At 58.5% G+C, this 110729-nt stretch carries 123 protein-coding genes and 4 pseudogenes (2 of these 127 running past the window's edge); 60 read left to right on the top strand and 67 right to left on the bottom strand.

Going from position 1 to position 110729, the window contains the following annotated elements; all coding sequences use genetic code 11:
* A protein-coding gene (locus HDC32_RS00880) for a TonB-dependent receptor (RefSeq protein ID WP_260403565.1) crosses the window boundary here: on the top strand, positions 1-755 show its final stretch. It extends 1333 nt beyond the left edge of the window; only the last 755 of its 2088 coding nucleotides appear in the window; its start codon lies off the left edge, out of view; its stop codon occupies positions 753-755.
* 248 nt (positions 756-1003) lie between these two features.
* Here the strand turns inward: HDC32_RS00880 and HDC32_RS00875 are convergent, their stop codons facing one another.
* The gene (locus HDC32_RS00875) at positions 1004-1522 is read right to left on the bottom strand and encodes an SgcJ/EcaC family oxidoreductase (protein WP_145338655.1); all 519 of its coding nucleotides are present in this window, start codon (positions 1520-1522) and stop codon (positions 1004-1006) included.
* Positions 1523-1686: 164 nt separating this feature from the next.
* Between HDC32_RS00875 and HDC32_RS00870 the strand changes: the two genes are divergently transcribed.
* Genes HDC32_RS00870 through HDC32_RS00855 form a run of 4 tightly spaced genes read left to right on the top strand, consistent with a single transcriptional unit; the run spans position 1687 to position 6333 of the window.
* Positions 1687-2865, top strand: coding sequence for a sensor histidine kinase (locus HDC32_RS00870; protein ID WP_184742115.1), 1179 nt, complete (start codon positions 1687-1689; stop codon positions 2863-2865).
* Entirely contained in the window at positions 2862-3515 is a 654-nt protein-coding gene (locus tag HDC32_RS00865) for a response regulator transcription factor (RefSeq protein WP_131696451.1), read from the top strand. The genes HDC32_RS00870 and HDC32_RS00865 overlap by 4 nt, the downstream gene beginning before the upstream one ends.
* Positions 3512-5827: an ATP-binding protein gene (locus HDC32_RS00860; RefSeq protein ID WP_184742114.1), complete on the top strand. Its 2316-nt coding sequence runs from the start codon at positions 3512-3514 to the stop codon at positions 5825-5827. Before HDC32_RS00865 ends, HDC32_RS00860 begins: the two co-directional genes overlap by 4 nt.
* Positions 5824-6333, top strand: coding sequence for a response regulator (locus HDC32_RS00855; protein ID WP_184742113.1), 510 nt, complete (start codon positions 5824-5826; stop codon positions 6331-6333). Before HDC32_RS00860 ends, HDC32_RS00855 begins: the two co-directional genes overlap by 4 nt.
* Positions 6334-6351: 18 nt before the next feature.
* Here the strand turns inward: HDC32_RS00855 and HDC32_RS00850 are convergent.
* Positions 6352-6462 (bottom strand): annotated as a pseudogene (locus HDC32_RS00850) (carboxymuconolactone decarboxylase family protein); the annotation flags it as partial.
* Positions 6463-6679: 217 nt separating this feature from the next.
* Here HDC32_RS00850 and HDC32_RS00845 point away from each other — a divergent pair.
* From HDC32_RS00845 to HDC32_RS00800, 10 genes are all read left to right on the top strand, one after another.
* Entirely contained in the window at positions 6680-6937 is a 258-nt protein-coding gene (locus tag HDC32_RS00845; protein WP_260403564.1) for a sterol desaturase family protein, read from the top strand.
* 156 nt (positions 6938-7093) lie between these two features.
* A complete protein-coding gene (locus HDC32_RS00840) occupies positions 7094-8461 on the top strand; it encodes a cytochrome C (protein WP_184742112.1) in 1368 nt (455 codons plus the stop codon).
* Positions 8458-8970 carry a sorbitol dehydrogenase gene (locus HDC32_RS00835; RefSeq protein WP_184742111.1) on the top strand — a complete coding sequence of 171 codons (513 nt, stop codon included), beginning with the start codon at positions 8458-8460 and terminating at the stop codon, positions 8968-8970. Before HDC32_RS00840 ends, HDC32_RS00835 begins: the two co-directional genes overlap by 4 nt.
* Positions 8967-11177, top strand: a complete 2211-nt coding sequence (locus HDC32_RS00830; protein WP_184742110.1) for a GMC family oxidoreductase — start codon at positions 8967-8969, stop codon at positions 11175-11177. Before HDC32_RS00835 ends, HDC32_RS00830 begins: the two co-directional genes overlap by 4 nt.
* Before the next feature lie 165 nt (positions 11178-11342).
* A complete protein-coding gene (locus HDC32_RS00825) occupies positions 11343-12002 on the top strand; it encodes a hypothetical protein (RefSeq protein WP_184742109.1) in 660 nt (219 codons plus the stop codon).
* Positions 12003-12059: 57 nt separating this feature from the next.
* The gene (locus HDC32_RS00820) at positions 12060-13640 is read left to right on the top strand and encodes an AAA family ATPase (protein ID WP_184742108.1); all 1581 of its coding nucleotides are present in this window, start codon (positions 12060-12062) and stop codon (positions 13638-13640) included.
* Positions 13637-14485 (top strand): HNH endonuclease, encoded by an 849-nt coding sequence (locus tag HDC32_RS00815; protein WP_131696458.1) that lies wholly within the window; start codon positions 13637-13639, stop codon positions 14483-14485. The genes HDC32_RS00820 and HDC32_RS00815 overlap by 4 nt, the downstream gene beginning before the upstream one ends.
* 257 nt (positions 14486-14742) lie before the next feature.
* Entirely contained in the window at positions 14743-15984 is a 1242-nt protein-coding gene (gene mexE, locus HDC32_RS00810) for a multidrug efflux RND transporter periplasmic adaptor subunit MexE (protein ID WP_131696459.1), read from the top strand.
* 15 nt (positions 15985-15999) lie between these two features.
* The gene (locus HDC32_RS00805) at positions 16000-19179 is read left to right on the top strand and encodes an efflux RND transporter permease subunit (protein ID WP_184742107.1); all 3180 of its coding nucleotides are present in this window, start codon (positions 16000-16002) and stop codon (positions 19177-19179) included.
* Positions 19176-20591, top strand: coding sequence for an efflux transporter outer membrane subunit (locus tag HDC32_RS00800; RefSeq protein ID WP_184742106.1), 1416 nt, complete (start codon positions 19176-19178; stop codon positions 20589-20591). Before HDC32_RS00805 ends, HDC32_RS00800 begins: the two co-directional genes overlap by 4 nt.
* 127 nt (positions 20592-20718) lie before the next feature.
* On the opposite strand, the gene HDC32_RS00795 is transcribed toward HDC32_RS00800, so the two are convergent.
* Complete coding sequence (locus HDC32_RS00795; protein WP_184742105.1) at positions 20719-21243, bottom strand: hypothetical protein; 525 nt, start codon at positions 21241-21243, stop codon at positions 20719-20721.
* 19 nt (positions 21244-21262) lie between these two features.
* Positions 21263-22279 carry an AraC family transcriptional regulator gene (locus HDC32_RS00790; RefSeq protein WP_131696463.1) on the bottom strand — a complete coding sequence of 339 codons (1017 nt, stop codon included), beginning with the start codon at positions 22277-22279 and terminating at the stop codon, positions 21263-21265.
* A 168-nt stretch (positions 22280-22447) separates the two neighbouring features.
* Here HDC32_RS00790 and efeU point away from each other — a divergent pair, with 168 nt between their 5' ends.
* From efeU to efeO (HDC32_RS00770), 4 genes are read left to right on the top strand one after another with little or no spacing between them, the layout of a single operon-like run.
* Positions 22448-23293 (top strand): iron uptake transporter permease EfeU, encoded by an 846-nt coding sequence (gene efeU / locus HDC32_RS00785; protein ID WP_145338643.1) that lies wholly within the window; start codon positions 22448-22450, stop codon positions 23291-23293.
* 10 nt (positions 23294-23303) lie between these two features.
* Entirely contained in the window at positions 23304-24506 is a 1203-nt protein-coding gene (efeO, locus tag HDC32_RS00780) for an iron uptake system protein EfeO (protein WP_167655284.1), read from the top strand.
* 14 nt (positions 24507-24520) lie between these two features.
* Positions 24521-25825 (top strand): iron uptake transporter deferrochelatase/peroxidase subunit, encoded by a 1305-nt coding sequence (gene efeB / locus HDC32_RS00775; protein ID WP_131696466.1) that lies wholly within the window; start codon positions 24521-24523, stop codon positions 25823-25825.
* Between the two features lie 25 nt (positions 25826-25850).
* Positions 25851-26669, top strand: coding sequence for an iron uptake system protein EfeO (gene efeO / locus HDC32_RS00770; RefSeq protein ID WP_131696467.1), 819 nt, complete (start codon positions 25851-25853; stop codon positions 26667-26669).
* A 42-nt stretch (positions 26670-26711) separates the two neighbouring features.
* On the opposite strand, the gene HDC32_RS00765 is transcribed toward efeO (HDC32_RS00770), so the two are convergent.
* Together HDC32_RS00765 and pssA are read right to left on the bottom strand one after the other, a co-directional pair.
* The gene (locus HDC32_RS00765) at positions 26712-30149 is read right to left on the bottom strand and encodes a hypothetical protein (RefSeq protein WP_311771948.1); all 3438 of its coding nucleotides are present in this window, start codon (positions 30147-30149) and stop codon (positions 26712-26714) included.
* Positions 30150-30588: 439 nt separating this feature from the next.
* Complete coding sequence (gene pssA, locus HDC32_RS00760; RefSeq protein WP_131696468.1) at positions 30589-31932, bottom strand: CDP-diacylglycerol--serine O-phosphatidyltransferase; 1344 nt, start codon at positions 31930-31932, stop codon at positions 30589-30591.
* Positions 31933-32057: 125 nt separating this feature from the next.
* On the opposite strand from pssA, the gene HDC32_RS00755 reads away from it, so the two are divergent.
* Positions 32058-32621: a TetR/AcrR family transcriptional regulator gene (locus tag HDC32_RS00755; protein WP_184742104.1), complete on the top strand. Its 564-nt coding sequence runs from the start codon at positions 32058-32060 to the stop codon at positions 32619-32621.
* 54 nt (positions 32622-32675) lie between these two features.
* Positions 32676-33155 (top strand): DUF1348 family protein, encoded by a 480-nt coding sequence (locus HDC32_RS00750; RefSeq protein ID WP_131696470.1) that lies wholly within the window; start codon positions 32676-32678, stop codon positions 33153-33155.
* 42 nt (positions 33156-33197) lie between these two features.
* Here HDC32_RS00750 and HDC32_RS00745 read toward each other — a convergent pair whose 3' ends face one another.
* Positions 33198-34355 (bottom strand): PQQ-dependent sugar dehydrogenase, encoded by a 1158-nt coding sequence (locus HDC32_RS00745; protein ID WP_167655281.1) that lies wholly within the window; start codon positions 34353-34355, stop codon positions 33198-33200.
* Positions 34356-34367: 12 nt separating this feature from the next.
* Complete coding sequence (locus tag HDC32_RS00740; protein ID WP_184742103.1) at positions 34368-34682, bottom strand: hypothetical protein; 315 nt, start codon at positions 34680-34682, stop codon at positions 34368-34370.
* Between the two features lie 184 nt (positions 34683-34866).
* Here HDC32_RS00740 and HDC32_RS00735 point away from each other — a divergent pair, with 184 nt between their 5' ends.
* Positions 34867-35706 (top strand): Ku protein, encoded by an 840-nt coding sequence (locus tag HDC32_RS00735; RefSeq protein WP_184742102.1) that lies wholly within the window; start codon positions 34867-34869, stop codon positions 35704-35706.
* Between the two features lie 24 nt (positions 35707-35730).
* Positions 35731-38208, top strand: coding sequence for a DNA ligase D (ligD, locus tag HDC32_RS00730; RefSeq protein WP_184742101.1), 2478 nt, complete (start codon positions 35731-35733; stop codon positions 38206-38208).
* Positions 38209-38226: 18 nt separating this feature from the next.
* On the opposite strand, the gene lpxO is transcribed toward ligD, so the two are convergent.
* Together lpxO and HDC32_RS00720 are read right to left on the bottom strand one after the other, a co-directional pair.
* A complete protein-coding gene (lpxO, locus tag HDC32_RS00725; protein WP_184742100.1) occupies positions 38227-39126 on the bottom strand; it encodes a lipid A hydroxylase LpxO in 900 nt (299 codons plus the stop codon).
* A 264-nt stretch (positions 39127-39390) separates the two neighbouring features.
* Positions 39391-40698: a Wzz/FepE/Etk N-terminal domain-containing protein gene (locus HDC32_RS00720; RefSeq protein WP_145338635.1), complete on the bottom strand. Its 1308-nt coding sequence runs from the start codon at positions 40696-40698 to the stop codon at positions 39391-39393.
* A 393-nt stretch (positions 40699-41091) separates the two neighbouring features.
* Between HDC32_RS00720 and HDC32_RS00715 the strand changes: the two genes are divergently transcribed.
* Positions 41092-41478 carry a TIGR03067 domain-containing protein gene (locus tag HDC32_RS00715; RefSeq protein WP_184742099.1) on the top strand — a complete coding sequence of 129 codons (387 nt, stop codon included), beginning with the start codon at positions 41092-41094 and terminating at the stop codon, positions 41476-41478.
* Between the two features lie 137 nt (positions 41479-41615).
* Here HDC32_RS00715 and HDC32_RS00710 read toward each other — a convergent pair whose 3' ends face one another.
* Positions 41616-42428, bottom strand: a complete 813-nt coding sequence (locus HDC32_RS00710) for a bifunctional 2-polyprenyl-6-hydroxyphenol methylase/3-demethylubiquinol 3-O-methyltransferase UbiG (RefSeq protein ID WP_145338633.1) — start codon at positions 42426-42428, stop codon at positions 41616-41618.
* A gap of 155 nt (positions 42429-42583) precedes the next feature.
* Here HDC32_RS00710 and HDC32_RS00705 point away from each other — a divergent pair, with 155 nt between their 5' ends.
* From HDC32_RS00705 to HDC32_RS00680, 6 genes are all read left to right on the top strand, one after another.
* The gene (locus HDC32_RS00705) at positions 42584-43822 is read left to right on the top strand and encodes an MFS transporter (RefSeq protein WP_145338632.1); all 1239 of its coding nucleotides are present in this window, start codon (positions 42584-42586) and stop codon (positions 43820-43822) included.
* 49 nt (positions 43823-43871) lie between these two features.
* Positions 43872-44459, top strand: coding sequence for a hypothetical protein (locus HDC32_RS00700; RefSeq protein ID WP_131696480.1), 588 nt, complete (start codon positions 43872-43874; stop codon positions 44457-44459).
* 71 nt (positions 44460-44530) lie between these two features.
* Positions 44531-44857, top strand: a complete 327-nt coding sequence (locus HDC32_RS00695; protein WP_184742098.1) for a DUF2388 domain-containing protein — start codon at positions 44531-44533, stop codon at positions 44855-44857.
* A 99-nt stretch (positions 44858-44956) separates the two neighbouring features.
* Positions 44957-45463, top strand: a complete 507-nt coding sequence (locus HDC32_RS00690; RefSeq protein ID WP_184742097.1) for a ClbS/DfsB family four-helix bundle protein — start codon at positions 44957-44959, stop codon at positions 45461-45463.
* Between the two features lie 463 nt (positions 45464-45926).
* Positions 45927-46889 carry a bifunctional GNAT family N-acetyltransferase/nucleoside diphosphate kinase regulator gene (locus tag HDC32_RS00685; RefSeq protein WP_178116812.1) on the top strand — a complete coding sequence of 321 codons (963 nt, stop codon included), beginning with the start codon at positions 45927-45929 and terminating at the stop codon, positions 46887-46889.
* A gap of 264 nt (positions 46890-47153) precedes the next feature.
* Entirely contained in the window at positions 47154-48065 is a 912-nt protein-coding gene (locus HDC32_RS00680) for a DMT family transporter (RefSeq protein ID WP_184742096.1), read from the top strand.
* Here HDC32_RS00680 and HDC32_RS00675 read toward each other — a convergent pair.
* Positions 47978-48340: pseudogene (locus HDC32_RS00675) on the bottom strand (hypothetical protein); the annotation flags it as partial. The gene HDC32_RS00680 and the pseudogene HDC32_RS00675 overlap by 88 nt on opposite strands.
* A gap of 133 nt (positions 48341-48473) precedes the next feature.
* Between HDC32_RS00675 and HDC32_RS32315 the strand changes: the two are divergent.
* The 5 genes and pseudogenes from HDC32_RS32315 to HDC32_RS00655 all read left to right on the top strand — a co-directional run.
* Positions 48474-49247 (top strand): annotated as a pseudogene (locus tag HDC32_RS32315) (MCP four helix bundle domain-containing protein); the annotation flags it as partial.
* Positions 49221-50102 (top strand): methyl-accepting chemotaxis protein, encoded by an 882-nt coding sequence (locus HDC32_RS32310; RefSeq protein WP_409438553.1) that lies wholly within the window; start codon positions 49221-49223, stop codon positions 50100-50102. The pseudogene HDC32_RS32315 and the gene HDC32_RS32310, both read left to right, overlap by 27 nt.
* A 976-nt stretch (positions 50103-51078) precedes the next feature.
* Positions 51079-51462: a hypothetical protein gene (locus HDC32_RS00665; RefSeq protein ID WP_184744168.1), complete on the top strand. Its 384-nt coding sequence runs from the start codon at positions 51079-51081 to the stop codon at positions 51460-51462.
* 674 nt (positions 51463-52136) lie between these two features.
* Positions 52137-52346 carry a hypothetical protein gene (locus tag HDC32_RS00660; protein WP_017528106.1) on the top strand — a complete coding sequence of 70 codons (210 nt, stop codon included), beginning with the start codon at positions 52137-52139 and terminating at the stop codon, positions 52344-52346.
* A gap of 81 nt (positions 52347-52427) precedes the next feature.
* Positions 52428-52781, top strand: coding sequence for a hypothetical protein (locus HDC32_RS00655; RefSeq protein WP_184742094.1), 354 nt, complete (start codon positions 52428-52430; stop codon positions 52779-52781).
* Here the strand turns inward: HDC32_RS00655 and HDC32_RS00650 are convergent.
* From HDC32_RS00650 to HDC32_RS00600, 11 genes and pseudogenes are all read right to left on the bottom strand, one after another.
* Positions 52762-53052, bottom strand: a pseudogene (locus HDC32_RS00650) (lysis protein); the annotation flags it as partial. The gene HDC32_RS00655 and the pseudogene HDC32_RS00650 overlap by 20 nt on opposite strands.
* Before the next feature lie 446 nt (positions 53053-53498).
* Positions 53499-54026, bottom strand: coding sequence for a lysis system i-spanin subunit Rz (locus HDC32_RS00645; protein WP_184742093.1), 528 nt, complete (start codon positions 54024-54026; stop codon positions 53499-53501).
* Entirely contained in the window at positions 54011-54331 is a 321-nt protein-coding gene (locus tag HDC32_RS00640) for a DUF6527 family protein (RefSeq protein ID WP_184742092.1), read from the bottom strand. The genes HDC32_RS00645 and HDC32_RS00640 overlap by 16 nt, the downstream gene beginning before the upstream one ends.
* Positions 54328-54861 carry a glycoside hydrolase family 19 protein gene (locus HDC32_RS00635; protein WP_184742091.1) on the bottom strand — a complete coding sequence of 178 codons (534 nt, stop codon included), beginning with the start codon at positions 54859-54861 and terminating at the stop codon, positions 54328-54330. Before HDC32_RS00635 ends, HDC32_RS00640 begins: the two co-directional genes overlap by 4 nt.
* 59 nt (positions 54862-54920) lie before the next feature.
* Positions 54921-55130, bottom strand: coding sequence for a hypothetical protein (locus HDC32_RS00630; protein ID WP_184742090.1), 210 nt, complete (start codon positions 55128-55130; stop codon positions 54921-54923).
* The gene (locus HDC32_RS00625) at positions 55123-55485 is read right to left on the bottom strand and encodes a hypothetical protein (protein WP_184742089.1); all 363 of its coding nucleotides are present in this window, start codon (positions 55483-55485) and stop codon (positions 55123-55125) included. Before HDC32_RS00625 ends, HDC32_RS00630 begins: the two co-directional genes overlap by 8 nt.
* Positions 55482-56213: a phage tail protein gene (locus HDC32_RS31915; protein ID WP_260403563.1), complete on the bottom strand. Its 732-nt coding sequence runs from the start codon at positions 56211-56213 to the stop codon at positions 55482-55484. Before HDC32_RS31915 ends, HDC32_RS00625 begins: the two co-directional genes overlap by 4 nt.
* 1077 nt (positions 56214-57290) lie before the next feature.
* On the bottom strand, positions 57291-60749 hold the full coding sequence (locus HDC32_RS00615) for a host specificity protein J (RefSeq protein ID WP_184742088.1): 3459 nt from the start codon (positions 60747-60749) through the stop codon (positions 57291-57293).
* A 59-nt stretch (positions 60750-60808) separates the two neighbouring features.
* A complete protein-coding gene (locus tag HDC32_RS00610) occupies positions 60809-61396 on the bottom strand; it encodes a tail assembly protein (protein ID WP_032891229.1) in 588 nt (195 codons plus the stop codon).
* Positions 61397-61450: 54 nt separating this feature from the next.
* Positions 61451-61795: a hypothetical protein gene (locus HDC32_RS00605; protein ID WP_184742087.1), complete on the bottom strand. Its 345-nt coding sequence runs from the start codon at positions 61793-61795 to the stop codon at positions 61451-61453.
* 104 nt (positions 61796-61899) lie between these two features.
* Complete coding sequence (locus HDC32_RS00600; RefSeq protein ID WP_184742086.1) at positions 61900-62811, bottom strand: trypsin-like peptidase domain-containing protein; 912 nt, start codon at positions 62809-62811, stop codon at positions 61900-61902.
* A gap of 152 nt (positions 62812-62963) precedes the next feature.
* Here HDC32_RS00600 and HDC32_RS00595 point away from each other — a divergent pair, with 152 nt between their 5' ends.
* Positions 62964-63209: a hypothetical protein gene (locus HDC32_RS00595; RefSeq protein ID WP_184742085.1), complete on the top strand. Its 246-nt coding sequence runs from the start codon at positions 62964-62966 to the stop codon at positions 63207-63209.
* Between the two features lie 83 nt (positions 63210-63292).
* The gene (locus tag HDC32_RS00590) at positions 63293-63505 is read left to right on the top strand and encodes a hypothetical protein (protein WP_184742084.1); all 213 of its coding nucleotides are present in this window, start codon (positions 63293-63295) and stop codon (positions 63503-63505) included.
* Positions 63506-63515: 10 nt separating this feature from the next.
* Here the strand turns inward: HDC32_RS00590 and HDC32_RS00585 are convergent, their stop codons facing one another.
* From HDC32_RS00585 to HDC32_RS00550, 8 genes are read right to left on the bottom strand one after another with little or no spacing between them, the layout of a single operon-like run.
* Positions 63516-63758, bottom strand: a complete 243-nt coding sequence (locus HDC32_RS00585; RefSeq protein WP_184742083.1) for a hypothetical protein — start codon at positions 63756-63758, stop codon at positions 63516-63518.
* Positions 63759-63783: 25 nt separating this feature from the next.
* Positions 63784-64548 (bottom strand): C40 family peptidase, encoded by a 765-nt coding sequence (locus tag HDC32_RS00580; protein ID WP_184742082.1) that lies wholly within the window; start codon positions 64546-64548, stop codon positions 63784-63786.
* A gap of 2 nt (positions 64549-64550) precedes the next feature.
* The gene (locus tag HDC32_RS00575; RefSeq protein ID WP_184742081.1) at positions 64551-65303 is read right to left on the bottom strand and encodes a phage minor tail protein L; all 753 of its coding nucleotides are present in this window, start codon (positions 65301-65303) and stop codon (positions 64551-64553) included.
* 11 nt (positions 65304-65314) lie between these two features.
* Positions 65315-65653 carry a phage tail protein gene (locus tag HDC32_RS00570; protein WP_184742080.1) on the bottom strand — a complete coding sequence of 113 codons (339 nt, stop codon included), beginning with the start codon at positions 65651-65653 and terminating at the stop codon, positions 65315-65317.
* On the bottom strand, positions 65653-68709 hold the full coding sequence (locus tag HDC32_RS00565) for a phage tail tape measure protein (protein ID WP_184742079.1): 3057 nt from the start codon (positions 68707-68709) through the stop codon (positions 65653-65655). Before HDC32_RS00565 ends, HDC32_RS00570 begins: the two co-directional genes overlap by 1 nt.
* A 27-nt stretch (positions 68710-68736) precedes the next feature.
* Positions 68737-69039 carry a DUF1799 domain-containing protein gene (locus HDC32_RS00560; protein ID WP_184742078.1) on the bottom strand — a complete coding sequence of 101 codons (303 nt, stop codon included), beginning with the start codon at positions 69037-69039 and terminating at the stop codon, positions 68737-68739.
* A 17-nt stretch (positions 69040-69056) separates the two neighbouring features.
* Positions 69057-69437 (bottom strand): phage tail assembly chaperone, encoded by a 381-nt coding sequence (locus HDC32_RS00555; RefSeq protein WP_019816779.1) that lies wholly within the window; start codon positions 69435-69437, stop codon positions 69057-69059.
* Between the two features lie 3 nt (positions 69438-69440).
* Positions 69441-70097: a phage tail protein gene (locus tag HDC32_RS00550; RefSeq protein WP_184742077.1), complete on the bottom strand. Its 657-nt coding sequence runs from the start codon at positions 70095-70097 to the stop codon at positions 69441-69443.
* 168 nt (positions 70098-70265) lie between these two features.
* Here HDC32_RS00550 and HDC32_RS00545 point away from each other — a divergent pair, with 168 nt between their 5' ends.
* On the top strand, positions 70266-70772 hold the full coding sequence (locus HDC32_RS00545; RefSeq protein WP_184742076.1) for a hypothetical protein: 507 nt from the start codon (positions 70266-70268) through the stop codon (positions 70770-70772).
* Between the two features lie 8 nt (positions 70773-70780).
* Here HDC32_RS00545 and HDC32_RS00540 read toward each other — a convergent pair whose 3' ends face one another.
* From HDC32_RS00540 to HDC32_RS00475, 14 genes are all read right to left on the bottom strand, one after another.
* Entirely contained in the window at positions 70781-71200 is a 420-nt protein-coding gene (locus tag HDC32_RS00540; protein WP_184742075.1) for a phage tail terminator-like protein, read from the bottom strand.
* Positions 71197-71853: a hypothetical protein gene (locus HDC32_RS00535; protein ID WP_184742074.1), complete on the bottom strand. Its 657-nt coding sequence runs from the start codon at positions 71851-71853 to the stop codon at positions 71197-71199. Before HDC32_RS00535 ends, HDC32_RS00540 begins: the two co-directional genes overlap by 4 nt.
* Positions 71850-72218: a hypothetical protein gene (locus tag HDC32_RS00530; RefSeq protein ID WP_184742073.1), complete on the bottom strand. Its 369-nt coding sequence runs from the start codon at positions 72216-72218 to the stop codon at positions 71850-71852. Before HDC32_RS00530 ends, HDC32_RS00535 begins: the two co-directional genes overlap by 4 nt.
* A 17-nt stretch (positions 72219-72235) precedes the next feature.
* A complete protein-coding gene (locus HDC32_RS00525; protein WP_184742072.1) occupies positions 72236-72739 on the bottom strand; it encodes a DnaT-like ssDNA-binding protein in 504 nt (167 codons plus the stop codon).
* Between the two features lie 59 nt (positions 72740-72798).
* Positions 72799-73383 (bottom strand): hypothetical protein, encoded by a 585-nt coding sequence (locus HDC32_RS00520; RefSeq protein ID WP_184742071.1) that lies wholly within the window; start codon positions 73381-73383, stop codon positions 72799-72801.
* A gap of 47 nt (positions 73384-73430) precedes the next feature.
* Positions 73431-74396 (bottom strand): major capsid protein, encoded by a 966-nt coding sequence (locus HDC32_RS00515; protein ID WP_184742070.1) that lies wholly within the window; start codon positions 74394-74396, stop codon positions 73431-73433.
* Between the two features lie 12 nt (positions 74397-74408).
* Positions 74409-75137, bottom strand: a complete 729-nt coding sequence (locus tag HDC32_RS00510) for a hypothetical protein (protein ID WP_029295015.1) — start codon at positions 75135-75137, stop codon at positions 74409-74411.
* Positions 75138-75214: 77 nt separating this feature from the next.
* Positions 75215-75826 (bottom strand): hypothetical protein, encoded by a 612-nt coding sequence (locus tag HDC32_RS00505; RefSeq protein WP_184742069.1) that lies wholly within the window; start codon positions 75824-75826, stop codon positions 75215-75217.
* A gap of 28 nt (positions 75827-75854) precedes the next feature.
* The gene (locus HDC32_RS00500) at positions 75855-76943 is read right to left on the bottom strand and encodes a minor capsid protein (protein WP_184742068.1); all 1089 of its coding nucleotides are present in this window, start codon (positions 76941-76943) and stop codon (positions 75855-75857) included.
* On the bottom strand, positions 76918-78336 hold the full coding sequence (locus HDC32_RS00495; protein WP_184742067.1) for a DUF4055 domain-containing protein: 1419 nt from the start codon (positions 78334-78336) through the stop codon (positions 76918-76920). Before HDC32_RS00495 ends, HDC32_RS00500 begins: the two co-directional genes overlap by 26 nt.
* Complete coding sequence (locus tag HDC32_RS00490) at positions 78333-79634, bottom strand: terminase large subunit domain-containing protein (RefSeq protein ID WP_184742066.1); 1302 nt, start codon at positions 79632-79634, stop codon at positions 78333-78335. The genes HDC32_RS00495 and HDC32_RS00490 overlap by 4 nt, the downstream gene beginning before the upstream one ends.
* Complete coding sequence (locus HDC32_RS00485) at positions 79621-80082, bottom strand: DUF2280 domain-containing protein (RefSeq protein WP_063030582.1); 462 nt, start codon at positions 80080-80082, stop codon at positions 79621-79623. The genes HDC32_RS00490 and HDC32_RS00485 overlap by 14 nt, the downstream gene beginning before the upstream one ends.
* 110 nt (positions 80083-80192) lie before the next feature.
* Positions 80193-80714, bottom strand: a complete 522-nt coding sequence (locus HDC32_RS00480) for an HNH endonuclease (RefSeq protein ID WP_184742065.1) — start codon at positions 80712-80714, stop codon at positions 80193-80195.
* Positions 80714-81346 (bottom strand): putative metallopeptidase, encoded by a 633-nt coding sequence (locus tag HDC32_RS00475; protein ID WP_184742064.1) that lies wholly within the window; start codon positions 81344-81346, stop codon positions 80714-80716. The genes HDC32_RS00480 and HDC32_RS00475 overlap by 1 nt, the downstream gene beginning before the upstream one ends.
* A 118-nt stretch (positions 81347-81464) precedes the next feature.
* On the opposite strand from HDC32_RS00475, the gene HDC32_RS31910 reads away from it, so the two are divergent.
* The gene (locus tag HDC32_RS31910; RefSeq protein WP_260403561.1) at positions 81465-81719 is read left to right on the top strand and encodes a helix-hairpin-helix domain-containing protein; all 255 of its coding nucleotides are present in this window, start codon (positions 81465-81467) and stop codon (positions 81717-81719) included.
* Positions 81720-81756: 37 nt separating this feature from the next.
* Here the strand turns inward: HDC32_RS31910 and HDC32_RS00470 are convergent, their stop codons facing one another.
* Positions 81757-81954, bottom strand: coding sequence for a hypothetical protein (locus HDC32_RS00470; protein ID WP_184742063.1), 198 nt, complete (start codon positions 81952-81954; stop codon positions 81757-81759).
* A gap of 97 nt (positions 81955-82051) precedes the next feature.
* On the opposite strand from HDC32_RS00470, the gene HDC32_RS00465 reads away from it, so the two are divergent.
* Entirely contained in the window at positions 82052-82417 is a 366-nt protein-coding gene (locus HDC32_RS00465) for a hypothetical protein (protein WP_184742062.1), read from the top strand.
* A 9-nt stretch (positions 82418-82426) separates the two neighbouring features.
* On the opposite strand, the gene HDC32_RS00460 is transcribed toward HDC32_RS00465, so the two are convergent.
* The 13 genes from HDC32_RS00460 to HDC32_RS00400 all read right to left on the bottom strand — a co-directional run bounded on the left by HDC32_RS00460 (position 82427) and on the right by HDC32_RS00400 (position 90547).
* Complete coding sequence (locus HDC32_RS00460; RefSeq protein WP_184742061.1) at positions 82427-82771, bottom strand: hypothetical protein; 345 nt, start codon at positions 82769-82771, stop codon at positions 82427-82429.
* Positions 82768-83106, bottom strand: a complete 339-nt coding sequence (locus HDC32_RS00455; RefSeq protein ID WP_010211438.1) for a hypothetical protein — start codon at positions 83104-83106, stop codon at positions 82768-82770. The genes HDC32_RS00460 and HDC32_RS00455 overlap by 4 nt, the downstream gene beginning before the upstream one ends.
* Positions 83107-83473: 367 nt before the next feature.
* Positions 83474-84328 carry a putidacin L1 family lectin-like bacteriocin gene (locus tag HDC32_RS00450; RefSeq protein WP_184742060.1) on the bottom strand — a complete coding sequence of 285 codons (855 nt, stop codon included), beginning with the start codon at positions 84326-84328 and terminating at the stop codon, positions 83474-83476.
* Between the two features lie 8 nt (positions 84329-84336).
* On the bottom strand, positions 84337-84522 hold the full coding sequence (locus HDC32_RS00445; protein WP_184742059.1) for a zinc finger domain-containing protein: 186 nt from the start codon (positions 84520-84522) through the stop codon (positions 84337-84339).
* 472 nt (positions 84523-84994) lie between these two features.
* Positions 84995-85540 (bottom strand): hypothetical protein, encoded by a 546-nt coding sequence (locus HDC32_RS00440; RefSeq protein ID WP_184742058.1) that lies wholly within the window; start codon positions 85538-85540, stop codon positions 84995-84997.
* The gene (locus HDC32_RS00435) at positions 85537-86136 is read right to left on the bottom strand and encodes a recombination protein NinG (RefSeq protein ID WP_184742057.1); all 600 of its coding nucleotides are present in this window, start codon (positions 86134-86136) and stop codon (positions 85537-85539) included. Before HDC32_RS00435 ends, HDC32_RS00440 begins: the two co-directional genes overlap by 4 nt.
* A complete protein-coding gene (locus tag HDC32_RS00430) occupies positions 86133-86603 on the bottom strand; it encodes a hypothetical protein (protein ID WP_184742056.1) in 471 nt (156 codons plus the stop codon). Before HDC32_RS00430 ends, HDC32_RS00435 begins: the two co-directional genes overlap by 4 nt.
* Positions 86600-87397 (bottom strand): hypothetical protein, encoded by a 798-nt coding sequence (locus HDC32_RS00425; protein ID WP_184742055.1) that lies wholly within the window; start codon positions 87395-87397, stop codon positions 86600-86602. Before HDC32_RS00425 ends, HDC32_RS00430 begins: the two co-directional genes overlap by 4 nt.
* A complete protein-coding gene (locus HDC32_RS00420) occupies positions 87384-88361 on the bottom strand; it encodes a phage replication protein (RefSeq protein ID WP_184742054.1) in 978 nt (325 codons plus the stop codon). The genes HDC32_RS00425 and HDC32_RS00420 overlap by 14 nt, the downstream gene beginning before the upstream one ends.
* Position 88362: 1 nt before the next feature.
* Entirely contained in the window at positions 88363-88716 is a 354-nt protein-coding gene (locus HDC32_RS32305) for an HNH endonuclease (RefSeq protein ID WP_409438552.1), read from the bottom strand.
* A gap of 62 nt (positions 88717-88778) precedes the next feature.
* Entirely contained in the window at positions 88779-89600 is an 822-nt protein-coding gene (locus HDC32_RS00410) for a phage antirepressor protein (protein ID WP_184742052.1), read from the bottom strand.
* Positions 89601-89669: 69 nt separating this feature from the next.
* Positions 89670-90284, bottom strand: coding sequence for a hypothetical protein (locus HDC32_RS00405; protein ID WP_184742051.1), 615 nt, complete (start codon positions 90282-90284; stop codon positions 89670-89672).
* 50 nt (positions 90285-90334) lie between these two features.
* A complete protein-coding gene (locus HDC32_RS00400) occupies positions 90335-90547 on the bottom strand; it encodes a Cro/CI family transcriptional regulator (protein WP_042570967.1) in 213 nt (70 codons plus the stop codon).
* 88 nt (positions 90548-90635) lie between these two features.
* Between HDC32_RS00400 and HDC32_RS00395 the strand changes: the two genes are divergently transcribed.
* Complete coding sequence (locus HDC32_RS00395; RefSeq protein WP_184744050.1) at positions 90636-91295, top strand: LexA family transcriptional regulator; 660 nt, start codon at positions 90636-90638, stop codon at positions 91293-91295.
* Entirely contained in the window at positions 91295-91543 is a 249-nt protein-coding gene (locus HDC32_RS31905) for a hypothetical protein (RefSeq protein WP_260403560.1), read from the top strand. Before HDC32_RS00395 ends, HDC32_RS31905 begins: the two co-directional genes overlap by 1 nt.
* Positions 91544-91615: 72 nt before the next feature.
* Here the strand turns inward: HDC32_RS31905 and HDC32_RS00390 are convergent, their stop codons facing one another.
* Together HDC32_RS00390 and rhuM are read right to left on the bottom strand one after the other, a co-directional pair.
* The gene (locus HDC32_RS00390) at positions 91616-92542 is read right to left on the bottom strand and encodes a hypothetical protein (protein ID WP_184742050.1); all 927 of its coding nucleotides are present in this window, start codon (positions 92540-92542) and stop codon (positions 91616-91618) included.
* Positions 92535-93560 carry a RhuM family protein gene (gene rhuM / locus HDC32_RS00385; RefSeq protein WP_184742049.1) on the bottom strand — a complete coding sequence of 342 codons (1026 nt, stop codon included), beginning with the start codon at positions 93558-93560 and terminating at the stop codon, positions 92535-92537. Before rhuM ends, HDC32_RS00390 begins: the two co-directional genes overlap by 8 nt.
* Before the next feature lie 170 nt (positions 93561-93730).
* Between rhuM and HDC32_RS00380 the strand changes: the two genes are divergently transcribed.
* Both HDC32_RS00380 and HDC32_RS00375 read left to right on the top strand, forming a co-directional pair.
* Positions 93731-94057: a DUF2388 domain-containing protein gene (locus tag HDC32_RS00380; protein WP_184742048.1), complete on the top strand. Its 327-nt coding sequence runs from the start codon at positions 93731-93733 to the stop codon at positions 94055-94057.
* A 746-nt stretch (positions 94058-94803) separates the two neighbouring features.
* Positions 94804-95022, top strand: coding sequence for a hypothetical protein (locus HDC32_RS00375; RefSeq protein WP_184742047.1), 219 nt, complete (start codon positions 94804-94806; stop codon positions 95020-95022).
* A gap of 42 nt (positions 95023-95064) precedes the next feature.
* On the opposite strand, the gene HDC32_RS00370 is transcribed toward HDC32_RS00375, so the two are convergent.
* Positions 95065-95322 carry a hypothetical protein gene (locus tag HDC32_RS00370; protein WP_184742046.1) on the bottom strand — a complete coding sequence of 86 codons (258 nt, stop codon included), beginning with the start codon at positions 95320-95322 and terminating at the stop codon, positions 95065-95067.
* Positions 95323-95543: 221 nt separating this feature from the next.
* On the opposite strand from HDC32_RS00370, the gene HDC32_RS31900 reads away from it, so the two are divergent.
* The 3 genes from HDC32_RS31900 to HDC32_RS00355 all read left to right on the top strand — a co-directional run bounded on the left by HDC32_RS31900 (position 95544) and on the right by HDC32_RS00355 (position 97770).
* A complete protein-coding gene (locus tag HDC32_RS31900; RefSeq protein ID WP_260403559.1) occupies positions 95544-96119 on the top strand; it encodes a hypothetical protein in 576 nt (191 codons plus the stop codon).
* Positions 96120-96284: 165 nt separating this feature from the next.
* The gene (locus HDC32_RS00360) at positions 96285-96536 is read left to right on the top strand and encodes a DUF1654 domain-containing protein (RefSeq protein WP_017528173.1); all 252 of its coding nucleotides are present in this window, start codon (positions 96285-96287) and stop codon (positions 96534-96536) included.
* A 931-nt stretch (positions 96537-97467) separates the two neighbouring features.
* Positions 97468-97770, top strand: a complete 303-nt coding sequence (locus tag HDC32_RS00355; RefSeq protein ID WP_184742045.1) for a hypothetical protein — start codon at positions 97468-97470, stop codon at positions 97768-97770.
* A gap of 79 nt (positions 97771-97849) precedes the next feature.
* Here the strand turns inward: HDC32_RS00355 and HDC32_RS00350 are convergent, their stop codons facing one another.
* Complete coding sequence (locus HDC32_RS00350; RefSeq protein ID WP_184742044.1) at positions 97850-98365, bottom strand: hypothetical protein; 516 nt, start codon at positions 98363-98365, stop codon at positions 97850-97852.
* A 578-nt stretch (positions 98366-98943) separates the two neighbouring features.
* Between HDC32_RS00350 and HDC32_RS00345 the strand changes: the two genes are divergently transcribed.
* Genes HDC32_RS00345 through HDC32_RS00335 form a run of 3 tightly spaced genes read left to right on the top strand, consistent with a single transcriptional unit; the run spans position 98944 to position 99760 of the window.
* Positions 98944-99381, top strand: a complete 438-nt coding sequence (locus HDC32_RS00345) for a hypothetical protein (protein ID WP_167655225.1) — start codon at positions 98944-98946, stop codon at positions 99379-99381.
* Positions 99378-99569, top strand: a complete 192-nt coding sequence (locus HDC32_RS00340) for a hypothetical protein (protein ID WP_184742043.1) — start codon at positions 99378-99380, stop codon at positions 99567-99569. Before HDC32_RS00345 ends, HDC32_RS00340 begins: the two co-directional genes overlap by 4 nt.
* Positions 99566-99760 (top strand): hypothetical protein, encoded by a 195-nt coding sequence (locus HDC32_RS00335; RefSeq protein ID WP_012724020.1) that lies wholly within the window; start codon positions 99566-99568, stop codon positions 99758-99760. Before HDC32_RS00340 ends, HDC32_RS00335 begins: the two co-directional genes overlap by 4 nt.
* A gap of 109 nt (positions 99761-99869) precedes the next feature.
* Here the strand turns inward: HDC32_RS00335 and HDC32_RS00330 are convergent, their stop codons facing one another.
* Positions 99870-100142 carry a hypothetical protein gene (locus HDC32_RS00330; RefSeq protein ID WP_184742042.1) on the bottom strand — a complete coding sequence of 91 codons (273 nt, stop codon included), beginning with the start codon at positions 100140-100142 and terminating at the stop codon, positions 99870-99872.
* Positions 100143-100232: 90 nt separating this feature from the next.
* Between HDC32_RS00330 and HDC32_RS00325 the strand changes: the two genes are divergently transcribed.
* The 6 genes from HDC32_RS00325 to HDC32_RS00300 all read left to right on the top strand — a co-directional run bounded on the left by HDC32_RS00325 (position 100233) and on the right by HDC32_RS00300 (position 103803).
* Positions 100233-101327 carry a hypothetical protein gene (locus tag HDC32_RS00325; protein ID WP_184742041.1) on the top strand — a complete coding sequence of 365 codons (1095 nt, stop codon included), beginning with the start codon at positions 100233-100235 and terminating at the stop codon, positions 101325-101327.
* Entirely contained in the window at positions 101327-102070 is a 744-nt protein-coding gene (locus HDC32_RS00320; protein WP_184742040.1) for a hypothetical protein, read from the top strand. The genes HDC32_RS00325 and HDC32_RS00320 overlap by 1 nt, the downstream gene beginning before the upstream one ends.
* Positions 102067-102630, top strand: a complete 564-nt coding sequence (locus HDC32_RS00315) for a siphovirus Gp157 family protein (RefSeq protein WP_184742039.1) — start codon at positions 102067-102069, stop codon at positions 102628-102630. Before HDC32_RS00320 ends, HDC32_RS00315 begins: the two co-directional genes overlap by 4 nt.
* Before the next feature lie 7 nt (positions 102631-102637).
* Entirely contained in the window at positions 102638-102883 is a 246-nt protein-coding gene (locus tag HDC32_RS00310) for a hypothetical protein (RefSeq protein ID WP_184742038.1), read from the top strand.
* On the top strand, positions 102880-103350 hold the full coding sequence (locus HDC32_RS00305; RefSeq protein ID WP_184742037.1) for a hypothetical protein: 471 nt from the start codon (positions 102880-102882) through the stop codon (positions 103348-103350). The genes HDC32_RS00310 and HDC32_RS00305 overlap by 4 nt, the downstream gene beginning before the upstream one ends.
* Before the next feature lie 69 nt (positions 103351-103419).
* On the top strand, positions 103420-103803 hold the full coding sequence (locus tag HDC32_RS00300) for a hypothetical protein (RefSeq protein ID WP_260403558.1): 384 nt from the start codon (positions 103420-103422) through the stop codon (positions 103801-103803).
* Positions 103804-104018: 215 nt separating this feature from the next.
* Here the strand turns inward: HDC32_RS00300 and HDC32_RS00295 are convergent, their stop codons facing one another.
* On the bottom strand, positions 104019-104723 hold the full coding sequence (locus tag HDC32_RS00295) for a hypothetical protein (RefSeq protein WP_184742036.1): 705 nt from the start codon (positions 104721-104723) through the stop codon (positions 104019-104021).
* A gap of 106 nt (positions 104724-104829) precedes the next feature.
* Between HDC32_RS00295 and yejK the strand changes: the two genes are divergently transcribed.
* Positions 104830-105837, top strand: coding sequence for a nucleoid-associated protein YejK (gene yejK, locus HDC32_RS00290; protein WP_184742035.1), 1008 nt, complete (start codon positions 104830-104832; stop codon positions 105835-105837).
* A gap of 325 nt (positions 105838-106162) precedes the next feature.
* On the opposite strand, the gene HDC32_RS00285 is transcribed toward yejK, so the two are convergent.
* Positions 106163-106348 (bottom strand): hypothetical protein, encoded by a 186-nt coding sequence (locus tag HDC32_RS00285; RefSeq protein ID WP_184742034.1) that lies wholly within the window; start codon positions 106346-106348, stop codon positions 106163-106165.
* 79 nt (positions 106349-106427) lie between these two features.
* Here HDC32_RS00285 and HDC32_RS00280 point away from each other — a divergent pair, with 79 nt between their 5' ends.
* The 3 genes from HDC32_RS00280 to HDC32_RS00270 all read left to right on the top strand — a co-directional run bounded on the left by HDC32_RS00280 (position 106428) and on the right by HDC32_RS00270 (position 109968).
* Positions 106428-107297: a phosphoadenosine phosphosulfate reductase family protein gene (locus HDC32_RS00280; protein ID WP_184742033.1), complete on the top strand. Its 870-nt coding sequence runs from the start codon at positions 106428-106430 to the stop codon at positions 107295-107297.
* Between the two features lie 293 nt (positions 107298-107590).
* Entirely contained in the window at positions 107591-109648 is a 2058-nt protein-coding gene (locus HDC32_RS00275; protein ID WP_184742032.1) for a DNA cytosine methyltransferase, read from the top strand.
* Between the two features lie 44 nt (positions 109649-109692).
* Entirely contained in the window at positions 109693-109968 is a 276-nt protein-coding gene (locus HDC32_RS00270) for a hypothetical protein (RefSeq protein ID WP_184742031.1), read from the top strand.
* Positions 109969-110407: 439 nt separating this feature from the next.
* On the opposite strand, the gene HDC32_RS00265 is transcribed toward HDC32_RS00270, so the two are convergent.
* Positions 110408-110729 carry the 3' portion of a hypothetical protein gene (locus HDC32_RS00265; protein ID WP_184742030.1) on the bottom strand. Its footprint extends 311 nt past the window's final position, so the window shows 322 of its 633 coding nt (coding positions 312-633); its start codon lies beyond the right edge, outside the window — the gene reads right to left on this strand; it ends in the stop codon at positions 110408-110410.

The following is a 110729-nucleotide window of genomic DNA, read 5'->3' as shown; positions in this document are numbered from 1 at the left end:
ACTACGGGCTGATCAGGCAACCCAAGCTCAGCGTGGTGTACTCACCTTGGGACGTGGCCAGCGTGTACGCCAACTGGGGGCGCACGTTCCAGGTCGGCAGCGGCGCGGCGGCCTACAAGATTCCGCCCAGGGACACCGACCTGGCGCCGTCCATCAATGAAGGCTGGGAAACCGGGATAAAATTCACCCCTGCCGACTGGGTCGACGGCCGCGTGGCGTATTGGCAACAGGAAGCCAGTGGCGAAGTCAGCCGCAGGCTCAATGACCCCAGCGGCGAGTCGGACAACGTCGGCGAAACCCGCCGCTGGGGTTACGACGCGCAGTTGAACCTGCGCCCGAATGAACGCACCGAGATCTGGCTGGCCTATGCCTGGCAGTACTCGAAAATCCTCCAGCCCAGCGCGACGCTGCCCAACAGCAAGGGCCAGGAAATCGACCACATCCCCCATCACCTGTACAACGCCGGCGTCAGCTTCAAGGCCACGCCGGCCCTGCAACTGACCGCGTGGATGAACGGCCAGACCCACTACTACCTGGAACGCGAGAACACCCAGGGCACTTACGGCGGCTATGTCCTGATGAACCTGGGGGCGACGTACCGGGTAACCGAGTCGCTCAGCGTCGACCTGCAACTGAAAAACCTCACCAACCGCTACTACGAGTACGCCTGGTATGACCCGGACGGTGCCAAAGCCTCGCTGCACTCACCGGGTGACGGGCGTGCGTTGTATAGCGGGGTGACGCTGGACTTCTGAATGGGCTCAACGCTGAACGTCCGGCAGACAGCGCTGTTGTGGCGAGCGGGCTTGTACCGCTCGCCACAGAGGTTCCAGTTTACTGGGCGACAGCGCTGCATCGAAGAGGTAGTGCCTCCCTCCCACATTTGGATAGGAGAGAATCAGTCAAATGTCGCCAGGCTATGGATCCGTCACAGGAACAATCTCCCAGCCACAACGAAAAAATGCCCACCCCCGCCAAGGGATGGGCATTTTTCTTCCAGTCATTACTGCTTGGCGTGCTTGGCCTGCACTTCAGGCATCGCCGAAGAGTGATGATTCAGAATTTTCCACTGGCCACCCACCTGCTCATAGACGAAGGTGTAGCGTGCCTGCACATGGCGCACCTTGCCGTCCGACTCGGTCAGGGTGAAGGTGTAGACGCCACTGTCCATGGCCACGTTGCTGCCCAGCTGGCGAATCTCGCGGTAGTTGATCTGGCCCACCGGCTTGAGCGCCACGAAGTGGTCAAAGTAGTCCTTGATCTGATCCGGCGTCGTGCGCACCTGGTTGGACACGGTCGGCTGCAACACAGCGCCCGGCGCATAGAGGTCGACCACCGATTTCACGTTGCCGGTCTGCAAGGCGCTGTTCCAGCGGTCGAATAAACTGGCAATCTCGCGGTCTTTCACATTGGCTGGCGCCTGGGCCACCTCACGGTAGACATACGGGGCCGTCTCGGCGGCGTGAACAAACGGTACGCTCAGGGCAAACATCAGGGCGATTGGGGCGATCTTGAATTTCATGGCGTTACTCCAGTGGTCGTCGTTGAGGCCACTTTGCCAACCTGCCCGCTGCCCGCCATCGGCCAACCGGAGGTATTTACCTATGCCATTTGGCAGATAGCGCCCAAGGTGCCCGACCCTGTTTAATAGCTAACCCTCGCGCCCGCAGCAATGGAGCATCACCCATGCATGACACGCCCCATGATCCCGGCAGCGCCTTGGCCATGCGCGCGCATTTTCGCCAATCGCAAAGCCGTACGGCGCGCCTGCGCCTGCTGGTGGATACCGGCCAGCAACTGCGCCAGCTGGCCCCCGACGCCATGCGCGAACACGTGCTCGCGCGGGCCTGCGCGTTTCTGGCAATGGACCACGGGCTGCTGCAGGAGTGGGACGCCGAGGGCGTCGCCTACACCAGCGCCCGCCATGGCAACCCGGCGCGATTGGGCAGCCTGGCCGCCCTCGCCGACCGCAGCCTGCGCACGCCGTGCTGGCAGGAACGACCAGCAGAGGACTTGCCCAGCGTCTTGCAAGTGCCGTTGCGCGCCGGTGATGGCCATGCCTTTGGCGTACTGGTGCTGGGCAATAGCGTCAGCCTGCGGGCGCCGGAGCACGAAGACAGCGAATCCCTGCAGCTGCTCGCCACCCTGCTGGCGGCCCACCTGGAAAACGATCGGCTGCTGACCACCCTCAAGCTCCGTGACAAAACCCTGTCCGACCTGGTCAACCGCTTGCTTCGCGCCCAGGAGGACGAACGCAAGCGTGTGGCCTACGACCTGCACGATGGCCTGGCGCAAACCCTGGCGGGTCTGCACCAACGGCTGCAGGGCTTTGCCGGGCGCTGCCCGCCGCTGCCAGACGCGTTGGCCGCCGACCTGCAGGCGATTCTTACCCTGGCCCAACACTCTGTCGGCGAGGGCCGGCAACTGATCGCGGGCCTGCGTCCCACGGTGCTGGATGATTTCGGTTTGTTCAAAGCCCTCGATAAAGAAGCCGACCGCCTGCGTGACGCCGGAATCAGCGTGGTGTGGCAGGCGCACTGTGAGACGCGCTTGCCCAGCCAGGTGGAAATCGCCTTGTTCCGGATCGGCCAGGAAGCCATCAACAATGTGCTCAAGCATGCGCGCGCCAGTCGGGTGCAACTGACCCTGGCGCTGCACGACGGCCAGGCGTCCCTGCGGCTGGACGACAACGGCAAAGGCTTCACGTCAGCGCCATCCCTCGATGACGCCCAGCATCTGGGCCTCGCCACCATGCAGGAGCGCGCCAGCCTGCTGGGCGGCAGCTTCACCTGCGTCAGCGCGGTCGACGGCGGTACCCAACTGCACGCCCGCGTGCCAGCCCCCTTGATTGGAGTACCTCAATGACCCACGTCTTGCGCCTGGTGCTGGCGGACGATCATGAAGTCACGCGCACCGGTTTCGTGTCCCTGCTGGCCGGCCATCCGCAGTTCGAGGTGGTCGGTCAAGCCAGCGATGGCCTGCAAGCGGTGGAGCTGTGCGAGCAACTGCTGCCGGATATTGTCATCCTCGACATCCGCATGCCCGGGCTTAACGGCTTGGGCGCTGCACGCTTGCTGCAACAACGCCTGCCGGCGGTGAAGGTGGTGATGTTCACCATGGACGACAGCCCCGAGTACCTGGAGGCGGCCATGAATGCCGGTGCGGTGGGCTACTTGCTCAAAGACGCCAACCGTGCCGAGGTGATCCAGGCGCTGCAACACGTGGCCGCTGGCGGCGAAGCGCTCAACACGGCGGTCAGCGCCCGGCTGTTGCGGCGCATGACCGAACGCCAGGCCAGCGGTGCCGCCCCCAGCGAACCGCTCACCCCACGGGAACGCCAGGTCCTCGGTTTGGTCGCCAACGGCATGAGCAACCGGGCCATCGGCGAACACCTGGGCATTACCACCGGCACGGCCAAGGCCCATGTCGAGCGGGTGATCGGCAAGCTCGGTGCGGCCGACCGCACCCAGGCCGCCGTGCGGGGCATCGCCTTGGGCCTGGTGACACCAACATGAAGCGGCGCTGGGCCGACCTGCCGCTGCGCGGCAAGGCGCTGGTCGTGATTTCACTGCCACTGGTGGTGCTGTTGCTGTCCCTGGTGCTGATCTACACCACGGAACGCCAGACCGCCCGCGCTGAAGAGGATGTGCGCCGTGTTTTACGCGTGCAAAGCGATATTCAGGCCGTGCATACCCTGCTCGCGGAAGCCGCAGCCAGTGTGCGCGGTTACCTGCTCACCCGCCGCGAAGACTTCCTGCCCAGCTACCTGAACGCCAAGCCCCAGATCGAGTCAGCCCTGCGCCGACTGGACCGCAACGTACGCGATCAACGGGTGCGCGAGCAGCTCAGCGCGATCAAGCCGCTGATCGACGGCAAGGTCGACGGGCTGGAGGAAATGCTCAAGGACAGCGACGCCACACCGGAGTCCATCAGTGCCATCCTGATCAGTAACAAGCACATCCTCGATGCCCTGCGCCAACACATCAGCAGCATGCTCACCCTCGAGGAGTCGTTGCTGGCCGAGCGCAGCGCCGCCGCGTCCGAGACCCGCCAACGCTTGTTGCTCTCCACCTGGCTGGCGGCGATCTGCGGACTGTTCGGGGCGATTGTCGCGGTGCTGTTTCTGTCCAAGGGCATTGTCGCCCGGGTCCAGAATGTGCAGCGCAATGCCCAGCGCCTGGCCCTGGGCTCGCCGCTGCTGCCACAGCCGCCGGAACAAGACGAAATCGGCCAGTTGGGCACCAGCCTGGTGGAAGCCGGACTGTTACTGGCCGAACGCGAACGCGCGTTGCGCGACAACGAAGAACGCTTGCGGCTGATCATCGATGGGGTCAAGGACTACGGGATCTTCGCCCTCGACACGGCGGGCCATGTCACCAGTTGGAACAACGGCGCCGAGCGGATCAAGGGCTATACCGAACAGGAGATCATCGGCCAGCATTTCTCGGTGTTCTACCTGCCCCAGGAATGCCCGCAGCACCCGGACATGGCCTTACGCGAGGCCACCCGCAACGGCGATTACACCGAAGAAGGCTGGCGCTGCCGCAAGGACGGCACGCGGTTCTGGGCCAGCGTGGTCATCACCGCGCAGTACGACGGCACCGGCGCCCTGCGCGGATTTTCGAAGATCACCCGCGACATCACCGACCGCCGTGCGGCGGAGTTCGCCCTGCGCACCGCCCGCGAGGAGGCCGAACGCGCCAGCCGCGCCAAAAGCGAGTTCCTGTCACGCATGAGCCATGAACTGCGCACCCCGCTCAACTCGATCCTGGGCTTTGCGCAGTTGTTGGACATGGACGCGCCCAAGGCGCAAAAGGCCGATGTCGGTCACATTCTGCGCGCCGGCCAGCACCTGCTCACGCTGATCAACGAAGTGTTGGACATCGCCAAGATCGAGGCCGGAAGCCTGGCGTTGAATATCGTGCCGATCCCGCTGGCGGGCACCTTGCAAGAAGCGCTGACGCTGGTGTCGCCCATGGCCGCCGACGCGGGCGTGCAGTTGCAGCCGCTGCCGGCGCTGGCGGCGGATACGGGCATCGTTGCCGACCGCCAGCGCCTGACCCAGGTGCTGCTGAACCTGCTGTCCAATGCGATCAAATATAACCGGCGCGATGGTCAGGTGAGCATTGAGGTCGGCATCCATGGGCAGCGTATCCGCGTGTCGGTATGCGATACCGGCAACGGCATCGCAGCCGATCATATCGGCCAACTGTTCAAGCCTTTCGAGCGCCTGGGGGCCGACCCGAATGTGGAAGGCAGCGGCCTGGGCCTGGCCCTGAGTAAAAGCCTGCTGGAAAACATGGACGGCCAACTCACGGTGCGGAGCCAACCCGGCATCGGCTCGCGCTTCACTCTGGAACTGCCCTCCGTGCGCGTGGCGCACGCCCCGAGCATCGCCACGCCCGGCATCGACATCGAATTGAAGCGCCCTGCCCCCGTCGTCAGCACCTTCGAGGGCAAGGTGTTGTGCATCGAGGACAACCTCTCCAGCCTGGCGCTGATCGAAACCCTGCTGCAGCGCCGGCCCGGCATACGACTGCTGTCGAGCATGCAAGGCCAACTGGGCCTGGACCTCGCCGCGCAGCATGCGCCACAGTTGATTCTGCTGGATGTGTCCCTGCCGGACATCAATGGCTTGAAGGTGCTGCAACGCTTGCGTCAGTCACCGATCACCCGCGACACACCGGTGCTGATGATCACCGCCGACGCCAGCGACCTTACCCGCCAGGCCTTGCAGGAGGCCGGCGCCACCGCGGTATTGAACAAACCGATCAACGTGCCGGCATTTCTCGCCCACCTCGACCAAGCTTTTCCGGAGCCCGCGTGAACCTCGACCTGCGTATCCTGATCATCGACGACCAACGCCCGAACCTCGACCTGGTGGAGCAACTGCTGGCGCGCGAAGGGCTGACCAACGTGCTGAGCAGCACCCAGCCGCTGCGCACCCTGGAGTTGTTCAACAGCTTCGAACCGGACCTGGTGATCCTCGACCTGCACATGCCGGAGTTCGACGGCTTTGCGGTGCTGGAACAACTCAACCGGCGCATCCCCCAGGGTGAATACCTGCCGATCCTGGTGCTCACTGCCGACGCGACCCGTGACACGCGCCTGCGCGCCCTGGCCCTGGGCGCCCGGGACTTCATCAGCAAACCCCTGGACGCGCTGGAAACCATGCTGCGGGTGTGGAACCTGCTGGAAACCCGAGTGCTGTACAAGACGCTGCGTACGCTGGTGCCGGCGGACCAGATTGAGTTGTTGCAGCGGCGCGGTGCTACCGCCACGCCCGGCAACGTCGAGGCCCAGCCGGGGTCGGCGGCGACACGACGCTGCTAGTGCCCGCGGGCTCGGTTTTCAAGGTTCGGCAAATGGAAGCGGTGTGTCGGTATCACGGCGAACGGCAAACACATTCAGGGTCATCGCCACCAGGGCGTAATAGCCGAAAACCCCGACCAGCTCGACCACGGTACTGTTCACCGCACTCAGGAGTTGGTCGGTTATCTCATCCAAGTGACAGTCCTCAAGAATGAACGGCGGCGCAAGCAAGCGCGGTGCGCTGGCGATATCGGCGTTGAAGTAACGAGAAACAATGGTCGACGACTGCCGGCCCAACGCATTGGGTCTGGCCCACAACACACGCCCGCCGTTCGCAGTATTACGACGATGTGATACACCCCTCATTTTGCTGCCAGTGCTGTTGCTGCTCGCCTGGTTCACCGGCCTCACCTCGGCCTTTATCGGTGCCGTAGCCGTCTATTTCGTCTACATCTCGCTGCACTACGCGATGCACCGCCCGCAGCATTGGGCCTACGCCTTTATTCCGGGATTGGTAGCCAATCACGACCTGCATCACCGCAAAGGCATCGAGAAGAACTTCGGGGTTTCTTCACCGCTGTGGGACCATGTGTTTCGCACTTATATTCGAACAGAGCACGCCTGAACCTCTGCTTGGCGATTGTTTTTATTACGAACAAATCTAGCCGCCCACACTCCTGCGCCGCCAACCTTATCTACGCTCTAGCCCGTGCCAGGAGGCGCATTGAAGAGTCCATGACGGACCCACTGTCTCCCGGCACCTGATGCCTAGGAGATACCGATGAGAATGGAAACCCATCGCCCCCGGCCCGGGTTCGGCTGTGCGCTGTTTGGCGCGTTGCTGAGCCCCCTGGTCGTCGCGGCCCCCACGTTGTCTACGCAAATACCCTTCGATGTCACGGCGACCCCGCCCTTCTCTCTCGACAGCCTGCAAGCCAACTTCGATGAAATGTCGTGGCAGACGTTCATTGCGCTGAACTGGCCGGCCCTGGACACGGGTCAACCCAATAGCGGTGTGCAGATCGGCCAGCAGGACGCGGCCACCGTGTGGGAAAGCTATAAGGAGAGCTATCAGATATTCCTGGCCCAAGGGCAGAAGCCGCTGCCTTTTCACGCGCCCGCCAGCGTACCGAAAGCCTGTGAAGGCAAGGGTTCCGGGCGCTTGCTGCAACAGATGGGCAAGGTCCCGGATGTGCTCGACGAGTTTATCCAGCCGTTTGAGAGCGGCCCTCTGGTGGACCAGAGCGGCGTGTACACGCGCAATGAAATCGTGGTCAACCAACCGATGTTCGACGGTATCGTCAACAACGGCCTCTACAGCATTCAAGGCCAACAGGCGTTTTTTGCCGCCAGCCCGACCAATGCCGTGGCGTTCAGTTGCGGTAACCCGCACACCAGTGAGGTGGGTTCGCTGATGGTCAAGGCCTCGTGGAAGGTGCTGGACGGCAACGACAATCCCGCCAGCTTCCATAGCGTCGACGCCCTGGTATATACGCCGGGCAACAGCGACCCGAGCAAAGGGCCGGTGGTGGCCGAGTCCTGCGTGGCCGAGCCGGTCGGGCTGGTGGGCTTGCATATCGTGCACAAGACCACCAGCGCGCCGCAGTGGGTATGGTCGACCTTTGAGCACGTCGACAATGTGCCGGAAAAAACCACGCCGCCCGCCGAGCGCAAAGGCCCGTACCTGTTCTACAACGCCAGCAGCCAGGCCCAGGTCAACCAGCCGCCGCCCCGGCCGTGGAACCCCGCGGTGAAGGCCGCGCCCTCGCAGATCGTGCGCGAGATACCGCTGACCAATGAAACCAAGGCCCTCAACACCACCTACCAGACCCTGCTGCGAACGGTTAACCCCAACAGCGTATGGGCCAACTACCAGTTGATCAGCACCCAGTGGCCGACGCTCAGCGGCCAACCGCCGTGCCAGATCTCCGCCACCAAGCCGCTGGGTAACCCGGCACCGTCGTTCCTCGCCAATGCCACGTTGGAGACCTATATCCAGGGCACCGTGCCCCAAGCGTCATCGAGCTGCATCGCCTGCCACGGCAATGCCGCCACCCACGTGACCCAGTCGCCGCGCACCAGCTTCGCGGACTTCACCTACCTGCTCGAACGCGCCCAATCCACCGGTGTGACAAGGAGTCAGCCATGAGTACCGACCTGGACAATTTCACCGGCCTGAGCGTGGTGCTCACCGGCATCAATCAGGAACTGCTGGCGCCGTCGGTAGACCCCATCGGCCTGCCCACGACCTTTCTCGATTTCATCGGTCCGCGTGTCGGCCAAAGCGTGCTCAGCGCCCTGCTCGCGCAATACGCCACGCTGGCGGCCGAGCAGGCGACTCCGCAGCAAATCGGCACAGCGATCCTGATGCAGAACGGCCAACCGGCACCGACGCAAACCGCCCAGGTGGCACGCGCGATCATGAAGCTCTGGCTGCTGGGCGTGTGGTACCAGCCGTATACCCAGGGTGCGTTCCCGCTCGGCGAGCAAACCGTGGTGAGTGACGAGGCCTACACCCAGAGCTGGGCGTGGAGTATTGCCCAGACCCACCCCATGGGCTACAGCGAGTTCTTCTTCGGCTACTGGAACAGTCCGCCGCCCAACCTGGAAGACTTCACCGGGGTCACCGCCAGCACGCAGCCAGGAGCATCGTCATGAGTAGCGAACAAGCAGATGTGGTGATTGTCGGTGCGGGCCTTGCAGGCAGCCTCATTGCCTATCAATTGGGGCTGGCCGGAGTGCAAGTGCTGGTGTTGGAATCGGGGCCGGAGATCCCGCCCAATCGCAACCAGTACCTGGAGCGTTTCTACACCGCCACACTGAAGACGCCCGAATCACCCTACCCACCGGTGAGCACCCTGAGCCCGGCGCGCAACCCGGCTGAACAGAACGCACCGCGCGCGACCATCGCCGACCTCATCAATGGCTGGAACAACCCCGCCATCAGCTACCTGGTGCAAAAAGGCCCGTTGCCGTTCACCAGTACTTATGAGCGCGTGGGCGGCGGCACCACTTGGCATTGGGTCGCCACTTGCCTGCGCATGCTGCCGAATGATTTTCGAATGAAATCGCTGTACGGCGTGGGGGTGGACTGGCCGATCAGCTACAACGACCTGCAAAGCGCGTATTGCCGTGCCGAGGCGGAAATCGGTGTGGCGGCGAATGTGGCCGACCAGGCGTACCTGGGCATTACCTTCCCGGCCAACTATGAATACCCGATGACCAGCATCCCGCTGTCGCTGGTCGATGGCAGCTTCGTCAACGCGGTGCAGGGCCAGGCGTTTCAGGGCCTGCCCCTGGTGGTCAGCCCGACGCCGGCCGGACGCAACTCGCAGCCGTATGCCGGGCGACGGGTATGCGCAGGCAACACCAACTGCACGCCGATCTGCCCGATCCAGGCCAAGTACGATGCCACGGTGACCATGAACAACGCGCTCAACACCGGCAATGTGCGGGTGCTGTACAAGACCGTGGCGAGCAAGGTCACCGTCGCGGCCGACAACAGCATCAGCGGTATCGAGTTCATCCAGTACCAGCTCGGTGATGGACCACCGACCGGCACGGGCGTTGCCGTCGGGCAACGTTATGTGATCGCCGCCCATGCCATCGAGACGCCCAAGTTGCTGCTCAACTCCACCAGCAGCGCCTGGCCCAAGGGCGTGGCCAACAGCAGCGGCCAGGTCGGGCGCAGCCTGGCAGACCACCCGATCTACCTGGCCTGGGGCCTGATGCCCGAGGGCAAGACGGTGTTCCCGTATCGCGGCCCGGTGTCCACCTCCGGCATCGAAAGCCTGCGCGACGGCGCGTTCCGCAGCCAGCGCGCGGCCTGGCGGATCGAGATCGGCAACGAGGGCTTCAACTGGCCGATCGGCGACCCGTACACCACCGTCGCCGACCTGATTGATGGCACCAACGTCAGCCACACCAACCCGCTGCCAAACAACCCGGGCGCGCCCCAGGTGCTGTTCGGCACGGCGCTGGTGCAACAGTTGAACAACCTGCTTACGCGGCAATTTCGGGTGGGTTTCCTGGTGGAGCAAGTGGAGGAGGATCCCAATAACGCCAACTGCTACATCGTGCCTTCCGGCCAATACAAGGACCGCCTGGGTATCCCGCGCCCGGAAATCCACTACGACCTGTCCGACTACACCAAGGAGGGCTTCAAACAGGCGCGTATTCTGGCCAGTCATGTCATCACCGAACTGCTCGGGGCTACCGAACTGACTGCCGACATCCCGCCTGGGGTGTTCACCTACCAAGGGCAATCCTATTCGTTCCAGGGTGCAGGGCACTTGATGGGCACCTACCGCATGGGTGATGACCCCAAGACCTCGGTGGTGGACAAGACCCAACGCAGTTGGGACCACAACAACCTGTTCCTGGTGGGCGATGGCGTGTTCCCCACCACCGGCACCTCCAACCCAAGCCTGACCATCGCCGCGCTGTCGATCCAGGCCGGCGACACCCTGTGCAACGAGCTTAAAGCCGCGACGGTACAGGTGCAGGCCAACCAGCCGTGGCAAGGTACCGGCGTGCAAATCAGCGGCCCGAGCCCGCGCCTGGTGCGTTATGTCAGCGGCAAGTGGCTGGCCAGCCCGGTGGGCGGCATGGTCGATGGCAACGGCAGCCCGGGGTTGATCGCCAAGGCGTGCTACACCTTGGCGGGGGCTAATGAGGGGGCGCTGATTGGCCGTGTGAGCAGCAGCGGGACACCGTTTCTGGTGGGTGACCTGGGGGAAATTCCAACGGGGCAGACCGGGGAATTGCAGCTGTGTATCAACGATGATCTGGAGGGGCGTTATGGCGTTGGGTTGGGGGATAACCAGGGGGCGCTGACAGTGTTGGTGGGGTTCGGTACCACGTAGGGTCCTTGGCTGCGGGGAAAACCCGCAGCCCATTTTTTGAATGGTGGCTGGCAGACAGTCGAAAATGGCTACTCGCCACTACTCGAATCGATAGGTAAACTTCAAACCCATGCACCTCGGGGGCGGCCCCCGGTCTTTAAAGTCATAGGAAACAGGTGGACATTCATGGAAGAAAGTCATATCTGGCTCGGCGAGCTATTAGCACGCGCACAGGCCAGTCAGCTTCAGGGCGAGATGACAGACGCTCAATTCCAGCAGGTTTTGCTCTATGTCCTCGCCGTGCAAATCGTGGACTGGGACAGCCCTAAATGGGTCAAGGAGCGGGAGACTAAGTACTGGGTCTACCACGACACCATTCAGGCCAGCGTGCACATGCTGATGGAGCACTGTGGCCTCGCCGAAAAAATCACTGCATGCGACGAACAGACCTACGAACAGCTTTCAGTGCTGTTGGATGAGCTCACGGAGCAACTGGACGGAGAAGAGTGCCTCAACCTGTTCGACGCACTTTTTTATTTTCTTGCCACCCAAGCCCGTTTCGACCGCCGCCATGCCCAGATCAGCGGAGCACTCGCCACCGGCTTGGCGCGCGATGAAGGGCTGATCGACCTGGAGCCCTACAGTGGCGAAGCCTTCGTCAAGCATTTCGACCTCCATCAGGGCCGGTTTGCATACGTGCTTGTTGAAGGTAGCGCGGCCCTGCACCACTTGACCCGACTCAGACTGATCGTGCAAGGCGTCAATGCCGAACTGATCCAAGGTCTGCCGAATGACTTCAAATGTGAGAGCCTCTCACTGCTGGATAATCCGGTCTATTTGAAATAGCCCTTCGTCTCACTGTTACAACGGACCGAAGAAGGCACGTTAACGGGGCGAACACTGATGGTGTTCACGCCTGGCCGGACCCCACCCCCCGCCGCCCTGGATAAACTCAAGCAACACCTGTCCAGCAATGACCTGCTTGAAGCCGTGTTCGATTTCACGAGCTATAACGACGCTGGCAACGCCACCCGCTACTACGCCTGGTTGTTGAATAGCCAAAAATCCCAGGCAGACAGAACGTTGTGCATCGACACACGCAAATTGCTGTCTGGCATTCGGGGGGTCAGCGCAGAAGAGCTCGCCTACTTTTCAGCAGCGATTTACCAGATATGGCGGTCAGATGGAGCGTTGCGCTTCAGCCAATACCCTGAGTCGAAGCTGCTGGGTTCACTCAAAGGGCTGTTTGCCCAATGGTTCGACACTGGGTATGAGGATGTCGACGGCGTTTGCGTAGAACTGGACACCAAGGATGTGCTCAGGACCCGCATCGGCGGGACTCGGGTTCCGCCCGTTGACCGAGTACGGGAAATTTCACTGCTCGACCGGCGCCCGCTGGAGCACTTGCTCGCGCAACCAGGCAGCGTATCTTCCTGCACCTACGTCATCGGTAACAATGGTGCCGGCAAAAGCCTGTTGTTGGCTTCTCTGGTTGACCACCTGCAGCAACAGTCCACCGCCAGTGTGGCCATTGTGGTTGGGCCGATTGACCGTTTTCCCTTGGGCAATCGCGAGAAGTATCCTCATTATCGCTACCTGGGCGACCGGACGAGTACCGGGTATTCATCGCAAACCATCGAGCGCAAGTTGATCGACCTGTTGGTCGAAACGGTCGAGCTACCTGAGCGCCTGGCGTTGCTGGAAAACCTGCTTGAGCGCCTGGGCCTCAAACAGCGCCTGTACCTTGCGCCCAGTGGTGCATTCAACGAACTGCTGCGACCACTCGGCCTGGCCGCCCAAGTCATTCCCCTTGCACTCGCGGTCAGTGAACATGTTTCCCTCAAGGGACTGAGTCTCGCATTGAGTCGCCAAGGCCATTCCAACCTGCTGAAATTCACCGACCTCAGCTCCGGCGAACAACAGGTGCTGCTCCTGTTCGCCAAAATCATGGCAAGCGCCGGCCCCGGCAAAGTGCTGCTGATCGATGAGCCAGAAGTGAGCCTGCATGTCGGTTGGCAGCAGTTGCTGCCGAGCCTGTTCAGCCTGATGGCAGAACGTCTGCAAACCCGGTTCGTGATTGCCACCCATTCACCGACCCTGGTTGCCAATGCCAAGGACAACCTGAGCCATTGTTTTATGGCCAAGGACAATCAACTGACAGAAATTGCGCCTGAACAGCGCCACTCAGTAGAGACCATCCTGCTCAAGGTCTTCGAGACCTACACCCCACACAACCGGGAAGTCGCCGAGCGCTGCGCGGCGCTTGTGACCGAGGCTATTCGAGCAACCAACAGGGGCCAGGCGGGTAAGTATGCCCAACAACATGAAGACCTCAGGAAAGCACTGGAATACATGACAACCATCATGAAGACCTCCGGCGACGCCGAAGACAAGCGCTACCAACAGGACCTGCAACTCATCGAACACGCGAGTCTTGCCATCACCGAAACCTTTGCCCTTGCGCAACAGGCGTTGCCAGCATGACCCGCCCCACCGGCGAGCCGAAGGCAGCGCTCCTCTACAGCGAACAGCGCAAGTTTCTGCACGCATTGCGCAAGGGGGCAAAGGCTTTTGATAAAAGTATCTGGGGCAAGCTGGGCGACCCTGCCAAAGCCGACTGTGCGGCGCTCAAAAAACGCTTGCGCTTAGCGCTGAAAAGCCGCCAGGAGCCCAGGTGTTGTTACTGCAAGCGCTGGTTGCTTAACCATGCGAGTGCAGCACCCATCGAACACGTGCTGTCACGCGACACCTATCCTCAATTCGCCTTGCATCCGCGCAACCTGGCGATTGCGTGTGTCGATTGCAACTCGGTCAAGGGCAAGGCCGACTGGGGCAAGTTCCCTGGGACCCCGGCGCTTTACCCCACGGCAGACGTCATGACTTTCTTTCATCCCCGTCACCATCGCTACGATGAACATATCCGCTTCATCCGTATGGAAACCAATCGCCAGGAGTTCGTCAGCTATCACGGCCTCACGCCCCAAGGACAACACCTGTGCACCCAATTACTCAGCGCTGTGGTCGGTAAACGCAGCCTTAAGCGCAGCTACCCCGCACTGGCGGGCTGGCAACGCACCATCGATGACTTGGATGCCCAGGGCGATTCAACAGACCGCCCAGAACTGCAAGCCTTTCGCCATGCCATGGAAATAACGATTGCCGAACGGCTGAACGACGGCGGTAAGGCCAGCGCACTGTGGGTGGTTCCAGATGACGCCGCCAAAGATGCGGCACCGAAAACATCGGGCCGCAAACACACGCGGTCACGCAAACAGCAACTCGCTCATGATCCCACTCGCGCTATCCAGGAACAGCTTGCGTTCGACTGATCGCGCAGACTTCAAGCTACGCCGCACTCTGGATATGTAGGCTCAACACAACGGACCTGAGAGGTTCGTTACACACGCAACAACAGTCTTTTGTCATCACGCCCATTGATAGCCCCCTAACGAAACCCCCATGCTAGAGGGCTGATCCCGCGCTTATATCATTCCGAATGATAGTTACCTTTGCTTCATTCGATTCGTGACATACCGCCTCGCCGCGCATGATCCGCCCATCTCAAATACATTGGCGGATGCACCTCATGGAACAGTCACTCAAACATTTGCGCTTCCCCCTGGCGATCTTGGCCGTGGTGGTGATGAGCGCGTGCGGCAAGACCCCGGAACAAGCGGCCGCCATGCCCGCGGCAAAAGTCAGCGTAGCCAAGGTGCTTGAGCAGCCGGTCAACGAGTGGGATGAGTTCACCGGTCGCCTGGAAGCGCCCGAAACCGTACAGATTCGTCCACGGGTCTCTGGCCAGATTGACCAAGTCGCTTTCACCGAAGGCGCTTTGGTCAAGAAAGGCGACCTGCTGTTCCAGATCGACCCGCGTCCATTCCAGGCCGAAGTGCGCCGCCTTGAAGCCCAACTGGCTCAAACCAAAGCCGCCGCCACCCGCAGCGATAACGAAGCCCAGCGCGGCGAACGCCTGCGCCAGAGCAATGCGATCTCCGCCGAACTGGCCGACTCGCGCACCACCGCCGCCCAGGAGGCCCGCGCCGCCGTCGCCGGGATCCAGGCGCAGTTGGACCTGGCCAAGCTGAACCTGAGTTTTACCCGTGTGACCTCGCCGATCAGCGGCCGCGTCAGCCGTGCCGAAATCACCGCCGGCAACCTGGTGACCGCCGACGTCACCGCGCTGACCAGCGTGGTCTCCACCGACAAGGTCTACGCCTACTTCGACGCCGATGAACGTGTGTACCTCAAGTACACCGAACTGGCTCGCCAAGGCCGCCGTGGCGCCACCACCCCGGTGTACCTGGGGCTGTCCAACGAAACCGGCAACCCGCACCTGGGCCAGATGAACTTCGTCGACAACCAGGTCAACCCGGCCACCGGCACCATCCGTGGTCGCGCCGTGTTCGATAACAGCAAGGGCGAATACACCCCTGGCCTGTATGCGCGCCTGAAGCTGGTCGGCAGCGGCACCTACTCCGCCGTGCTGATCAACGACGAGGCCGTCGGCACCGACCTGGGCAAGAAGTTCGTGCTGGTCATGGAAGGCGACAAGCCGGCGTATCGCGCGGTGGAACTGGGGCCGAAGATCGAAGGCTTGCGCATCGTGCGCAGCGGCCTGAACAAGGACGACACCATTATCGTCAAGGGCCTGCAACGCGCGCGCCCCGGCTCGCCGGTCGCACCGGAAACCATCCCGATGGCCAGCAAGGAAACCCTCGCCGCCTTGGCCCAACAACGACAAGCGCTTGAAGCCAGCAACCTGGAGCAAGTGGCGCCGGAAAAAACCGCGCCCAAGCTCGCAGCCGTTGCGGCTCCACGCGGTTAAGGGATACGACTCAAGATGAATTTTTCCAAGTTCTTCATTTCGCGGCCGATCTTCGCAGCGGTGCTGTCGCTGTTGATCCTGATCGCCGGTGCGATCTCGCTGTTCCAATTGCCGATCAGCGAATACCCGGAAGTCGTGCCGCCGACCGTGGTGGTGCGTGCCAACTTCCCGGGCGCCAACCCCAAGGTCATCGGTGAAACCGTGGCCGCGCCGTTGGAGCAAGCCATCACTGGCGTCGAGGGCATGCTGTACATGTCCTCGCAATCGACTGCCGACGGCAAGCTGACCCTGACCATCACCTTCGCCCTGGGCACCGACCTGGACAATGCGCAGGTGCAGGTGCAAAACCGGGTGACGCGGACTCAGCCAAAACTGCCTGAGGAAGTGACGCGCATCGGTATCACCGTGGACAAGGCCTCCCCCGACCTGACCATGGTGGTGCACTTGACCTCCCCGGATCAGCGTTACGACATGCTGTACCTGTCCAACTACGCGATCCTCAATATCAAGGATGAGCTGGCCCGCTTGGGCGGCGTGGGCGACGTGCAGTTGTTCGGCATGGGCGACTACTCCTTGCGTGTATGGCTGGATCCGAACAAGACCGCCTCGCGCAACCTGACTGCGACCGATGTGGTCACCGCGATCCGTGAGCAGAACCGCCAGGTGGCAGCCGGTGCCCTGGGCGCCCAGCCTGCACCGTCTGACACCAGCTTCCAGTTGTCGGTGAACACACAGGGTCGCCTGGTCACCGAGGAAGAGTTCGAGAACATTGTGATCCGCGCCGGCGCCAACGGTGAAATCACGCGCCTCAAGGACATCGCCCGGGTCGAGTTGGGGTCGAGCCAATACGCGCTGCGCTCGCTGATCGACAACCAGCCGGCCGTCGCGATTCCGATTTTCCAGCGTCCCGGCTCCAATGCCATCGATATCTCCAACGATGTGCGCAGCAAGATGGCCGAGCTGAAAAAGAGCTTCCCGGCCGGCATGGATTACCGCATCGCCTATGACCCGACGATCTTTGTGCGCGGTTCCATCGAAGCGGTGGTGCACACCCTGTTCGAAGCGCTGATCCTCGTGGTGCTGGTGGTGATCCTGTTCCTGCAGACCTGGCGCGCCTCGATCATTCCGTTGGTGGCGGTGCCGGTATCGTTGATCGGTACCTTTGCGGTGATGCACCTGTTCGGGTTCTCGCTCAACGCGCTGTCGCTGTTCGGATTGGTACTGGCCATCGGTATCGTGGTGGACGACGCCATCGTGGTGGTGGAGAACGTCGAACGAAATATCGAGCTGGGCCTGGAGCCGTTCCCGGCGACTGAAAAAGCCATGAGCGAAGTGACCGGCCCGATCATCGCCACGGCGCTGGTGCTGTGTGCGGTGTTCATTCCAGCGGCGTTTATCAGCGGCTTGACCGGGCAGTTCTACAAACAGTTCGCCTTGACCATTGCGATCTCGACGGTGATCTCGGCGTTCAACTCGCTGACCCTGTCCCCTGCCCTGGCCGCCGTGTTGCTGCGCGGTCACGACGCACCGAAGGATCGCTTCTCGAAGGTCCTCGACAAGCTGTTCGGCGGCTGGTTGTTCCGTCCGTTCAACCGCTTTTTCGAAAAGTCCAGCCATGGCTACGTGAGTACCGTACGCCGGGTGATTCGCGGCACGGGCATTGCCCTGTTCGTGTACGCCGGCCTGATGGTGCTGACCTTCTTCGGATTTGCCCACACCCCAACCGGTTTCGTACCGGCCCAGGACAAGCAATACCTGGTGGCCTTCGCCCAATTGCCCGACGCTGCGAGCCTGGATCGCACCGAAAACGTGATGAAGCGCATGTCGGACATCGCCCTCAAACAGCCCGGTGTGGAAGCCGCGATTGCCTTCCCTGGCCTGTCGATCAACGGGTTCACCAACAGCCCGAACAGCGGCATCGTGTTCGTGACCTTGAAGCCATTCGATGAACGTAAAGACCCGAGCATGTCCGCCGGGGCGATTGCAGGTGCGCTGAACGGCCAGTACGCCAACATCGAAGAAGCCTACATGGCGATCTTCCCACCGCCGCCGGTACAGGGCCTGGGCACTATCGGCGGGTTCCGCCTGCAGATCGAAGACCGTGGCAACCTGGGTTATGACGAGCTGTACAAAGAAGTGCAGAACATCATCACCAAGAGCCACGGCGTGCCGGAGCTGTTCGGCCTGTTCACCAGCTACACGGTCAACGTGCCCCAGGTCGATGCCGCCATCGACCGCGAAAAGGCCAAGACCCACGGCGTGGCGATCAGCGACATCTTCGACACCCTACAGGTCTACCTGGGTTCGTTGTATGCCAACGACTTCAACCGCTTCGGCCGTACTTATCAGGTCAACGTGCAGGCTGAGCAACAGTTCCGCCAGGAGTCCGACCAGATCGGCCAGCTGAAAGTGCGCAACAACAGAGGCGAGATGATCCCGCTGGCGACCTTTATCAAGGTCAGCGACACCTCGGGGCCGGACCGCGTGATGCACTACAACGGCTTTATCACCGCCGAAATCAACGGCAACGCGGCACCGGGCTACAGCTCCGGCCAGGCCCAGGCGGCGATTGAAAAACTGTTGAAGGATGAACTGCCCAACGGCATGACCTACGAGTGGACGGACCTGACCTATCAGCAAATCCTCTCGGGCAACACCGCGCTGTTCGTGTTCCCGCTCTGCGTACTGCTGGCGTTCCTGGTCCTGGCCGCCCAATACGAAAGCTGGAGCCTGCCGCTGGCGGTGATCCTGATCGTACCGATGACGCTGCTGTCGGCCATCACCGGGGTGATCATCTCGGGTAGCGACAACAACATCTTCACCCAGATCGGCCTGATCGTACTGGTGGGCCTGGCATGCAAGAACGCGATTCTGATCGTCGAGTTCGCCAAGGACAAACAGCAGGAAGGCCTCGACCCGCTCGCTGCGGTCCTGGAAGCCTGCCGCTTGCGTCTGCGGCCGATCCTGATGACCTCGTTCGCCTTCATCATGGGTGTGGTGCCACTGGTGTTGTCCAGCGGTGCCGGTGCCGAGATGCGGCATGCCATGGGCGTGGCGGTGTTCTCCGGAATGATCGGGGTGACCTTCTTCGGTCTGTTGCTGACGCCAGTGTTCTACGTACTGATCCGTCGCTATGTGGAGCGCAGCGAAGCGCGCAAAGCGGCCAAGGCCTTGAAGCTGGAGACACAGCAATGAGCGTGAAAGTATTCCTGCCGAGCTTGCTGGTACTGGCGCTGAGCGCCTGTGCCGTGGGCCCGGACTACAAAACCCAGACCCCGGAGGCGGCGAACATCACCGCCGCCGCGGACGCCAAGCAGTATGACCACGCCAAGTTCGAAGGCATCTGGTGGCAGCAGTTCGACGACCCGACCCTCAACCAGTTGGTCACGCAATCGCTGCAAGGTAACCGTGACCTGCGCGTGGCGTTTGCCCGTCTGCGCGCTGCCCGTGCAATCCGCGATGACGCCAGCAACGATGCCATGCCGACGATTACCAGCCGCGTCAGCAGCGACCAGGGCAAGGGCCAGATCCCCGGCCAGACCACCAGCCGGGTCAAGACCGAGCGGTACGACCTGGGCCTGGACATGGCCTGGGAGCTGGACCTGTTCGGGCGCATCCAGCGCAACCTGGAAGCCACCGACGCCGACCAGCAAGCCGCCGAGGCCGACCTGTACCAACTGCAAGTCACCATGATTGCCGAACTGGTAGACGCCTACGGTCAACTGCGCGGCGCGCAACTGCGGGAACGCATCGCCCTCGACAACCTGAAGAACCAGCAGGACTCACGCACCATCACCGTCAGCCTGCGGGATGCCGGTGTGGGTGACCAACTCGACGTGGAGCGCGCCGACGCACGCCTCGCCGCAGTGGAAGCCAGCGTGCCGCAACTGCAGGCCGAACAGGTGCGTGAGCGTAACCGCATCGCCACCCTCCTCGGCCAGCGTCCCGACAAGCTGACGGTGGACCTGAGCCCGAAAGACCTGCCGGCGATTGCCAAGGCGTTGCCGATCGGCGACCCGGGGCAACTGCTGCAACGGCGCCCGGACATCCTCAGCGCCGAACGCAAACTGGCCGCCGCCACCGCGCGTATCGGCGTGGCCAAGGCCGACCTGTTCCCACGGGTCAGCCTCAGCGGCTTCCTCGGCTTTACCGCCGGGCGCGGTTCACAGATCGGCTCGTCCGCCGCGAATGCCTGGGCACTCGGCCCGAGCATCACCTGGGCCGCCTTCGACCTGGGCAGCGTACGTGCCCGTCTGCGTGGCGCAGACGCCGAAGCCGATGGCGCCCTGGCGAGCTACGAGCAACAAGTGCTGCTGGCGCTGGAAGAGTCCGAGAATGCCTTCAGTGATTACGGCAAGCGTCAGCAACGCCTGGTCTCGCTGATCCGCCAAAGCGAATCCAGCCGAGCCGCCGCCGACCTCGCCGCGATCCGCTACCGCGAAGGCACCGTGGACTTCCTCGTCCTGCTCGACGCGCAACGCGAACGCCTCGCCGCCGAAGACTCCCAGGCCCAGGCCGAAGTGGACCTGTATCGCGGGATTGTGGCGATCTACAAGGCGCTGGGGGGTGGCTGGAAGCCGGACACCGTCGTGGCGACTGCCCAGTAACGTAAAGAGCTCCTTTGGTTGGTCGCATCCAGCCAATTTTTAGCCCCGTGGTCTATTTGGTCATGGGGCTTTTTTTTGGCTGCAACAACGCCAGAGGGCTGACCTGCATATTTGGCTGGCCGGAAGGCTACCTGGCCGCCTTGATTTGCTGATCACGGTGCATGCGCATCGGAATATTGACCTTCGAAGCGGCCTTGTTGGCGATCTCTACGGTGGTCCACTCGAATATCCTGGAGACCCAATAAGTCAGCTCACCCTCCTCGATCATCACCTCATAACGCCCATTCGTGTCCGGAACCAAGCGTGCTTCGCGCATCAACGGTATCAGCGGTTTGAGACGCTCGGGGTCGGTTATATTGAAGGCGATACTCAGTTGCTTGAGCCGGTCGTCTTCGTCGAAATAGACACCCACCACATAGATCGGCACATCGCCCAAAAGATAGGGGCTGGAAGGCTCGATCGCGCGGTAGTAAGGCATCGGCACCGAATAGGAGAGGTTGCTCTCCAGTTCCACCTTCGGAAAATACCGCTGCAGGATGTCCATGACCTGCGTGCGAGGCATCCCCAGAGTGAAATCACCAATACCCAGTGCCGACCAGGCGGTGAGCGGGAACAGAGCACAACAAATACAGATCAACCATGACTTGAGCACTACCTGTCTCCCTGAAGACTTATCCGGCATCGTTAAGAATCAAACTACGATAATGCCCCGGATTCGACCCGCTCCACTTACGAAACGCCTTATAAAACGAACTGGTATCGGCAAACCCCAACCGCGCCGCGATCTCGGCAAAGCTGATCTGCGGTTCGGCCAGCCAGACAATCGCCAACTCCTTGCGCACGCTGTCCTTGAGGCCCTGATAGCTCTGCCCTTCTTCCGCCAGACGGCGGCGCAGCGTGGAAGCGGAGATAAACAGCGTGGCAGCAAGGCCCTCGGTCTCAGGCCAAGTGTCGGGAGGCATTTGCCGCAGGTCGTGCTTGATGCGCGTAGCCAGGCTGTCCGGGTTGCGGTATTTGACCAGGATGTTGGCCGGCGCGTGGGCGAGGAAGCGCTTGAGTTCTTCCGGGCTGCGCTTGATCGGCAGGTCCAGGCAGTCAGCGGAAAAGATCATGCGGGTGCGTGGCCGATCAAAACGCAGGTTGTCGGAAAACATCACCTGGTAGTCATCGCAAAAGTCCGGCTGCGGGCAGCGCAGTTCAATGGCCAGGATCGGGATGCGCCGGCCAGCCAGCCAGCAGGCGACGCCGTGCACGATCATCCAGTAGGTGAAATAGGTGAATGCTCGATTGGGCTCAGCTTCTGGTTCGTGCAACACGATTTCCGCCAGGCTCTGTTGGCGCACCAACTGGGCCGGCAGGTGTTCCAGCATCAGTGAGAGGAAACCCAAGGCGGTTTGCAGGCCCTCTGCCAGGCTGGGTTGTGCAATGGCGGCGCGGCAGAGGAACTCGAGGCTGCCGGACTTGAGCTTGCGCGGGTCCATGCCGAAGAACTCATCGTCCATGCGCCTTGCCAGCAAACGCCACAAACGTGCGTAGGCAGTAGCCGGAACCCGGGCGTCGGGTTGCTCCAGCAATGCCGGATCGATACCGACCTTGCTCAACACTTCGACAGTGGCCGGTCCCGGTGCGCAGCTTTGCAACAAGGCTTCGCGCACGAGGTGGAGGGAGATGGTGTCTTTTTCCGACATGGGGCGTTGGGCAATCCGGCGGTGCTCTAGATGCCGTGCATCATAAGGTGGGTTGCGATTCGCCACCACCGTTCAGCCATTGTTCAGCAAACGTCAAGATTTCCCGTTTAGCAATGAGTATCATTATGTTACAACTTAGCCTCCTATCTACTTAAGCTGCGGTGACCGATGCTTGTTCCCTTTCTCATCATGCTGCGCGAAGGCATTGAAGCCGCGCTGATCGTCGGCATCATCGCCAGTTACCTGCAACAAACCGGCCGTGGCCAGTGGATGCCCGCCGTGTGGATCGGCGTGTTCCTCGCCGCTGCCCTGGCCTTGCTGGTGGGCGGTGGCCTGGAACTGGTCAGCGCCGAGTTTCCGCAGAAGCAGCAGGAATTGTTCGAAGGCATCGTCGGCCTGGTCGCCGTGGGCATCCTCAGTTCCATGGTGTTCTGGATGCGCAAGGTCGCGCGCTCCATCAAGCATTCGCTGCACGCCTCGCTTGATCAGGCGTTGACCGGTTCCAAACACCAGGTCACGGCATTGATCCTCATGGTGTTCTTCGCCGTCGCTCGTGAAGGCCTGGAAACCGTATTTTTCCTGCTGGCAGTGTTCCAACAGAGCGAAGGCCCAGGCGCGCCGATTGGCGCGCTGCTCGGCCTGGTCCTGGCGATCATCGTCGGCTTCCTGATCTACACCGGCAGCATGCGCCTGAACCTCGGTGCTTTTTTCCGTTGGACCGGCCTGTTCATCCTCGTGGTAGCCGCCGGCATCCTCGCCAACTCGGTGCAAGCCCTGCACGAAGCGGGCGTGTGGAACCACTGGCAGACCGTGTTGTTCGATTTCAGCGCCGTGCTGCCGATGGACAGCCCGCTCGGTTCGGTACTGGCCGGCATGTTCGGCTACCAGGAAGCGCCGACCATCAGCACCCTGGGCGCCTATCTGATTTATCTGATGGTGGCGCTGGTGATGTTTTTCCTGCCCGCGGCACCGGCCAAGCCTGCCGCTAGCCCTTCTTCCGTTTCCAGCCAGTAAGGACCGTCTCTTGTCCAACCCAACGCCTCAACCCGCTTCGCCCCCCCGCGCCCTGCGCTGGGCGGTTGCCGGCTCGGTGGTCGTGATGATCGCCGCCGGTGGCCTGTTCTATTACGCCTCGCAACTGGCGGCCAGCAAGCGCCAGACCAACCACAATGAAATCGCCGTGACCATCCATGGCCACGCCTGCGAGCCCAATGCACTGAGCGTGCCGGCCGGCCGGGCGAGCTTTCGCATCATCAACCGCTCTGACCGGGCGGTGGAGTGGGAAATCCTCGACGGCGTGCTGGTGGTCGAAGAGCGCGAAAACATCGCCCCAGGCCTGAGCCAGGTGATCAACGCCAACCTGTTGCCGGGGGACTATGCGATCACGTGCGGCCTGCTGAGCAACCCGCGCGGCACCCTGCATGTGACGCCAACCGCTGAGTCCGACGCCCAGGCCAAGGCCAAGCCGTCGATGGTGGCGTTTATCGGCCCGCTGTCTGAGTTTCGCGTGTACCTGAGCAGCCAGGGCGGTGCCCTGGTCAAGGCCGTGACCGCCCTGCAACAAGCGATCGACGCTGGCGACCTGGCCCAAGCGCAAGCGCTGTATGTGCCGGCCCGTGAGGCTTACCAACGTCTGGCCCCGGCCTCACAGCGCTTGGCCGAGCTGGACAACGCCATCAACGCCCGTGCCGACTATTTTGAAAAACGTGAGCAAGACCCGGCCTTCAGCGGCTTCCATCGCCTCGAATACAGCCTGTTCCAGCAACGCAGCCTTGATGGCCTGGCGCCGATTGCGCAGCGCCTGGTGACCGATGTCACCACCCTCAAGCAGCAATTGCTGGCGCAGTCCCTGCCGCCGGAGCAGTTGGTCAGCATCGTAGTGCGCAACCTCAACAGCCTGGCGGATGTACGCGCCATCAGCGGTGAAGAGGAGCGCTACAGCCATGTCGACCTGAATGGTTTCGCCGCGAACCTGGAGGCCGCGCACAAGGTGGTCGAGCTGATGCGTCCGCTGCTGACCAAGTCCGCCGCCGACCTGCTGCCGACCGTCGACAGCGCCCTCGCCGCCTTCGATACCGAGCTCCAGGGTTTCAAGCTCGACAAAGGCTACGTCACATACGACAGCGTTACCGCCGATCAGCGCAAGCAGATCGCAAACAAGGCCAAGGCTCTGGCCGCCGCACTCGATGGAATCGACCCCGCCCTTGGCCTCTCCGGCCTGCAGTGAAGACGACCGCACACATGAGTGATTCAGAACAGTTTTCAGCACAACGTCGCCGTGTCCTCCTGGGCATGGCCGCAACCGGTGCCGCCATCGCCGGCAGCACCCTGACCTGCCCGGCCATGGCGGCCGCCGCCGAGCAAGTCACTACCGCACCGCGCAGTGACAAGACCCAGGACCACCACGACTTTTTCGGCCAGCACCAAAGCGGCATCGTCACCCCGCGCCCGGCCTGCGGCATGGTCGTGGCGTTCGATGTCCTGGCCAGCGACCGCGAAGACCTGGAGCGTCTGTTCCGCACCTTGAACGAGCGCATCGGCTTCCTGATGACCGGCGGCACCGTGCCCCAGGTCGACCCGAAGCTGCCGCCCACCGATTCCGGCATTCTCGGCCCGGTGGTCACGCCGGATAACCTGACCATCACCGTGTCCGTCGGCGAATCGTTGTTCGATGAGCGCTTCGGCCTGGCCGCCGTCAAACCCAAGCGCCTGAGCCGCATGGTGGGCTTCCCCAACGATGCGCTGGAACCGGCGCAGTGCCATGGCGACCTGAGCCTGCAATTCAGCTCCAACACCACGGACACCAATATCCACGCCCTGCGCGACATCGTGAAGAACCTGCCCGACCTGCTGCTGGTGCGCTGGAAGCAGGAAGGCAGCGTGCCGCCCCAGGCGCCGGCCAAGCCCGGCGAGCCGGCGCAGAGCGCGCGCAACTTCCTGGGTTTTCGCGATGGTTCGGCCAACCCTAACTCCAACGACAGCAAGGCCATGGACCAGATTGTGTGGGTCCAACCCGGCAGCGACGAACCGAGCTGGGCGGCCCATGGCAGCTATCAGGCGGTGCGCATCATCCGCAACTTCGTCGAACGCTGGGACCGCACGCCGCTGCAGGAGCAAGAAAGCATCATCGGCCGTATCAAGCCAACCGGCGCGCCGATGGATGGCCAGAAAGAATCCCAGGTGCCCGACTACAGCAAGGACCCGGAAGGCAAGCTGACCAAGCTTGATGCCCATATCCGCCTGGCCAACCCGCGTACTGCGCAGACCCAGGCCAACCTGATCCTGCGTCGGCCGTTCAACTACTCCAACGGCGTCAATAAAAACGGTCAGCTGGACATGGGGCTGTTGTTCATCTGCTACCAGGCTGACCTGGAGAAAGGCTTTATCAGCGTGCAAACCCGGCTCAACGGCGAACCCTTGGAGGAATACCTCAAGCCGGTCGGCGGCGGGTACTTCTTCACGTTGCCGGGGGTCACGGGGCCCAAGGATTTCATTGGGCGCACGCTGCTCGCTGCCACGCACCTTCAAACCACTGCCAACACCTAAAACACACCAGAGCGGAAAACGTCCCATGAAGAAGTCGACTATCGCGTTGTCGTTGTTAATGACCCTTTCGCCGCTGGCAGCCTTCGCCGCCACCGCGCCACTGGACCTGGTAGGCCCGGTGTCGGACTACAAGATCTACGTTACCGAGGAAATCGGCGAGCTGGTCACCCAGACCCAGGCCTTTACCGATGCCATCAACAAAGGCGACCTCGCCACCGCCAAGAAGCTCTACGCGCCGACCCGTGTGCACTATGAGTCCATCGAGCCGATCGCCGAGCTGTTCAGCGACCTCGACGCCTCGATCGACTCCCGTGTCGATGACCACGAAAAAGGCGTGACCGCCGAAGACTTCACCGGTTTCCACCGCATCGAGTACGCGCTGTTCTCGCAGAACTCGACCAAGGGCCTGGAAGCCCTGACGGCCAAGCTCAACACCGACGTCAACGACCTGAAAACCCGTGTCGACGGCCTGACTTTCCCGCCGGAGAAAGTTGTCGGCGGTGCCGCAGCGTTGCTGGAAGAAGTCGCCGCCACCAAGATCTCCGGTGAAGAAGACCGCTACAGCCACACCGACCTGTATGACTTCCAGGGCAACATCGACGGCGCGAAGAAAATCGTCGACCTGTTCCGTGGCCAGATCGAGAAACAGGACAAGGCCTTCCTGGCCAAGGTCGACAAGAACTTCGCCGCCGTGGACAAGATCCTGGCCAAGTACAAGACCAAGGACGGCGGCTTCGAGACCTATGACAAGGTCAAGGAAAACGACCGCAAGGCGCTGGTGGGTCCGGTTAACACCCTGGCCGAAGACCTGTCGACCCTGCGTGGCAAGCTGGGCCTGAACTGATCCGTGGCCGCCCAGGTTCGCAATGAGCCTGGGCGGCACCTATCAACCCCGAACCCTGAAATGCTTCAGCGGTGCACCCTCGGGCTCGCCAGAGCTGGGATTGATCGCATACCACCCGGCATTTTTCTGGATCGCCTGGATTTCAAGAGCCCCCACGTTGCCCGTTCGAACGCCCGACACAGCCCTGAACGATCGAACGCCTCCCGGGAAGAGGCAACCTTGAACGCCCACCGCCCAACGACACTTCTCGAATGCCGTGGTCGGCATATAGAGGCCGGGCGCCAGGCGAGCGACTTCACCTTTCATGATTTTGCGCATTGCATCGATGGCATTCGACCCGGATTTGAACACGTCAATCGTACCGTCCAGAGGATTGAACAGGCTACGTAGCAACGGCGCGGCGCCTTTGAGCCCTGGCAGGCAGAATGACTTGCCATTGAACAGCACCAGCTTTTTTACGCCGCGCAAAAATCGGCTCGCCCCACTCAGCCCTCCTGTGGCGGCGAACGAAGCGAAATCAATCAGCAAGCCCTTGAGTCCCTCCTTCACATTGCCTTGTGCAATATCTGAAATCGCCCCCACAAACGGGATCAGGCTCAGCATCATACGAGCGTTCTCGGCGGTGAACAGCTGACTGCCGGAGGTAAACGGATAGGTGCGTCGACTCTGTAGACCCGTGGGTTGGTTGGCAAACTCAATCAGCGCCTCGCGCTTGTCGTCAAAACTGTGCGCCAGCAAAGCGTTGACAATTCGCTGGGTTTTGGTCGAAGCAAAGGTATCGGGCACACGCTGGATCGCCGTATCCCCAGGGCGTGGCAGCGGCGTCGGCGGCAGTTCTGTGGAGGCTTTGTCGAGAATCACCTTCGATTTGGCCCCCGTACGCGGTGGCGAACCTGAACGGTAGGCCATCACATCCAACGCTTGCTCAGTCCCCAGCCGGAACGGAGCGCGCACATAAGCAAATGGCCCGTGGGGCTTGCGGCCCTCCTCGACAGTACCGTTGAGTGTCAACCGATAAGGCAAATCGGTGCGCTTGACCATCTGCATCGATCGCGGGAACACCTCGTAGTAACCGAACCTTGGTTCTACCACGCCCGTTTCATAACGCAGCAGCAGACCATGCCTGCCGCAGTTTTCGTCGACTTTGGAGTCGGGGCCCTGATCGTCCTCCAGGGCTTCCCCGGTTTCCTGGCGTACGGTGAAAAATTCTATTTTGCCTGCCTCCAGCGCTAGACGTTCCTGCGCAGGCAACTGGGCAATCATCAGTTTCAATGCAGTAGCCTGAGCCACGCGGGTATCGGCAATGTGCCGATCAACGGCGGCTTCCACCAATGGGGCAATCTCTGGCACCTGCCGGATGCGCGCCTCGAAGGTTGCCTGGGAAACTCCGGGATGGGTGAACCGGTAGCGTCGCTCCCCACTGATCCGGGTATTGAGCCAATGATCGACGGCCAGCAACGGGTCATCGCGAACCTGCTCCGTCAGAATGACATCGGTCAGCAACGGCCGACGGGATTCCAAATGAGCATGCTGGCGAGGGTCAAAGGGCACGTCAGTGTCCAGTTCAAGCCTGAATTCACGTATTTCATCGGCGGTCATTTCCGGGAACAACGGCACCAGTTGCTCGATCAGCAAGCTGCGCTGGGTCGGCGGCTCTTTCGTCAGCGTGCTGAAGGCCTCGCGGATCTGCTTCTCCCGCGAGGTAAAGGCCTGTGCTGCGGCCTGATAATCCCCTGGGGAGTACTGGCCGTCGTGGGTCATGGGGAAAATACCGGTCATGACCGCCCAGTCCAACAAGGGCCTGGTCGCCAGGGTCTTGAGCAGCGTCTCTTGCGTTGCACCACCCGCGTCAAGCCGCGAGAGTGCCATGATTTGCGTAAGGTTCATCAATCGCGAACTGCCCGCGCCGGACAGTGCATCGGCTATTGCGCAGCCCAGGCGCATTTCCAGCCAGCCGGTGGAGCCGATCTTGACGCTTTGCGGGTCACGGTTGAAGGCCTGCGCGGCCTCCCTCGGCACATCCGGATCGGCCTTGATCAGCATTTCCGGTGCGGAGTGGGCCAGGAACAGGTGGGCGAACAGGGACGAAAGCGTGGCATCGACCCCCTTGCTTTCCAGGTGTTTTTCCACGTCCTGGCGCACATCCTTGAGTGTGCGGCCCAGGTTGCCTGGCTGGTAAAGCCAATACCCGGCCACCACGCCTGGCCGGCCGGGCACTGGAGCGTTCACACTCAGCTTCAGCGCAGCAGCGAGAAGTTGATGGCGCTTGGCTTTACTCAAGGGCTGGCCGTCGGCCACGGCGTAAAGCTTCAGCCGCTTGGCCAATTCGTCGGCCTTGGCGATACACGGTGGCGAATCGAAAAAGTCGGCAAGACGGCGGTCCGGATCATGCGGCGATTGCTCAACCACACTGGAGCCTGTAAAGCGTCCAAGCAATGACACCACCGCTGGCGCCATGCCTTTCAATACCTCACGAGCATCGGCCGACAAAGCGGCGCCCACGCTCTGCTCATAGGGCAGCATGGCTGCGTAATCGGCTGCCGGCAGCGGCGGCGGGAACGACGTATTGAACCAACTCAATGTGGCACGCACGTCACTCACGGTCTGCGGCGCATCAGGGGCATAAAACGCCAACGCCTGCCGCGCGTCATAGGTGCGAGTGCTGTACAGGGCATTCCCGGTCTTGCCACTCATCTGCAGCAAATCATCGAGATTCGCGTTCATCTGGCGGGCAGACTGTTGTGCTTCTTCGCTGCCGGCGGCCAGGGTTTTCTGGATTTCATCGTCGAAATACGCCTGCAACGATCGCCATTGACCGGCAGCGTTGCGCATCTGGAGCTCCCCCTCGGACAACCTGTATGCGCGGCCCTCTCCCGCGAACCCCACTTTCGTCAGGAAATCCCGGAAGGTCGGCGTCGTCAGAAAGGCATTGAACTGCTTTCGTGCCTCTTGACTGAGTTGATCCAGGGTCGATCCTCTCGCAATGGAGACCGTATGGTTATCCAGCTTGAGTGATTCGCCGTCCGCCTTGCCCGCGATCATCGGCTGCAACTGGCCAACCAATTGCCGGCGCACTGCCTGGTCATCGTTCTGTTGCAGCAGGTGCTTGAACTGTTTCTCCCACTGATCACGCAAGGTGGAAGAAATCGCGGGCCATCCCTCGCGCTTGAGTTGTGTGCCCGTTGCAGCCGAGGCCCGTTCATTGAGCGGCGGCCTTACGCCGTAGAAATCCAGCACCACGTCCCGTGGCACCGCACCTTGGGTAGGGCTTTCAGCAACGGGCACACCCAGGTCATGGGGTGACAGAACCTGCTGGATGGCGTTGATCTTTGTGCTCACCTCCCACCAGCCCGAACCATCCGTGGCTGTAAACCGCTCAAAGGTATCCTTGCCATCACGCGTCACCGTGCCTGCCACCGAATCTCGAAAGACCCGCACGGTCGACAGCTTCAGGCCCTTGGCTTCAAACCAGGCAAGCACGGCCGGCTCATTGATTGCGGCGTTGTACATCTGGAGAAAGGGGGCGATGGACGCATTGGGGGGGATGAGGTTTTCGGGCGCGCTGCCCGTGGTCAACCACTGAACCAGCCTTTTGCGCAGCGTGGTATCCGCGGCAGCGGCAACAGCGGCGCTGGGGAAATGGCGTCGAGACGTTACGGTATCCAAAGCAGCACGTTTGGACCGGCTGTCAGGTACAGCGACAGGGTGCAACAACGCCCCCTGGGAGGGCGCCTGAAACTCACTGAGCGCCGGGACAGTACTGCTGAATCGAGTGGTGTACATATCTATTAACCCCTGGCCAATTGAACGGCGAGAGTTCTCGTCCCTTAGAACAGTCAATAGAAAACGTACAGCACACGCCAAAGCCGCTGCAGAGGCAAAGTCTCAAGAAGTCGAGTCTGCCGCAACGCACCCGTTACTAGAGAATTCGGTACAACAACCGCTCGATTCGTACACGGCTGACACGGCGCAAAAATTTGCCGACGGCCTCGGGATAATCCACCAGGGTTTGCAAATCCTGGTAACGCTCGATCCGCGTAGTGTGCTGGAAAATCTGCGCCAGCTCGGCACGTCGCGGTTCCAGCCACTGGCCTTGCGGGTCATCGACGAGCAAGGCGTTTTCCAGATCAAGGCGGAACGCCCGAGGGTTGAGGTTATTGCCGGTGAGCAAGGTGTAGCGTTGGTCGACCCACATACCCTTGAGGTGGTAGGTGTTGTCACCGTCGCGCCACAGGTGCAGGTTCAACTGGCCGCTGTCGATCACCGATTGATGGCGTTTTGCGAAACGGCGCAGGCTGATTTCGTAGAGATACGGCAGTGCCGAGATCACCTTGAAGGGTTCGCTGGGCGGGATGTAGAAATCATTGGCGGTTTTGTCGCCGACGATGATGTCGACCTTCACCCCACGCGCCAGGGCGCGGTTGATTTCCCGGGTCACCGGCAGCGGCAGGTTGAAGTACGGTGTGCAGATAGTCAGTTGATGCTGGGCGCTGGCGATCAGTTCGAGGATCACCCGGTTCAACGGGTTGTTCTTGCCCACGCCGAGCAACGGGCTGACCGACAGGTGACCGTTGGGCAACTGCCCTGCGGTGGTGTCGTAGGCCGCGTGCTTGAGGCGGCTGCGCAGGTCGCCGATGTCGTTGCGCAGGCTGCGGGTGGTCGGCAGGTTGGGCAGGTCGAGGCGGTGCACGGCCTTGGAGGTCACCAGGCCGTGCTCCACCAGATGCTGCATCGAATCGGCCAACGGCTGGCTGTGGATCAGGTGATAACGGTCGAAGCGGTATTTATCGAACTTGTGCAGGTACACGTTGTTCAGGCTGGCACCGCTGTACAGCACGCTGTCATCGATCACAAAGCCCTTGAGGTGCAGTACGCCGAACAGCTCGCGGGTTTGCACCGGCACGCCATACACCGGCACTTCACTGGCATGGCGCTGCGTCATGGCCTGGTACCAGGCGCTGTTGCCCGGTTGCTTGCCGGCGCCAATCAGCCCGCGCTGGGCGCGCAGCCAGTCGACCACTACCACGATGTCCAGCTCCGGCCGCGCCGCCTTGGCGGCGTGCAGGGCGTCGTAGATCTCCTGCCCTGCTTCGTCCTGCTGCAGGTACAACGCAACGATGTAGATGCGTCGGGTGGCCTGGGCAATTTTTTCCAGCAGGCAGCGGCGAAACGCGTCAGCGCCGGACAGCACGTCAAGGGCGTCGGGAGTGAGGGGGAAGCCACGCAGCTTGGGCAACAGGGAGCGTTTGAAGAACGACGGCATAGGGCTCGCAATGGGTCGAATCCGAGGAGGCCCCGAGCTTACACCATGGGGGTGCTCAGGTCTCGCAGTGCCAGAGAGTAAAATTTTTATTGACCAAGAAGAATGATCGTTCTACTTTTATAAGCATGAACGAAATGCCCCACAATGAAACTCGCGACATTATCCTCGACGTCACTGAAAAGTTGATCTATCGCCACGGCATCGCCGCCACCGGCATGGACTTCCTGGTGAGAACCGCCGGCGTCTCGCGAAAAAGTATTTACCGTTACTTCGCCAATAAAGATGAGCTGGTGATCGCAGCCCTGCAGCGCCGCGACGAGCGCTGGATGCAATGGCTGCACGGCGAAGTGGAGCGCGTCGATGGCAGCGGCGAACGCTTGCTCGCGCTGTTCGACGCCCTCAAGGCCTGGTTCGCCTCGGCGGACTTTCGAGGTTGCGCCTTTATCAACACCAGTGGCGAAACCGGCGACCCGCACGACCCGGTCCGCCTGCTGGCCAAGGCCCATAAACAGAAACTGTTCGAGTACGCACTCGAACTGTGCCAGGCACATGGCACCCCCGACCCCGAACGGCAGGCCGCGCAACTGCTGATCCTGATCGATGGCGCCATTACCGTTGCCCTGGTCATGGGTGATTCAACAGCTGCTGATAACGCGCAATGCATGGCGCGAACGTTATTGGGACTGTGAATCCACACGCCTGGCAACTTTCGATAACGCTGTAGGGTTTTAAGGAGCCACCTGATGTCATCTACCGCAGAAACACGTCCGCCCTTGCCGCCGTTTACCCGTGAATCGGCGATTGAAAAAGTGCGCCTGGCCGAAGACGGCTGGAATTCCCGCGACCCACACCGGGTGTCGCTGGCTTATACCCTGGACACGCAATGGCGTAACCGTGCCGAATTCGTCCATAACCGCGAAGAGGCCAAGGGTTTTCTCACTCGAAAATGGGCCAGGGAGCTGGATTATCGGCTGATCAAAGAGCTATGGGCCTTTACCGACAACCGCATCGCCGTGCGCTATGCCTACGAATGGCACGACGACTCGGGTAACTGGTTCCGCTCCTATGGCAATGAGAACTGGGAGTTCGACGAGAATGGCCTGATGGCCAATCGTTTTGCCTGCATCAACGACCTGCCGATCAAGGAAAGCGAACGCAAGTTCCACTGGCCGCTGGGTCGACGCCCGGATGAGCATCCGGGGTTGTCCGCTCTGGGGCTTTGACTGAAGCCGCAAGCTTGAAACTTCAAGCTTGCGGCTCATTGCTCAATCCTGATTGAGGCCCACCCGATACAGCACCCCATCGTCCTCATCCGTCAGCACATACAGAAAGCCATCCGGCCCCTGCCGCACATCGCGAATACGTGCCTTCAAGCCGCCCAGCAAACGCTCCTCATGGATGATCTTGTCGCCGTCGAACTGCAACCGAATCAGTTCCTGGCTGGCCAGCGCACCGATGAACACGTTGTGCTGCCACGCTTTGAACCGGTCGGCGTCGTAGAAAGCCATGCCACTGATAGCCGGTGATTTCTCCCACACATGATGAGGCGCCACGGTGCCTTCTGCGGTCTTGCCCTTGGCCTCGGGAATCGGTGTGAGCGAATAGTTGATGCCGTGAGTCGCCAGCGGCCAGCCGTAGTTCTTGCCCCGCTCGATAATGTTGATTTCATCACCGCCGCGCGGCCCGTGTTCGTTTTCCCAGATCGTGCCACTCCATGGGTTCAGCGCCAGCCCTTGCGGATTGCGCTGGCCGTAGGACCAGATCTCGGGGCGTACCCCGGGTTGACCGACGAACGGGTTGTCATCGGGCACGCGGCCATCCGGGTAGATCCGTACGACTTTGCCTTGCAACTTGTCCAGGTCCTGGGCGGTCGGGCGATCGTTGTTTTCCCCCAGGGTCACGAACAGGTAGCCATCACGGTCGAAGGCCAGGCGCGAACCGAAGTGGTTGCCGGTGGAGAGTTTCGGCTCCTGGCGCAGGATCACGTTGAAATCGGTCAAGCCACTCATGTCCGTCGCCAGGCGCCCGCGGCCCACTGCCGTGCCGGCCGTACCGCCTTTGCCACCGCCTTCGGCGTACGTCAGGTAGACCATGCGGTCCTGCTTGAAGTCCGGCGACAGCACCACATCGAGCAAACCGCCCTGCCCCTTGGCCCACACCTCAGGCACGCCGGTCAACGGCGCAGACAGCTTGCCGTCCGGACTGACAAAGCGCAGGTGGCCTGGACGCTCGGTCACCAGGAAACCTTGCTGGTCGGGTAGAAATGCCACGGCCCACGGGTGATCGAGGCCTTTGGCGATCGGCGTCGCGGAGATGCTGCCTTGTTCGCTGGGGAACTGCTGCGCATCGGCCGCATAAACGGCCGTCTGCGCAAGCAGCGTGGTGGCGCACAGGGTGGCTAGCAGGGTTTTGCGTATAAACATAAGACAGCGTCCTTACCGGCGATTGCCGTTGGCATCATAGGTGGGGGCTTTGGTGTCGGTGGCCGGGCGGCTGGGTGTCGCATCGCGTTGCGGATAGCGATTGCCGATACCACCGTTTTCCAGGGTCGGCGCACGCGGGGTCGGCACAGTCTGAATGCCACGCACCGTCGGTGTATTGGGCTGGGTGCCCTGCATGCTGTTGGGATTGGCCCGGTGGATCGGACCGTTATTGGAATCGCTTCTGCCGGGCAGGTTTTGCGCATGGGCAAATGGCCCAAGTGTCAGGCCTAACACCAGCACCGCGAGATGACGCACACAGCTTTTCATGACAAAGCCTCTCTGGGGCGAGGAGTACGTGCTTTCGATACCACGCTACGCCCTGGGTTCGGCTTTCGTAACTAAATAGTTTCTCATCAGGTGTAACACGATCTGTCCGCGCATCTGCCGGGGGAAACTTTTCACGCAGCCGTCGAGTCACCAGAACACAGCTTCTTCTTAAGGAATCGCACGTATGCCACGGGCAATCTGGAAAGGCGCCATCAGTTTTGGCCTGGTTCATATTCCGGTATCGCTGGTCTCGGCCACGTCCGCCCAGGGCGTGGATTTCGACTGGCTGGACAAGCGCAGCATGGACCCGGTGGGCTACAAGCGCATCAACAAGAACACCGGCAAGGAGGTCACCAAGGAGAATATCGTCAAGGGCGTGGCATTTGAGAAAGGCCGCTATGTGGTACTCAGCGAAGATGAGATCCGCTCGGCCCACCCCAAGTCGACCCAGACCATCGAGATCATCGCGTTTGTCGCCAGCGACCAAATTCCGTTGCAGAACATCGACACGCCTTACTTCCTGGCCCCGGATAAACGCGGTGGCAAGGTCTACGCACTGCTGCGCGAAACGTTGAAGAAAACCCGCAAGGTCGCCCTGGCCAATGTGGTGTTGCACACCAAGCAACACCTGGCGGCACTGATGCCCCTGGAGTCGGCGCTGGTGCTGGTGATGCTGCGCTGGCCAGCTGAAGTGCGCAGCCTGGATGAACTGGAACTCCCCAGCGACGTGACCAAACCCAACCTGGCCAAGGGCGAGCTGGACATGGCCAAGCGTCTGGTGGAAGACATGAGCGCCGACTGGCAGCCCGAGGAGTATCGCGACAGTTTCCAGGAAAAGATCATGGCGCTGGTGGCCAGGAAGGCCAAGGCAGGCAAGATCGAAGACGTCGAATCCCAGGAAGACAGCGACGAGCGCAAGTCGGCCGATGTGATCGACCTGACCGAGCTGCTCAAACGCAGCCTGGCCGGAAAACCAACAACGAAAAAACCGGCGGCGAAAAAAGCTGGCAAAAAGGCCTCTTGAGCCTGCCATATACCGGAGAACTCCATGGCAAAGCCCCTGAGCGAATACAACCGCAAGCGCGATTTCGAGGTCACCGCTGAGCCATCAGGCAGCGCAGCAGGTCGAAAGCGCGAGGCTTCGGCCCTGAGCTTCGTGATCCAGAAGCACGATGCGCGCAACCTGCACTATGACTTCCGCCTGGAACTCGACGGCGTGCTGCTCAGTTGGGCAGTGCCCAAGGGACCGAGCCTGGACCCGAGCCAGAAACGCCTGGCGGTGCATGTTGAAGATCACCCCCTCAGTTATGGCGGTTTCGAGGGCAGCATCCCGGCCGGCCAGTACGGCGCCGGCGACGTGATCGTGTGGGACCGCGGCATCTGGCAACCCCATGACGACCCGCACAAGGCCTACGCCGCCGGCAAACTCAAATTTACCCTGGTCGGTGAGAAGCTCTCGGGTGACTGGGCGCTGGTGCGTACGCGCCTCAAGGGCAGCGGCGACAAGGAGCAGTGGCTGCTGATCAAGGAACACGACCAACAGGCCCGCTCTGCGGCCGACTATGACATTGTGGAGGCCCAGCCAAAGAGCGTCCTCAGTGATGCATCCATCGGTAAACCCAAGGCCAAGCCTCGCGCCAAACCACAGAAGCAGGCGACAGCCCTCCCCGAGCAATTCGCACCGCAATTGGCAACCCTGGTAGACCGCGCGCCAGAAGGCGATTGGCACTACGAAATCAAGTTCGATGGTTACCGCATGCTCGCCCGCATCCGCGACGGCGAGGTCCGCCTGTTTACACGTAACGGCCACGACTGGACCGAACGCCTGCCACGCCAGGCCAAGGCCCTGCGCGCCCTAAAGCTCAAGGACAGCTGGCTGGATGGCGAGGTGGTCAGCCTCAATGGCGACGGCCTGCCGGACTTTCAGGCGCTGCAAAATGCCTTTGATATCGGCCGCAGCCTGGACATTGTCTACTACCTGTTCGACGCGCCGTTTTTAAACGGCAGCGATCAGCGCCAGGCGCCGCTGGAGGAGCGTCGCGCCGCGCTCAAGGACGCCTTGTCTGGTAGCCGCAGCAAACTGCTGCGTTTCTCCGAAGCGTTTGCCGCCAATCAACGCGATATCTTCGAAAGTGCATGCGACCTGGCCTTGGAAGGCGTGATCGGCAAACGTAAGGGCAGCCCCTACGTCTCCAGTCGAAATACCGATTGGATCAAGCTCAAGTGCCGCCTGCGCCAGGAGTTCGTGATTGTCGGCTACACCCGGCCCCAGGGGTCGCGCAGCGGTTTTGGCGCGCTGCTGCTGGCAGTCAATGACGATGGCGGGCTGGTCTACGCCGGGCGGGTGGGCACTGGTTTCGACCAAGCCTCATTGAAAAACATCTACGCACAACTCACCCCGCTGGAGCGCGACGCATCGCCCCTGGAAAAACCCCTCACCAGCGCCCAGGCACGAGGTGTGCACTGGGTGGAACCGCGCCTGGTCGGCGAAGTGCAGTTTACGGAGTGGACCCGTGAAGGCGTGGTGCGCCAGGCAGCCTTCGTGGGGTTGCGTACCGACAAGCCAGCAACGCAGATCATCCATGAACAGCCGCGCGCGGCAAACTCCCTCAAAGCGGTGAAAGCCGCTAAGCCACGCGGCGGCGTAAACATCACTCACCCCGAGCGTGTCATCGACCCGCAGAGCGGCACGCAAAAACAGCAACTGGCGCAGTTCTACGAGGGCATCAGCGAGTGGATCCTGCCTTTCCTGCGCCATCGCCCCGTGTCCCTGCTCAGGGCTCCGGAAGGCATCGAGGGTGAGCAGTTTTTCCAGAAGCACTCGGAACGCCTCGCCATTCCCAATATCAAGCAACTGGACCCGGCACTGGACCCAGGCCATGCGCGCCTGATGGAGATCGACACGACGAAAGCCCTGATCGGGGCCGTGCAAATGGGCACCATCGAATTGCATACCTGGGGCGCCACCTCGGACAAAATCGAAACCCCGGACCTGTTTGTGCTCGACCTCGACCCGGACCCGGCGCTGCCCTGGAAAACCATGCTGGAAGCCGCGCAGCTCACGTTGTCGGTACTCGACGAGCTGGGGCTGGAAGCGTTCGTCAAGACCAGCGGTGGCAAAGGCGTGCACCTGGTCATACCGCTGGCACGCCGGGATAGCTGGGACGCCGTAAAGGCCTTTGCCAAGGCCATTGCCCAATTCATGACCGAGCAACTGCCCGAGCGCTTTACCGCCACCTCCGGGCCGAAAAACCGCGTGGGTAAGATCTTTGTCGATTACCTGCGCAATGCACGCGGCGCCAGTACGGTAGCGGCCTATTCGGTGCGCGCACGCCCAGGGCTGCCAGTATCGGTACCGGTCAGTCGCGAGGAATTGAAGGGGTTGCGTGGCGCCCAGCAATGGACCGTGGCCAACCTGCACCAACGCTTGCAGGGGCTGAAGGTTGACCCATGGGCCGGTTATGCCAATCGGCAGAAAATCAGCAAGAAGATGTGGGACAAGCTGGGCGCGACGCCACCGGAGTGACTTACGCCCAGGTTGGCCTCAAATCAGCACAAATATGAGCGCCAATGCGGCGAAGATCGCCCATTTTTCCAGGTAGTAACGCGTGCGGTCGCGTTTTTTCAGCTTTTTGCCACGCAAGCGAATTTTGTACAGTCGGGTAAAGGCGCGGTTGAGCCCGCCGGTCTTGTCGCCTGCATCGTTGGGCGAGCCGGCGGCGGCCATGACGTTGCGGCTGAACCAACGATTGAACGCTGCAGCCCAGCGATATTTCATCGGCCGCTCGATATCGCAGAACAGGATGATGCGGTTCTGCTGCGTGGTGTTTTCGGCGTAGTGGATGTAGGTCTCATCGAACATCACCGGCTCACCGTCACGCCAGTAGTAGTGCTCGCCGTCCACATTGATATAGCAGCCCGGATCATTCGGGGTAACCAGACCCAGGTGATAACGGTACGAGCCGGCGTAAGGGTCACGGTGGCGCACCAGCTTGGAGCCCGGTGGCAACTCGGCGAACATCGCCGCCTTGATCGAGCCTATGCCCTGCAGCAGCTCGGTGGTACGCGGGCACAGCTTCATCGCCGAAGGATGGCTTTCGCCGTACCATTTCAGGTAAAAGCGCTTCCAGCCAGACTTGAAGAACGAATTGAAGCCCACATCGTTGTACTGGTCGGAACGCTTGATTTCACCCGCGCGCATCAGGCTCAGGCCCTCCTCGCGAATCTCCTTCCAATGCGCCTGCAGCGGGCTCAAGTCAGGAAAATCACTGGGTGACAGGTAGGGACGACCGGGTAGCTTGGAGCATAGGTAAAGCAAGCAGTTGATCGGCGCCAGGAAGGTCGAATGATCACTGAGTTGGCGGCCCAGCTTATGTCGCACCCGACCACGCAGGTGTACATACGCAATGGAGGCCACATAGAGAACAACAATGATGAGTTTCAAGGGGGTTCGTCACATGTCAGAAGAAAACAGGCTGCACCTGCGCGCCCACAACGGCTGAGGATGGATAGCAGCGTTTGAAATCACAATTCACACAATTGGCGCGATCGGCTGAGTAATGACCCGATACGTGGTCCGTGGCAGTTATTTAGCCACAGTTTGTAACCAAAAGTTAATCAAGAATTGTGAAAACCTGTCTACTGAAGGTGCTGGGCTGGCGCCTCTGCGGCCGACCGTGCAACTACCCCACTCCGTATTCAGCCCGACCTATTGGTGTGGCGACCGGCGATCGTCGAACACGGCACGGTTACGCCGTGCTTGCACAAAATGTCGAATTAATGCCAAGAATATTCCCAGCACCAGCCCGCCCACGAAACTGATTGCGATGATCGCGCCCACCCTTGGCTTTATCGGACTCAGCGGTTCCAGTGCCTGGCGATCCACGGTGACCAGTTTCAGCATGCTCATGTCGATATTCAGTCCGCGCAACCGAGCCTCTTCCGCCCGCAGGGGCTCTACGTCCTGCAGGAACATATCTTCGTTCTTGCGGCCGTTGAGTATTTCGACTTCGCGGTTGACGTCGAGCATGCGAAGTTCCTTGCCGATCTCGGCCACCCTGCTGTTGGTGAAATCATCGTTGGTACGCTGTTGCAGCGCAGCCCTTTCCGCCTCCAGCACTTCGGTGCCCATGAAATACAAAGGAATCGGCTGATTGGTCAAGACAATACTCGTCACCTGGTTCGAGCCACGAGGTCCATTCCGATCCAGGGCAGAGGGAGTGGTGGGGTTCTTGATGCCAATGGACTTGGCAATCGAGATCGCCTCGGCCAGTTCGGCCAAGCGGTTGGTGCGTTCCATTTTCATCTGCAACCGCAAGGCCTTGAGCTCGTCCTGCAAGCTAGCGCGTTTGACTTCGTCAGCCTCCAGCAACATGGCGGTCTTCGCCGCTTTATCCGCCTCGTAGTTGGTACGCGCAGCATCGATCTTGCCCTTGAGTTCGTTAAGGCGGTTATTAACGATCACCTTGAGGTCGGACGCCACCTGGTTGCGCTCCTGCGCAATGGCGTAGTCGACGAAGCCGTTGAGAATGGCCGCGCCGTCAATTCCCTTGGGGTACTGCATTTCCAGGCGCAGATAGGAACTGGCCTCATCGGGCCTCTTCGGATCAGGCATCACCAGGTTGATGGAGTTCTGGTTGAACGCTTCAAAGCTCTGCTCCAGGCTTTGCCCTGGGCGTTGGAAGGCTTCGAACAGTGCAGGATTAGCCCTGAAAAAACCCAGCCGGACCTCATAGGAGTCCAACTGCGCACCGACCTTGGCCAAGGCCTCGGCTGGCGGCAACCTGTAGACTTCGGAACGGTTAAGAGCATCCAACTCATTGATCGCCGCTGGCCGTAGCACACTGCTGACCTGGTAAACCCTGGGTGCAAGAAACGCATAGCCTACCCCCAGAATACCCGCCAGAATCGTGCAACCGATTACCAGTTTTTTTTGCTTCCATATTCCGTGAAACAGTTCGAGGAGATCAATTTCGTCCGATACCAAATGTTGATGACGCAGGGGGGTATTGTTCAAAGTTCGTACACTCTGATGAGTTGGAATCCGGCGCCCAAACACACAGATCGGACTAACAACGAATAAACAGGGGGCAGCTTCCCGGCATACCACGAATGCGGCACTACGCCATCAAAAGGCCATCCATTTAACTTAACCCTCACACTTAAGCAGCGGGAGGTTTCATTTCGGTTACACGACTGTTGTATGTGGCACCCACCTTGAGTAAAGACGATTCGTTACGAGACGTTACCCGACAGGCAGGCAAAGTAACGCAAATTGCCTGCCGGTAAACGCAAAATTACAAAAAAATAAAAAATAGGATAGTTCCTACATAAACTTTCGCTTTAGATAAAGAAAACACCGCTTTGTTCAGAACGACCGGAAACTAATTTTTCAGCAAAAGGAATTTTTATGTCATCCCTTTCAGACCCGGATGTTCTAGCCCTTCAAGGCACCTGGGAGCAAACCTCACTCGAAGACAGTGGCGTGCTCAATCCCGTAGATGCCCACAGCGCTCCAGGTGCAATTACCACGATTGCCGGCGACCGTTTCGAGGTCAAGACCGTCAGTGGCGAGGTGTTGTTGGCTGGCCGATTTTTCCTGGACAGCTCTACCGTTCCCAAGAGCATCACCTGGGTGGACGCCATCGGCGATGACGCCGGCAAGCACTTGCCCGCCAGCTATCGCCTCGAAGGCAATACATTTGTGTTCATTGCCGCGGATGAAGGTATGCCCAGGCCCCTCTCATTCAAGACGAGCGCAGGCCAAACCATGCGCAGTTTCATACGGAGCTCCTGAGCCGTACGCCATCCGAATTTGCGACAACGTTTTCACAAAGCCTTCACTTCCAGTCTTATAGGGTGAAACCTACCTACTCCAGTGAATCCCTTGGCCCGCCTCTCCTCGCGGGCTTTTTTTTGTCTGGACAATCCCACTCAGACTCGCTGCCGGGTGGCAGTCAGGGTAAAGCACAAGGGCAACTGAGCAGGTTGGTGCTCGTACTGGTCGTACAGCTCTTCACGGTTGGAGTGGGCGTACTCCTGCAGATGGCTGATCTGCAAGTCGGCGCCAATCGCTGCGCTCACGACATCCCCCAAGGTGTGCACATACCAATAGGAGGTCGGTCCAGCCACGTCGCCCTGGCCTTCGTAGACAATCGACTCCTGCAACACAAAAGGCTCACGCTGGAAATATGAACTGGCAGGCAGCAGCGGGTTTTGCGCCTTGGGATCGAACACCTCCAGGAACGGATGAGTTTCATACATCACCAGCGTACCGCCGGGCTTCAGCGTGCTGGCGACATGGCGCATGAACAACGCCACATCAGGCATCCAGCCGAGTACACCGATGGTCACCAGGGCGATATCGAAGCGCGCGTGCAAGCGTTGCGGCAGGTGATGGATGTCGCTCTCGATGAATTCAGGAGCATGCGGCGACACATCGGCAAGCTCACGCGCCTGCTGGAGAAACGCCTTGGACTGATCGACGCCAACGACCGAGCGCGCGCCCAGGGCGAACAGCGACAGGCTTTCGCGACCGTTGTTGCAGCACAGTTGCACCACGTCCTTGCCGGCGACACCGATGTCCTGCAACAAACCGGTAATGGTGGGGTCCAGGCACGAAAAACCGGGGTCGCGGACCCCGCCAAGCAGTGCGCTCCAGGTCTCGGTGGTTTTGTGCAGGTCGGCGGATTGGTCCCAGGCGTCCTTGTTGCAGGCAATCGCTTGTTGAGCTGAGGGCATGTCCATTGCGTCTCCAGATATTCTTACAGGGGGGATCAGAAAATAAGCCAAGTGGGCGAGGATTAAAACCCCGGGGGAGCGGGCGAAACTTAATGTGGAGCGCACAGGTCATTAGCCCATCGAGTGTTCAGCCGTTGAACGCCCCTTCCGAAGACTGCGCCATGGCCAGAGCCTCCGACCTGCGTAATACCCTGTCCCTGGACAGCCTGAATTTTTTCCTGGCGGATGTGCGCGACGGCCTTGGCCCGTACCTGGCCATCTACCTGCTGGCGGTGCACAAGTGGGACCCCGCCAGTATCGGCGTGGTCATGACCCTGGCGGGTATCGCCGCACTGATCACCCAGGGCCCGGCGGGCGCACTGATCGACCGCACGCACAGCAAACGCGCAGTGATTGCCATTGCCGCCCTGCTGGTGACGGGCAGTTGCCTGCTGCTGCCCTTCGTCAGTTCATTCAGCCTCGTTGCCTTGACCCAGGCGGCCAGCGCCGTGGCCGCCTCGGTGTTCGCTCCGGCCATCTCCGCGATTTCCCTGGGCATTACCGGACCACGTGCCTTTACCCGCCGCACCGGGCGCAATGAAACCTTCAACCATGCCGGCAACGCTGTGGCTGCACTGCTCGCCGGTGGCCTCGCGTATCTGTTTGGGCCCGTGGTGGTGTTCTACCTGATGGCCTTTATGGCGGTGGCCAGTGTCGTCGCGGTCAGTTGTGTCTCGGCCAAGGCTATCGACCATGAGGTTGCGCGGGGCTTCGACCCCGCCCACGCAGCCGATCACGAGCAGCCGTCCGGGCTTAAGGTGCTGCTGGCGAACCGCCCGCTGTTGCTGTTCGCCATCTGTTGCGCCCTGTTCCATTTGGCCAATGCAGCCATGCTGCCGCTGGTCAGCCAGAAGCTCTCGCAGATCAACCTGCAGATGGCCACACCGCTGACCTCGGCGTGTATTGTCGCCGCACAATTGGTGATGGTGCCGATGGCCTGGCTGGTGGGCAGCAAGGCCGACGTGTGGGGGCGCAAACCGCTGCTGCTGTTCGGCTTCATGATTCTGCCGCTGCGTGGTGTGCTCTATACCCTGTCCAGCGATCCCTATTGGCTGGTGGCTGTGCAAATGCTCGACGGTATCGGCGCGGGGATTTTCGGCGCGCTGTTCCCGGTGATCGTCAAGGACCTGACCCAGGGCACCGGGCGTTTCAACGTCAGCCTGGGCGCGCTGTCCACGGTATTTGGCCTGGGCGCGGCACTGAGCAGCAGCTTGGCCGGGTTCGTGGTGCAACAGGCGGGCTACAACGCAGCATTCCTCACCCTGGCCGGTGTGGCTTTCGTCGCGTTGGCGCTGTTATGGCTGGCGATGCCGGAGACGCTGGCGAAGCCCATCTTCGCGCCCCACGCATCTGCCGCCTGATATAAGCGATACTGTGCGCCGAACCCAAACAGCAAATGGAGTTGCCCCTATGAAGAAAAACATCCTGTATCCGCTATTGCTTCTGCTTGCAGGATGCAGCACGGGGCCCTATCTGCATCCGGAGTCGACGGTGGGCAGCAACGCCCTGCTTTCGCGCACCTGCCCCGGCCCGAAAGCGGCGATGAGCTATGCCCCGCTGTCAGAAGCACTCAACTGGGTTCATGTGCTGGTCTATGTGGCGCCACCCGGCACCTCCAGTTGGCCGGGCAACCAGCGCTCAACCGCAGCTGAACTGCGCCTGTTCGGGCGGCTCTACCCATCTAATACCTCGGTGCAGCGCACAGCAGCCGTCAAACAGCCCGCCCCGGCGCTTTGGGTCAGCGCGGCATCGCCCGTTGTCACGGTCACGCTGGCTAATGGGCAAAGTTATCCTGTCACCATTGAACAACTCAAAACCGGTTTCGACCCCAGGAAAACATTCCACGACGGGTTCAAAGGAACAGCGTTGGGTCAAGGCGATATGGATGATTTCACGCTCACCTTCCCGGACATATTCGTCAACGGTGAAAAAGTCCCTATGGCCCCGATTCATTTCAAGAAACGCGAAGAGCGTTATGCGCCTGTGTTTAATTGCTGACGGGCCGAGTTTCTGGCGCTCAGCCGACTCTGTTATCGTGCGTCCTTCGACCGCAATGGAAGCATCGAAGAATGAATTCATGGAAGACGCTGGCAATCGCCCTCATGGCATCGATCAGCACCAACGCTATGGCATGGTATGTGGAGAATCCGGTCGAGAGAGCGCTGAGCGCCACCACCCTGTTCCCGACCATTATCCTCGGCGGGACCACGGCATTTACGGTCTACTCGCCCTCAATAATGAAAAAAGCGAAGGATGATGCCCTTGCATTCATTGGCTCCGAGGGCGAAATTCGCGGCGCTCAGTTTGAGCAGGCATCTCTACACTACCGCTCGGCCCCTCACACGCGCCCCATGACCGACATGCAGCTCGCCCAGGCGATCGCAACCACTTACTGAGCGCGGTGGGCCTCGTCGAGACTGATCTCAACGCTTCGGGAAACCTGAGTTTTCCATACCCTCCGTACCAGTCGTAAGAGCAGATAGAAGGAGGAACTCATGGCTGTTCCAGCCTCCAAGGCAGAATTGCTTGCGGCCATTACGACGACCTTCAACACGCTGATGAGCGATCTGGCCAAGGTTGCGCCTGATCGTGCGCGTGAAGCCACACTGAAGGGTCATGTCGACGGTACCACCATGAGTCCGGCCGATCTTGTGGCCTACCTGATTGGATGGAACGAGTTGGTCCTGAAATGGCTGGACCGCGACGACCGGGGTGAACCGGTTGAGTTTCCTGAGATCGGCTTCAAATGGAACCAGCTCGGCCTGCTGGCGCAGAAGTTTTATGCAGATCACAACGCACTCGAATGGCACAAACTGATTGCCCGCCTGGTAGAAGCAAAAACACGGCTCGCGGCGACGATCACGGCAAGGTCAGACGATGAACTCTATGGCAGCGCCTGGTACGGAAAATGGCCCAAGGGCCGCATGATTCAGTTCAATACTTCGTCTCCTTACGCCAATGCCCGAACGCGCATTCGTGCGTGGCTGAAGGTGCAAGGCTGAAAATGCAGCCGCGGTTGTTCGGCGCGACGCAATCAACGATCCCGCCACGCATGCGTTGAGATTCGCCAGGAAACACACGGATCGCCGGAAAAAGCGAAAGCAACGTTCTGGAAACACCTTTCATTTTCCCGCCGGCAACGAGCTCGGAGTACGTCAAGCAGGCATCCGACCTGCAAAGCAGCGTCGGCTTTATGCGGCGATCAGAACACCAGTTGGTATGAAGTTGCACCCCAAAATTAGGCATCTCGCTATGCGTGGTGCCGTTCAGCATCCACTGCATTACGGAAGAGAGGGACAGAACGATACAGCGCTGATCATTCCGAATGTAGTCGGCTTCATCGAGGCTTGAGCGCTTAACTGGTTTGGGCATGGGCTCGCCAAAACGATGGTTTCTTCAAACTCTCTAGGCTGTTCGCCATTACTCGCGGTATATCTTAAAATGACCGGTTGCCGAAGAGCCGCCATGTTCATATCCATGAAGGCCTTCCATCCTTTACAAATAAGAGTGGTTAAGATGAACAGGCCTTTCATTTCGCTCTGCCCTGAAATTACTCGGGCGCATGCGCTGACATTAATGAATTGGTTAGAGGATGAGCGCGTCACCTGCTACCTGAGCGATTCGCGTCATGTCTCCCGCTCCATCGAGCAAGCCATTGATCGAACTCAGTTGCCGATCCTGACCCATCTATTCAACCGGGGCGGCAGATTCTTTATGGCCTATGACCGGCATGACGCCCCGGTGGGCTTTGTCCGTCTGGTCAAGACCGGCTCAAATTGCGAGATAGTCCTGGTCATCGGAGACAGCGACAAATGGGGCCGAAACCTAGGCGCCCGCACGATCCGCGAAGGCATGAAACTGGCTTTCCTCGACATGCGGGCCGAGAAGCTCATCGCCAAGATTCACCCGGACAATTCGCGCTCGCTAAAAGCCTTTTTGCGCAGCGGCTTTATGCTTGAGAGCGAAACGCCGACATTGAAATCATTGTCCATGACGGAGGAACGCTATCTCCAGTTCTTACGCGAAGGAGCCGGTGGCGACTCCAGTAGGATCTACATCACTGAAATCGACAAGGCCAGGCTCTACGGTCTAATCGCGTTAGAGCAAGGCTCGGCGGTTGTTGAGCTCGAACATGAGCTTGAACGAGCCATTGTCGTCAAGCCGCAGCAGGTGGCGTGCAATGTCATCACGATGAACTCTAGGGCTTTGCTGCAACTGGACGACGAAGAGCTCGAAGTGGCGTTGGTCTACCCTGAAGACGCGGACAGCAATGCAGGGAAGCATTCCGTGTCTTCTGATATAGGCGCCGCCATCCTTGGCTATCAGGAGGGAGATGCCATCGACTGGCGAATTTCTGATCGGACCCGCCGGATTGAGATCAAGAAAGTGCTTTACCAGCCGGAGGCTGCGGGCGATTTCCACCTATAACTGCGCCTTTGGCTCAGTACTCATCCATCAGACGCCGAAAGGCGTGATGCCCAAACGCACATACATTTTCGGCAGCAAGAATCGGAGTGCGAGCACATTTCGAAGATTCTTACGATGAGACTCCAAACTTAGAGAAGTCCACCATGGCTTCCGTATAGCTGGCCTTTTCCCCTTAACCACTCCAATAAATTCTTGGATTGCGCGGCATTAGCTATGCAATCCTCGAGTCATTTTTGAGTTAACGAACAGCGCTGAAGGCAGCCCATGAAATTATCCGATTATGTTCGACTACTTGCTCTGGCGGCGATCTGGGGCGCCAGCTTCCTCTTCATGCGCATCTCGGCTCCTGTTTTGGGCGCATTGCCGACTGCATTTTTTCGCGTGTTGTTGGGTGCTATTGGCTTGGCCGTCATTCTTGCCATTTTAAAAACCAAAGTCGACTTCAAAGGCAAGCTGCAGCAGATCATGGTATTGGGCGTTATCAATTCGGGCATCCCATTTTTGATGTATAGCGTGGCGGCACTGCTGTTACCTGCCGGCTATTCAGCAATTTTCAATGCGACCACACCGATGATGGGCGTCTTGATCGGTTGGATGTGTTTCAGCGATTCGTTGACACTGAAAAAAGGTGTCGGCGTTTTGATCGGGCTTATGGGCATTACGTTGCTGACCAGCACCGGCCCCGTCACACTTTCAATGAACGTGGTCATGGGCGCGTTGGCATGTTTAGTCGCCACCAGTTGCTATGGTGCAGCAGGATTTCTGACTAAACGATGGGTAGCTGACAAGGGTGGGCTTGACGCGAAACTCGTAGCTTTTGGTAGTCAGATTGGCGCGACGCTGTTTCTCGTTCCGTTTTTCGGAATCTCAACCGCAATAAACCCACCGGCGAGCTGGGGTAACCCAGAGGTATGGATAGCACTGGTTGCGCTGGGTTTCATCTGCACTGCGTGTGCGTACATTCTGTACTTCCGCTTGATCGCGGATATCGGGCCGGTGCGTTCGCTGACCGTAACCTTCCTAATCCCTCCCTTCGGCGTTCTGTGGGGTGTGATGTTCCTTGATGAACATCTTTCGGCCGCGCATTTCTACGGCGGCGGGCTCATCTGTTTAGCTGTGTGGTTCGTTCTCAGCAAGAGCAAGCCGAAGCAAGAACCCTCACCAGCTTCGGATTGATCCAACAACAGGCGGTGAATCTCTTCGCTCTGCTCTGTGACGCGCTCGGTGAGCTGGCCCACCTGACTGGTGAGGGCTTCGATTTTTCCTTCCATGCGGCCTACTGCGGCGGCAAGGTCGTTGCGTTCCTTGGCGAACTGATCGGCGCGGGACTCGGCCTCTTTACTGGCTGCGCGTTCCTGGTTCAGCAGTCCGTTCAGGCGCTTCAACGTGCCGATATCGGCGCTGTCCATGGCTCGGTCGGTCGCGTCCGTCGAAAGGAACCGGCAAAGAAAAGCGTCTGCATATGCAGACGCTAGAAACAGGTGCAAATGCCGTCGTACTCGTAGCAATAGAATGCGTAGCAGCGATGAACGGGCTGCTGCTCAGTTTGCTGCCGATAGAATGGGATCATGAAGAGGTATCAGTATGATTCTGCGCAAACTCAATATCGCCCCACGCTCCGCACTTAGCTTTGGTTTTTTTTGCTCGATGATTATTGGGTTGGGAGTGGTAGCTCTCATCCAGGCATCAAGCTTGAACGACGCTGAAAAGTTTGTAGAAAACAACGTGGTGCCCAGCATTTCGATACTCGCCAAGATGGACCGCGAGTTTTTAAGCATTCGAAATAATAATTCGAGATTGCGTAACCCTATTGAGCCTGCCGAGCGCAGAGCTCAAGCGCTTGTAGAGGTCCAAACATCGCGCGGAAGTTTTAAGGATCTTATTCAGAAACTCCAACCGCTCATCGTAACGGCTAAGGGCAAACAGCTTATCGGGGAATTGGCGAAAGATTACAGCACGTATGAGGTCGTTCAGGAGCAATATTTGGCCCTTACAGGTGCCGGAAAATTCGAGGATGCAGTCAAGCTGTCCAGCGAGGTAATGAAGTTTGAGGCGGATGGCGTAAACACCGTTCTTCAGAACCTGACCGAACTCAATAACAATAAAGCAATGAATGCTGGCAAAGATGCAACGCGTATTTATGAACAAAGCAAACTGATCGTCGGCGGTTTCATTTTGGTGAGTACGCTGGCTGCGATCGTCCTTGCTTTCATGTACACCCGAAGCCTCACCACCCCGGTGAATCGGTCATTGGCCATCGCTGAGCGGATTGCGAAAAACGACCTTAGCGAAGTGATCGATGTGCAAGGCACCGACGAAGTAGCGCGGCTGATGCAGGCGTTGAAAGCGATGCAGGCCAACTTGCGAACCACGCTTCTGTCGATATCCGACTCATCCAGCCAGCTGGCATCAACATCCGAGGAAATGCATGCCGTAACTGAAAACGCGAATACCGACATGCAGCAACAGAGCCACGAGGTGGAAATGGCCGCTACGGCTGTTACCGAGATGAGCGCTGCAGTTGAAGAAGTCGCCCGAAATGCCTCTGCGGCATCTGAGGCCGCTACACGCTCCAATTCGGCGGCTGTAGCCGGCCGCGCACGGGTGGATGAAACCGTCGAAGCGATTAGCCTGATGGTCTCAAGCGTGGGAGACGCATCCAATGAGGTTCAAGGACTCGCGGTGATGGCTACCGACATCAGTAAGGTTCTGGACGTCATCAGGGCCATCGCCGAACAGACTAATTTGCTTGCACTCAACGCTGCAATCGAAGCCGCCCGGGCAGGAGAAGCAGGCCGCGGATTCGCTGTGGTAGCCGATGAAGTCCGAGCGCTCGCGCATAGAACGCAAACTTCAACCAGCGAGATCGAACAGATGATCACGTCCATTCAGAAAGGCACTGGAGCCGCCGTTTCTGCAATGAGCAATACCAACATCCAAGCACAAAAAACACTCGACACAGCGCGTGGCGCTGGCTCGGCATTGGTGGAAATTACCGAAACCATTGACGACATCACGGAACGCAACGTGCTGATTGCCACAGCATCCGAGGAGCAAGCTCAAGTAGCCCGGGAAGTGGATCGAAGCCTGGTCAGTATCCGCGATTTGTCGAGCCAGGCCTCTGAAGGATCAAACCAGACCGCGTTAGCCAGTTCGGAACTGTCGAAGCTGGCGGCTGAACTGAACCGAATGGTTAACCAATTTCGCCTATAGCTAATCGGACACAAAAAGCCCCGCCGATGGCCGGGCTCTGTGTTTTAACTTTTAACCGCTGAAGACTACTTAGCGCCGCCGTTGCTGCGATCATTCTGAGCGTCCTGATCCGATCCTGGGTTTCCAGGCGGCGGATTCCAATCCTCTGGACTCTCACCAGTACCCTGCTTGGGCTCGGACTCAGCTTGCTCAAGACCGGAGTCATGACCTTCGCCCGTCTCAGGCACTTCCTCTTTTGGTCCCGGATATGCCGCTGCAGGACCATTATTGTCATCCACCATAAATCATCTCCTGTCTGTAGCGCGGGGTTGCGCGTATAACTGGGAGGGATTAATTAGACAGAAAGTGCTTCTGCCTCGACGAGCGGACGAAAAAAAACCGTCCAGTGACGAGGCTCTCTAATATCAATCCCTTATGCGCAAGATTGACAGGATGGATAAATCTTTCTCTCACTTTCTCACTCGTTGCAACGGCTTTTTGCTACGCCGCGCAACCTTCGATTAATCCCTCTGCGTCGAGCAGTTCCTGAGCGGCAGTGAGCGCCTCGTTCACTTGGTCATCCAATGTCTTGCGGATCCCTGAGCGCCACCAGTACCGGGTCGACTCCGGCTTGCCATCATTATCCCAATTGGTGATGTCGTAACAGGCAGCCGGCAGCACCGCAGCGGAGCGCTTGCCCTCGGCACCGGCAACCTGAGGAATGGCCCAGGTCAGGACGGCACGGCGAACAGAACAGCGCCAATCACGCGCTGCTTGACGATCAGCTTGAACCAGGCGGAATTCCGTCCTTGTTGAAGTCCTTCAAGCGTTCGCGCTCTTCCTCGGTGGAGTGCGCCGGGGTTTCCTGCTCGGGCTCTTTCTTCTTTTCTTTAGTCATCGCTATGTCCTCTGGGTGGTAGCTGTTTCGGCACCTGATGGAATCAGCAGTTCAAATCAATCTACTCCACCGCCGGGCATGGCCCGGAAAGGACTCCTCATGCCTACAGAAAACCACATCGCCGCGCCGCTAAAGGTCGAGCGCTCGACAGTCACAAAACTGGTCATCACCGGCGCGCCATTGCTTCGGCTGGGCTTCATCAATCTTAAAACGCGACAGGATATGCGGCAGCAAACCGCAGGGGCATGTTGCCTCCTTGATGTAGCCCTTTCCCCTCTGAATAAGCCTGCCGGAAACCGGTGGGCTACTCTCCGCCACCACGCGCGGCCAGGACCACACATGTCAGCAGCAGAACAACTCAACGACGGATCGATCCGCATCCGCTTTATGTGGAACGGCAGCCGGCGCAGTGAAACGCCCCCCTACCCAATCGCAACAAAAAGGAGGTTGACCCCTTCACGCTGGAATAAGCAGACCAGATAGCGAAGATGTACGAGCACGATCACTGGCCCAATACGATTTATTGAGCGCTTCGTTTTGTTGAATGATAGCCCCCTGCAAGCCCTCTATTCGCCAGGGAAATAAGCTGAGCGCCGGAAAAAAAGCAAAGGTCAGGTGCTGGAAACACCTTCCATTTTCCCGCCGCCAACGAGCTCGGAGTACGTCAAGCAGGCATCCGACCTGCACCAGCAATGGCTTGCCACATTCAGAGCGCTGAATATCCCTCGTCGGCCGCCATACAACTGTCGCCTCACATATGCGACAATGCGCGCCAAATTCCAACACACATCCCCCATTTTTTGCTCAGCGACCGGGTTTCGCGCCTTGATGTCGCTGTTGATGCATGCCTGAAGGCTCCTGCCGCCACGCTCGCAACCCATTGATAGGTAAAGTAATTGATCTCCACAGCTAACATCACCATGCGGTATGAAACGCATTCTGATGATTACTGTTGATCAGTGTTTACTGAGCCAAGTCGTCATAAGTAATCAGCAATAAAGCACCGAAATGCACCCGTTGGTCCCAAGACTGGTCCCAACGGGAAAATTTTATCCCATGCCGAAACTGCATACCCCCCCCTCGCGGCGTCCTGCCGACTAAATCAAATCCCAAGATTAAGCCCGCTGCTAAGCTGTTCACCCCAAGGAGGAACAGACATGCCGAATACAGACCTACTCCCGTCCCTACTCTCCAAACTCTACGAAAACCAGCTGGCCCTGGAAGCCTCCATCATGGAGTTGTCGAATTGGGTCGAGCAGCGCGGCTCCGCAGATGTAGCCGAGAATATCCGGGGCGCTCTGCACACCATCGACGAGAACGAAGAGTTCATAAAACTTACCCTGGCAGTGCTCATGGCGCCGGAGTAAATCCTACAGCTCGTCGCCTCAAATCGCCCAACCGGCAAACCTCGATTACTGTATACACATACAGTATTTGAGCGCACCACCATGAACATCGATGAAGACACCTGCAAGTGGCTCGGATGCCCGACGCCGCTGGAAATGTACAAGCACCAGTGCGCGCTGCTCGAGGACGAACTCACGGAGACCCAGGCGCTACTGCGCAAATCGAGGCTGAACATCGCCGGCTTGGTTCAGATGAACGACGTGCTGGCCACCGGCAAGGCATGCGCAGAGGAAGCACTGAAGGTTGCGCGGCAGGAGCTCGAAGAATTGAAGCAGGCCGGATCACCACCCAGCATACTCAGCATCAAGCTCGTGGCCGAACAGCGCGACTACCTTCTCAGGGAGAATCAACGATTGCTGGCAGAGCTGAAGAAGATTACCGAGCCACAGCCATGACGTAAGCCTGGCACGCCCGCAGCGCGATCACGGCGTTATCCCCGTCGTCGGTGATGGTGATAATTCGTTGAGCATGCGCTGGGTCAAGTTGGGCTCGACGGGCTGCATGAACCACGCCGACGGCGCCGGGGGTGGCAGGCACGTTGCAGCCTCTGGTTGGATCCTCGGCGAGAAGGACTGACAGCCGGACACCATCGGTAACAAGACGGTCACGCAGGAGAGCCTGGTTGCGCTGGGCATCGGATGATTCCTTGATGTGTTGTTGGTTCTTAGACAGCAAACCACCCTCCCCGGCATCCTGCCGATGAACACAAACTCAGGACATCTTCGGACCAGATCGCGGTCTACGCCCTGATTGAATCCTAATAAGACCACATAGTGCGTAAGGCTAACTCCGTCTGATATCATGACGGAATGATGACACGCACTACAGATTGTGCGCCTGGTTAAATAAAACGAATGGAACGTCGTATGTACACAATCGGGCTTATCCTTTCTTTCAAAATAGCGCTTCTAATCTCAATTTTTCTTGTAGCGGCGAAATTGTTTAAGGAAGCCAAATTTTTTAGAGAGTGCGGATTGGCTGACTCCCATATAAAGAGGTTTTATAAGGAAAATTTGGCCTCATCCTGTTCGACAGTGGGCCAGCTCACCTTTATCCTTGGCTCATTGTTCTCTTTGATTTCCATGGCAACGATCTGGGTTGTTGATTGACTCTTAACGCTGAGGAACGATTGCCATGACGTACGCCTGGCAGGCCCGCAGCGCGATCAGTCCTTGGTCGCCGGTATCGGTGATGGCGATAATTCGTTGAGCATGCGCTGGGTCAAGTTGGGCTCGACGGGCTGCATAAACCACGCCGGCGGCGCCGGTGGAGGCAGGCACGTTGCAGCCACTGGCTGGATCCTCGAGGAGGACTGACAGCCGGACATCAGCAGTAGCAAGCTGATCACGTAGGCGAGCCTGGTTGCGCTGGGCATCGGATAATTCCTTGGTGTGTTGTTGGTCTTGGCCGGCGAGCTTTTGCTCCAGGGCCAGGCGCTTTTCGGTTTCGTCTCGTGCCTGCTTGGCGGCGGCGGCACCGATCAACGACAGGTCATCCTTGTACAGGCCCGCCTGCTCGGCGAGCTGCTTGCCCATCCGCCATTCCTGCACCTGCCAGGCGCCGGCAGCACCAATGCCGATCAGCAGCAGGCACGAAAATAGGATCAGCGCGACCTTGTACTGCGCTACCAATTCGCCCATGACTCCTCCCAATTCGGCAGATCGACAGTTTGACCAGCCAGAGCATGCGTGCAGTCGTCCAGGTACTGGATTCGACCATCGGTGACGAATGAGTGGCAGACCACATCCTTTCCATGCATCCCATAGCGCGATAGCACAGAAGGCGTGAAAGTTGGCGCCTCGGCATTACCGTTGTAGCCCCAGCTTGGGCCAGGGCCAGTTCCAACATTCAGGCTATGCGGAAGATCGCAGCCATTGCAGAAGAACCACAGCGAGCCGTCGGCCGCCTGGCCCAGGACGCGGGAGATCGTTTTTATTTCGCTCACGCCAGCACCTCCAGCGCCTTGTCGTACAGCGCTTGGCGGTCTGCCAGTCCATTGATCCCACCGTTGATACGCCTGGTGATCTTCACGTACTCGCCCTGGTCAGCCAGCGCGTTCAGGCCCTTGGTAGACCAGAACCAGGCCGCCGATATCGCCGCGTTCTGTGGCAGCTCCAACAGTTCAGGCTTGCTGATGAGGTCCAGGCCCAGCGCCTCCCCGCACGCGGCATAGTTCGCCCGTCCAGTGATCTGGATAAGGCCCCGGCCTCTGTACTTGGAGCCATCGCCCGGCACAGTGTTGCCCAGGTCGGCACGGCCCTCGTAACCGGCCTGTTGTTCGGTGGGGCCCCAGATCTCGCGAACGTAGCGCAGCTGTCCCGACTCGTGCCCAATCTGGGCTATGAAAGCGGCAGCCCGGAGTGAACCGACAATGCCGTAACGGTTCATGGCTGTGTTGAGGGCAGGAACAAAAACGCCGGCTTGGCGGCCGGCGTTCGGGAGTATCTGCAGTAACTGGGGCTCAGTGATCGGCATGCTTTTCTCCAGGCAAAAAAATACCCGCTCATTTGCGGGTTACTGTGCTCTGAGGGACGTTAGGTTTTGGGCCGAGAAAGCCTTGAGATGGTAGCCCTGGCTTCACTGCGTGCGGACTTGATGTCTTCCGGTATGGGTGTACCTTCCTCGATCAGTGCGAAGGCGTGCCAGTTGGTTTCCTTCAAGTAGGCGCGCGCCTGGCCCAAGCTGTTCAAGTCAGCCATATCCTGCTCAGTTTTGATCAGTTCAAGCTTGCTCAGGTCAACCATTTTGGTTCTCCTGTACTTCGGGCAATAGAGCGGGCGGTGATGCCAAGGGTGTAGTAACGGGGAACTTCACAGGCCCGCTATGGACATCAATAATAATAGGCTCGGACGGGCTGCGGTACTCTTCCGGGCTATCCCAGTGGACCGGTAGGCGCAAGGTAAAGTGCAATGTCTTACCGATCCGCTCTACATACTCGGTTTCAACAAAGAACTTGTTTCCGACTGCGCTACCGGGCAGCCGGTAGCCATCGTGAATGCCAGACAGGTCGATGGACTCTCCGTTAATTGTAATCACATCGCCAGAAACCGTAGCTACCAGCGGCCAATCAACCAAATCCGCCCAAAGTTTAATTTTCATTTCCAGCGCCCCCAGACTATCGCCCTAACCTGAAAGGCTTGGGCCGTTGCCCCATTTTTTATACCGAAGTTAAAAGAGGTTGAGTTAGCAACATAGTAGTTACCCACTCCGTAGTGGTCTACTGTCGTAGCGCCCGTTGCAATAACTTGCGGATATATAGCAGCTGCTGAAATAAACCCGCTTGGAATTGTGACCGAGCTATTTAAGCTTCCATTGGCTGCTATCTGTGCGGTATCGGGCAAAGCGACCATCATGCACATTATACCGTTAGCAAATTTAACTATTGTAAATCCGCTGACTACGGAAGATGACATTAACCCGCCGCTAGCCGGATCAAGAATCGCGGAAGCTAAAGTAACATCAACTCCCAAAGCCGCCCTAGCCGAAGCTTGCGTATTTCCTCCTGTACCACCTTTGGCAACAGGCAGCGTCTCGTAGTTACCAGTTGTGCCGAGAGCTGCAAGCTTCGGCCCAAACTGATTATTTAGAGAATTGAAGGCATCAGACAGCATTTTGTCGTAGCCCTGCACAGGCATAATGGCATAGGCCGCACCGCTGACTGTTGCGCCTTTGTAGGCAGGCAGGATCGAGATCACCGTATCGCTTGCTACGTTGACCACCTCATAGCTTGCGCCATCAGGGCCGATGAACGAATCCCCTACCCTGGAGGACGCAGCGAAATCCACGCCCGCCCCTGTAACTGTCGTGCTGCCGTTTTGAACAGACACTGTTCCGGCTCTTTGCCAAACCATATAATTCTCCGAATAGTAATAGAACAATGCAAGCTCACAGCAAAAAGCCAGTATTAACCAACTAAGATACTGGCTTAGCAAAAACAATAGTCACAAAAAATGCAATCCTTAAATCAACGCCAACTGCTCGCATTACAAGTCGATCGTTTTGGTATTCCCATATCGCATATAAGTTACCTTGCCTTGACGTGCCGCCTGCTATATCCATAGCCACATTATTTAAAAGCATATAATCGCCACCAGAAAGAGGCGACTGGGCCGTCCATCTAAGGACAGTTTGCCCTTGCGGATCGCTAGAGGAGCCGAGGTAGCTCCATCTACTTATGCTTCGAGTGAATTGAGCGCATGGCGTTCCGCTGTCGAAAAGTAGCTTTCCTGCTGCATCCCACAACCTGAAACCATACGTTGCAGTTGGCTCAGCCTTGAAAGCACCGATGAACCAGTTTCCATAGGTTGCTTGCCCGACGATGCCCCTGAACGAGAATCCCGTCCAGTAGCCGGATGACCCTTGCACTGTGCAGAAGCAAAGGGTAGTCGACAGTCCAGGCCTAACAAATATAAGCGGTGGCTCAGCCGTGGTAACCGGCTTTGCAAACTGAACAGATACCCCGGATCCGGTACCATTCCAACTCCCTTTCTCCAATACGACAAGACGAGAAAACTCTGAGTCCAGCGTTACTGTATTTGAGTTATTTGTGAACTTTATCCCGTAACCCATTTATCTGTACCTCATTACCAGCAGCCTCTGAGGGCTAGTTCCGAGTGGCCCAGTGTTGGTGTCGGGATTTCCGTAGTAGACAGTTACTCCACCCGCGTTAACTATAGGTATGTATTGAATAGCCGAGCGATTTTGTGCCGTCGTGTCATACCGTCCGACGGGGACGCAGACTGCTGAATGCGTTGATGGATCAACACCAGCAATAGATATAAATCTAGTTCTAACGGTTTGCCCGCTTGACTGAACTATCTCCGAGTAGGTAACGCCGACAGTGAATGAGTTCTCATCTAATTCAAGGAGGCCGGTCGGCCCCCACACTCTTGCTCCGTAAGGCATTATGGAAGCTTCCCCCACTGGTAACGAATCTGGTTGTTTTCGTCGAAAACGCTACCGCCGTTACTGTTGATAACTTGCCTTGCCTGGCCAGGCCCCAGCGAACTATTGATCTCGAATGTTCCATCGAAGAACAACTTCCAACCAGAAACCCCGGAAACATAGTTGTTTGACTGGATGTAATCACCAATCTTAGCGTTGGTAATGGTTCCGTCCTGGATAAATGCGGAGTTTATGAACGTCTGCCCGCCAGATACTGAGAACGGAGATACCGGCGCGCCGTTCGTCAGGTTCAACAACATGAATGTGTCAGCCCTGACCACGAACTGAGACGACACTCCGGAAGGATCGACCTGCAGGCCCAGGCCAAACGCCGCGGCGTACTTCTGGCCGCCGGCCGTGGTTTCCATCTTCACCGACCAGAGCGTCGACAATTGGCCATTGGTGTTGGCCAGCGCCGAAGAGGTCTCCTGAATCGCAGCGGTGTTCTGGCCGACTGTCGCCTGCAACTGCGTGGTCTTGGTCGCCTCTGCCTCAATGGCAGTTGCCCTAACCTTGCTCTCCTGAACGATGGCGGCGGTGCTGGCCCAGCCCTTGAGCGCATCAGCCTTCGCGCCGCTGCCACTGTCGTCACGCGCCGACGCCCGCAGAGAGTTGGTGGTGCTGGCCTGGGCGGTAACTACTCCATCGAGCTTGGTGATGTTGGTCGTGTTGGTGGTGACCTGCTGCGCCAGTCCGTTGGCCGTCTCCACCGACTGCCCTACGTCCAACCAATAAGTAGCGTTGGGCGGCGGGTTATTCACCGGGACGTTCTGTTTGGCCTGGTAGATGCGGTCCGCCTCCACCACCATCTGCCCTTTCAGGTAGATCTGCGTAGAGACATAACCGCCCAGACCATCAAGACTGTCGATCTGATCCTGCAAACCATCCAGTTCGCTGATCAGGTCCTGACCTAATTGGGTCTTGGTCACTTTCCCAGTCAGCAATTCCAGCACCGGACTTGCATCCGAACTGGCCTGGCCCATCACGCCGTTGACCACCGGATAGAACGGCCCGACGTTGCCGGTACGGTCCACCAGGCGAGCCCAGAAGAACAGCGTGGCGCCAGCCAGAAGCGACTGCATACGGTAATCGTGTTGCGGATATGCCAGGTCCGCCAGTTTGGTCGCCGCCGTCAGGTTGTTTGCAGGGCCATACCACAGCTCGGTGCGCTGGGTGTCCTCGGCGCCAGCAGGGAAGCCCCACTTGATACCGATACCGAACAGTTCGCTGGTGGTGGTCAGGGACGAAACCGCCGGCGGTAGGCCGACCTTCCCTTCCAGATTGGTCAGGTTCGAGCTTTTCCAGATCGACGAGATCTCGAACGCGCTCACCGATCGTACACGGGCCAGGTAGGCGCCCGAGTAAATGCCGGTGACGTCCACGCTCGTCGAGCCTGTGCGCTGCACCTTGATCCAGTTGCCGCTGTCCTTGCGCCACTCCACGTCATAGGCGACAGCACCAGCCACGGCCGGCCACGAGATGTTCATGGTGCTGATGGCGATGCCTTGGTTCACGGCGTAGCTCGATGTGAGCGTGACGCTTGCCGGCGCCGGAACGACGGTGATAGGCACAACACTGATCGGCCGCTCTTCCAGCCGAGCGCCTGTGTCGATGTGATCGAACTTGCTCGGGTCGTACTGCACAGCCGAGATTTCAAACACGCCAGGCTCCGGCCGCGCCACGCTGACCACGCGATACAGCGGGATGGCCAGGTCGTCAGCATCCAGCGCCCACACCAGTTCACGCTCCGGCGGCACGGAATAAGCCACGGTCACGGTGATCTGCCGGCCACTGACCAGCTGCACGGTGCGGCCCTCACACTTGCCGTCTGGCAGGTTGAGGATCAGCCGGTCGCCGGGCTTGGCCTGGGTATCTCGGTCCAGGGTGATGACCTTGCCGTTCACAGCCGAGATGCGCCCGCCCACCGGCCGACCCGCCAGCAATTCGTCCGCGATCGGGATCACGTAGCCCGGGAGCGGAATGCGCCCATCGAGGCCGACCTTGAAAGTGACGGCGCGGTCCTTGGAGTTGGTGAGCAGTGCCCACTTACCGCGGCGCTGGGCCTCGGATTCGCGGGTGCAGCCGATTGCGCTGATCTCCAGCGGGTTGTCGCCATAGCGCCGCTGCAGCTTGGCATCGGTCACAGCTGTGACATCGGTGTCGTAGTTGTTCAGCGGGTTGTCGTAGCTGATCAACGCCCGCGTGTAGCGCGTGCGCTCCGACGCACTGGAGTAAGTGAACTTTCCATCGATGACGTTCGCCCGGGTGTAGGCGAAGTCGAAGTCGGTAGCGCGCGGCATATCCGCGAGGGTGAACACCTGTCCCTGGGCCCAGTAAGTCATACCCCTGTAGATGGTGGAGATGTCACGCAGCAGAGACCAGGCATCAGCCTTGCTCTGCAGATTCAGGTTGCAGATGAACCGCGGCTCCTGGCCACCCTTCCCGTTCGGCACCAGTTGGTCGCAATACTGCGAGATGCGGTACAGCTCCCACTTGTCCACCATCCACGGCTTGATGCGGCGGCCCAGGCCGAAGCGGTCGTTCGTGGTGATGCCGTAAGTGTGCCAAACAGGGTTGTCGGTCCAGGCTTCCTTAAAGGTTCCGTCCCAGACACCCGTGTAGGTGCGCGACCTGGTGTCGTAGTTGCTTGGCACCTGCCATTTCCGACCATCACACTCGATCGTCACGGCGGGGATGCTGCGGAATTGCTCAGCAGAAAACTCGATGTAAAGCAGCGCGGTGTTCGGGTACCGGATCTTGGCGTCGATCACCTCGGTGAAGCCCGCAATCTGCATGGTGTCCGAAATTTTGTTGTTGTTCTGGTTGGCCGTCAGTCGAGTGATGCGCAGCAGCCACCCGGTGGTCGCGCGCGGCAGATTGATGCGGCGGGTCCGCTCGTACAGGCTGGTGGTCTTGCCGGACACAGCCTCGTTCAAAACCTCCTGATACGTGCCCCCATCCGTTGCCAGCTCGACCTTATACCCGATCGTGTAACCGTTTATGTTGCCGCCGGAGTCGACCGACTGGAGCGCAGGCCACGCAAACCGCACCCGGACAGCCGAGAGCTGTGTATTGGTGATCGCGCGAACCCATGGCGTTCCGCTGCGCAGCTCGGTGCTGATGGTTGTTTCGTTCTCGACCGATGGGATGCCCTGGATATAGGACTGGTCCACAGCCCCGCTGCGCCACTCCCACTTCACGTTCGGGAAGTTCATGTTCCCCTGCGGGTCTTGCAGAGGTGTGTTGTCGAGAAAGATGTCCTTGGCGGTAGGAGCACCATCAAACTCGCCCTCACCCACAGCAATAAGCATTTTCGCAATTGCGACGGAGCGCAGGCTGTCTGGTGCCTCGGTTGGGGTTTTAGGCTTCTCGGAACCGCCCTTGGCGCCATAAACATCGATCTTGCGTGCTGCGCCCATGCTTTTCTCCAGGCATAAAAAAACCGCCTCTTGGGCGGCTTCAGTTTTTCGGCTGTTGGCTACATCTGGTCTTCGGCGTAAATGGCGGCACTGATGATTGCACCACCCCATCGCCGGCGGCCGGCACACAGCGAGACAGGATTGCCGGAGGCCGTGGTGTTCTTGGCGCTGCCAAAGGCATAGCCGGGAGTGTTCTCAGGCGCCGCGCTGGTCTTCAGTCCGCCGGCTTGGGGGCTGAGCATCTGGATAACACCGCCTGCGACGAGGCCGATGCCTGCCGGCGCCAGATACGGCGCGGTGACCGGGAATACGTACGAAATAGCGAGCAGGACTACACCAACAATCGTCTGGAGAATCCCCGCTCGTTTGCTACCAGTAATCACTGGGGCAATGCGGATGTCTCCTTCTCCGCCAAAAGAGAGCTCACCCTCTCCAATATTCTTTTTCCCCCTGAATACCGCGAACTCTATCCCTCGGGACTTGGCATTTGACAAGAAGCGCTCGAAGCCAGGAACTTGCACGCAAAGAGCCTTGATTGCCTCTGCTGTGGTTCTCACAGACAGCCTGAAGGATCGGCCGAACTGGCGTAACTGACCGAAAAGAAGAATGGTGGTGAGTGGTTGGTATTCGATTGCGAGCGCTGCCATGGTTTTCTCCGGGCAATAAAAAACCGCCCGGAGGCGGCTCGATGCGGTTGTTCGTTAAAGACAGTCGCGAACTGCCTGTTCAATGGCTGATCGGCCGTAACCAGGCGCCCAGGACAACCGTTGATAAAGTGCAACGTTACTGCCTTTCGGTGACCGATTCACCTCAAGAAGCTCCTCAGCCGTCGAGTCGGTCGCGACGATGAGCCTGTAACCATTTGCCGTTTCAGTCATCGTGGCGCCCGAGCGAGCATCCTGCCATTTTGGCATGACGCAAAGTGCGTATTGCTTCGGCTCCTTACTCGAAGACGCGCTGATGGTAGCCTTTCCCGACTTCAGGTCGCCAGGTGTGGTACACCCCGCCAGCACCACCACCGCTACCGCCGCTATCAAAATCCGCATGTTGTTCCCTCTTTGGTTTGGCGGGACTGTAGCACTGGGGGAGTGAATGCAAAAAGCCCAGCGCGGGCTGGATCATTCGCATATTCAATTTGTTCCAGAGTCTCCTAGCAATCCGAGAGCTCGTTGAAATGCGGATTCTTTCCAGGCTTTTGGGCAGAGCATATTTCGTCAATTACTTCTACACCCCAGCAAATTCCGAGCGCAGCCCCTTCCTCCTCCTTACCAATGCGTCCGCTATAACACCCAATAAACTCCATCCTTGTCTCGTTAAAGGCAACGTCAACTCTATTCCAAAATCCCGGGGCCTCAATGTTGATTTCTTCGTACGGATCATTGACCCCCCATGTTCCTGTAAAGGAACAGAATACGGGAGCTCCGGACATGCCTTGTCGAGTTTGAGTGTCCAGAAAGAAAGCAGGAAGCTCAACACCGTCAGCCAGCCCTCCTATCCGAGATATGCTTCCACCACTCGTAATTCCATAATAGGGCTCAGAAGCGATGAACCCCGACTTCCAGAGCGGCAAGCCAAACCCCGTGCTTATCGAACTCGGAAAGCCTATGACAAATGCGGTATTACCTGGCATCACCGGCACTCTAAGCTTGCTGATTTTATTTACCGGCACATGGAATTGTTCATTGCAATCGGTCGGCTTAGTAAACTTTATCGCAACCACGTCACACCGCTCACCCAGTGACGGATGTTCGAACCATACGGGCTTAAACTCGTTATAAAGATTTAGCCTGTGAGCCACTGAAGTAAATACATAACGATCACCACTTTCATGAGGAATGTAGGTGGCGAGCTTTAAGTCGATTAATGTAGGAAACCTATTAGAAAGTGGCTCTTTTGTCAGAAAGTGCTTACCACTGAGATTATGCCAATTAGTTATTAAATAAGTCTCTCCTTTAAACTCATAAAAAAAACCCGACCCTGTCGAAGTCATACCCGCGTCGTCATACATTAAAATTTGAAATGGCGATTGCGAATACCTATTTCTGACTCCTTTCTCTGGCATAAAGCCCTCCACTGACCCTAACAGTAGAGCGAATGATAGCCATATGACAGCTCTATGCGCCAGACCTGTCCGGGCATCCAGCGTGGATGGAATGCCAGTAACTGGATCGGGTTCCGCCGTAGTAGCTTTGTGCCTTCTGGCGGAGGTTGCTAATGACTCGAAACGCAGAGGTTTCACAAGAAATTCAAGACGCACTTGAGCGGACACAGGTCGGCAAAAAGCTGACCCTTAATTTCAAAGGTCTGGCAGTACCGATTGAAGTTAAATACTTCTTCCGTGGTGGCTGGGTAGTTACCCAGCAGCTTGTTCCTGGCATGCCGCTTGAGGTTGTTCGCGGTGAGGACGGTCACCTAGATCGGATCGACATCAAACTTATGGCCCCTGTACAGCTCAGCTAACAAGGATTTCCTCAGTCCTTCGCCTGCAAGCCCAAGGACTGGGATAGCGCCAATATCGGCGCATTTATGACCTGGAGGTCAATGTGAGCAACGACGAATACACGCAAAGCAAAAAGGACTGGATCTATACATGGGGTGTAGTACGCGACGAACCAATCATCATGGTGGGGGCGTTCCCAACTAAAGCCGCTGCAGAAGCCAGAGCGCGGGCCATGGGAGAGGGTTACAAGGCCAGCTACATTTTCCACTTACCCGGCACTGATGAATTCATCATAGAGGAAGAGCCGCGCAACTGATGTTTCTAGGTCAGATCGCCGTAAACGTGATCTGACCGGTCCCTGTCAGAAGCTCAGCCTTCAACCCTGGCTTTCCTTTGTACTCCCGGCGATAAACGCTTTCGCCAGGGCCCACCTTGCCAGAAAGTCTGATCTGATCGATTTCGAGCGAGCCATCCAAAATGGAAACCACGGCCTCGGCGCCGCTAACCCCCTCGCTGGAAACGGTAAACAGATCTCGAATTGTCAGCGTATAGCTTTGGCTGCCTAGCATAGTTCACCCCTGCGGCCATGCCGCGTCATGTTGGTTGTCTTGCGTCTTTGTGCCTGAGGATCAGGCGCGTTCGATCGTGCCAGGGCCCGCCGTAGACGATGATCTCGGAAGGCCTGCCGTACAGGTGGTGCAGTAGGAACGGGCCAGGGCCGAACGCGCCCGACTCTTCGCCAGGTAGCGCCGGATCAGTGCCCAGATAGATCCCGGCATGGTTCGGGTGAACGGTGCGGCCAACCTGCATGACGATCATGTCGCCACGCTGTGGGCGGTCGACACGCACGAAACCTGCAGCCTCGTAGTTCGCCTCGTACAGGCTGGCGTTCTCCGCACTCTCCCACCAACCATCGGTGCGCTGGAATGCTTCGAACTCAAGGCCCCACTCACGTTGATACCAGTCAGCGCAGACCTGCCAGCAGTCCCAGGCGCCGTGCACGAACGGGCGCTTGAGCAAAGGAGTACTGCCCGTTGGCGTGATCGTGCGCATGTCGCCCTCGGGCCACGACAGAATGTGCCAGGACAAGGCCGTGGCCTCGCACATGGCCAGGTCGTGCGGTGACGGTCTGCTGGTGGCGTCCGGGTGTGAGTGAACGATGCCGATCACTTCGCCAAAGTCTTCCGCCGCGGCGTAGTCCTCGGGATCGAGCCTGAACTCTTCGTTCGGATCCGTGGCGATGTTCCGGCACGGGTAATACTTCTGCGCTCGCCCGACGGCCAGCAGCAGGCCGCAGCACTCGCGCGGATATTCCGCCGCCGCGTGCGCCTGGATGGACGCAATGATGTGCTTGCGCATGGTCAGCTCCGGGCTATGAGGGAAACGGCAGGGAAGCCACCGAAACTGAGCTCGTTGTTCTCGCCAAAGCGCAACTTGCACGACGACAGACAGCCCTTGCACTGATCCAGAGCCGGGTCATCCGTGGAGCTGTCCTCGTCGTCGAACATGGCAGCGCCGGTGTAGCCGCAGTCCGGCCCCCGGTAACCATTGGTCATGGCCCAGTGGCAGAACGTTGTCATCTGCCGGCCGGGCAAACCGTGGTTATCGATCTCGCCCGGGGAGGACAGCTCCCAGACCACCGCCTCGCCGTCCTCGCTGGTTTTCTGGTCGATATACCAGATCTCCAGCGCCTCCTGGGTAGGGTCTGCGGTTGGGTTGCCCTCGGGGAAGTTGGCCGCATCGAGGTACTGGGCCAGGGTCTCGCGGACTGTGAGCTTGAACTTGAGCATGTCCTCGAAGGCCAGGCACAGCGCGGTGACGCGCCCGTTGACGTTGCCCGCGGCGAACGTGGGCCGAGAGGCGGCTCCGTCGCTGCTCGAGGAAATACCCTCAATCTGCACTGGCCAAGCCGCGTACTCCTGGCCCTGCCAGATAATCGACTTGGCGGGTAGATCATCCTCGGAGCCCTCGTAGGCCAGCAATTCCTCTGGCGTGTGCGGGATAGCGTGACCGTGGAAGCGAAGGTAATCGGCGCCGTACTCGGTCCCGTCGATTTCGAACAGGCGAATCTCGCCGCCGGGCTCCAGTTTCTGGATGTCCGTGATCAGTGCCATGGGCAGTTATCTCAGGGATGAAAGGTTTGCTGGAAAGTCGCGGTGATGGCGTAGACCTGGCCGCCGCGGTGCACAGGTTTGTAGCCGTTGCACTTGTAGAGGCCAAGCTCACCCAGGGGCGGCTCCCAGAGGAAGCCCTTCGCCCCTTTGTGTCGGTCGAGGAACGCCATGATGTCCTTGATGCGCCCCTTCAAACCGGTGAAGGTCACCGGCCAGGATTGCGAACGGTTGTTGAGGCCATCCTCGACCGACTGCTCGTAGCCATCGCCAAACTGCTTGGAGTGGACGCGCTGGGAAATATCGCCCTCCGCGCCCTTCTCCGTCGCCCAGGTGAATCGTTCGATAGCCATCATCGCCCCTTAATTGCGTTGTTGATGACGCCGCCCTGGCGCATGTCCCTGCTCCGCAGTTCCTGGTACTTCTGCTCTACGAACGTCGCCAGCTCCTTGCCGAACAGGTCATAGCCGGGAGCATCAGCCGAGGACGAGGCGTTGCCCTCGCCATCGATGTGCACCTCGACATTGATCTGCGTTCCGCCAGCCCCACCGCCGCCCATGGCCATAACCCCCAGCTTGCCGCTCGACGTCCGGGTCAGGGGCATGATTGCTTCCTCACCAGCCTCACCCATGACTCCGGTTTTGCCATTGGCCATACCGAACGCCGTTGGCTTGCTGACGATGGAGTTCGTGAACGCACCGCCGTCGGCGAACATCTGCACATCGCCCGACCACGCGCCGCCCTTGGCTTGCGGGAAGTAGGTGTTGGAGTAGCCGGCCGAGGACGCGCCCAAGTTTGAGGAGGTAGCACCGGCAGAGCCGGCAGCCATTCCGTTGCCACCTCCAGCAGCACTGCCGCCGAGATAGCTCGCCGCCGCACCAACCAGACTGCCCAGCAGCGCCGAACTGGCCTGACGGGTAGCTATACGCGCCATGTCGGCCAGGATCGATTTGGCGAAGTCCGAGAACGACGCCTTACCGGTCATGGCAAAGTTGACGATGGAATCCTCCATGGAACTGAAGGCGTTGCCGAACAGGCTTTTGGTTTGCCCGGCGATGTTGCGCGCCGAATCCAGGTAGTTATCCCAGGCTGCCGTTGCGCCCTTCGTCCAATCGCCCTGGGCATTTTCCACATCCGCATAGTTCTGCCGGATCTGGTCGGTGGCGGCCTTGTTCGCGTCTGCGAGAGCCTGCGATTTGCGCTTAAACTCTTCCTCCGACATGTTCCGCGACGGGTCGGATTTCTGGTTGGCAAGCTCCAGCGACTGCTGAGCAAACCGGTCCTGCTGGCTGTTCAGTTCGCCGCTGAGCGCGTTCTGTCGATCGCCCTGCCCAACGCCGAGCACTGCGCGCTGGCCTGCCAATTCCAAAGCCCGCTGCTGCTGCCCCAGCGCCTGCACGTACGTGCTGATCGCTCGCTCCTGCTTTGCCAGGCGCCCGGTTTCGTTGGTGGCGAGCACTTCAAGCTGGCTGTCGGCATCCTTCTGCGCCTTGACCATTCCTGCGCGCGCGTCGGCGATCTTCTGGTCGAGCTGAATGCTCTGCGCCGCCGAGGTGCTCTTCTTGGCCTTGGATGCTTCCAGGGCCGAGATCTCGGCCTCGTAGGCCGCCGTGACCTGATCAAGCTCGTTGCCGATCAAGGCCTGACGACGTAGAAGATAGTCTTCCTCGGACAGCAGGCCGGCTTTCTGCGCCGCTTCCAGCTCCTTCTGGTAGTTTTTGTAGGTGTCGGTGATCGCCGCCAGGTTGTTCTTGGCGTTGTTGAAGCCGGTCAGATCGACCTGGGTACCAGCGGCTTTCGGGTCCTTGAACTTGTCGTTGATGTTGGCGATGTTTTTATCGACCGTAGCCTGGGCCAGGCGCGGATCGTTCGGCGCTACCTTGCGGATATCGTCGAGTTGTTTTTTGTAGTCCTTGAGTGCGTCGGCCCGCTTCTGTTCATTCGTCCACGAGGACTTGGTGAGCGCGTCAACCTTTTGCATCGAGGTGATCGCGGCTTGTTGGGCTTTTGCCTGATCGCCTTCCAGCTTTGCAATTTCAGCCTGTGCCGCCTTCTGGTCCTCAAGCATATTCAAGCTGTTTTGATAGAGATCAATCATCTCCTGCTTGTTTTGGAACAGACCAACGTCGCCGGACTGCGCGCTTGCCAGGTCTCGGCGGGCCTGTTCGATATCGGCGCTGATGTCCGGGCGGCCGATGTTCTTGAGGCTGTCAGCAGCGCGTGCGACCGCGTTGTAGCCTTTCTCCCAGAAGCTCAGGTTCTCCAAAATCTTCGGCGTGCGCTCGTTGATCGCGTCAGCGTAAGACTCGGTCGCAAGCTTTACGGCGCCAGCATGGTCGCGCTGCTCTTCCAGCGCGGCGATCTGCGAGAACACCGAAGCCGTCAGATAGTGATACTGCTCATTCAGGGCAGCCGAAGCCTTAACTGGGTCGTCGGCAAGCTTCACGAACTCGGCGACTGTCTCGCTGACGGCTTTACCGGTCGCCTCCTGCATCGAAACGGCGGCCTGGGTGATGCCCGCAAAACTCTCGCCGGCGATCTTGCCGTTATCCGCCAGCATCGCCAGTACCGCAGCGGCCTGGCCTGTGGTGCCCACGGTCGCGCTGACTTGGCGCGCCATGTCGCCCAACTGCCCAGCGCTAACCCCTGCATAGTTGCCGGTAAGGATGAGCGACTTGTTGTAGCTGTCCTGCTCTTCGCTGCCTTTGTGGTAGGCATATGCCAGGCTGCCCACGGCTGCTGTCGCAAGCGCTAGAGGCGCCAGGATGGCGAGCAAGCCCGCAGCACCTGCACCAGCGCCGGCGCCCAACTGAGCCACGGCTCGAACACCACTCCCCCAGTCACCCGACGACAGCGCGTTACCAAGCTGTACGACGTTTTCCTGAGCCTGGCGGGTGCCGAGGCGCAGCTTGTCGAAGCCGGTGGTGGTCTTTTCGAGCTTTCCGTAATCCTTGTCGATCTTGGCCAGGGCGCTGTTGTACTGGTCCTGGCTGATTCGACCCTCGTCGAGATGCTTGCCCAGTTGCTCGACCTGCGTGTCCAGCTTAGCCAGCGCGGCACGGGCAGGGTCAATAGCCCCCAGCAGGCTGTTGAGGGCCTTCTGCTCGTCCATAGCGGACTTGGCCAAGGCCACCTGCTGCTTGTCGAGCTGTGCCGAGATCTTCGCCGCCTCGGCCTCGCCATAGGCGCCAGTCTTGGTCAGCTTGGCGAGAGCGTCACGCTGCTTTGCCAAGTCCTGGGTGGTTTTGGCGCTGGTGGATAGCGACTTTTCCAGCGCCTGCATTTCGTTCATCAGCGAAACGGCGGACTGCTCGGCCCGGCCGCCGGCCTTCGCCATTTCATCCAGACTCGTTTTCGCCTGGATTGCATCGGCCGAGTCGATCTTGACGCCGAGTTCTGCAATGTTCATCGACTCACCTTGAATAAGTGCCCGCGGTTACGGGCTGTTTTCCCTCTCCTCCGCCATGACGCGCAGGGCCTCGCCTTCCAGCACCTGGAGGTCTGGGAAGATTTCAGCGAGTTTCTTTTTCTTGATGCCGAGGAAGCCGGCCACGTCGCGGATGCAGCTGTAGTCGAGACCGATCGCGCCGCCGGCGCCTGCTCGCCACTGGGTGGACATTCGGTTGAATAGGAGGAAGGCAGGCCAATTGCAGGGCCAGACCTCCACGTCTTCAACCAGATCGCCAGGGGCAAGGCCGAACATGCCGATAATCGTGTCGGGCACGCTCGGCGAGTACATCGCGCGGGCGGCGTCAGTCAGTTTCCCAGGCGGGCCTGGCTGTATGCGCCTTCGTAGGCCTTAACGACCGCCTCGGCGGCACCCTGGCAGGACTTCACGAATGCGACGATGTTGTCGTCGTTGTATTCGTCGTCGAAACCCCAGCCGATTACCAGGTCCTTGATTTGCTGGGTTTGCTGCTCGGTGTCCACGGCAACCACTTCCGACCAAGAAGGCTTGTCGCCCAGCGCGGCCCGCGCCTTGTTCCGCGCCTCGTTCCATTCATCGAACAGAGCGGCAAGCTCGGTGCGATCCCGGTACTTGAAAGTGAACTCGACCTTCTCGGGTTCGCTGCCGACGATCGGGATCAGCACGGGCGCATTGAACGTAGCCTTTTGCGCGATACGGATCTTAGCCATGGGTTACACCGCCGCAGTCAGGTAGCGGGTCGGCTCGGCCTGCAACGCCAAGCTGACGGTGCGGGTCAGCAGGTTGTTGCGGGACACCGCTGGCTGTTTGGAAAACGACGTGTAGGTGCCGTACAGCAGGGTGTCGTTACCAGGCAGGTTCAGGCGCGCCGCTTCGATCTGCTTGCCGGCGTCCGCCTTCAGCAGCACTCCGTTGAACGCCTGGGCCGGGTCATCGGCGATGGTGAGCACCATACTTGCCGCTGATTTGTCGGTGGGGATCTGCTTGCCTTGGTCATCCTCGAGGAACACCACATCAAGGTAGTTCTGTTCGCCGCCGGAGAAGGCCACGTCGGAGATTTGCGGGATCTGCACCCAGGTCAGCACCTTGCGCATCGTGCCAGCGCCGCCAGCGACCGGATAGACCTGCGTGTCGGAAGTGTCGATGCCTTCCAGGGTAATCGCCGTTGCCGTCGCTGCCTTCACGCGAACCACCTTGCTATCGAGCTTGCTCCAGCCAGACGTCAGCAGAACAATATCGCCGGCAGCGATGGTGCCACCTACAACGGTGGCCACCGCCTCGCTCGCGTTGCTGATGGTGGGGAACGCCAGTGCAGCGGCGTAGGTTGCGGCGTGCTGGAAGGTGCCACCGTTCGGGAGTTTGTAGCCCATGGGGTATTTCCTCTTTTCAGATATGAAAAACCCGCTCGGTGGCGGGTTCTCGGGTTGCCCAATGGGCGTTGTTTTAAGGCTCGCAATGGAGCTCTGATGCAATAGATTGAATGTGCGCCCTTGAACGAGTATTTAGATGGGGCCTTCTAACCAGATCAAGGATGAGTAATGTTCAAATTTTTCTCTGTCGCTGTAGCAGTTTGTATCCTTAGCGGTTGTGCGACTGCGCCGCCCGCACCTACTCGACTTGCTTCCCAGAACCCGGACATAGTGCTTGGCACCTCTCAAAATGGATGGCCCACCTTGCAGGAAATGCGCTTTAGAGATGCCAATAAGGTATCAGTAGATCAAATCCAGTTTTGCATGGTTCAGCAGATAACAAATGACTCGATATCGCCCGTGAGCGATCTCTCGAAGCAACGAGTGGTTATGCCAGGCACGGGCAGCTATTACATAACAGTGATGGGCACCAGCCTGAGATCACTGACGAAGTACACGCTCGTCGCAAGCAGCAAAGGAACTGGGGTTGAATATGCATTCCGCAATATTTTGGTTAACTCCGGATACGGTTACAACGAACTAAACGCGGCAGACGAGGCGACTATGCATGTCGAAGCGCTACACAAATCGCTCGAATCAGTCGCCGCCAAAATGTCCAATTGTCTAGCCGAATGAAACCGGGCTTATGCGGCAACATCGGATCTATATGAGAACGAAACAGAGACGGTGTAGGCAGAGTCGCCTGTGATGCCAGGGCCTGGGTCAACTGGCGACATGGTCACCACGGTGACCGCACCCTTCGTGTCCCTGGCGTATAGCGGGAACAGGTCAACCAGTTCTGTGGTGATTGGGTTGGTCTTGATCTTGCCGGTGCCCGCCGGTGCGATGATGCTGACCTGAAACACGCCGGTGAACAGCCGGTGATCACCGCCGAGTGTGTTGCTCGTGGTGTCGCCCGGGATAGTGAAGGCCCGCAGATAAGTCTCACCCTCCGCTGGCGCGTAGGCCGTGTTCTCGAAAACGATCTTGAGCTTGTCCGACCTGGCAGCGTTCCAGGCGATGAGCTTGGCCTCGTAGATCGAAGCGATGATTGCGTGACTCATACCTGGTTGTTCCTGATGGCCTCCAGCACGATCTGCTGAAAGCGAGCCACGGTGACCCGAACCATGCCGCCGGGGGCCTGAGTGGAATGGCCGAACTCCAACGGGATCGCATAGGGCAAGTTGTTAACGATGAAAGCTGTCTGCCCAGCCTTGAATTCAATGGCGCCCGCGACAAGCCTTGCGGTTGCCTCGGTCCCTGTCGGGTCTGGGTGAATGCGGAAGCTGTTGTCGACAGAGCCGATGGAGAAATTCCAGTTCGCCCGAAAGCGACCGCCAACATAGTCCCGACCAGCCACCAAGCCATTCACGCTGAAGTTCTGGTCGCGCTCGGTCTTCGTTAGCGGTTTGGCATATTTCACGCCGCGCTTGAGGTTGCCCGCCTTCGTGAAGTTCGATTCGTCCAGGTTGATGAGCGTATTGCGCACTGCAACCTTGAAGTCGTAGTCGTCGGCTGCGCGGGAATTGGCGTCGCGATGAGCAACGTTGGCCGCCCATATTTCAGGATTCCCCACCGGTGACATGCGGATGATGCTGCTACCAATCTCGATGATGATCTCGCGCAGGCTCGCGTCAATTGCTTCACTGGCCTGGGCGGCGAACTCGGCCAGGCTGAGCGCAAAACTGCCGGACTGTCCGGCGCCTGCCCGGCTCACGACCGCACCTGCAACTCATAGAGGATCGGCGTACCGGCAGGGTTGACCTCTTTCAGCGGCGGCACGATTGACCAGGTACGACCCTGAGCAACCACTTTGTCGAGCAGGCCAGGTACCCACGTAAGCCCCTGCGCTGCAATCTTGAGCTTCTTGTCGCCCTGCTTGATGAGGCTGTTGTTCTGGAATTCTTGTCCGGTGAAGTCGAGTAGGATGCCTTGGGCGATCTGCTCGACGGTGGCACCTGGCGCTTCGCCGCCCGTCTCCGGGTCGTACTCGCCCGGCTCCGTCTTGCTGATGGTCACGGGCTGGCCGAACTCTTCGATCATCTCCAGAGCCATCACGGCCATTTCGTCGTAAAAGGCCATGATGGTCTCCATTACAGCTATGCGCGCACTGCGAACAGCCCGCGCTTTTGTAGGTAGTCGGCAAACTGCGTAGCACTCGGCCGGTCCGGCGCCGCCGGCAACAGTCGACCGCTGGTGTTGGAAATCGTGGCGTACTCGCGTGTTACCGCGCCTTCGACACGCTCCAGTGTTACTGCACCCTTGCGCTTCTCCACCGGGTCGATGTCGTCCTGATGGATCTCAGCGGCCAGAGCCATCTGCCCGTACTGGATCCTCGCCGGCAGGTAGTTGTCTGGCTTGATCTGGCAGTCCAGCTCAATACCCCGACGCGGCCAGGCCAGCGCCTGCTCGCTGCTCATCTTGCGGCCTTTCCAGGTCTTGCCATCCATCGCCAACGCGGCCCGGCGTAGCAGAGCTTCCTGCTCGGGGACGCCCGCCGGGATAACTGCGCCGAACTTCACGGCATACAGGGCCAGGTCCTCGGCGCTCGCGTAGCTTTCGGCGTCAGGCTTGCCGGTGCCGTCCTCGATGATGAGTGTCATGCGTCAACTCGCTGGAATTGTTTGTAGTTTGGCCGCCGGATCACCGACGCCCAGCAGTATTACTCCCTGGGCAGCTCAGCGACGAGCCTTTCCAGGGATTCTTTGGAGGCGTTTGCCCGATATTGGACCTTAGCCTCATCGAGCTTTGCTTTAAGCGCTGCGATTTCGTCGGCCTCATCAGCCGGGGGCGTGATGAAAGACTTCTTCAGCGCTTCAACCTCGCCATGCAGTGCGTCGACAGTCAAGGCCAGGCCATCACGTTCAGTGGTCAACTCATCAACCGAAGCATGGATGGTGCCCAGCACGTCAAACAAGCGCGACGCAAGGTCGCCGGACTCTGGACGATGGATTTCGCCAGCTTCCAGGCCGTCAACAAGGATCTGGATCGTTCCATGCTCAGCACGCAAAGCCGCGATCACCTTTTCCAGTTCGGCTTGGTTGCCCGCACCAACAATCTGCGCCCGCTTGGCTTCCTTCACCGACACGTCGATGCCGGCTGCTTCGTACGCATTGACCACGCTCGGCCAATCGCCAATCACCAGCACGCTGGTCACACCCGCTTCGGGCTTATCGAAGTGTTCCGGATTGCGGTAACGCTTCTCCGGGTCGAAGCCGCTCAGCTGGTTGCTGTAAGTCAGTTCCATGTGTTTCTCCAAGGCGGCCATTGCTGACCGCGCGTTGAGTTTGAGGCTTAACCGCCAGTAACAGGAGGCGTTGCGGTCAGCGTAATCATCACGCCGGCGGTGACCTTGTTGCTGCCCGCGTGCTTGACCCAGTTGGCAGCGGAGCCGACGGCAGCCAGGGTTGGGTTGGAGCCACCAGTAGTGGCTTTCCAGCTGTAGCCAAGCACGTCGATGTTCACAGTGCCTTCAGCGCGATAGCCGATGCTCAGGTTTTCTTCGTCGTTCACTTCGTAGGAACGGAAGCCCGGAGCCTGAGATTCAGTGATGGTTACCGCGTTTGGCAGCAAGCCAAAGATCACGTCGGCCGGCGCGGTGTCGGTCACCAATACGGGCTTACCCAAGGTGCCCGGCAGGCCGCCGTAGATCACAACACCAGCTTCTTCGTAGATCTTGTTCGTGATGGCTTGGTCGACGATGTCGAAGTAAGCGCTGGAGTGCATGACCCACAGAGCGATCCGGCCGAACTTGTCGCCGAACTTGCGCATGCCGCGGGTCAGCGTCTTCTTGCCGTCGGTTTCGATGTTGGCCGAAACCACCATGTCAGCGTTGGAGCCGATGGCGGCACGAAGGCCAGCAGTTGCGTACTGGATGAATCCTTCCAGGGTCGCGTCAGCAACGTCGGCACCAACGATCTGGGAGAACTCCTCGACCGGACGACCGCGGCGCTTGAACGCCTCTTCAGTGGTCTGGTACGGGCCGTACTTCCAGGGAGCCTTGACGCCGACAGCTTCGCCGGCGCTGATCTTCTTGGCAGTAACCTTGCCTTCTGAGTTGACGTCGCGGTGTTCCAGCGAACCGTTCAGCTTGTAGAGCGCACGCTTGCGGAAGTCACCTTCGATCAGCTCGTTGTCGAGCACCATCGCGCCATTGGAGGATGCATTGAACACATCCAGGTTGTCCTGGACACGCTCCAGGTATGCAGTTTGTGCCTCATCGTTATAGATGATCAGGTCGCTGTTGACAGTTGTAACCATGGGTCTTTCCCCTTACTTGGGCAATGCGAGGTATGCGGTTTGGCCGTGCTTGCGCTGGAAATCGCGCTTCTGCTCGGAGGTCATTTCGGAGCGCTTGAATGCAGCCTTGCCGCCACCCCCGCCCGGGGCAAATGTCCCTGAAGCCCTTGGCCACAGGTGAGGTGCGCTTTCGCGCAGAGATTCCGCCCATTCGAGCGGAGTCAAAGGGGTCTTGCCGTCTTTACCGAGGATGACCTGGCCGGATTCATCAACGGCGACTGCATCACCATCTTCGTTAAGGGTGAACACGCCTTTGGCGCGCAGGATGATGTCGTCTGTGGCTTCGGGGAGCGCACCAGCCTTCAGTGCTGCACCGCGCACCGAGTCGCCCAGGACTTTGCCCTGGAACTTGGCCGCGAAAGATTCAGCCTTCTCGGCGCGCTCACTGATGGCCTTCAACTGCTTGTCGTAGTCGCCGCGCAGGCGCTCGGTGCGGCGATTGAAGACTTCGTCGACCTTGCCCTCGGTCAGCAGCTTGGTTTCTTCGTCCTGGCCAGCACGACTGAGCAGGCCTTTGACTGCGTCGATGTCGATGCCCTCAAACTGGGTTTCGAACTGGGTCAGCTTGCCGGAGGTTTCCTTCAGCTTGCCCAGCAGTTCCGAGTTCTTGGTTTTCAAGCCGGAAACGGATGCTTCAACGGCAGTCGCGATAGCGGCCTTAATTGCCGGGTTTTCCAGGTCGATTTCGTTTTCTTCTGCCACGTTGATGCACCCCTTGGGTCGGAATGGCCTGCCTCGCAGGCATAAAAAAGCCCCGATCAATGTCGGGGCTTAAAAAATTAACTGAATAGTGATTTAGGCGGATTGTCGCGCTCAAGCTTCAACTGCTTTAGCTTCTCTGAAATGTCTACATTCCAAGATTTCAAAGTCGTCGTGATGATCATCTTAGTACCTGAGAAATCACCATCGAAGGTTTCAAGAAAGTCCTTAACCTCTCCAGAAGCTATCCAGACTTGCGTGTTCTCACCGTAGTTTAGATTGACGGGAAAACCCTTTCCTTCCGGCCCGCAAGAGAACCCTTTCCATCGTATTGTGCCGTCGCTACAAAGAATTTTTGCTCCAGTAAGCCTTGCGGGTCTATTGCCAACAGAAACCACTTCGACAGCCAAGCTGTTTGATCTATTGATTTCCGCACCGCTGGGGAGTTGCCTAACCTCAGGTGAAAGCTCTATCCGCTCTGAATTGTCCCGACGCTGTTTCTCTGCAAGAGCAATTGCGGTAACAACTGCAGCTAGAGCTCCAAACCCCGAAAACCATTCACCAACAGATCCGAGATTGAGAACATATCGGTCGGCCGTGTTCGGATTCACTTGAATCCCAGCAAGAAAGCCTGCCGACACTCCACCAGCTACACAAAACACACTCAAAAACGCTACCCATCCCTTCGCCATATCAAGCCTCCAAATATCAAGCGAAGCTTTATAGCAATCCGGCCCTTTCAAATGCCAGCGGTTCCAAGCTTTTCATCTGCACCAGAGTCAACGGCGCAAAGTTGCGATCAAGCTGCAGCTCAGTGAAGCGCTCGATGGTCAGGCCGCCCTCGCGGAACAGCTTGGCTCGGACTGGGCCGATGGCGACGTCCTGAAACGTAGCCGGCTGTTGCTGGAGCCAGTTGTAGTAATCGAGGTCTGCATTCACCTGCTGTCCGCCATTAGCACCCACCGAGGCACGCGTTGCGCCCTTGGCGAACATCTCGCTGAGCCTGGTCAGAAGGATGAAGGTGGTGCGGCAGTTCGGGTGAAAAGGTGGCCGTGGCCCCGCGTCCACCGGAAACCTGCGCTTGTCCATCGACCGGCATTGCTGACTGGTCTTGCTGTCCAGGGTGGCCACCATCTCGACTTCGGAAACGATGTCGGTATTGGCCTTGGCCACCTCCATCCGCGCCTGGGACGACACATGCTGAATAGCCGTGTGCACGACCGTGCTGGCGTTGCGGTTGGTGGTAGCGAGAATGCCGTCTTTGTAGCCTGCCGCCTTGGTACCGCGAATGTTGCGGATGATCTGGAAGTTCGTCTGCCCTTCGAAGAAGCCCTGCCGGATGGTGCCGGTAACGCGCTCACGCTCTGCACCGGTCCAACCCTTGATAAAGGCCTTCAACAGCTTACCGCCACCGGTACCTCGCACGCTGAGCGGATTCGTTAGTACTGCGGTACGGATTGCAGCCGCCGTTGGCGCGACCACATCCAGCGACACGCCAACCGGCGCCGACCTGGCAAGACTGGTCGCCTCAAATTCGGCCTCGTAGTTGGCGATGTCCACCAGGTCCAGGTTCAACTGCGCGCTGTATCGGTCGAAGATACCCAGCAACAGGCTGTCGACCTCCTTCAGCATCTCTTCCAGGCGCTTCGTGTTGTACTCGGTCAGGTCTGACTGGGTGAGCCGGTCACGGATCGAACGATCAATCTCCTTGAGAAAGGGGGCAAACTTGCCCACCTCCCCCGCCTTGAGCTTTTCGAGGAAGACCGCGTGCCGGATCGTGGCGTCAAGGATTGCTTGGTTTGCCGCCATTTGGTTTGTCCTCATCGTCCAGGCCTAGACCGTCGCCCTGCTCCTGCAATTCGCCGTCGATCTGCAGGTCTGTACGCTCAGGCGCAATCAGGCCCTGCTTGCGCAGGTAGGCCCGAAGGTCTGCCTTGGCGAAGCCGCCTTGCTGCCACAAGCCAACCAATGCCGTGATCATCTGCGGATCAGCCGTGAGTTCGACAAACTCCTGATTCACCTGGTAGGCGACCTTCTTGTCAGCAATGCCCATGTAGGCGCAGCACCACATGATTGCCCGGGTGTAGGCCTCGCTCACGTTCGCCACGCACCCGGCCAGCACCGAAGTGGATGCCGACTGATCGCCACGGGACTCCGTTGCGGTCTTGGCGGCCAGTGATGCCACCACCATCCGGGCGCCCAGCTCAATCATCATCTGGTTTTTGTCGTTCATGGCCTCCTTGACCAGTGTGTTCGGTGCAGGCTGCGCGTAGCCGAATGCACCACCCGCCGGCAGCATCATGGGAGCCCTGGAGCCAACATAAACGCCGTTCTTCTCCATCCAGTCGCGCCACTGCTCATCAAGGCCGCTGATCCACGGCTGAGCCTGACCACACCAGAAGACGCTGTCTTCGTAGTCGGCACTGTTCCGGTAATGGCCCAGGTTGATCATGGCGATGTCGTACAGCGGCGACTCGTCGATGCTTGGGTCGTTGTTCTGCGCGCCGACGAAAGTGAACGGGATCTCCTTCAGACGCCCGGTGACGCCTTCCGGCCTGAACTCTTCGATGACCGCCAGCGGCCCACCACCTTTCGGACCGGACCGGCGCCAAACACGACAAACAAACCCGTCATCCTCAAGCGCCAGTTCCCGGTACTGCTCAGCCGTCTTGTAGCCGAAGCCATCAGGGATTTCCGGAGACTCGCGCAGCACTACCAGGGTAAGCATGCTGTGACCGTTCACCATGCCCGTGCGCCAGTTGATGATGTCTTCAGCGCAGTAGGAAAGGATCACCGAGTGCCCGCCGACGCCATTGTCCTGGTGGTAGTCGACGTACAGGCCATGCCGCCCGGCCTCAAGCACCTTCTCCAGAGTGCCCTGCGAGTGCTGGTAGATGCTCACGCCCGAGCCATTGGCGTTGTCCTGCAGGTACTCCAGCTTCTTGGGCACCGTCAAAGTTGGGTCTTTGTGGAAGGCCAGGCCGAGCAACCCGTTACGGGTATGCCCGGTGGCATTCTTGAATACCGCACGTTCGCGATAGGCCTTGTTCCTGTCTACGTTCTCAGGCGAATTGTCGTGTGTGTTGATGTACGGCAGTCGGTCGACAACCCGGTGCTGGCCGGCGCAGACGTCGCGAACGGTTGCCCAGCGGTCCAGCACTGCTGTGTATTCCGCCCGCTTGAAGGAGACGTCGTTGCTCATCGGGCGTATCCCATTTTGATAGCGGTGACCGGTTTGATGATCGGGTACTCGCGGTGGATGAAGTAGCCGCCGGCGTCGTTCGCGTGATCGATACCGGCGGTTTTGTCTGGCTCCCCGTTCGCGCCCCACACCTGCTGCTCCAGTCCATCGGCATAGGTCGGGCAGGTGAACGGGTTGACCAGGTAGCGGCGCTCGCCCTGCGAATTGCAGAAGACAGCGTTCATTGCGTTGATTCGGTCCTTCACAGGCGGGTTTGCCGCTGGAGCGATGACCGCGAACCCGGCCTGTTTGAGCATGGCAAGGTCCGTGATGCTGGCGTTCACAGACTTGCGTGAGTCACCCGAGGCGTCAGGGTAAATCCTGATTTCGCAGGTCTTTTTGAAGTCGTTGCCGTCGTGCTGCCAGTACCGCTCTTTGATGCGACGGATCATGTCAGGCGTGTCGTAGCCATCGATCAGCTCATCCACTGCCCTGGGCAGCCCCTGGTCACGCTTGACGTGTGTGATCGCCGCCATCTTGCCGACGTTGAAGTCCATCCCGATAAACAACGGCTCGCCGGGCTGCACTGTGTCGAAACATTGATTCAGCTTGCGGTCATATGCCGTGTAGATCGTCCCGGACGTCAGGTTGACGAACTGGCCTTTGAGGTACGCCATGATCAGTTGTGGCGGATACGACTCCATCAGGGAGGCGATATAGTCATCCGGCAGGTTCAGCTCGTTATCGAACGTGCTGGCCTGCACCAAGCCGTACATCTCTTTCAGTGACGGCTTATCACGCAGCTGTTTCACGAACTGCAGGAAGACGAACTTGAAGCCTTCCGGTGTAGTTGTGACGTCCACCCCGTTCTTCAGCCCGGGCAGGTTGTAGCGCATCCGGGCGATGATCTTGCGCCAGGCCTGCTGTGCCTTGACGGCAGTCAGCACGTCCAACTCATCCACCAGGGCATGACCGATCTTGAAGCCGACAATGGTCTGCGGCTTCTCCATCGACCGACAAATCACAGTGCCGCGATACTGCCGGCCGCTGTAGATGTGAACCTCGTGGTTCGCCTGGTTGATCTTGGTCTTCAGCCCCCAGTCGTAAGCCACCTCATCCATGGTCGGATAGAAGATGTCCCGGATCTGCGGGTAAGTCGGCGCGAAGTAGCCAGCGTTGACGCCGGGCCACTCCATGAAGTGCTTGCTCAGTGCCGAGCATCCCACCCAGGTCTTGCCCGACCCGAACCCAGCAACGAATGCACGAAACTTGTGGGGCAGTGTGAGGAACTGAGCCTGCGGAACGTTAAGGCTCGGCATTCGGCTTCCTCGCATCCACCACGTCGACCTGGATACGGGTCGGGATCACCGGTTCGTCGCCCGCCTCTTCCTTCCTGGCCCGGTTGACGTAGATGTCGCCGGTTTCTTTCGCCGCCTGTTCGAGGATCTGCATCGCCAAGCCGATGTTCTTCATCGTCTCGGCCTTCTCTACAAAGCGGTTCATGGCGCGGAGGCGGAAGGCGCGGTTGGCGATCGGGATGTCAGCTGTCTCTTCACGGAACCGCTTACGGGTGTCGTGGAAAAGGGTCACCCACTTCTTTGCCAGGTCTCGGCCGGCGCGCTTGGTCGGGTCTTGCGCCTCGCACTGCTGACGGGTCACCTCAATGCCGAATTCCTCTCGGACAGCCGCTGCAACCTGGGAAGGTGTGTCGAAGCACGCCAAGGCCTGAACCATGAAGCCTTTCACCTCACTGTTCAGGGCTGCCATAGGGTAAATTCCGTCTTAGGTCTGTCAGGGGTCAGGCCGATCTGAGCAGACAGGTTCCGCAGGCCCTCGATATGTTCAATTTCCCCACCTCAGCAGGATTGTGTGCAGCATCAGATGTGCGCCCACGACTTGCGGCGAACCACATCAAGGGCCGTTCTCTTATGGATGCCGTAGCGCTCAGCAAGAGTTTCAACATCAACGCCTGATGTTGAGTGAAGCGCTCGCATTTCCAGCACCTCACCCTCTTTCAGTTTGGCTTGTCCGTTAGATTCGCCCTTTGCCGTCTGCAACCCATGCTTATAGGAATGGTGTTGATTGTCCGAAGACGTAACCCATTCCAAGTTGAAGACGGCTGCGTTTCCCCTGTCGGCGTCAATATGATTAACCTCAGCGCCATGAAACGGCGGCTCACCCAGAAATGCGATCGCTACGAGCCGATGAACAAGCTCAGTGCGTTTGCCTCCCGGGTAGCAGAGATCGACACTCAGGTATGGTCGAGCCTTACTGCGGCCAGGTGTCTTTAAGATTGTGCCTGCCTTCGCGCACGTCCTGGTCGTGAGGCGCTTGATTCGACCCAGGTTGCTTACCGCGTAGTCCGGGTAGTTTTGAATCGTCTTCCACTGCTCTTCCACTACACAGCCCTCATCAAGCAGGTACCGCAAGCACTCGCTATAGAGGCCCGGTTAACGGATGGTGTTTTTTTGGCCGCTTCGACCATTCGGGCAACATCGCTATCTGGCGCGCCAACGCCATATCGCTCAACGATGGCAACGAACTCGTTGACGTCGTGGCCGCGCATCTCAAGCTTGGCCGCGCCTTCCTTTGTGAAGGCTGGCTGGCCGTACTTATCGTTGGCGTGAGCGATGTGATAGAGCTCATGCTCAACCAAGGCGCAGAAGTCGGTGTCACTGCACTGGGCGCAGTAGTCAGCAGCCAAGGTGATGATGAAGGCCGGCACATCGCCGAACCAATCCCGCATCTGTTGCTCCATCCGGGCCTTCTGCCAACCACCGGCGCGGAACGCTACTTGCTCGGCCTGGCCAAGGACTGTCCTACCTTGTTTCTCGAAGCCCGACGACGCCCACATGACCCGGATGTCTGCATCCAGTAGGTGGGCATGGTCTTCGTTGTGAATGCTGCCGGCGTCAGCAAGTATTTCGGCCTGGAGCCATTCCCACACCTCAGGGGCTGGAGTCAGGCGCATACCGAAGTCGGAAAGCTCAGACAGCTCCAGCAGTGATGCCGGCGGCACTGGTCGGTTCACGCGCCCTCCTTGGAGACTATGCACCACTGACACTCAAAACGATGAAACCGGTCTATTGAGCCACCTTCTAACGTCGGGCACACTCCCGCGGACTCATCGCCAAAAAAAGGAATTTACGATGCCGTTTTCACCGAATGAAAGAACTGCTTTGCTCGCCCTCAAGGGTGTAGGTCCAACCGTGATTGCTCGGCTTGAGCAGATGGGCATCGAATCGTTCGCTGAACTCCGAAGATCGGATGTTGGTGACATCCTGACTCAAGCATCCGCAGCATTAGGTTCAACATGCTGGAAGAATAGCCCTCAAGCCCGTGGAGCTATCACTGCTGCAGTCGAGCTTGCTAAGAACTCCACGGAGCAGAACCTGGCTCGGTAGACGCGCTCGATTGCCTCCCAGTCGAGTTGCGTAGTTGTCATGGAGACTCCGTTACCATCTGGTGTGTCTGTGCATGTGCGTGACCGTGGAGCAAGCTGACGATCAGGCCCTGAGGTAATCCTGCTGACTTCGCAGCATCCACCGCCTCAACAATGGCCTTGTCGAGGCGACCTACGGCAGCGTTGATGTCCTGGCTCAGCGGTAGCGCGTGACGCAGGCGTGTGACTTTATGCATCGGCTATCTCCGCGCCACGATTTGGCGCATTCGAAAACGTGGCGCGGATGAGCCGGGTATACTCAGCTGACTTTGATTTTTTCGAGACTTCGAACCCATGCACGGAAGCCTGTATCTCTCTGCGCTACTTCTCGCTGGCCCAGCACTCGCTTCAGAGCCATCCCGCTACAGCTACGACGAAGCTCCTACTGACGGCTACATGTATGCCGTTAGGTATCAGCAAGCCAAACTGGCTTGTGAATCGCTGCCTGATGACCTTGAGGCTGACTATGCGAAAGCGATGCGCCTTACCAAGGAAGCAAGCCCCGAATTTGAAAAAACCTACGCCAAAGGCTTGGCGGCAAACCTTAAGTGGCGCAAGCCCGCAACGCCTGAAGACCGACAGGTAGAGTGTGACCAAAGTCAGCATGCACTGCGCGTGACGGTAAGCCTTGCCCGGCAGTGGTTTCCAGGGGGCTGGTAGGCCCTCGCATTACTTGCTCCGGCGTTCGACACCACCAGGTGCCTTGTCGCAGTGCAGGCAGTGCTCGCAGTTCAGCGTCCGACAAAGCCAGGCTTTAACCGGCTGCCAGTACGTGACCATGAAGATGTGGCGAGCACCAGCCAGGGCTAGGGCGACATGCAGTGTCAGGCCCGCGGTGGTCGGGCCGAAGAAGATGTTCTGGCTACGCACCATCACGACAAAACCGGTAATGGCGATCGTCGAGTAGATCAGCTTCCCGAGGATGCCGTCCCTCACCTTCCCGCTCAGTACGCACCAGGTGGCCCACAGCGCGATAAGGCCGCAGGCGATGGAGTTAATCAGTTCAAGATTCATGGTGGATTGCCTCCCCCGAACCGCTGGCGAATAAGCGCCCAGAGGTCAGCGGCTTTGATGGCTCGATTAATTGCTGCCAGGAGCGAGCCGCCGAACGTGCCCAGCAAGAACCCAATGCCGGCCACGATCTTTGGCTCAGTGACATTTAGGTAGGCGCTGACCATGCTCGTCAGGTACAGCGAGCAGGCAACACCGGTGATCAAGAACACCATCCAGGCGCGCCAGTCGGACAAGTCGTCCTTGTGCCACCAGCTCGCAACAACGGCCCCAATCAGGCCCGCAATCAACAATTCGAACCTGTCGATCTTGTCGAGCAGGCGCTGTAGATACTCCATGCGCTCGACTCCGTGGGGCATGTTTGGGAATTGAATCGGCTCACACAGCACTCCCAGCTCGGAGCAATGGGTGTGGTGGGGCCGAAAACGGAAAGGCCCCAAACAATGTCGGGGCCCTGAATAGGTGCGCGTCTTTCCGTGCTGTCTGCCAAAAACAATCACAGCGTCGACGCCCTAATGCATCGATCTCGCCAGTCTTGTCTCGCGCCACCCCGGAAGCACAACGAGGTCAGGATGCACGGGCGGCCGGTGTTATTTCCGTACGTCGCACTACCGGCTATCGACGTCCAGGCCTCCCGAAGGCTGTCCTGGCTACAGGTAAAACTGGGCGTAAAAAAGCCCCGCACTTGGCGAGGCCTTGGACGATTTAAAACACGTTGTTCCAAGTCCAACTGCCGTAAGTCGGAAGGTCACCCGTACCGTGATCAGGATAGAAGAGCGGGCGACGGGGCTTGACCGTTGGCACATAGCCGAAACGCGCCCACACCGGAAGCTCTTTCACAATCGACATCCGGCCGTTGGCCTGGACGCGCAGGGCAAGGTCGGGGTTGCCACTAGTTTTGCTATTCCAAATTGCGACGCCCTTATCGGTGTAGATCACCAGATTACCATCGCCCTGCATAACGCAGCTCGTACCACCTTTGTTATGGGAATAGCTTGCCCAGACGACGCTGCTGTTTGGACCATAAACGACCAGGTTACCGTCGCCCTGAAACACCAAAGCTACATTCCCGACGCCGTAAAACTTGCCAGGCACCAATGAAGTGCCAGGCGGAATTACAATCGAGGGCTGATCATACAAGATTGGTAGCGCTGCGTTGTTTACCCACAACGGCACGGCATCCACCAGCACAACGTTACCGTCGTTTTGAAGCTGGAGATAAATTCGATCCGGCGCTCCGACCTCACTACCTAGCGGAACACCAATTGTGGTGGCTACGGTGCGCTTCCTGATCTGGTCCATCATGAACGCAGCGCCTTGGGTGTAGAAGCAGTTACCGAGGTCCGAGTTTGGGTTGCGATCTTGATATGTGTACGGTGTGTTGTAATCAAGCACCCATGCTACGGCGCCATGGTCGAAAAGTGCCAAGTTCATGTCGTCTTGAAGGATCAACTTGTAGCGTTTGTCCGGAGACTCCAAATACTGCCCCTGGTGCATCATCGTCCGAGGCGGAAGCACAGAGCTACCGTTGTTGCTGAACGGGGTGACGGAAAAAGCCATTTTTTCACCTATTGAGTCGAATGATTAGTCGCGGAGGATTCCGCTGTCATGTCGCTCAAAGGCGATTGCTCGAGGCTCGTGGCCTTCACATGATTCAACGTCCCGCATCGGGAACATTTGATCTGGAGCTCTGTAAACCCACCCGTGCGGGCGAGAAGTCGGTTGCAGTTACCGCATCTGATTTCTTTCAACATCTGCAAATTCCTTTTGCTGAATCGCCCTTTCCGTGGGCAATAAAAAGCCCCGCACTTGGCGAGGCTTGGAGAAATACGTAGCGGCTATGTCGATCGGGCGAACGAGTTCCACTCTTCAATGGCGTCGTCGGCCGCAGACTTATGCTTCCGAATAGCGTCTTGCTGCTCCTCTACGAAGTCAGTGATGCAGGATTTGTACTCCTCCACCTCGGCGTTGAATTGATCGCGCTCGTTCTGGTCTTCAAATTCGTATGGAACACTTGGCTGGCTACAGTCATGTGAAGGCTCGATTGTGTCGGCAAACGCCAAAGGCGAAAGCAACATTCCGAGAAGTAAGAGAGCTCGCATCGTCCTTTGCCTCACATGAAAAAGCCCGACTTCATGCCGGGCTTTACTGTGCAACCTCAACGCGCAAGATCGGCAGGATGGGTAAATACTCTCTCACTTTCTCACTCATTGCAATAGCGATTTGCTACGCAGCGCAACTTTCGATTAATCCCTCTGCGTCGAGCAGTTCCTGAGCGGCCGTCAGCGCCTCGTTTACCTGGTCATCCAACGTCTTGCGGATCCCTGAGCGCCACCGGTACCGAGTCGATTCCGGCTTGCCGTCATTGTCCCAATTGGTGATGTCATACCATGCGGCCGGCAGCACAGCGGCGGAACGTTTGCCCTCGGCACCGGCAACCTGCGGAATAGCCCACGTCAGCACAGCGCACTCACGAAACCGTTTCGGCGCCGGCGACTTCACCGAATTCAGCAGCTCCAGGATCGCGCCGTGCTTGCGCTCCTCGTGGGTGGAGTACTTCGCCACCAGTGCTCGCCAGTGCGCCGGGGTCAACGCCTTGCGCAGCCGGCCGAACACCCAGCAGTCCTGGAGAAACGCCGCCTCCTTCCCGACGATCTCCCCCTTCTGTTTGGCGCACTGCACCTTGGGCTCAAAGTCGCAACCGCCGGCGGAAGTGATGGTTTCGGCCGCAAGGGCTCGAACTACTGCTGAAACAACGTTGCGATAGGTCATGCGGCTTCTCCTTTTTTCAACTCTCTGGTCATTGCGCGGTATTTGGCTTTGATCGCCTTGATCTCTTCCACGGTGTACTTGCACGGCGCGTGCAGGCCTTCCAGCCAAGCCACCTTCTCGGCGCCGATGCGCAACACCAGGCGAATGCGGTACTCCACGGCATTGCCGGAAAGGTTGCGGTTGCACTTCACGCACTGCCGGTGGATGTTCAGTGGCTCGAAGCGCAGCTCCGGGCATGCGCCGACGGATCGGTAGTGGCCAGCGTCCCACCGGCTGCCAGTCATGAGGTCGTTATCGTTCGGCGTGGAGTCGCAGCTGATGCAGGGCAGGTGCGCGTCACGCAGGCGCACGTACTCGTTCACGGCGGCCTGGGCGTCGCGCAGATGATCCGCCCTGCTCTTCAGCTTCTCCTTGCGGACCTTGATATCGCGGCGATCACGCTGGGCAATTGCCTTGCGGGCCCTATCCTGGTTCTTCGGTGCATCGAGGATTGCGCATGCAGGACTGCACACAGCCTGACCCAGGCGTAATGGGATGAATGACACCCCGCACGCCGTAACACGGCATTTCTTCGGTTTTGGTTGCTTGGCGATCATGCAGCCTCCTTGCTGAGTAGATCAGTGAAAACCACACCTTGGCCCGTGAAGTAGGCTGCAATGCGGTCGGTGTAAGCGATGCCCTGGGCGCGGTTGAACAGGCTGGTCACAGGGAAGCCATCAGGGCCAAACAAATGGCACTCGCCCATCATGGCCAGCTTCGTTTCGTAGGGCAGATGGCGCATGACTCGGTACCACTCGGTCTGGAACCCTGCGTCTTCGTTCAGCAGGATCTGCACGCCGAAGTGCAGCTTGCAGTAGCGGCGGGCATCGGCCGGGTCGCCGATCTGAGTCATCTCGGCGATTCGCTTGTACATCCCAAACCACAGCCGGTTCTGGTCAAGGGTGCGGTCCTTGCCCGGGCGTAGGGAGACCACCACAAACTTCTTGTCCCGGTACATGGTGGTCAGGCATGTGATGGCCTCAGTGAGCTTGGCTTGGCAGTTGACGCTGATCTTGTCGGTCATTGCGCCGCCCTCTTCTCTTCCAGTTCCTGGGCCTGCTTGATCAGCAGAGCCCTGCGATCCGCCAACTCATTTGCCGCATCAATCCGCATTTCGGTTTTCCGCTCAGCACTGGCCTTCCGCATTTCCATCATCGAGTTCTTCACCAGCTCCAGTTTCTGGCGAATCGCCGGCTCTGGCCGGGTGACGTTGCCAGTGAGCAGACCTGCGATAGCGCGACCGTCTTCGGTGACTGGCTCGACACTCAGGTCCGCCAGGTACTTCTGGGCGTGTTCGCGCGGGATTCGCTTCAATTCCATCGCCTTGGTCACAGCCTGGATACGGCGGTTGGCGTCGAAGCCTACGGATACGTGCCAGTTGACCGGCTTCGCGTCCTCGCGGGACTGGCCCACGAACCGCTGGTAGGCGTCGATGAACGCCATGCGCGCACCGATTTTGTCGCCGCCATCCAAGATGGGTTTCGCAGCGGCCAGGGCCAGCTGGATTTCGTCGGTCAGCACCACGGTTTCATATTCATCGTTGGTCGTCATGGCGATGGCCCAGGCCTCGTCCTTCCCTGGGCGGCCGTCAGAGGTCTGGACACGCTGCAGGATGTCGGCCATAGCCAGCTTGCCCTTCACTTCGAAGCGACACGCCTTCAGCGCCGCTTTGACGACAGGCACCGGGTAGGCGCAAAGATCTTCGGCCATCATCGCGGCGGTACCGGGGTTCATTTCCTGCCCCATGGCCTCGGCTGTGGCGCAGATGGCGGCGGCCAGCCCGGCAACCTGCTGGTCATTCATTTCAAAGGTATTCATTGCGGTCACCTGCTTGGCGTTTGGCCAAAACCATCTGGGCGGCCTGCTCGGCTGCGGAGTGGTTTGCCTCGGTCCGCTCCATCTGGCGGGCGGTTGTTCCGTTGATGCGCTGCCCAGTGACCCATTGGGTGTGGTAGCTCTCGGCGTTGGCCAACAGTTCGTTGAGGCTGTGGCACTTGCGCAGAACGGCGGCGTCGCTGGTTTTCAAGAAGTGGGCTGCGACGTGGTGGGCTACGTCGGCGCCGAGGCGGTCAACCAGTTGGCCGAGCTGACCACCGACCTTGGCGTTCCACACCGGCCAGGCGCTGTAGCGCTTGCGGTAAGCCATGGCGTAGTTCGCCCAGACCTTGAAGGTTTTGCAGGTCTGGTCCTTAGGGCCCGGCATGTCGGCGGGGATCTCAACCCGTGGGACATCAGTGCGATCAACCACCAGTACCAAGCCGCGGGACTGAGCCGGCTTGCCGGTGGCGTCCTGCAAGTCCTGACTGGTGTCCTGATCTATATCCTGATGATTGGTATCCTGATTTGTCGGAGATTTATCCGACCCTTGCTCGGATTTTTTTCCGACCTTGCTCGGAGATTTATCCGAGGTAGATCGGATTTTTTTCCGACCTTTGTTTTTTGGTGGGGTCGGATATTTTTCCGACCCGTCCAGCTTTTGGTTCCACTCTACGGCCTTCTCGGTGAGACGAAAAAGCGTGATGTTCGAAGTGCTGGAAAGCTCAATCAAACCGGCCTCTTCCAGGGCCTTCAGCATGCGGTAAGCAGTGTCTGGCTTGTCGGTGAGCAGCGGCAGCTCCTCAGTGATCTTGGCCTTGCTCAACGCGAAGAAGATCCCGTCATCGGTCTTGATTGGCTTGGTCCAGCTCGGGCAGCCATAGACGAAGGCAAATAGCAGGGCCTGCTGAGAATTCAGCCCCCACTCCAGCGCCTTCACCTGGTTAATCGTGACGGTGTATTGCATGTCAGGCCTCCGCCGGAGCGCGAAAATCGATGACCTTTACGCCCTTCCAGCTATTGCAACTTGCGCATAGGGTTTGAAGGTTTTCCAGCACAGCGTCTCCGCCCATGCTTTCAGGGTGTACATGGTCAGCTCGTAGATTCTTGTGGTCGCCACACCGCAGGCATCGGTAAAGGTCTCTCTCAAATACTTGAGTTCTGACTGACTGCCCGATAACTGCCTTTTTAGGCCTAGGCGCAGCCTCATTTGGCCAAGTGAGCCATGCGCCGCCATGCTTTTTGTTAAATGCGTTCGCAATACGCTCAGCGCAACCGGAGCAAACAGAGGCCCCCGGCACTTCAAGCGAATAGCAATACATGGCGTTGCGGGCGGCTTGGCTGGAGTCGCCACACACAGGGCAGCAGACGATGGGGCCCATGCTCACGCGGCACCTCGCACTGCTTTATCGTGGGTGAACAGGCCGTCCCAGGTCTTCTTCATGGGCAGCTCGCCGGCCAAGTACAGGTCGTACAGGCGTGCCGCGCCCTTCTTCAGCAGGACAGGCGTGTAGGAGATGAAAGGATCTTTGCCGTGAGGGGTGACTTCGACCTGGTGCTCGGTCATGTACTTGTCGCGGGCGTAGGAGCCCACGCGGTGACGAACGCCAGACTTGCTCTCGTTGTAGAGCCAGCTGCGGGCCTCCAGGTACTTGCCCACCTGCATGACGTTGACCCCATTCAGGCCCTTGCAGAACTGGGTGTGGGTCATGCCTTCCTTGAAGAGGTTCTCCAAGGAGTGGATCTTTGTGGCCTGCTGGTGGTTCTCGACTCGCAACACCTCTGTCTGCTCGATCTGGTCGGCATAGAGACGCAAGGCCTCGGCGTATGAAGGGAGTGCGACCTTTTGCGAAAGCCGCTCCTCCAGCGATGTCATATGGTCGAAAACTGCGGCCTGGAGGTCGTAGCTATACGACATGGCCATCAGGCAGGATTCGCGCTTGGGGAACCGATAGCACTTCTGCTTCCGGTTCATTGAATCGAGGTAGATGTCGGAAAATTTTCCGGCATCTTTCCTGATCACCCGAGGCACCTTCTTCATGAAGTCAGCATGGTCCAGGATCGGATCCTCCTGACTTCGCTGCCCATTGATGAAATCGACAAGCTCAAGACTGGTCATCGAAACTTCACGCGCCACGTTTTGCGATTGCAGAAAACGTGGCGCGAGATTGTTGGGGCTATTGATCGATTCGGTGTGTTGGTGCATGATTCGCTCCAGATGTTTACCGCTGTAGAAAAAGCCGACCTCGTACGTCGGCTTTTTTGTGCCTGGAATTCAGGCGATGGATTTCAGTGCTGGCTTGCCGTTAAGCAGCGCCTCAGCCTTACGGCGCAACTCCCCTGCCTTCGCTTCAACCTGGCGGCACTGCTTGGCGAATGCCGGCAAGTGCGGCAGATCCAGTTCGCACATCACCTGGTCATCAAACACTTCACTGCCGGTGTCGATCACATCGCCCAGGGCGCGGATCAGTGCGCCGAAGCTCTTATTCGCACATTGGTCGCTGGTCATCTGGCGGGCGCCGGTCAAGCCATGGCGGCTCGCCAGCTCGTTCAAGCAGTGATCGCGGTATTCAGGCTCAAGGGCGTTGACCCACGACTCTTCCAGCCACGACGGCATTTCCTGATCACCGTTCAGCCAGCGCTGCACACGCTTGAGCCAGCGGCCGGTCGCCTTCACAAAGTCGGACACGTCGTTCTGCAAGGTGAGCGTGGCGAAGTCCGGCACCTCTTTGGCGACGGCCTTCTCTGGGCAGGACAAATGCAGCTCGCGGCTCAGCGCCTGGGCGAAGTCGTCCTGGCTCAGACTAGTGCGTGCGATCTGGTTTGCAGCATGGGCGACCAGCACCTGATCACGGGTTTGTACGGTGTGTCTGGAACTGGACGTTTGCATGGGGACTGCTCTCTTCTAATCTAGCTTCAATGGAACGGCGGACAGGGATGTCAGGCGGCGGATTGGGCGCCCTTTTGGGGAATACACAGCTCGCGAGCAGTGATTTTTCCACCGGTCAACTCTTCTGCCTTGAAAGCCTTTTCGGCGCGCATCGGGTGAATCCCGGCAACCCAGTACGAAACTGCGGCTTGAGAAACGTCGAGCGCTATAGCGGTTTTGGTTTGCCCGCCGAAGAAGTCGACGAGCCTTTCGATAGGGGTCATAAGATCACCCTCCTAATAAGCCTGCTTATATCCTAAGTAGAAGGACACTTATTTGCAAGCCGATAAGGGAACTTATAAATTTCAGCTGATGAGCACACTCGCCGAACGAATCAAAACCGCACGCAACCACGCCAAGCTGACGCAGAAGGCGCTCGCCTTAAAAGTGGGCGTTGAGCAACCGGTAATCTCCCAGCTGGAGACCGGGAAAAACCTTCAAAGCGCACACTTGCCGAAGATCGCCCATGTGTGTGGTGTGAACGCTATTTGGCTCTCCGAAAATACCGGGCCAATGACAGGTGTGAGCGCTGCAGAGTCAAATATCTCTATTGCCGCGCAGCCCACCAAATCATTCCGCTACCCCGTAATCAGCTGGGTTGCCGCCGGCGCCTGGGCGGAGGCCGTTGAGCCCTACCCGGCCGGATTCTCGGACAGCTATGAGTTCTCGGAGTACGACTCCAAGGGCACAGCGTTCTGGCTGAAGGTTAAAGGCGACTCGATGACGGCGCCAGCCGGCCAGAGCATCACAGAAGGCACTCTGATCCTAGTGGACACTGAGGCTGAAGTTGCACCAGGTAAGCTGGTCGTTGCCAAGCTGCCGGACAGCAATGAAGCGACATTCAAGAAGCTGGTAAGCGACGGCGGTCGACTGTTCCTGAAGCCGCTGAACCCCAGCTACCCGATCGAGGCTGTGGACGAGAACTGCCGGATCGTGGGCGTAGTTGTGCAGGCGCTGCAGAAGTTTTACTGATGCCATCCGCCCTTGGAAAGCCGTCGACCTCATGGCGAGAGCAGAGCTTCTGGAGCAAGGTTGGGGTCATTGCTTGTATCGCGTTGCTTATGATGCTCCCCGGCTATTCCGACGCAGTTGGTCTTAGCTGGGGCTCATCAGGCCGCAAGCGGGTCTTCAGCCCAGGCTTCGTTGTGCTCTGCGTTTTCGTGGCTGTGGTTGAGCTGATAGCGCTGAACCATTTCTATGAAGAACGCAGCTGGTCGTAGCCTAGAGAAAAAGTACGCATCCTACGGGTGGTAGCCGTAGGACCAGTAGAGTACACCACAACTAAAACTACATTATTTATAAAGTGATTGATTACTAAGTACAGGAAGCATTTTAGCCATCAGTTCGTTATTTGATTCGTGAGCATCACATCGTCTAAATGTGGCGACCCTACAATTAAGAAGAGCTGCACCTTCATACCCCTCATTTTGATATTTAAATCCTTGCATAGTAAACTCAGCTAGGACCCCTAGACACTTACCCATCTTTCCCCTCATAAAATCATCTCTCCCCCCCACCAGCCCGTGTAAACTATTAGCGTTAGTACTCCTGAGGTGCTCAACACTTTCAACCGCCGCAAAACTGTTATCTGGATTTAGAACATCAGTTAAGCTGACCGCAACAAAACCACGTGATTTACTTGACGAATCTTGGGCGAGTCGCTTACCGATTTGTCTGTTTGCCTCACCGACTCTCTTTCCTATCTGGCTTACAGACCGTATTCGTTTGGCTTCAACATATACTCTCCGTCCCTCAACTATAGCTACGCTGTCAGCTTGCCCATTCAGGGTTACTTCGTAACCTGCTCGAATCAATCTCGCACCTACAGACAATTCAAATAAAAAATCTCTACTCGCTTCATTTGTAACTTTATTTCTAAAGGCTTGCCCAGAGCAAATTTTCTTAAGCGCTGAAACATACTCAGAAGAGTCTATCAGCTGAAGCGAATCATAAACCCTTATAAGCTCGGTAAGCTCGGAATGAGCATTTAGGAATGAGTAAAACTCTCGTTCAATATCAACTGACACCTCCGATAGTTCATACTTATCGATACTTCTCAAATATCCGTGATAGCGATCGGAATGCACTGAGCCCCCAACTTCTCTCAGCCATTCAATTGCCTGATCTCGCTTCGCTCGAACCTCATCGCTTGAGTGCAAATGCACAACAAAGGGGTAATCAGTTATTTTTGGAGTTTTCAAATTGTTAGATTCAGTCATTGATCAATAGCTCGTCATACTCGCCAGCAGCCAAGGCCTCTTCACTGTACTCATAACCTAGCGCTTCAATCTTTTTGCGCTTTTTGTACAACCCCAGCTCCTGTCTTGCATGGCTCAAGGCCTCGTCTTTGATGAAGTCCTCGTAACCGCTAAAGACTGGGTAATCGTTGAAAATAAGAAGCTGGTCCAGTTTTTCGTGAAGCGAACTCATGGTCATTTCTTTCTTTGTTAGTGCTGTGCTTTCTGCATAAAGCATGAACTGCTCTGATAACAAATGCAGCCGATAGAGTTCATCGCTATTGAGGTAGTTCTTTCCTGTCTTAGCCTCATCAATCGTCGGAAGGTCACCGCGTATCGTCTGCATGCCCATGGACTCGGCTTTATGATCTGCCCTGTCTAGTATGAGCTTCGTGCTCGTCATGCCCGTTACCGCGTGGTGAAACTTGTCTTGGAGCAGAGCGTAAAAACTTCTGACTGTTTTTGAATTTGGATCGTAGTCAGAAGAACATATCTTGAAGCACTCACGGACCTTGGCATAGACCTGCTTTTCCTCGGACCTAAGGGCTCTAACTGCCGCTGCGAGCTTGTTTAATTTTTCAGGAGACTCCCGGAGAGCCTTCTCGTTTATTACATACCCTTGCTCAAGATAAGTTTTGAGCGTCTGGGTAGCCCATTGCCGGAATGCAATAGCATTTTTTGCGTTAACGCGGTACCCGACCGACAGGATCGCATCGAGGTTGTAGTGCTTTATTGTGCGCTCAACAAAGCGACCGCCCTCCCTGCGAACTACCGAGAAATCCTCGGTAGTTGCCTTTTCCTCAAGCTCACCAACCGCGAAAATATTCTTTAGATGCAACCCAACGTTGTCTGCCGTCGTTTCAAAAAGGTCCGCCATGTTTTGCGTTGTAGCCCACATTACTTGCTGGCCTGGCTCAAACTTCAGCTTCACTTTGGAGCCATCGCGCACGAACAAGACTGTGTTTTCGTTCGGCGTTGTCGAATCTTCTTCCTTCGTCATGCGTTACTCCCTAGGTCGACGGTTCCAGCAACGATGCCAGTTCGCTGGCGCATCAGCAACAAACCCGTGTCCCAATCTCTATGCCTGCCCCAGCGCCGAGCTTCTTGTTTCTGGTAAGCGCCCTGCTCTGCTATCGTGGCGCGCCCAGATCGCAACGGACGCATCGAAGCATGGACTCATGGAAGACCCTAGCGATCGCCCTACTGGCATCGGTCAGCACGCAGGCCGTATCAGGTGATGGCGCCAACCCTATCGCTGCCGCGATATTTCTCACAATTTCCGCGCCAACCATTTTAATTGGGGCGACCACACCCCTAACGACCGAGCCGCCTGAGATTTTCAAGTCAGCTAAGACGGATGCCCTGACTTTTATTGGCTCAGACGGCGAGATTCGTGGCGCGGAGTTTGAGCAGGCCTCCCGGCACTACCGTACGACGTACAGCCCGCCACTCATGTCGGACATGCAGCTGGCCCAGGCAATCTCTACGTCATTTTGAGCCTAACCTTTCACAACCTTTTCACAGGCGCGCGCCTATGGTTACCCCTGCTCCTAGTGAACATCCCTTCAAGCCCGCACTCCCCATCGCGGGCTTTTCTTTGTCTGAGAATTGATTGCAAAACGCCAGGCCAGCGCTGGGCGTCTCGCATCTGACGTTGGCACTTTTTCAGCAGCAGCATGTCAATCGTGCATCACTGCCACGCTAGTACGCCATCATGCACACTTGGAAGAAGATATCGCTGACAGAGGATCTAGAACGGAGTCTGCCAGGGCACCAGGTAGATTGCATTTTGATCAACGGATGGACAGCTACCGTCTTCGTCAGGCAGCCCGAGTATGACGCGATGTTTTGTACGACAGGTATCAACCTGGCCAAGCTTGCAGACAGCTCATGCGTCCAAAAGCTCGCTGAAGAAATTGCGTTTGAGATCGATATGTCCAAAGGAGGGATCGCCGGATAGCTCTACTGAAGCTTCTTGTATCTGCCCTTCATCGTGCCACTAGTGAGCTGGCAATCCTGGCGATTGCAAACTGGCCGTGCTGACGGATCGGCGCCCCAAGTGTTACAGAGAGCCCGCCCCGTGCGGGCTTTCTTCTTTTGCGACATCCTTTTCACTTGGCATTTACAGAACAGGGGGTAAGGTCGCCCTACTCCTTTGAAGAATTCCCATTAGGCCCGCACATAAGCGGGCCATTTTTTTGCCTGCGGCTATGCTTTCCATTCCGTCTACTGGAGACCACGCAATGCCCTCCCGCGAATATTCCCTTACCGACACACTCGAACGCATCTACGAGAACCAGCTCGCTCTGGAGGCAGCCATCATGGAGCTGTCGATGTGGACCGCGAACCATGGCGGCCCTCACGTAGACGAGAATGTCCGCGGCGCCCTCGAGACCATTGGCGAGAACGCCGGCCATATCAAGCAAGGCTTGGCCAGGCTGAAGGCCCAGGGACCGGACTGATCCTTAGGCGTTTTGCTGCCTATCGATCGCCAAAAAGCCGCTTCATCCTCGGATCACCTCGAGGCGATCCCGACCTGCATCTGTGATCGCATTCTCCCCTTCATCGCTGATGCGATAACGCCCGGACGCCATCTTTGCAATTGAAAACCTGACCAACCCGCTTCTGGATAGGGCCTCGCCTACTTCAAAGCTCATTGCCTGCTCCAGGTCGAAGATTTTTATCTCTCCGATTTTGTAACGGGCAAACGCTACCAGGGCTGCATCCAATTCTTCTTTCTTGATCTGTCGAGTAACGTCCATTTGACCTCCATGCCATGAGTGTTTCGCTCCGTGGTCTACCAAGCGACGGACTGGGCAACTTGTTGAAAGCGGACCGTACTACGCTCCTACTTGGGTCGCTACTGGCTTTCTATCCAGGCCAGTCAGCGAGTGTCCGCGATCTACCTGGGACGGTCCTGCTCGCCAATGGTGGCTGTACTCCACGAATGGTAGAGTGCGGGCTCAATTACGGGAGGGATCCAATGAAAGGATTTGGGACGTTCGCGCTGATCGTCGGGATATGCTGGCTAATCTTCGCGCTGAGCATGGATGTGTCCGTGGCAACCGGCGCCGGCGGCCGAGTGAACAATATGGGGCTGATGGCCGACCGGCAGATCCATACGATTGTCGGCGGCATGATTGCACTTGCCGGGTTGCTCATGATTTTGCTGGGCGGTAAAGGCTCCCCTGCTGCAGCTCAAGTAGAGAAAGATACTCGCCCCTGCCCCATGTGTGCCGAGAGCATCAAGACTGCTGCGGTCAAATGCAAACACTGCGGGACAGACGTTGAACCGGTGGCCGCTATAAGGCTGAAAAACGGATGGGTTGCCTCAACTACCTGCCGTGACGAGGAAGAACAGCAGCGAACCATTGAGGCAATTACCAGCACCGGACTTCCGGTTGTTCCAATGATTGGCCTGGCAGTGGGTGCCGGCCCATTTGAAACAAAGGAGGAGGCAAAGCAGGCTCTGGTCGCAATGCGCGACGGACCTAGGTTGTTCAGCGAGATTGTTTACAGGGACTCGGTGAGCGGGAAGTACCCGCCGATAAGCGACTGATACCACCAGCCCAACAGAGCCCGCCAAGTGCGGGCTTTTTCATGCCTGCCAAAAAGAACCACCTGCTTTAATATGCATTTATGCATAAAACCTCTTGCTTCCCTCTTGCCAATATTTGCCAGCGAGAATACTGTTCATTTATACAGTTATCGCAAGGAGCGGAGCATGATCCAGGCACCCTACCCCACGGCAAAGCAACGTAATTCCTACGAGCTTGTAGGTCGCCGTCTACAGCGCATCATTGCCGCCCCAGGCGTACAGAAGGTGCAAGCCGTCGTCGTCTCTAGGCGAGAGGACGAAAGCTCCGAGGCCTGGCACCAGGTCATCCAGGAGATCGGAGATACCGCCGGCATTCGCATCGAGCGCTTGAACGGCGACACCGTAAGGATCGGCTGGCGAGAATACTGTGACGCGTGAATGAGCCCGCCGCTGAGCGGGCTTTTTATCGCCCGCAGGAAAATATATAAGTGTGCTTATTGACGAATAAAATAAGCTCGCTTATATTTACTCCATCGCAGCGCCACACAGCCACTGCGAACCGCTCTTTAACAGCTCAGGGTCCTCGCCATCGACTACCCCGGACCCGATCCGGTAAGTGCGAGCAACAAACAGTCGATGCCACGCCAGCTCTGGAACTGGCCGTACTCCCTCATGTGAGTACGCGAAACCACGCAAGCCAGCCAGGAAGAACACCGAACACGAAATGTGTGACCTGGCCAGAGATATGAATCCGGCGATGCGCGTGGTGGAGATGAAACACCGAATTCAAGAATTAGCGGGCCCGATAGCTTCGGCTGGGACCGCCGGACCTCATGCACCCTGCCCCACTCAATCAGGGCACTCAGAGCTGTAGCGTGCATGTTGTAAGGACCTGTGATCCACGGCGAACAGATGCTGTTTGACGCTGTGAGTAGGAAGCTCGAAGCCCGCACCCATGACGAACCGCCGACCTGCAATCAGCAGCGGGATACGCGGCGCCGCCCTAGCGAAGAGGGAGTCACTGCTGACGCAACAAACCCAGGCCGTCGCCAGTAGCGGGCCTGGGATTTCACCGACAGGCCTTCGCAAGAGGGCCTGACGGGAAATCAACCGGGAGCACCAACAATGACCGAAACAACCACGAAGTGCACCTACTGCGGCAAGCCTGCTGAAAAGGTGGTTAAGCGCGGAGATTCACGACCGTAGCCGTGACCCATATACCAATCGCCCTTGCGTTCGAACTCGGACGATGGATTTTTGCAGTGCTGAATGCGGCGGCCGCTACCAAATGGGCTGCGAAGGCTGACGGACCTTTTCACTGATGCCCATCCGGAGCGGTGGGCATTGGGAAAACAACCGGAGCATGACCATGAACAAAGAAGAGATTTACGACAGCCAGATCAGCCCGCTCATGCAGCAGGTCATTGCGATTAGCAAGGAACACGGCATCGCCATGATGGCCAGCTTTTCCATCGGTCACGATGGCGAGGGGCCGAACGGCGAAGACTGCTCGAACCTTACCTGCAATACGCTGCTACCTGACGGGGACGGCGAACCCTACCCAGTTTTTGCGCAGGCTAACGCGTTGATCCGTCGCAACGGCCGGCCTGCTCCACTGATGTTCACCACCGATCATGGCGACGGCACCAAGACCATGACAGCGGTTATTTGAACAACCAGCGCCACGACAGCCTGTCGTTACCTGCCCGATCCTCTCTCATGAGAGCGCGTCGAGCTATCAACAAGCGTGTTCAGATGGTGCGCTTGCTTTCATGGACATCTCGAAGTGCGTGCCACGCCAAGTAGAAGACACCCGTGCGTCCGCAGAACAAGCCGACCGTAAACCCTGATGCGGCACCAGCAAGGGCGAGCATTCCCACAGTGGCCGAGAATTCTGGATGTACGGCAGCTTGATAACCGATGAAGTATTTCACGGCAAAAAAGAGAAGCGAGATACCAAGAACTTTCCATGTCCCTGGAACGATCAGGTGCTTGCCCTCCTCGTCCAAAGTCAGTCCGCGTCGAGGAAATAGTGCAAATGCGACTAAGCCACCTAAAAGCATTCCCGCGAACCAACTGCCCACGGTCAACTCAACGCGCTCCGCGTAGCTGAGAGAAAGGAGTGACCAGACCACCAAAACAACCGGTGTGATGATCAGCGACCGCTGACTTTCACGACTGGTTTTCCTGGCACTAAAACCGTAGTAGCAGACCAAGAGAAATGCGCCGTAAACCCAGAGTGGCGTGCCTTCCAGAGCATCGAGCATTGTTCAGCTTCCTTGCAAAAGTCTGTGGCCGGATGCTGGCACAGCCTTGTAACTGTTGCCACTTATTTCAAACAAGATGAGCTCCCTCAAGAGGCTGCATCGGAATGTCGGCGGGTCATGAAAAAAGCTGAGCTGGATTGGCGAGCAATGCGATACACCCGGACGCAGCCAATCGTCACAGTCAGCACCGACATTCCAATGCAGCTTCGATAGGTGGCCACTGCCTTTCCAGTGAGCGAACAACAGGAGCTACCGCCATGAAGTAGATCAACGATTCACCTGCGTGGCGTTGCAAGCCTGAAGGCTTCGCCCATCACCCTAACAGGCAGCGGAAAGCAGGGCCGAAGATGTGACCGCGCATCAGCCGAAAGGTAGGCCCACCCCAAATGAAGAAGAACACCGCAGGCGAGTCCGAGGGCATAGCTGGCCAGACTCGACACATCCCGGGAAGTGCCGGGCGCCTGCACCCTTCCCCACCTCTATTACTTCAGCACTCCTCCCCCGCGCCCATCGGCAACCAGCGGGAGGCATGAGTGTTGACGAATACAGGTGAACAACCCGCCACTTTGGAGGCGACCATGAACGCAGCATTGAAGATGTGCCAGGAGCGTTACGACGCTCAGTTGCCTCCAGAGGTCAGCGAGGGCGACGAGGTGACCGGGTGGCTTGAGCATTCGGCGGAGCGCCTGGTGTGCGGTATGGACATCAAGTGGAAGCGCCGCCACGGCCAGCCGCAGGTGGTGACCTTCGACCGGTACTGCACCTACCTGCAAGGCATCTTGAATCAGCGCCAGATCGACGGCTTGGATCAGCGTGATTCGCTCGCCCGATTGTTCCTGTCGTCGATCCTGAGCAGTCAGGCAGATTCGCGCGGCCACGCTGCTGACTTGATCGGGCAACCCCGCCCTATCGAGGCCGCCGAGAGGATCGCCATGGACCTACTCCGGCCCTACGCCGCCGACGCAGTAGCAGCAGAGCGGGAAGAGGCGGTAGACGACGTGGATGCAGGCCTATGAGCCCGCACGTCGCGATAACCACCGCCCTGCTCGAGCTTGAGCATCCGGATACGACAGACCTGGCCGAGTCGCTGACTGAGGGCCTGATTGTCCGCAACTTCACTACCGGCGCCATCACCGCCGAAGAGTTCCACCACTACAGCGCCTGGCTGCTGAAGACCAGCCGGCAGCGCAAGGAGGCAGCATGACCACCGCACCGGTTAAATCATTGATCGACGAGCAGCTCGACGACATCGAGCGCCGCATTGCCATCCTGGGCTTCGGCCTTCCCTTCAACGAGCTCATTGGCCGTAAGCGTGAAGACCTGGTGCGGGATCTGCCACAGCGCCTGGCGCCAACCATGAAGGGTGGACGGATTGCGGTGAGGGTTCGGCCTTGACTCCTCACCAGCGCACCAGGCGCATGCTCATCTGGCGCGGATCCTTCTCTGCCCTCTCCCTAGGCACATTCCTGATGTTGCTCAGCGCTCTCGCTGATCGAATTTCGGGTTAGCTTTTGGCTTTGTTCGCTACGGCTCTGGACAGCTCAAGAATGGTGTTGGAAGCACTTTGAAAGCTGCCAAGACCAGGATATTGAACCTCATAAATATAGCTGAGCCGATCCGTCAATGCCTTGTGAATTTCCTTGGCGCCGAGTGCAGTTGCTAAGTTGATCATGATCTCTTCCAGTGTTTCTCGCTGACTGAGTCCTGTGTTTTTTATTGTTCCGCTGTAACTGCCAGAGCTCGGCTTTGGTGCCGTGATGATCTTTGTCTTGCGCATTCCCTGATCCTCCAGATCGTCAATTCACGAAATATCCCACATACAACTCAAAACGCACAGCGCCCCGCAAGGATGGCGCGGGAGATAGTCATGCTCGCAGCTATTGCAGATCGAATTCGCTCCAAGTCCTACGAACTTCCGCTGTCCCGCGACTACGTCCGCCACTGGGGCCTGAAAGAGGCCATCCGGGAGTTGGTGCAGAACGCGCTGGATAGCGAGTCGCCTTTCGAATACGCCTTCGCCGACGGCCAACTGTTCATCACCAGCCGCTTTGCAAGACTGGAAGCAAGCACCCTAGTTCTGGGCAGCACGTCCAAGTCTGACCGCACCGATGCCATCGGCAGCTTCGGCGAGGGTTACAAGATCGCCCTGTTAGTTCTGACCCGCAACGGCTACGACGTGAAGGTCTGGAATGGCAATAAGCAGTGGGTGCCTGAGTTCCGGCATAGCGACCAGTTCGACGCGGAGGTTTTGTGCATCAACGAGACGCCCGCACATCGGCAGAATCAGGGCGTTGAGTTCGTTGTCTCCGGCCTCACCGATGACGACGAAGCGCAAATCCGCAGTATGTGTCTGCGCATGCAGCCACCAATGAGCGACGTGATCGGCACCAAGTACGGACACATCCTTCCCTCCCGGCCCGGAAAGCTTTACGTCGGCACGCTGTTTGTTTGCGACACCGACCTGACCTACGGCTACGACATCCTCCCCGAACACCTGCAGCTTGAGCGTGACCGCCAGACGGTCAGCGGTTGGGACTTGAAACAGGTATCCAAAAACGCCTGGATCGACACCGGGCGCCTGGATGAAGTGGCGGAGAAGATCGAGGCCGGAATTCCCGACGTTGAATACGTCGAGTATGGCAGCACCGAGCTTGTGCGGGAGGCCTGCTACCGGTTGTTCCAGCAGAAGCACCCCGGTGCCATTGCTGTTCAATCCCAGGAAGAACTGAACAACCTGGTCAAGCAGGGAATGACCAACACCGTAGTGGTGAGCCGGACCTTCCACTCTCAGGTTTCAAACTCGACTTCGTACAAGCAGCAGGTCTCCCACGTCGTTGCCATCCAGACGCCCAAAGCCGCCCTGGAAGAATGGTATCGCGACAACAAAAAATACATGAGCAGGCTGCCGTCAGCTGCCTTTAAGGAGCTGGCCAAGCGTGCTGACGGCTGGAGGAAAAAGTGATGTCCGAGAACACCAGGATATGGGACCAGGTCGAAACTACCGACCCCGAGGTCACCAAAAAATTTACCGGCGCAGGCGGTTTCAAGGGTACCGCCATCAGGCCCACTTACCTGATGCATCGGGCCACAGAGCTGTTTGGCCCGTGCGGAGAAGGCTGGGGTTGGACAGTTCTTGAGGATCGCTTTGACGAAGGCGCGCCCCTTCAGGCGCCAACGAAAGAGTGGCCTGGAGCGCCAATGATCTGCGCGAAAGTGCATACCGTAAAGGTAGAGCTTTGGTACACGGGCAAGGCCGGGCAGAAATGCACAATCCAGCAGTACGGCCACACACCATTCGTATACCTGCAGCAGGGGAAAATCCTTACTGACTGGGATACGGCGAAAAAGTCCCTAACCGATGGAATCGGTAAGTGCCTGCAAGCCTTGGGCTTCGCAGCTGACATTTACCTGGGCATGTTCGACGACCCCACCTACGTCGACACCATCACCGAAGAATTCAAGATCGAGAAGGCTGAAGACAAAGATGCCGAAATTCTGCGCCAAAAACAGGAGCGCATTGACTGGCTCGCCTCGGCTGTCGAGACCATCGGCAAGGCCGTCACTGCGTACGAACTCAAAACCTTGAACGTGAAATACATCCGCGAAGCTACTCGCCGCAATGAGCCCGCGTTCATTGCCCGTATTACTCGCGCATTCGAAGAACGCAAAGCCAGCCTTGAGAAAGGCACGGAGGCGGCAGCATGACTCAACTCTACGCACTCACCGGCAAACTCGCCGAACTACAGGCCATGGCCGACACCGATGATGAGGGCCTGAAAGAGGCTCTTCAGCATGCCATGGACGAAGTGCAAGGCGACTTCAACGACAAGGCCGACAACATCGTCATGTTGCGCCGGAACATTGAAAGCGACGTGACGGCCATCGACAACGAAATCGAGCGTCTGGCTGAACTCAAGCGGATCAAGTCCAACAGCGTGTCGCAGATCAGCGACTACCTGCGCCGCAACATGGAAGCCGCCAACATCAAGTCGATCAAGCGTCCGCTCTTCACCATCACACTGGCCATGGGCAGCGAACGGGTGATCGTGGACAACGAAGATGCAGTGCCGGACGAACTGTCCACTGTGAAGTCGAGCATTGCTCCGGACAAAAAGGCCATTGCCGCCAGGCTCAAGGAGATCCGCGAGCATAACGAAGCGGTGCGCAAGCGCATGGCAGCCGGTGAAGACGCTGAACACGAACTTCTACCCGAACCTACCTGGGCTCACTTGGAGCGCGGCGATAGTTCGATCCGAATCAAGTGAGGTCGCCATGTACGTCAGCAACCACCTAAGCCTGGTCGAGGAGCAGCGACAGCACGTTGATTCAATCGCGGAACGTACAGCGCAGTTCCTGGCCGCCGGCGGAACCGTAGCGCAGTTACCGAGCCCGCCACGCAAACCGCTGCCACCGCCCCGCTCCACCAAGATCGATCCCGAAACCATCCTCAAGCGCCGCAAGCCGCCCATCACCCGGGCCGAGCGTGAAGCGCTGCGCAAACTAGCGGAGGCATTATGAAAAAACGCAAGCCTCACAACCTGCAGGCGCGCATCGCGCGGTCCTGCAGGTCGCTGCTGGCAGCAAACCACGTCGCGGTGGTGAACATCGACCCCAGCGGCCGCCAGGGCATGATCAATTACAAATCGCTGAAGAATATCGCGCCGGGGAAGATCGGCCAGGCCGTTTGCTCCATCCCCCACCGCTGGACGATCTACATCAGCGTGCTTTGCATCGACGCCCGCGGGGATCGCTACAACAAGTCGGTGGAGGTAGCGCCCGATGGCGTCTACCTCTCCGACCACCTGGAAGACGTGATCGAGCATTGCTACAAGAAGCTGCGCGACGAGGCCAACCAAAGCCAGATGGTGGCCTCGGGGTGGATCGCCATTCCTGAAGCGATTTCGCTTGATGAGGCGCACGCCGCACGGATCTTCGAAGCGGTCGGCGCATGGAATCAGCAGAAGGTCGCTGCATGCGCCGCATAGCCCGCACCCAGCAAAGCAAACGTCAAACCTGGCTCGCACCGCCGGCCAGCCGAATAAAAGAGGTAGGCCATGGCTGCCGAACAGAAGGAGCGCACAGCCAAGCTTGCCGAGAAGCGGCAGGAGCTGGGCGAGCAGGAACTGCGGCACACGGTCCCGTACGGCACCCGGCAGATGCTCGACGAGCTGATGCTCTGGAATGAGATCGAGGAAGTGAGCGAGGCGGTGCAGCTGCTGGTACTGAATGCGCGGGTTGAGGATCTGCCACCGGCGCCGCCGAAGATCAAGGGACCGTCCGACAGCATCCGCCACTACTTCCGGCAGGGAATGCGCGACCGGCTGGCAGCGCTCACCACCGAACTTGGCGAAACGAAGGACCGATCTACTATCTGGCGGCTGATCGCACATGCACACTCGATAGGACGCCGAGAAGTCCGCCACTTACTTCGAAATTAAGCGCCACGGATTCGAGATATCAGAAACCGTGGCGCGCAAATTACGGCAAGCAGGTTTCGCCGAATCTCTACAGATGGATACCCAAGACGAAAATATCAGTTAAGAGCAATTCCCCCTAAGGGTACTGACCTCGCGTGGCGAAACATATTTAACTACGCAAAAAAATAATATAACGCCAAACTCAATACAAGTTACACCAACAGGAAAGCTTATTTTCATACACCAGCATCAAACTTAACCCCTTGCCGCTGAGAAATATTCGCCACCCACCTTGCATTCTCATCTAGCCCTCTATAAAAACCAACATCAAACTTTTTAGAACTGGAAACTTCTAAACCATTTAGATATGTCACTACCAACTCGACACAAAATTTTCTTTGTGGCTTGTTTATTTTCAATCGAATCTTATTCGTAGTCCCGTGATCAAAAATCGGAAAATGAGCAAAGACTTCACCATCCCTAGCAACATCAAGGCAGGTGACAAGATGACCACCATTAGCCAAATCGAATTGAAAAACCACGTCTGTTCCTGAATCTGAGCAATCTAGATATTGAATAGCAAATTTTGGCTCAAGAGAAGCCAGTAATCGTTCATGCTCAAGCTCTGTATTCTTTTTGGACATCAACAGCTGCTCTGTAGATAGTTTCACTAAGGATTTTTGCTGTTCAACAGAGTTTTTAAGCTCTTCAGCTTGCAGTCGTAGCGCATCCGAGCTAATTTTTAGTTCAGTGCCTTGTTGAACGAAACCAAGAACTAACCATAGAAATGCAAGCGGACCAAAAACTCCAGCGAGGAAGTCTCCCAATTCATTAAGCTTCATTACTTTCCAAACGACAAAGTCCTGAGCAACAAATATACTAAAGATCAAAGTATAAACTACTGTGGCCGCCAACCCCCAAACCCACAATTTCTTAATCATAAAGTCTCCTTGATCCGGCTCCATGCCGGTCACCCGTAATACCCCAACCCAAACCAAATTGCCACCACCGGCCACCGGAGGGCGGCGCTTACCCGAGGTAAACGAAATGCCTGTACGCCATAGCGTCATCCACAAGATCGACAAGAAGCCTGACGGTAGCGCTGCCGTTCTGTTCCTGGGCGCATCGGAGCAGGTCGAAAGCCAGGCCCGCGACGACCTGATGAGCCAGCTCAACGAAAGCTACAACGCCACCGCAGGCAAGGGCTGGGGTTTCTTCCATCAAGAGTCAGGTGCATTCCCATTCAGCGGTTGGCTGGGCAAGTATCTCGCCGGTGTCACTGACTTCATGGCGTTCAGCACCACAGCCGTCGAGCACCTGACCAGGCTCATGGAAGAGTCGAACCTCACCACGGGTGGGCACGCCCTCTTCTGCCACTATCAGCAAGGCATGACCGATTACCTGGTCATCGCCCTGGTGCAGGAAACCGAAGCGGTGACCATGACCGAAGAACTGGCCCTGATGACAGTTAAGCGCCTGGACCTGGATCACATCCGCCTGGCCGCTCGCATCAACATCAGCGAATGGCAGACCAACCGCCAGTCGAAACAGTACATCTCGTACCTGAAGGGCAAGCAGGGCCGGAAGCTCAACGACTATTTCCGCGACTTCATCGGCTGCCAGGAAGGGATCGACGCACCGGGCGAAACCCGCACGCTGCTGAAGGCGTTCAGCGACTTTGTCGAAAGTGAGGATCTACCAGAAGAGGCGGCTCGCGAGAAGACCCACACCCTGGTCAGCTACTCAATGGGCCAGGCCAAATTGGGCGAGCCGATCACCCTCGACGAGTTGTCAGGCCTGATCGATGAAGACCAACCGAAGAACTTCTACGACTTCATCAAGGCGAAGGACTACGGGATTTCCGAGACCCTGCCGCCGGACAAGAAGACCATCAACAAATTCCGCCGGTTCACTGGCCGGGCTGAGGGTATGTCGATCAGCTTCGAAGCGCACCTTCTGGGCGACAAGATTGAGTTCGACGAAGCGGGCGGCACGCTGACGCTGCGAAAACTGCCGACCCAGCTCACCGATCAGCTCAAGCGCGCCGCTACCTGACCCATCGCCCTACCGGGAACCCGTAATACCCCATATCAACGAATCACGCCAGCCGCCAGCGCCCTATCGCCTTCCGTTCGTATTGGGAATAAAGCTACCCAAGAAAAAGACAGCCGCAGGCCCTATGAGCCAAGCGGCGGTCGTTCCCGGACTGACAATAGGTACAGCGATAGCAGTTGCAAACAGGCCTATCCCTGCCCATAGCCGCTTACGCGGCGTGAGCCAATCGCGGAACGCTTTAAGCTTTTTACCGGCCATTACCACCTCCTTGTTTGATAAGCAGCAAAGCATATCACCCACTTAAACGAATCACGCCAGCCAGCGACTATAGCGCCAGTGGCTCCGAATACTCGCGGATATCCTTTCGATAAGTCGCCAGATCAATTATCTGCCGCAAGCAAATGACGATCTCCAGTTTCTGCCTGTCGTCTGGAAGACCAATCCACTTGAGCATCGTTAGAGCGTCTTCCTCGATTGCTGCGAGTGCATCGATATCGCTTTGCAGTCTCATATAGGCCTCCTGCCTGGATGAGTTACTCAAATACCAATACTCCTAAAATCAACATCACGCCAGCCGGCGAGGATCCCCTATGTCTCCCTACAAATTGTCCGGGACGACGGTCGTCAGCTTTTCCGGCGGCCGCACCAGCGCCTACATGCTGCGCCAGGTGCTGGACAACAACGATGATTTGAGCGATCTGGTCGTCACCTTCGCCAATACCGGGAAGGAACACCCGGCGACCCTGGAGTTCGTCCAGGAATGCGCCGAGCGCTGGGCAGTGCCGATAGTCTGGCTGGAGTTTCGCGACGATGACGCGGGTTTTTCGGTAGTGGATTACGCCACCACCAGCCGCCAGGGTGAGCCGTTCGAAGCCTTGATTAGAAAACGGAAGTACCTGCCCAACCCTGTGACTAGGTTCTGCACCATCGACCTGAAGATCCGCGTCATCCACAAGTACCTCCGCAGCTTGGGTCTTTCGACCGAGGAAACGCCAGTGGACATGATGACAGGCATCCGTGCGGATGAACCGCGGCGTGTCGTGAAGATCCGGCACCGAAAAAGTACCAGCGAAAGCAAGTGGGCAACCATGGTGATGCCGCTGGCCGATGCCGGTGTCGGGATTCAGGACGTTACCGACTTCTGGGCCGCCCAGCCGTTCGACCTGACGCTACCGACGATCAATGGCAGAACGCTGGAGGGCAACTGTGACTTGTGCTTTCTAAAGGGCGCCAAGCAGGTCTATTCAATCATCGCCAGCGACCGCGACGAACTGATCCGCAAGGGAGATTGGTGGGCACGCATGGAGAGTTCAGTTGTCTCCGGCGGAAAGTTCACCGGCGACGGCGCCCGCTTCCGCAGCGACCGTCCCAGCTATCAACAGATGCTCGATTACTCCGACACCCAATTCGATATGTTCGCCGACCACGACGAGTCTATTGCCTGCTTCTGCGGAGACTGAATGCTGGTTTATGGCCAGCCTGCCCAACGCTTTAAGGCCTCAACAACCAGTGCCCCAACGATGGTAACCAGCAATTGCTCGATGAACTTCATTTACAACCTCTTTCACTCAATGGGTATGAGCGAAATTGTGAATAAGGTATTCCCAGGCAAATTCCAGAACTTTCCGATTCAAAACATTGCTTTGATTAGGTCGCTATAAAGCCGCCATTTGAAACGATTGCGTCGCCAAGAGAACGTAGCACTTCGGAAACCCTTTCTTTTTTTACTTTCGCCAGCTTGCGAGGATCCCCTATGTCCGCACAACAGAAGAAACACCCCTTCGATTTCAAAACCCAATACGGACTCGGCTTCAACCCTCAGGACGATGAGATCGTTGTCGACTTCTTCTGCGGTGGTGGCGGCGCCGGTACCGGCCTGGAAATGGGCCTGGGCCGCGCGGTGAACGTGGCGAAGAACCACAGCCCTCAGGCGATCAGCATGCATACCGTGAATCACCCGGGCGCCCAGCACTTCACCACCGACGTGTTCGAGGGTGATCCGGACACCGAGTGCGGCGGCAAGGCCGTGGGCTGGTTCCACATGTCGCCGGACTGCACGCACCACTCCCAGGCCGCCGGCGGCCAACCGCGCAAGCGCGAGATCCGCAACCTGTCGTGGATCGGGCTCAAGTGGGCAGGCATGAAGCGGCCCCGGGTGATCAGCCTGGAGAACGTGAAGCAGATACTGCAGTGGGGCCGACTGATCGCCAAGCGCGATAGGGCCACCGGCCGCGTGGTGAAACTCGGCGGCGACGTTGCTGCACCTGGTGAAGTTGTGCCGGTGGGCCAGCAGTTCCTGATTCCTGACCCGAAGCAGCGCGGCAAGACCTGGCGCCGCTTCGTGGCCCTGCTTGAAGGCATGGGCTACGTCGTTGAATGGAAGGTGATCCGGGCGTGCGATTTCGGCGCACCAACCAGTCGGGAGCGACTGTTCATGATCGCCCGGTGCGACGGCCAGCCAATCGTGTGGCCAGCGCCTACCCACGCCAAGAACCCGGTCAGGGGCCAGCAGAAGTGGAAGACCGCCGCTGATTGCATCGACTTCACCGACCTCGGCAAAAGCATCTTCGGCCGCAAGAAAGACTTGGCCCAGGCGACCCTGCGTCGCGTTGCCAAGGGCATGAAGAAGTTCGTCATCGACAGCGCGGCACCATTCATTGTGCCGATCGCCAATTGGTCAGGGGAAACAGTACAGTCGGCAGACGAGCCGCTGCGCACAATCACTTCATATCCTAAGGGCGGCGCGTTCTCGGTGGTCAGCCCAGTTATAGCACCGGCAACACACCACGGCAGCGACCGAATCAACGATCCACTCAAACCGTTGCCGACGGTGACCTGCGCGAATCGCGGTGAGCTGACGCTGATCAGCCCCACGCTGATTCAGTCGGGGTACGGCGAGCGCCAGGGCCAGGAGCCGCGAGTGCCAGGTCTGGATCAACCACTGGGCACCGTGGTCGCCGGCGGCGTGAAGCACGCCCTGGCAGCCGCGCACCTGGTGAAGTTCCGATTCAACGATGCGGGCAAGGCGCTGGACGAACCACTGCCGACCATCACCAGCGGCGGCAACTATCAGCGCCCGGCCGGGGCCGCACATGCCATGGGCATCTCCACGGTGTTCATGGCCCAGATGAATGGCGGCTTCAACACCACCGCCGCCAAGAGCATCGAGGACCCGATGACCACCGTAACGAACACCGGTAGCCAGCAGCAGCTGGTGGCGGCGAACCTGGTGCACCTGCGCGGCAACTGCGATGCACGGGACGTTAACGACCCGCTGCACACCGTCAGCGCCGGCGGCCAGCACCACGGGTTGGTCAGCGCATTCATGGAGCGGGCATTCGGCGGCAGTGTTGGCCAGGGCCTGGAAGAGCCGGCGCCTACCATCACCGCCGGTGGCGGCGGAAAGAGTTCTTTGGTGTCGCTCACCCTGTCACCGGAACACGAAGCTGGGGCTCTGCGGGTCGCGGCGTTCCTGATCAGCTACTACGGCACCGAGAACATCAGCGCTTGCGATGCGCCAGCCCCCACAATCACTACCAAGGACCGCCTGGCCATGGTCACCGTGATGGTCAAGGGCACGCCCTACGTGATCGTTGACATCTGCCTGCGGATGCTGAAACCGGCCGAGCTGTACAAGGCCCAGGGCTTCCCGGCCGACTACATGATCAGCCACGGCGCCGACGGCAAACCGTTCACCAAGACCCAACAGGTGCACATGTGCGGCAACAGCGTCAGCCCGCCGCCGATGGCTGCCCTGGCAAGCGCCAACGACCCGTGGCGCACTGAGCAACGCCAAGCACGCGCCGCGTAACTCCCCCACTCCACCGCCCGGGCATGGCCCGGCAAGGACTCACCATGCCTACAGAAAACAAACCGGTTGATCCTTTCGGGCCGCACGGCCGTACCTTTCACATTCACCTGAGCGTGCGCGGCGCAATCCGCGACTTCAGCAAGCGCCAGCTCAAAGGCATGTTCTGCGTTGACGGACGCGAATGCACCGCCGACGAGGCTAAGGAACATCTGCTCGAAGCGCTGGCCCAGGGTAAAGAGGTGCTTCCATTCGGGCCGCCGTGTGAAGGCTTCGATTTCACAGGCGGCGGCTGCCCTGGTCATGACAAGGAGGTCGCATGAAGCGCATCTAACTGAGCGCCCCCATGACCGGTACGCCCGGCCTAAATTTTTCCGCCTTCCACGCAATGAACATCTGCATGCGCGCGTGCAGCCCTTAGTCCGAACTGATCTCAATATCTTCTGGAAAGATGAGCTTTCCGTACCAGCCGTGCCCGGCCGTAAGAGCAGATATCGGAGCAAGTAAAAGTACCGCCAGTAACAGGGCTCTCTTCAATCCGCCGATGCTGCTAACCATCACCCTGCAGATAAGCCATAGATGAAGAAGGCTTGCACCACACGCAAGAAAAATAAACCCGAAGGCCTGAGACGAGCTAGACATCCGTGTTCCTCGCTTCGTTGAAAACCGAATCATAGCGCGTCCGAAGCGCTACCTGACAGTAACCCCTCCCCCTTCAAAGTCAGCCGCTATAGCGGCAAGGAAGAATGAACCCGTCACTTGCTACTTGGAGATGTGTTTTAAAAGGTCTCGGCATCGCTGTTCGAAATCTGAAAAAGCTTTCTCAACCTTAACCGTTCCCTGACTTCCGGCTTGGTGAACAGATAATAGCGATTTCCTATCTTCCCCAACCGCCATTTGCATCATCTCATTCACAACATCCCTCACCATCTTTTCCAGCGACATTGGATTACTTGGCAGCATAGACAGCTCTGAATCTGACAACAGGATAGAAACAACATTCCAAGTCCTGGTCATCTCATTTATTTTAACAAACCACTCGCGCTGGATTTCATACGGATACAGCTCAGCCAACGCATTATCG

This window comes from Pseudomonas sp. JAI120 (genome assembly GCF_014207255.1).
In the GTDB taxonomy this organism is placed as follows: domain Bacteria; phylum Pseudomonadota; class Gammaproteobacteria; order Pseudomonadales; family Pseudomonadaceae; genus Aquipseudomonas.
The sequence above is the reverse complement of the archived record's forward strand: the minus strand, read 5'-3'. Positions and strand labels throughout refer to the sequence as shown.

Coding starts and splice junctions, on each gene's coding strand:
- HDC32_RS00875 (WP_145338655.1), bottom strand. CDS start 1,522: ATGAAATTCAAGATCGCCCCAATCGCCCTGATGTTTGCCCTGAGCGTA.
- HDC32_RS00870 (WP_184742115.1), top strand. CDS start 1,687: ATGCATGACACGCCCCATGATCCCGGCAGCGCCTTGGCCATGCGCGCG.
- HDC32_RS00865 (WP_131696451.1), top strand. CDS start 2,862: ATGACCCACGTCTTGCGCCTGGTGCTGGCGGACGATCATGAAGTCACG.
- HDC32_RS00860 (WP_184742114.1), top strand. CDS start 3,512: ATGAAGCGGCGCTGGGCCGACCTGCCGCTGCGCGGCAAGGCGCTGGTC.
- HDC32_RS00840 (WP_184742112.1), top strand. CDS start 7,094: ATGAGAATGGAAACCCATCGCCCCCGGCCCGGGTTCGGCTGTGCGCTG.
- HDC32_RS00835 (WP_184742111.1), top strand. CDS start 8,458: ATGAGTACCGACCTGGACAATTTCACCGGCCTGAGCGTGGTGCTCACC.
- HDC32_RS00830 (WP_184742110.1), top strand. CDS start 8,967: ATGAGTAGCGAACAAGCAGATGTGGTGATTGTCGGTGCGGGCCTTGCA.
- HDC32_RS00825 (WP_184742109.1), top strand. CDS start 11,343: ATGGAAGAAAGTCATATCTGGCTCGGCGAGCTATTAGCACGCGCACAG.
- HDC32_RS00820 (WP_184742108.1), top strand. CDS start 12,060: ATGGTGTTCACGCCTGGCCGGACCCCACCCCCCGCCGCCCTGGATAAA.
- HDC32_RS00815 (WP_131696458.1), top strand. CDS start 13,637: ATGACCCGCCCCACCGGCGAGCCGAAGGCAGCGCTCCTCTACAGCGAA.
- mexE (WP_131696459.1), top strand. CDS start 14,743: ATGGAACAGTCACTCAAACATTTGCGCTTCCCCCTGGCGATCTTGGCC.
- HDC32_RS00805 (WP_184742107.1), top strand. CDS start 16,000: ATGAATTTTTCCAAGTTCTTCATTTCGCGGCCGATCTTCGCAGCGGTG.
- HDC32_RS00800 (WP_184742106.1), top strand. CDS start 19,176: ATGAGCGTGAAAGTATTCCTGCCGAGCTTGCTGGTACTGGCGCTGAGC.
- HDC32_RS00790 (WP_131696463.1), bottom strand. CDS start 22,279: ATGTCGGAAAAAGACACCATCTCCCTCCACCTCGTGCGCGAAGCCTTG.
- efeU (WP_145338643.1), top strand. CDS start 22,448: ATGCTTGTTCCCTTTCTCATCATGCTGCGCGAAGGCATTGAAGCCGCG.
- efeB (WP_131696466.1), top strand. CDS start 24,521: ATGAGTGATTCAGAACAGTTTTCAGCACAACGTCGCCGTGTCCTCCTG.
- efeO (WP_131696467.1), top strand. CDS start 25,851: ATGAAGAAGTCGACTATCGCGTTGTCGTTGTTAATGACCCTTTCGCCG.
- pssA (WP_131696468.1), bottom strand. CDS start 31,932: ATGCCGTCGTTCTTCAAACGCTCCCTGTTGCCCAAGCTGCGTGGCTTC.
- HDC32_RS00755 (WP_184742104.1), top strand. CDS start 32,058: ATGAACGAAATGCCCCACAATGAAACTCGCGACATTATCCTCGACGTC.
- HDC32_RS00750 (WP_131696470.1), top strand. CDS start 32,676: ATGTCATCTACCGCAGAAACACGTCCGCCCTTGCCGCCGTTTACCCGT.
- HDC32_RS00745 (WP_167655281.1), bottom strand. CDS start 34,355: ATGTTTATACGCAAAACCCTGCTAGCCACCCTGTGCGCCACCACGCTG.
- HDC32_RS00740 (WP_184742103.1), bottom strand. CDS start 34,682: ATGAAAAGCTGTGTGCGTCATCTCGCGGTGCTGGTGTTAGGCCTGACA.
- HDC32_RS00735 (WP_184742102.1), top strand. CDS start 34,867: ATGCCACGGGCAATCTGGAAAGGCGCCATCAGTTTTGGCCTGGTTCAT.
- ligD (WP_184742101.1), top strand. CDS start 35,731: ATGGCAAAGCCCCTGAGCGAATACAACCGCAAGCGCGATTTCGAGGTC.
- HDC32_RS00715 (WP_184742099.1), top strand. CDS start 41,092: ATGTCATCCCTTTCAGACCCGGATGTTCTAGCCCTTCAAGGCACCTGG.
- HDC32_RS00710 (WP_145338633.1), bottom strand. CDS start 42,428: ATGGACATGCCCTCAGCTCAACAAGCGATTGCCTGCAACAAGGACGCC.
- HDC32_RS00705 (WP_145338632.1), top strand. CDS start 42,584: ATGGCCAGAGCCTCCGACCTGCGTAATACCCTGTCCCTGGACAGCCTG.
- HDC32_RS00700 (WP_131696480.1), top strand. CDS start 43,872: ATGAAGAAAAACATCCTGTATCCGCTATTGCTTCTGCTTGCAGGATGC.
- HDC32_RS00695 (WP_184742098.1), top strand. CDS start 44,531: ATGAATTCATGGAAGACGCTGGCAATCGCCCTCATGGCATCGATCAGC.
- HDC32_RS00690 (WP_184742097.1), top strand. CDS start 44,957: ATGGCTGTTCCAGCCTCCAAGGCAGAATTGCTTGCGGCCATTACGACG.
- HDC32_RS00685 (WP_178116812.1), top strand. CDS start 45,927: ATGTTCATATCCATGAAGGCCTTCCATCCTTTACAAATAAGAGTGGTT.
- HDC32_RS00680 (WP_184742096.1), top strand. CDS start 47,154: ATGAAATTATCCGATTATGTTCGACTACTTGCTCTGGCGGCGATCTGG.
- HDC32_RS32310 (WP_409438553.1), top strand. CDS start 49,221: ATGCAGGCGTTGAAAGCGATGCAGGCCAACTTGCGAACCACGCTTCTG.
- HDC32_RS00665 (WP_184744168.1), top strand. CDS start 51,079: ATGCCTACAGAAAACCACATCGCCGCGCCGCTAAAGGTCGAGCGCTCG.
- HDC32_RS00660 (WP_017528106.1), top strand. CDS start 52,137: ATGCCGAATACAGACCTACTCCCGTCCCTACTCTCCAAACTCTACGAA.
- HDC32_RS00655 (WP_184742094.1), top strand. CDS start 52,428: ATGAACATCGATGAAGACACCTGCAAGTGGCTCGGATGCCCGACGCCG.
- HDC32_RS00645 (WP_184742093.1), bottom strand. CDS start 54,026: ATGGGCGAATTGGTAGCGCAGTACAAGGTCGCGCTGATCCTATTTTCG.
- HDC32_RS00635 (WP_184742091.1), bottom strand. CDS start 54,861: ATGCCGATCACTGAGCCCCAGTTACTGCAGATACTCCCGAACGCCGGC.
- HDC32_RS00630 (WP_184742090.1), bottom strand. CDS start 55,130: ATGGTTGACCTGAGCAAGCTTGAACTGATCAAAACTGAGCAGGATATG.
- HDC32_RS00625 (WP_184742089.1), bottom strand. CDS start 55,485: ATGAAAATTAAACTTTGGGCGGATTTGGTTGATTGGCCGCTGGTAGCT.
- HDC32_RS00615 (WP_184742088.1), bottom strand. CDS start 60,749: ATGGGCGCAGCACGCAAGATCGATGTTTATGGCGCCAAGGGCGGTTCC.
- HDC32_RS00610 (WP_032891229.1), bottom strand. CDS start 61,396: ATGGCAGCGCTCGCAATCGAATACCAACCACTCACCACCATTCTTCTT.
- HDC32_RS00605 (WP_184742087.1), bottom strand. CDS start 61,795: ATGCGGATTTTGATAGCGGCGGTAGCGGTGGTGGTGCTGGCGGGGTGT.
- HDC32_RS00600 (WP_184742086.1), bottom strand. CDS start 62,811: ATGCCAGAGAAAGGAGTCAGAAATAGGTATTCGCAATCGCCATTTCAA.
- HDC32_RS00595 (WP_184742085.1), top strand. CDS start 62,964: ATGACTCGAAACGCAGAGGTTTCACAAGAAATTCAAGACGCACTTGAG.
- HDC32_RS00585 (WP_184742083.1), bottom strand. CDS start 63,758: ATGCTAGGCAGCCAAAGCTATACGCTGACAATTCGAGATCTGTTTACC.
- HDC32_RS00580 (WP_184742082.1), bottom strand. CDS start 64,548: ATGCGCAAGCACATCATTGCGTCCATCCAGGCGCACGCGGCGGCGGAA.
- HDC32_RS00575 (WP_184742081.1), bottom strand. CDS start 65,303: ATGGCACTGATCACGGACATCCAGAAACTGGAGCCCGGCGGCGAGATT.
- HDC32_RS00570 (WP_184742080.1), bottom strand. CDS start 65,653: ATGGCTATCGAACGATTCACCTGGGCGACGGAGAAGGGCGCGGAGGGC.
- HDC32_RS00565 (WP_184742079.1), bottom strand. CDS start 68,709: ATGAACATTGCAGAACTCGGCGTCAAGATCGACTCGGCCGATGCAATC.
- HDC32_RS00560 (WP_184742078.1), bottom strand. CDS start 69,039: ATGTACTCGCCGAGCGTGCCCGACACGATTATCGGCATGTTCGGCCTT.
- HDC32_RS00555 (WP_019816779.1), bottom strand. CDS start 69,437: ATGGCTAAGATCCGTATCGCGCAAAAGGCTACGTTCAATGCGCCCGTG.
- HDC32_RS00550 (WP_184742077.1), bottom strand. CDS start 70,097: ATGGGCTACAAACTCCCGAACGGTGGCACCTTCCAGCACGCCGCAACC.
- HDC32_RS00545 (WP_184742076.1), top strand. CDS start 70,266: ATGTTCAAATTTTTCTCTGTCGCTGTAGCAGTTTGTATCCTTAGCGGT.
- HDC32_RS00540 (WP_184742075.1), bottom strand. CDS start 71,200: ATGAGTCACGCAATCATCGCTTCGATCTACGAGGCCAAGCTCATCGCC.
- HDC32_RS00530 (WP_184742073.1), bottom strand. CDS start 72,218: ATGGCCTTTTACGACGAAATGGCCGTGATGGCTCTGGAGATGATCGAA.
- HDC32_RS00525 (WP_184742072.1), bottom strand. CDS start 72,739: ATGACACTCATCATCGAGGACGGCACCGGCAAGCCTGACGCCGAAAGC.
- HDC32_RS00520 (WP_184742071.1), bottom strand. CDS start 73,383: ATGGAACTGACTTACAGCAACCAGCTGAGCGGCTTCGACCCGGAGAAG.
- HDC32_RS00515 (WP_184742070.1), bottom strand. CDS start 74,396: ATGGTTACAACTGTCAACAGCGACCTGATCATCTATAACGATGAGGCA.
- HDC32_RS00505 (WP_184742069.1), bottom strand. CDS start 75,826: ATGGCGAAGGGATGGGTAGCGTTTTTGAGTGTGTTTTGTGTAGCTGGT.
- HDC32_RS00500 (WP_184742068.1), bottom strand. CDS start 76,943: ATGGCGGCAAACCAAGCAATCCTTGACGCCACGATCCGGCACGCGGTC.
- HDC32_RS00495 (WP_184742067.1), bottom strand. CDS start 78,336: ATGAGCAACGACGTCTCCTTCAAGCGGGCGGAATACACAGCAGTGCTG.
- HDC32_RS00490 (WP_184742066.1), bottom strand. CDS start 79,634: ATGCCGAGCCTTAACGTTCCGCAGGCTCAGTTCCTCACACTGCCCCAC.
- HDC32_RS00485 (WP_063030582.1), bottom strand. CDS start 80,082: ATGGCAGCCCTGAACAGTGAGGTGAAAGGCTTCATGGTTCAGGCCTTG.
- HDC32_RS31910 (WP_260403561.1), top strand. CDS start 81,465: ATGCCGTTTTCACCGAATGAAAGAACTGCTTTGCTCGCCCTCAAGGGT.
- HDC32_RS00470 (WP_184742063.1), bottom strand. CDS start 81,954: ATGCATAAAGTCACACGCCTGCGTCACGCGCTACCGCTGAGCCAGGAC.
- HDC32_RS00465 (WP_184742062.1), top strand. CDS start 82,052: ATGCACGGAAGCCTGTATCTCTCTGCGCTACTTCTCGCTGGCCCAGCA.
- HDC32_RS00460 (WP_184742061.1), bottom strand. CDS start 82,771: ATGAATCTTGAACTGATTAACTCCATCGCCTGCGGCCTTATCGCGCTG.
- HDC32_RS00455 (WP_010211438.1), bottom strand. CDS start 83,106: ATGGAGTATCTACAGCGCCTGCTCGACAAGATCGACAGGTTCGAATTG.
- HDC32_RS00450 (WP_184742060.1), bottom strand. CDS start 84,328: ATGGCTTTTTCCGTCACCCCGTTCAGCAACAACGGTAGCTCTGTGCTT.
- HDC32_RS00445 (WP_184742059.1), bottom strand. CDS start 84,522: ATGTTGAAAGAAATCAGATGCGGTAACTGCAACCGACTTCTCGCCCGC.
- HDC32_RS00440 (WP_184742058.1), bottom strand. CDS start 85,540: ATGACCTATCGCAACGTTGTTTCAGCAGTAGTTCGAGCCCTTGCGGCC.
- HDC32_RS00435 (WP_184742057.1), bottom strand. CDS start 86,136: ATGATCGCCAAGCAACCAAAACCGAAGAAATGCCGTGTTACGGCGTGC.
- HDC32_RS00430 (WP_184742056.1), bottom strand. CDS start 86,603: ATGACCGACAAGATCAGCGTCAACTGCCAAGCCAAGCTCACTGAGGCC.
- HDC32_RS00425 (WP_184742055.1), bottom strand. CDS start 87,397: ATGAATACCTTTGAAATGAATGACCAGCAGGTTGCCGGGCTGGCCGCC.
- HDC32_RS00420 (WP_184742054.1), bottom strand. CDS start 88,361: ATGCAATACACCGTCACGATTAACCAGGTGAAGGCGCTGGAGTGGGGG.
- HDC32_RS32305 (WP_409438552.1), bottom strand. CDS start 88,716: ATGTATTGCTATTCGCTTGAAGTGCCGGGGGCCTCTGTTTGCTCCGGT.
- HDC32_RS00410 (WP_184742052.1), bottom strand. CDS start 89,600: ATGCACCAACACACCGAATCGATCAATAGCCCCAACAATCTCGCGCCA.
- HDC32_RS00405 (WP_184742051.1), bottom strand. CDS start 90,284: ATGCAAACGTCCAGTTCCAGACACACCGTACAAACCCGTGATCAGGTG.
- HDC32_RS00400 (WP_042570967.1), bottom strand. CDS start 90,547: ATGACCCCTATCGAAAGGCTCGTCGACTTCTTCGGCGGGCAAACCAAA.
- HDC32_RS00395 (WP_184744050.1), top strand. CDS start 90,636: ATGAGCACACTCGCCGAACGAATCAAAACCGCACGCAACCACGCCAAG.
- HDC32_RS31905 (WP_260403560.1), top strand. CDS start 91,295: ATGCCATCCGCCCTTGGAAAGCCGTCGACCTCATGGCGAGAGCAGAGC.
- HDC32_RS00390 (WP_184742050.1), bottom strand. CDS start 92,542: ATGACTGAATCTAACAATTTGAAAACTCCAAAAATAACTGATTACCCC.
- rhuM (WP_184742049.1), bottom strand. CDS start 93,560: ATGACGAAGGAAGAAGATTCGACAACGCCGAACGAAAACACAGTCTTG.
- HDC32_RS00380 (WP_184742048.1), top strand. CDS start 93,731: ATGGACTCATGGAAGACCCTAGCGATCGCCCTACTGGCATCGGTCAGC.
- HDC32_RS00375 (WP_184742047.1), top strand. CDS start 94,804: ATGCCCTCCCGCGAATATTCCCTTACCGACACACTCGAACGCATCTAC.
- HDC32_RS00370 (WP_184742046.1), bottom strand. CDS start 95,322: ATGGACGTTACTCGACAGATCAAGAAAGAAGAATTGGATGCAGCCCTG.
- HDC32_RS31900 (WP_260403559.1), top strand. CDS start 95,544: ATGAAAGGATTTGGGACGTTCGCGCTGATCGTCGGGATATGCTGGCTA.
- HDC32_RS00360 (WP_017528173.1), top strand. CDS start 96,285: ATGATCCAGGCACCCTACCCCACGGCAAAGCAACGTAATTCCTACGAG.
- HDC32_RS00355 (WP_184742045.1), top strand. CDS start 97,468: ATGAACAAAGAAGAGATTTACGACAGCCAGATCAGCCCGCTCATGCAG.
- HDC32_RS00350 (WP_184742044.1), bottom strand. CDS start 98,365: ATGCTCGATGCTCTGGAAGGCACGCCACTCTGGGTTTACGGCGCATTT.
- HDC32_RS00345 (WP_167655225.1), top strand. CDS start 98,944: ATGAACGCAGCATTGAAGATGTGCCAGGAGCGTTACGACGCTCAGTTG.
- HDC32_RS00340 (WP_184742043.1), top strand. CDS start 99,378: ATGAGCCCGCACGTCGCGATAACCACCGCCCTGCTCGAGCTTGAGCAT.
- HDC32_RS00335 (WP_012724020.1), top strand. CDS start 99,566: ATGACCACCGCACCGGTTAAATCATTGATCGACGAGCAGCTCGACGAC.
- HDC32_RS00330 (WP_184742042.1), bottom strand. CDS start 100,142: ATGCGCAAGACAAAGATCATCACGGCACCAAAGCCGAGCTCTGGCAGT.
- HDC32_RS00325 (WP_184742041.1), top strand. CDS start 100,233: ATGCTCGCAGCTATTGCAGATCGAATTCGCTCCAAGTCCTACGAACTT.
- HDC32_RS00320 (WP_184742040.1), top strand. CDS start 101,327: ATGTCCGAGAACACCAGGATATGGGACCAGGTCGAAACTACCGACCCC.
- HDC32_RS00315 (WP_184742039.1), top strand. CDS start 102,067: ATGACTCAACTCTACGCACTCACCGGCAAACTCGCCGAACTACAGGCC.
- HDC32_RS00310 (WP_184742038.1), top strand. CDS start 102,638: ATGTACGTCAGCAACCACCTAAGCCTGGTCGAGGAGCAGCGACAGCAC.
- HDC32_RS00305 (WP_184742037.1), top strand. CDS start 102,880: ATGAAAAAACGCAAGCCTCACAACCTGCAGGCGCGCATCGCGCGGTCC.
- HDC32_RS00300 (WP_260403558.1), top strand. CDS start 103,420: ATGGCTGCCGAACAGAAGGAGCGCACAGCCAAGCTTGCCGAGAAGCGG.
- HDC32_RS00295 (WP_184742036.1), bottom strand. CDS start 104,723: ATGATTAAGAAATTGTGGGTTTGGGGGTTGGCGGCCACAGTAGTTTAT.
- yejK (WP_184742035.1), top strand. CDS start 104,830: ATGCCTGTACGCCATAGCGTCATCCACAAGATCGACAAGAAGCCTGAC.
- HDC32_RS00285 (WP_184742034.1), bottom strand. CDS start 106,348: ATGAGACTGCAAAGCGATATCGATGCACTCGCAGCAATCGAGGAAGAC.
- HDC32_RS00280 (WP_184742033.1), top strand. CDS start 106,428: ATGTCTCCCTACAAATTGTCCGGGACGACGGTCGTCAGCTTTTCCGGC.
- HDC32_RS00275 (WP_184742032.1), top strand. CDS start 107,591: ATGTCCGCACAACAGAAGAAACACCCCTTCGATTTCAAAACCCAATAC.
- HDC32_RS00270 (WP_184742031.1), top strand. CDS start 109,693: ATGCCTACAGAAAACAAACCGGTTGATCCTTTCGGGCCGCACGGCCGT.